The sequence below is a fragment of the Sinorhizobium kostiense genome, from assembly GCF_017874595.1.
In the GTDB taxonomy this organism is placed as follows: domain Bacteria; phylum Pseudomonadota; class Alphaproteobacteria; order Rhizobiales; family Rhizobiaceae; genus Sinorhizobium; species Sinorhizobium kostiense.
The window spans coordinates 1245873-1356425 of the sequence record NZ_JAGILA010000001.1 but is presented as its reverse complement, the minus strand read 5'-3'; the positions used below and the strand labels follow the sequence as shown (position 1 = coordinate 1356425).

109 protein-coding genes and 1 pseudogene (2 of these 110 running past the window's edge) are annotated in these 110553 nt (G+C 61.2%); 47 read left to right on the top strand and 63 right to left on the bottom strand.

The genetic code is table 11. From position 1 onward, the window contains the following. A protein-coding gene (locus J2Z31_RS06125; RefSeq protein ID WP_209600959.1) for an extracellular catalytic domain type 1 short-chain-length polyhydroxyalkanoate depolymerase crosses the window boundary here: on the top strand, window positions 1-1029 show its 3' portion. 231 nt of this gene lie to the left of the window's left edge; 1029 of the gene's 1260 nt are visible here — the last part of the coding sequence; its start codon lies beyond the left edge, outside the window; its stop codon occupies window positions 1027-1029. A gap of 312 nt (window positions 1030-1341) precedes the next feature. Here J2Z31_RS06125 and J2Z31_RS06120 read toward each other — a convergent pair whose 3' ends face one another. The 3 genes from J2Z31_RS06120 to J2Z31_RS06110 form a co-directional block, all read right to left on the bottom strand. Continuing rightward, entirely contained in the window at window positions 1342-1698 is a 357-nt protein-coding gene (locus tag J2Z31_RS06120; protein WP_209600958.1) for a response regulator, read from the bottom strand. A gap of 56 nt (window positions 1699-1754) precedes the next feature. Then, the gene (locus J2Z31_RS06115) at window positions 1755-4286 is read right to left on the bottom strand and encodes a PAS domain S-box protein (RefSeq protein WP_209600957.1); all 2532 of its coding nucleotides are present in this window, start codon (window positions 4284-4286) and stop codon (window positions 1755-1757) included. A gap of 270 nt (window positions 4287-4556) precedes the next feature. Further along, window positions 4557-5009 (bottom strand): helix-turn-helix domain-containing protein, encoded by a 453-nt coding sequence (locus J2Z31_RS06110; RefSeq protein ID WP_209600956.1) that lies wholly within the window; start codon window positions 5007-5009, stop codon window positions 4557-4559. Between the two features lie 69 nt (window positions 5010-5078). Between J2Z31_RS06110 and J2Z31_RS06105 the strand changes: the two genes are divergently transcribed. Beyond that, the gene (locus J2Z31_RS06105) at window positions 5079-6371 is read left to right on the top strand and encodes an MFS transporter (protein ID WP_209600955.1); all 1293 of its coding nucleotides are present in this window, start codon (window positions 5079-5081) and stop codon (window positions 6369-6371) included. Between the two features lie 3 nt (window positions 6372-6374). Here J2Z31_RS06105 and dhaK read toward each other — a convergent pair whose 3' ends face one another. The 16 genes from dhaK to greA all read right to left on the bottom strand — a co-directional run bounded on the left by dhaK (window position 6375) and on the right by greA (window position 22682). Then, the gene (gene dhaK / locus J2Z31_RS06100; protein WP_209600954.1) at window positions 6375-7370 is read right to left on the bottom strand and encodes a dihydroxyacetone kinase subunit DhaK; all 996 of its coding nucleotides are present in this window, start codon (window positions 7368-7370) and stop codon (window positions 6375-6377) included. A 116-nt stretch (window positions 7371-7486) separates the two neighbouring features. Continuing rightward, window positions 7487-7897: a hypothetical protein gene (locus J2Z31_RS06095; protein ID WP_209600953.1), complete on the bottom strand. Its 411-nt coding sequence runs from the start codon at window positions 7895-7897 to the stop codon at window positions 7487-7489. Continuing rightward, window positions 7898-9511: a putative PEP-binding protein gene (locus J2Z31_RS06090; protein ID WP_209600952.1), complete on the bottom strand. Its 1614-nt coding sequence runs from the start codon at window positions 9509-9511 to the stop codon at window positions 7898-7900. Then, window positions 9504-9839, bottom strand: coding sequence for an HPr family phosphocarrier protein (locus J2Z31_RS06085; RefSeq protein ID WP_209601088.1), 336 nt, complete (start codon window positions 9837-9839; stop codon window positions 9504-9506). Before J2Z31_RS06085 ends, J2Z31_RS06090 begins: the two co-directional genes overlap by 8 nt. Then, window positions 9839-10237: a dihydroxyacetone kinase phosphoryl donor subunit DhaM gene (gene dhaM, locus J2Z31_RS06080; RefSeq protein ID WP_209600951.1), complete on the bottom strand. Its 399-nt coding sequence runs from the start codon at window positions 10235-10237 to the stop codon at window positions 9839-9841. The genes J2Z31_RS06085 and dhaM overlap by 1 nt, the downstream gene beginning before the upstream one ends. Next, window positions 10234-10881: a dihydroxyacetone kinase subunit DhaL gene (dhaL, locus tag J2Z31_RS06075; protein ID WP_209600950.1), complete on the bottom strand. Its 648-nt coding sequence runs from the start codon at window positions 10879-10881 to the stop codon at window positions 10234-10236. Before dhaL ends, dhaM begins: the two co-directional genes overlap by 4 nt. A 132-nt stretch (window positions 10882-11013) precedes the next feature. Continuing rightward, entirely contained in the window at window positions 11014-12648 is a 1635-nt protein-coding gene (locus J2Z31_RS06070; RefSeq protein WP_209600949.1) for a dihydroxyacetone kinase subunit DhaK, read from the bottom strand. A gap of 122 nt (window positions 12649-12770) precedes the next feature. Next, complete coding sequence (locus J2Z31_RS06065; protein ID WP_209600948.1) at window positions 12771-13778, bottom strand: ABC transporter ATP-binding protein; 1008 nt, start codon at window positions 13776-13778, stop codon at window positions 12771-12773. Further along, window positions 13771-14868 carry an ABC transporter ATP-binding protein gene (locus J2Z31_RS06060; protein WP_209600947.1) on the bottom strand — a complete coding sequence of 366 codons (1098 nt, stop codon included), beginning with the start codon at window positions 14866-14868 and terminating at the stop codon, window positions 13771-13773. Before J2Z31_RS06060 ends, J2Z31_RS06065 begins: the two co-directional genes overlap by 8 nt. 3 nt (window positions 14869-14871) lie before the next feature. Then, complete coding sequence (locus J2Z31_RS06055; RefSeq protein WP_209600946.1) at window positions 14872-15084, bottom strand: hypothetical protein; 213 nt, start codon at window positions 15082-15084, stop codon at window positions 14872-14874. Beyond that, window positions 15081-16037, bottom strand: a complete 957-nt coding sequence (locus J2Z31_RS06050) for a carbohydrate ABC transporter permease (protein WP_209600945.1) — start codon at window positions 16035-16037, stop codon at window positions 15081-15083. The genes J2Z31_RS06055 and J2Z31_RS06050 overlap by 4 nt, the downstream gene beginning before the upstream one ends. Next, a complete protein-coding gene (locus tag J2Z31_RS06045; protein WP_234939267.1) occupies window positions 16034-16960 on the bottom strand; it encodes a carbohydrate ABC transporter permease in 927 nt (308 codons plus the stop codon). The genes J2Z31_RS06050 and J2Z31_RS06045 overlap by 4 nt, the downstream gene beginning before the upstream one ends. Window positions 16961-17082: 122 nt before the next feature. Then, window positions 17083-18408 carry an ABC transporter substrate-binding protein gene (locus tag J2Z31_RS06040; protein WP_209600943.1) on the bottom strand — a complete coding sequence of 442 codons (1326 nt, stop codon included), beginning with the start codon at window positions 18406-18408 and terminating at the stop codon, window positions 17083-17085. A 304-nt stretch (window positions 18409-18712) separates the two neighbouring features. Beyond that, window positions 18713-19183 (bottom strand): hypothetical protein, encoded by a 471-nt coding sequence (locus tag J2Z31_RS06035; RefSeq protein WP_209600942.1) that lies wholly within the window; start codon window positions 19181-19183, stop codon window positions 18713-18715. A 519-nt stretch (window positions 19184-19702) separates the two neighbouring features. After that, a complete protein-coding gene (gene katG / locus J2Z31_RS06030) occupies window positions 19703-21883 on the bottom strand; it encodes a catalase/peroxidase HPI (protein ID WP_209600941.1) in 2181 nt (726 codons plus the stop codon). A gap of 316 nt (window positions 21884-22199) precedes the next feature. Then, entirely contained in the window at window positions 22200-22682 is a 483-nt protein-coding gene (greA, locus tag J2Z31_RS06025; protein WP_209600940.1) for a transcription elongation factor GreA, read from the bottom strand. A 234-nt stretch (window positions 22683-22916) separates the two neighbouring features. Between greA and J2Z31_RS06020 the strand changes: the two genes are divergently transcribed. Beyond that, a complete protein-coding gene (locus tag J2Z31_RS06020) occupies window positions 22917-24494 on the top strand; it encodes a lipopolysaccharide biosynthesis protein (protein ID WP_209600939.1) in 1578 nt (525 codons plus the stop codon). A 137-nt stretch (window positions 24495-24631) separates the two neighbouring features. Here J2Z31_RS06020 and J2Z31_RS06015 read toward each other — a convergent pair whose 3' ends face one another. The 9 genes from J2Z31_RS06015 to J2Z31_RS05975 form a co-directional block, all read right to left on the bottom strand. Next, complete coding sequence (locus tag J2Z31_RS06015; protein WP_209600938.1) at window positions 24632-25060, bottom strand: hypothetical protein; 429 nt, start codon at window positions 25058-25060, stop codon at window positions 24632-24634. A gap of 1 nt (window position 25061) precedes the next feature. Next, window positions 25062-26510, bottom strand: coding sequence for a GMC oxidoreductase (locus J2Z31_RS06010; RefSeq protein ID WP_209600937.1), 1449 nt, complete (start codon window positions 26508-26510; stop codon window positions 25062-25064). Window positions 26511-26519: 9 nt separating this feature from the next. Further along, a complete protein-coding gene (locus J2Z31_RS06005; protein ID WP_209600936.1) occupies window positions 26520-27524 on the bottom strand; it encodes a glycosyltransferase family 2 protein in 1005 nt (334 codons plus the stop codon). 95 nt (window positions 27525-27619) lie between these two features. Further along, a complete protein-coding gene (locus J2Z31_RS06000; RefSeq protein WP_209600935.1) occupies window positions 27620-28957 on the bottom strand; it encodes an NAD(P)H-dependent oxidoreductase in 1338 nt (445 codons plus the stop codon). Window positions 28958-29003: 46 nt separating this feature from the next. Next, on the bottom strand, window positions 29004-29537 hold the full coding sequence (gene rfbC / locus J2Z31_RS05995; RefSeq protein ID WP_209600934.1) for a dTDP-4-dehydrorhamnose 3,5-epimerase: 534 nt from the start codon (window positions 29535-29537) through the stop codon (window positions 29004-29006). Between the two features lie 104 nt (window positions 29538-29641). Continuing rightward, entirely contained in the window at window positions 29642-30721 is a 1080-nt protein-coding gene (locus tag J2Z31_RS05990; protein ID WP_209600933.1) for a GHMP family kinase ATP-binding protein, read from the bottom strand. A gap of 33 nt (window positions 30722-30754) precedes the next feature. Next, window positions 30755-31810, bottom strand: a complete 1056-nt coding sequence (locus tag J2Z31_RS05985) for an NAD-dependent epimerase/dehydratase family protein (RefSeq protein ID WP_209600932.1) — start codon at window positions 31808-31810, stop codon at window positions 30755-30757. Next, complete coding sequence (locus J2Z31_RS05980) at window positions 31803-33083, bottom strand: HAD-IIIA family hydrolase (RefSeq protein WP_209600931.1); 1281 nt, start codon at window positions 33081-33083, stop codon at window positions 31803-31805. Before J2Z31_RS05980 ends, J2Z31_RS05985 begins: the two co-directional genes overlap by 8 nt. Further along, entirely contained in the window at window positions 33080-33688 is a 609-nt protein-coding gene (locus J2Z31_RS05975) for a D-sedoheptulose-7-phosphate isomerase (protein ID WP_209600930.1), read from the bottom strand. Before J2Z31_RS05975 ends, J2Z31_RS05980 begins: the two co-directional genes overlap by 4 nt. Before the next feature lie 548 nt (window positions 33689-34236). On the opposite strand from J2Z31_RS05975, the gene J2Z31_RS05970 reads away from it, so the two are divergent. Continuing rightward, window positions 34237-36201 carry a HAMP domain-containing methyl-accepting chemotaxis protein gene (locus J2Z31_RS05970; protein ID WP_209600929.1) on the top strand — a complete coding sequence of 655 codons (1965 nt, stop codon included), beginning with the start codon at window positions 34237-34239 and terminating at the stop codon, window positions 36199-36201. Window positions 36202-36276: 75 nt separating this feature from the next. On the opposite strand, the gene J2Z31_RS05965 is transcribed toward J2Z31_RS05970, so the two are convergent. Beyond that, entirely contained in the window at window positions 36277-36915 is a 639-nt protein-coding gene (locus tag J2Z31_RS05965; RefSeq protein ID WP_209600928.1) for a UdgX family uracil-DNA binding protein, read from the bottom strand. Further along, entirely contained in the window at window positions 36912-38717 is a 1806-nt protein-coding gene (treZ, locus tag J2Z31_RS05960) for a malto-oligosyltrehalose trehalohydrolase (protein ID WP_268828418.1), read from the bottom strand. Before treZ ends, J2Z31_RS05965 begins: the two co-directional genes overlap by 4 nt. Before the next feature lie 251 nt (window positions 38718-38968). On the opposite strand from treZ, the gene glgX reads away from it, so the two are divergent. From glgX to J2Z31_RS05920, 8 genes are all read left to right on the top strand, one after another. Beyond that, a complete protein-coding gene (glgX, locus tag J2Z31_RS05955) occupies window positions 38969-41035 on the top strand; it encodes a glycogen debranching protein GlgX (protein WP_209600926.1) in 2067 nt (688 codons plus the stop codon). A gap of 83 nt (window positions 41036-41118) precedes the next feature. After that, on the top strand, window positions 41119-41349 hold the full coding sequence (locus tag J2Z31_RS05950; RefSeq protein WP_209600925.1) for a DUF2934 domain-containing protein: 231 nt from the start codon (window positions 41119-41121) through the stop codon (window positions 41347-41349). Window positions 41350-41364: 15 nt separating this feature from the next. Next, window positions 41365-41790, top strand: a complete 426-nt coding sequence (locus J2Z31_RS05945) for a CBS domain-containing protein (RefSeq protein ID WP_209600924.1) — start codon at window positions 41365-41367, stop codon at window positions 41788-41790. Between the two features lie 354 nt (window positions 41791-42144). Then, a complete protein-coding gene (locus J2Z31_RS05940; RefSeq protein ID WP_209600923.1) occupies window positions 42145-42612 on the top strand; it encodes a CBS domain-containing protein in 468 nt (155 codons plus the stop codon). Then, window positions 42584-42877 (top strand): DUF982 domain-containing protein, encoded by a 294-nt coding sequence (locus J2Z31_RS05935; RefSeq protein WP_234939265.1) that lies wholly within the window; start codon window positions 42584-42586, stop codon window positions 42875-42877. Before J2Z31_RS05940 ends, J2Z31_RS05935 begins: the two co-directional genes overlap by 29 nt. 89 nt (window positions 42878-42966) lie before the next feature. Further along, window positions 42967-43755 carry an SDR family oxidoreductase gene (locus J2Z31_RS05930; protein WP_408022010.1) on the top strand — a complete coding sequence of 263 codons (789 nt, stop codon included), beginning with the start codon at window positions 42967-42969 and terminating at the stop codon, window positions 43753-43755. A gap of 210 nt (window positions 43756-43965) precedes the next feature. Further along, on the top strand, window positions 43966-44154 hold the full coding sequence (locus J2Z31_RS05925) for a DUF3008 family protein (protein ID WP_209600922.1): 189 nt from the start codon (window positions 43966-43968) through the stop codon (window positions 44152-44154). 119 nt (window positions 44155-44273) lie between these two features. Continuing rightward, complete coding sequence (locus J2Z31_RS05920; RefSeq protein WP_209600921.1) at window positions 44274-44432, top strand: hypothetical protein; 159 nt, start codon at window positions 44274-44276, stop codon at window positions 44430-44432. A 124-nt stretch (window positions 44433-44556) separates the two neighbouring features. Here J2Z31_RS05920 and J2Z31_RS05915 read toward each other — a convergent pair whose 3' ends face one another. Both J2Z31_RS05915 and J2Z31_RS05910 read right to left on the bottom strand, forming a co-directional pair. Further along, window positions 44557-45078, bottom strand: a complete 522-nt coding sequence (locus tag J2Z31_RS05915; RefSeq protein ID WP_209601085.1) for a sigma-70 family RNA polymerase sigma factor — start codon at window positions 45076-45078, stop codon at window positions 44557-44559. A gap of 196 nt (window positions 45079-45274) precedes the next feature. After that, window positions 45275-45652, bottom strand: a complete 378-nt coding sequence (locus tag J2Z31_RS05910; RefSeq protein ID WP_209600920.1) for a hypothetical protein — start codon at window positions 45650-45652, stop codon at window positions 45275-45277. 280 nt (window positions 45653-45932) lie between these two features. On the opposite strand from J2Z31_RS05910, the gene J2Z31_RS05905 reads away from it, so the two are divergent. Continuing rightward, window positions 45933-46136, top strand: a complete 204-nt coding sequence (locus J2Z31_RS05905) for a CsbD family protein (RefSeq protein WP_209600919.1) — start codon at window positions 45933-45935, stop codon at window positions 46134-46136. A 205-nt stretch (window positions 46137-46341) separates the two neighbouring features. Next, on the top strand, window positions 46342-46581 hold the full coding sequence (locus J2Z31_RS05900; protein WP_209601099.1) for a hypothetical protein: 240 nt from the start codon (window positions 46342-46344) through the stop codon (window positions 46579-46581). A gap of 49 nt (window positions 46582-46630) precedes the next feature. Here J2Z31_RS05900 and J2Z31_RS05895 read toward each other — a convergent pair whose 3' ends face one another. Continuing rightward, entirely contained in the window at window positions 46631-47602 is a 972-nt protein-coding gene (locus J2Z31_RS05895) for an SDR family oxidoreductase (RefSeq protein ID WP_209600918.1), read from the bottom strand. 176 nt (window positions 47603-47778) lie between these two features. Between J2Z31_RS05895 and J2Z31_RS05890 the strand changes: the two genes are divergently transcribed. Continuing rightward, window positions 47779-48954 (top strand): DNA topoisomerase IB, encoded by a 1176-nt coding sequence (locus J2Z31_RS05890; protein WP_209600917.1) that lies wholly within the window; start codon window positions 47779-47781, stop codon window positions 48952-48954. On the opposite strand, the gene J2Z31_RS05885 is transcribed toward J2Z31_RS05890, so the two are convergent. From J2Z31_RS05885 to J2Z31_RS05875, 3 genes are all read right to left on the bottom strand, one after another. After that, the gene (locus J2Z31_RS05885) at window positions 48951-49703 is read right to left on the bottom strand and encodes a BON domain-containing protein (RefSeq protein WP_209600916.1); all 753 of its coding nucleotides are present in this window, start codon (window positions 49701-49703) and stop codon (window positions 48951-48953) included. The genes J2Z31_RS05890 and J2Z31_RS05885 overlap by 4 nt on opposite strands. A gap of 166 nt (window positions 49704-49869) precedes the next feature. Continuing rightward, window positions 49870-50064 (bottom strand): hypothetical protein, encoded by a 195-nt coding sequence (locus J2Z31_RS05880; protein WP_209600915.1) that lies wholly within the window; start codon window positions 50062-50064, stop codon window positions 49870-49872. 23 nt (window positions 50065-50087) lie between these two features. Continuing rightward, a complete protein-coding gene (locus J2Z31_RS05875; RefSeq protein WP_209600914.1) occupies window positions 50088-50324 on the bottom strand; it encodes a hypothetical protein in 237 nt (78 codons plus the stop codon). A gap of 156 nt (window positions 50325-50480) precedes the next feature. Between J2Z31_RS05875 and J2Z31_RS05870 the strand changes: the two genes are divergently transcribed. Both J2Z31_RS05870 and J2Z31_RS05865 read left to right on the top strand, forming a co-directional pair. Next, window positions 50481-51338, top strand: a complete 858-nt coding sequence (locus J2Z31_RS05870) for an SDR family oxidoreductase (RefSeq protein ID WP_209600913.1) — start codon at window positions 50481-50483, stop codon at window positions 51336-51338. A 127-nt stretch (window positions 51339-51465) separates the two neighbouring features. Beyond that, window positions 51466-53445: a protein-L-isoaspartate(D-aspartate) O-methyltransferase gene (locus J2Z31_RS05865; RefSeq protein ID WP_209600912.1), complete on the top strand. Its 1980-nt coding sequence runs from the start codon at window positions 51466-51468 to the stop codon at window positions 53443-53445. A 109-nt stretch (window positions 53446-53554) separates the two neighbouring features. On the opposite strand, the gene J2Z31_RS05860 is transcribed toward J2Z31_RS05865, so the two are convergent. After that, window positions 53555-53878: a hypothetical protein gene (locus J2Z31_RS05860; protein WP_209600911.1), complete on the bottom strand. Its 324-nt coding sequence runs from the start codon at window positions 53876-53878 to the stop codon at window positions 53555-53557. A 165-nt stretch (window positions 53879-54043) separates the two neighbouring features. Between J2Z31_RS05860 and J2Z31_RS05855 the strand changes: the two genes are divergently transcribed. The 4 genes from J2Z31_RS05855 (at window position 54044) to J2Z31_RS05840 (ending at window position 55588) form a co-directional block, all read left to right on the top strand. After that, window positions 54044-54550: a ferritin-like domain-containing protein gene (locus J2Z31_RS05855; RefSeq protein ID WP_209600910.1), complete on the top strand. Its 507-nt coding sequence runs from the start codon at window positions 54044-54046 to the stop codon at window positions 54548-54550. Window positions 54551-54699: 149 nt separating this feature from the next. Further along, window positions 54700-54960 (top strand): hypothetical protein, encoded by a 261-nt coding sequence (locus tag J2Z31_RS05850; RefSeq protein ID WP_209600909.1) that lies wholly within the window; start codon window positions 54700-54702, stop codon window positions 54958-54960. Window positions 54961-55014: 54 nt separating this feature from the next. Next, window positions 55015-55188: a hypothetical protein gene (locus J2Z31_RS05845; protein WP_209600908.1), complete on the top strand. Its 174-nt coding sequence runs from the start codon at window positions 55015-55017 to the stop codon at window positions 55186-55188. Between the two features lie 52 nt (window positions 55189-55240). Next, window positions 55241-55588, top strand: a complete 348-nt coding sequence (locus J2Z31_RS05840) for a hypothetical protein (RefSeq protein WP_209600907.1) — start codon at window positions 55241-55243, stop codon at window positions 55586-55588. A 193-nt stretch (window positions 55589-55781) separates the two neighbouring features. Here the strand turns inward: J2Z31_RS05840 and J2Z31_RS05835 are convergent, their stop codons facing one another. The 8 genes from J2Z31_RS05835 to J2Z31_RS05800 are packed head-to-tail and all read right to left on the bottom strand — an operon-like array spanning window position 55782 to window position 64325. Then, window positions 55782-56555 (bottom strand): TIGR04290 family methyltransferase, encoded by a 774-nt coding sequence (locus tag J2Z31_RS05835; protein WP_209600906.1) that lies wholly within the window; start codon window positions 56553-56555, stop codon window positions 55782-55784. Window positions 56556-56557: 2 nt separating this feature from the next. Continuing rightward, entirely contained in the window at window positions 56558-57598 is a 1041-nt protein-coding gene (locus J2Z31_RS05830; protein WP_209600905.1) for a UDP-glucuronic acid decarboxylase family protein, read from the bottom strand. 20 nt (window positions 57599-57618) lie between these two features. Further along, the gene (locus J2Z31_RS05825; protein WP_209600904.1) at window positions 57619-58737 is read right to left on the bottom strand and encodes a CgeB family protein; all 1119 of its coding nucleotides are present in this window, start codon (window positions 58735-58737) and stop codon (window positions 57619-57621) included. Continuing rightward, entirely contained in the window at window positions 58734-59822 is a 1089-nt protein-coding gene (locus J2Z31_RS05820) for a CgeB family protein (protein WP_209600903.1), read from the bottom strand. The genes J2Z31_RS05825 and J2Z31_RS05820 overlap by 4 nt, the downstream gene beginning before the upstream one ends. Next, window positions 59819-60949 (bottom strand): CgeB family protein, encoded by a 1131-nt coding sequence (locus J2Z31_RS05815; protein ID WP_209600902.1) that lies wholly within the window; start codon window positions 60947-60949, stop codon window positions 59819-59821. Before J2Z31_RS05815 ends, J2Z31_RS05820 begins: the two co-directional genes overlap by 4 nt. A gap of 3 nt (window positions 60950-60952) precedes the next feature. Continuing rightward, the gene (locus J2Z31_RS05810) at window positions 60953-62101 is read right to left on the bottom strand and encodes a glycosyltransferase family 4 protein (protein WP_234939264.1); all 1149 of its coding nucleotides are present in this window, start codon (window positions 62099-62101) and stop codon (window positions 60953-60955) included. Continuing rightward, window positions 62098-63222 (bottom strand): NAD-dependent epimerase/dehydratase family protein, encoded by a 1125-nt coding sequence (locus J2Z31_RS05805; protein WP_209600901.1) that lies wholly within the window; start codon window positions 63220-63222, stop codon window positions 62098-62100. Before J2Z31_RS05805 ends, J2Z31_RS05810 begins: the two co-directional genes overlap by 4 nt. Continuing rightward, window positions 63219-64325 carry an NAD-dependent epimerase/dehydratase family protein gene (locus J2Z31_RS05800; protein WP_209600900.1) on the bottom strand — a complete coding sequence of 369 codons (1107 nt, stop codon included), beginning with the start codon at window positions 64323-64325 and terminating at the stop codon, window positions 63219-63221. Before J2Z31_RS05800 ends, J2Z31_RS05805 begins: the two co-directional genes overlap by 4 nt. A gap of 329 nt (window positions 64326-64654) precedes the next feature. Between J2Z31_RS05800 and J2Z31_RS05795 the strand changes: the two genes are divergently transcribed. Both J2Z31_RS05795 and J2Z31_RS05790 read left to right on the top strand, forming a co-directional pair. Next, window positions 64655-65647, top strand: coding sequence for an MDR/zinc-dependent alcohol dehydrogenase-like family protein (locus J2Z31_RS05795; RefSeq protein WP_209600899.1), 993 nt, complete (start codon window positions 64655-64657; stop codon window positions 65645-65647). Continuing rightward, the gene (locus tag J2Z31_RS05790) at window positions 65640-66665 is read left to right on the top strand and encodes a Gfo/Idh/MocA family protein (protein WP_209600898.1); all 1026 of its coding nucleotides are present in this window, start codon (window positions 65640-65642) and stop codon (window positions 66663-66665) included. Before J2Z31_RS05795 ends, J2Z31_RS05790 begins: the two co-directional genes overlap by 8 nt. A gap of 23 nt (window positions 66666-66688) precedes the next feature. On the opposite strand, the gene J2Z31_RS05785 is transcribed toward J2Z31_RS05790, so the two are convergent. Next, window positions 66689-68458: a hypothetical protein gene (locus J2Z31_RS05785; protein ID WP_234939262.1), complete on the bottom strand. Its 1770-nt coding sequence runs from the start codon at window positions 68456-68458 to the stop codon at window positions 66689-66691. Between the two features lie 121 nt (window positions 68459-68579). On the opposite strand from J2Z31_RS05785, the gene J2Z31_RS05780 reads away from it, so the two are divergent. The 3 genes from J2Z31_RS05780 to J2Z31_RS05770 all read left to right on the top strand — a co-directional run bounded on the left by J2Z31_RS05780 (window position 68580) and on the right by J2Z31_RS05770 (window position 71341). Continuing rightward, the gene (locus J2Z31_RS05780) at window positions 68580-69686 is read left to right on the top strand and encodes an inositol-3-phosphate synthase (RefSeq protein WP_209600897.1); all 1107 of its coding nucleotides are present in this window, start codon (window positions 68580-68582) and stop codon (window positions 69684-69686) included. Beyond that, window positions 69683-70282 carry a histidine phosphatase family protein gene (locus tag J2Z31_RS05775; RefSeq protein WP_209600896.1) on the top strand — a complete coding sequence of 200 codons (600 nt, stop codon included), beginning with the start codon at window positions 69683-69685 and terminating at the stop codon, window positions 70280-70282. The genes J2Z31_RS05780 and J2Z31_RS05775 overlap by 4 nt, the downstream gene beginning before the upstream one ends. 69 nt (window positions 70283-70351) lie before the next feature. Beyond that, entirely contained in the window at window positions 70352-71341 is a 990-nt protein-coding gene (locus J2Z31_RS05770) for a glycoside hydrolase 5 family protein (RefSeq protein WP_234939261.1), read from the top strand. A gap of 27 nt (window positions 71342-71368) precedes the next feature. Here J2Z31_RS05770 and J2Z31_RS05765 read toward each other — a convergent pair whose 3' ends face one another. From J2Z31_RS05765 to J2Z31_RS05755, 3 genes are read right to left on the bottom strand one after another with little or no spacing between them, the layout of a single operon-like run. Continuing rightward, entirely contained in the window at window positions 71369-72769 is a 1401-nt protein-coding gene (locus J2Z31_RS05765; protein ID WP_408022009.1) for a Coenzyme F420 hydrogenase/dehydrogenase, beta subunit C-terminal domain, read from the bottom strand. Further along, the gene (locus J2Z31_RS05760) at window positions 72756-73820 is read right to left on the bottom strand and encodes a polysaccharide pyruvyl transferase family protein (RefSeq protein WP_209600895.1); all 1065 of its coding nucleotides are present in this window, start codon (window positions 73818-73820) and stop codon (window positions 72756-72758) included. Before J2Z31_RS05760 ends, J2Z31_RS05765 begins: the two co-directional genes overlap by 14 nt. 59 nt (window positions 73821-73879) lie before the next feature. Beyond that, window positions 73880-74155, bottom strand: coding sequence for a hypothetical protein (locus tag J2Z31_RS05755; protein WP_209600894.1), 276 nt, complete (start codon window positions 74153-74155; stop codon window positions 73880-73882). A gap of 296 nt (window positions 74156-74451) precedes the next feature. Between J2Z31_RS05755 and J2Z31_RS05750 the strand changes: the two genes are divergently transcribed. Genes J2Z31_RS05750 through J2Z31_RS05725 form a run of 6 tightly spaced genes read left to right on the top strand, consistent with a single transcriptional unit; the run spans window position 74452 to window position 81133 of the window. Continuing rightward, a complete protein-coding gene (locus tag J2Z31_RS05750) occupies window positions 74452-75036 on the top strand; it encodes a cytochrome c oxidase assembly protein (RefSeq protein WP_209600893.1) in 585 nt (194 codons plus the stop codon). 29 nt (window positions 75037-75065) lie between these two features. Continuing rightward, window positions 75066-76154, top strand: a complete 1089-nt coding sequence (locus tag J2Z31_RS05745; protein ID WP_234939323.1) for a c-type cytochrome — start codon at window positions 75066-75068, stop codon at window positions 76152-76154. Continuing rightward, window positions 76151-77143, top strand: coding sequence for a cytochrome c oxidase subunit II (locus tag J2Z31_RS05740; protein WP_209600891.1), 993 nt, complete (start codon window positions 76151-76153; stop codon window positions 77141-77143). Before J2Z31_RS05745 ends, J2Z31_RS05740 begins: the two co-directional genes overlap by 4 nt. Window positions 77144-77149: 6 nt before the next feature. Further along, window positions 77150-78223: a sodium:calcium antiporter gene (locus tag J2Z31_RS05735; RefSeq protein WP_209600890.1), complete on the top strand. Its 1074-nt coding sequence runs from the start codon at window positions 77150-77152 to the stop codon at window positions 78221-78223. Beyond that, complete coding sequence (gene ctaD, locus J2Z31_RS05730) at window positions 78223-80745, top strand: cytochrome c oxidase subunit I (protein ID WP_209600889.1); 2523 nt, start codon at window positions 78223-78225, stop codon at window positions 80743-80745. Before J2Z31_RS05735 ends, ctaD begins: the two co-directional genes overlap by 1 nt. A gap of 7 nt (window positions 80746-80752) precedes the next feature. Beyond that, on the top strand, window positions 80753-81133 hold the full coding sequence (locus J2Z31_RS05725) for a hypothetical protein (RefSeq protein ID WP_209600888.1): 381 nt from the start codon (window positions 80753-80755) through the stop codon (window positions 81131-81133). An 84-nt stretch (window positions 81134-81217) separates the two neighbouring features. On the opposite strand, the gene J2Z31_RS05720 is transcribed toward J2Z31_RS05725, so the two are convergent. The 3 genes from J2Z31_RS05720 to J2Z31_RS05710 form a co-directional block, all read right to left on the bottom strand. Then, window positions 81218-81772, bottom strand: coding sequence for a DUF1003 domain-containing protein (locus tag J2Z31_RS05720; RefSeq protein ID WP_209600887.1), 555 nt, complete (start codon window positions 81770-81772; stop codon window positions 81218-81220). Between the two features lie 83 nt (window positions 81773-81855). After that, window positions 81856-82122 carry a hypothetical protein gene (locus J2Z31_RS05715; RefSeq protein WP_209600886.1) on the bottom strand — a complete coding sequence of 89 codons (267 nt, stop codon included), beginning with the start codon at window positions 82120-82122 and terminating at the stop codon, window positions 81856-81858. A 149-nt stretch (window positions 82123-82271) separates the two neighbouring features. Beyond that, the gene (locus J2Z31_RS05710) at window positions 82272-82769 is read right to left on the bottom strand and encodes a YciE/YciF ferroxidase family protein (RefSeq protein ID WP_209600885.1); all 498 of its coding nucleotides are present in this window, start codon (window positions 82767-82769) and stop codon (window positions 82272-82274) included. Between the two features lie 293 nt (window positions 82770-83062). Here J2Z31_RS05710 and J2Z31_RS05705 point away from each other — a divergent pair, with 293 nt between their 5' ends. Together J2Z31_RS05705 and J2Z31_RS05700 are read left to right on the top strand one after the other, a co-directional pair. Beyond that, a complete protein-coding gene (locus J2Z31_RS05705; RefSeq protein ID WP_209600884.1) occupies window positions 83063-83236 on the top strand; it encodes a DUF1328 domain-containing protein in 174 nt (57 codons plus the stop codon). A 166-nt stretch (window positions 83237-83402) separates the two neighbouring features. Next, window positions 83403-83555, top strand: a complete 153-nt coding sequence (locus J2Z31_RS05700; protein ID WP_209600883.1) for a DUF3309 family protein — start codon at window positions 83403-83405, stop codon at window positions 83553-83555. A gap of 364 nt (window positions 83556-83919) precedes the next feature. On the opposite strand, the gene J2Z31_RS05695 is transcribed toward J2Z31_RS05700, so the two are convergent. Both J2Z31_RS05695 and J2Z31_RS05690 read right to left on the bottom strand, forming a co-directional pair. Next, a complete protein-coding gene (locus J2Z31_RS05695) occupies window positions 83920-84681 on the bottom strand; it encodes a PRC-barrel domain-containing protein (RefSeq protein WP_209600882.1) in 762 nt (253 codons plus the stop codon). Window positions 84682-84809: 128 nt separating this feature from the next. Next, the gene (locus tag J2Z31_RS05690; protein ID WP_209600881.1) at window positions 84810-85115 is read right to left on the bottom strand and encodes a hypothetical protein; all 306 of its coding nucleotides are present in this window, start codon (window positions 85113-85115) and stop codon (window positions 84810-84812) included. 160 nt (window positions 85116-85275) lie between these two features. Between J2Z31_RS05690 and J2Z31_RS05685 the strand changes: the two genes are divergently transcribed. Beyond that, window positions 85276-85566, top strand: coding sequence for a hypothetical protein (locus tag J2Z31_RS05685; RefSeq protein WP_209600880.1), 291 nt, complete (start codon window positions 85276-85278; stop codon window positions 85564-85566). A gap of 129 nt (window positions 85567-85695) precedes the next feature. Here J2Z31_RS05685 and J2Z31_RS05680 read toward each other — a convergent pair whose 3' ends face one another. From J2Z31_RS05680 to J2Z31_RS05665, 4 genes are all read right to left on the bottom strand, one after another. Further along, complete coding sequence (locus tag J2Z31_RS05680) at window positions 85696-87999, bottom strand: AGE family epimerase/isomerase (protein ID WP_209600879.1); 2304 nt, start codon at window positions 87997-87999, stop codon at window positions 85696-85698. Window positions 88000-88144: 145 nt separating this feature from the next. Continuing rightward, complete coding sequence (locus J2Z31_RS05675; protein ID WP_408022008.1) at window positions 88145-89692, bottom strand: phosphomannomutase/phosphoglucomutase; 1548 nt, start codon at window positions 89690-89692, stop codon at window positions 88145-88147. Window positions 89693-89757: 65 nt separating this feature from the next. Further along, window positions 89758-90522: a response regulator transcription factor gene (locus J2Z31_RS05670; protein ID WP_209600877.1), complete on the bottom strand. Its 765-nt coding sequence runs from the start codon at window positions 90520-90522 to the stop codon at window positions 89758-89760. Between the two features lie 339 nt (window positions 90523-90861). Beyond that, the gene (locus J2Z31_RS05665) at window positions 90862-91644 is read right to left on the bottom strand and encodes a Crp/Fnr family transcriptional regulator (protein ID WP_328243198.1); all 783 of its coding nucleotides are present in this window, start codon (window positions 91642-91644) and stop codon (window positions 90862-90864) included. Window positions 91645-91932: 288 nt separating this feature from the next. On the opposite strand from J2Z31_RS05665, the gene J2Z31_RS05660 reads away from it, so the two are divergent. Further along, the gene (locus tag J2Z31_RS05660) at window positions 91933-92250 is read left to right on the top strand and encodes a hypothetical protein (protein ID WP_209600876.1); all 318 of its coding nucleotides are present in this window, start codon (window positions 91933-91935) and stop codon (window positions 92248-92250) included. 266 nt (window positions 92251-92516) lie between these two features. On the opposite strand, the gene J2Z31_RS05655 is transcribed toward J2Z31_RS05660, so the two are convergent. Next, complete coding sequence (locus tag J2Z31_RS05655) at window positions 92517-93695, bottom strand: glycosyltransferase (protein WP_234939258.1); 1179 nt, start codon at window positions 93693-93695, stop codon at window positions 92517-92519. A 500-nt stretch (window positions 93696-94195) separates the two neighbouring features. Here J2Z31_RS05655 and J2Z31_RS05650 point away from each other — a divergent pair, with 500 nt between their 5' ends. The 3 genes from J2Z31_RS05650 to J2Z31_RS05640 are packed head-to-tail and all read left to right on the top strand — an operon-like array spanning window position 94196 to window position 96213. Beyond that, window positions 94196-94342, top strand: coding sequence for a hypothetical protein (locus J2Z31_RS05650; RefSeq protein WP_209600875.1), 147 nt, complete (start codon window positions 94196-94198; stop codon window positions 94340-94342). Next, window positions 94326-94634 (top strand): hypothetical protein, encoded by a 309-nt coding sequence (locus J2Z31_RS05645; protein ID WP_209600874.1) that lies wholly within the window; start codon window positions 94326-94328, stop codon window positions 94632-94634. Before J2Z31_RS05650 ends, J2Z31_RS05645 begins: the two co-directional genes overlap by 17 nt. A 31-nt stretch (window positions 94635-94665) precedes the next feature. After that, window positions 94666-96213, top strand: a complete 1548-nt coding sequence (locus J2Z31_RS05640; RefSeq protein WP_209600873.1) for a glycoside hydrolase family 140 protein — start codon at window positions 94666-94668, stop codon at window positions 96211-96213. 175 nt (window positions 96214-96388) lie between these two features. Here J2Z31_RS05640 and J2Z31_RS05635 read toward each other — a convergent pair whose 3' ends face one another. Then, window positions 96389-97642: a glycosyltransferase family 4 protein gene (locus J2Z31_RS05635; RefSeq protein ID WP_209600872.1), complete on the bottom strand. Its 1254-nt coding sequence runs from the start codon at window positions 97640-97642 to the stop codon at window positions 96389-96391. Window positions 97643-98033: 391 nt separating this feature from the next. On the opposite strand from J2Z31_RS05635, the gene J2Z31_RS05630 reads away from it, so the two are divergent. Beyond that, a complete protein-coding gene (locus J2Z31_RS05630; protein ID WP_209600871.1) occupies window positions 98034-99161 on the top strand; it encodes a glycosyltransferase family 4 protein in 1128 nt (375 codons plus the stop codon). Here the strand turns inward: J2Z31_RS05630 and J2Z31_RS05625 are convergent. After that, window positions 99151-100386, bottom strand: coding sequence for a glycosyltransferase family 4 protein (locus J2Z31_RS05625; protein ID WP_209600870.1), 1236 nt, complete (start codon window positions 100384-100386; stop codon window positions 99151-99153). The two genes, J2Z31_RS05630 and J2Z31_RS05625, sit on opposite strands and share 11 nt — an antisense overlap. 370 nt (window positions 100387-100756) lie before the next feature. Here J2Z31_RS05625 and J2Z31_RS05620 point away from each other — a divergent pair, with 370 nt between their 5' ends. The 4 genes and pseudogenes from J2Z31_RS05620 (at window position 100757) to J2Z31_RS05605 (ending at window position 104048) form a co-directional block, all read left to right on the top strand. Further along, on the top strand, window positions 100757-101647 hold the full coding sequence (locus J2Z31_RS05620) for a glycosyltransferase family 2 protein (protein ID WP_209600869.1): 891 nt from the start codon (window positions 100757-100759) through the stop codon (window positions 101645-101647). Continuing rightward, the gene (locus J2Z31_RS05615) at window positions 101647-103038 is read left to right on the top strand and encodes a polysaccharide biosynthesis/export family protein (RefSeq protein ID WP_234939257.1); all 1392 of its coding nucleotides are present in this window, start codon (window positions 101647-101649) and stop codon (window positions 103036-103038) included. The genes J2Z31_RS05620 and J2Z31_RS05615 overlap by 1 nt, the downstream gene beginning before the upstream one ends. 251 nt (window positions 103039-103289) lie before the next feature. Beyond that, window positions 103290-103477 (top strand): annotated as a pseudogene (locus tag J2Z31_RS05610) (hypothetical protein); the annotation flags it as partial. Between the two features lie 316 nt (window positions 103478-103793). Further along, entirely contained in the window at window positions 103794-104048 is a 255-nt protein-coding gene (locus J2Z31_RS05605; RefSeq protein WP_209600867.1) for a hypothetical protein, read from the top strand. A gap of 9 nt (window positions 104049-104057) precedes the next feature. Here J2Z31_RS05605 and J2Z31_RS05600 read toward each other — a convergent pair whose 3' ends face one another. Together J2Z31_RS05600 and J2Z31_RS05595 are read right to left on the bottom strand one after the other, a co-directional pair. After that, a complete protein-coding gene (locus J2Z31_RS05600) occupies window positions 104058-104918 on the bottom strand; it encodes a sugar transferase (protein WP_408022007.1) in 861 nt (286 codons plus the stop codon). Window positions 104919-105139: 221 nt separating this feature from the next. Further along, window positions 105140-107023, bottom strand: coding sequence for a GNVR domain-containing protein (locus J2Z31_RS05595; RefSeq protein WP_209600866.1), 1884 nt, complete (start codon window positions 107021-107023; stop codon window positions 105140-105142). 307 nt (window positions 107024-107330) lie between these two features. Here J2Z31_RS05595 and J2Z31_RS05590 point away from each other — a divergent pair, with 307 nt between their 5' ends. The 3 genes in view from J2Z31_RS05590 to J2Z31_RS05580 are tightly spaced (at most 48 nt apart) and all read left to right on the top strand, a layout consistent with a single transcriptional unit that may run on beyond the window. Then, window positions 107331-108827: a sugar ABC transporter ATP-binding protein gene (locus J2Z31_RS05590; RefSeq protein ID WP_209600865.1), complete on the top strand. Its 1497-nt coding sequence runs from the start codon at window positions 107331-107333 to the stop codon at window positions 108825-108827. A 16-nt stretch (window positions 108828-108843) separates the two neighbouring features. Then, on the top strand, window positions 108844-109896 hold the full coding sequence (locus J2Z31_RS05585; protein WP_209600864.1) for an ABC transporter permease: 1053 nt from the start codon (window positions 108844-108846) through the stop codon (window positions 109894-109896). Between the two features lie 48 nt (window positions 109897-109944). Then, on the top strand, window positions 109945-110553 hold the 5' portion of the coding sequence (locus J2Z31_RS05580) for an ABC transporter substrate-binding protein (RefSeq protein ID WP_209600863.1). 492 nt of this gene lie beyond the right edge of the window; only the first 609 of its 1101 coding nucleotides appear in the window; it begins with the start codon at window positions 109945-109947; the stop codon falls past the right edge of the window.

Below are 110553 nucleotides of genomic sequence, written 5' to 3'. Positions count from 1 at the left end.
GAGCCCGCCGAAAAGGTAGGCGATTTCGCCGCGCAGCGAAGATTGCGGAAACCCTTGGGAGAAGCGGTACGGATCTTGCGCGAGAGTCGATTGCCATCCGGCGTGTTCGGATCGCTACAGGGCGTCGGCCTGCCGGGATTGGCAAAAGAGGCCCCCCCGGCAGTCGTGCCGGACGGGGCACAGTTTCAGGCCCGCTTCTTCACCTGCCCCGCGGGCTCGCGAAGCTACAGGCTCTACATTCCAGCGTCCGCACCCGATCGGCCGCGCGGCCTTGTCATCATGCTTCATGGCTGCAAGCAGGATCCCGAAGACTTTGCTGCAGGAACCGGCATGAACGTGGTCGCCGAGACGCATGGCCTGGTGGTTGCCTATCCCGGTCAAAGCGCGGCTAACAATGCGTCGTCCTGCTGGAACTGGTTCAATCCGGCCGACCAGATGCGCGAAGTGGGGGAACCCTCGATCATTGCGGGAATCACGATGGAGGTCATGTCGGAATTCGGCCTCGATCGCGACCGAGTCTTCGTGGCAGGCCTGTCAGCAGGGGGCGCAATGGCGGCGGTCATGGGCGAGACCTATCCCGATCTCTATTCAGCCGCGGGGATCCATTCCGGCCTGGCCTACGGGTCGGCCAACGACGTCCTGTCAGCTTTCTCCGCGATGCGCGGCGAAGGCGGTGTTGCATCCCGTCCGAAGCGGCACGCCGATGGGCACCGACTCCGGACGATCGTCTTCCAAGGAAATGCGGATCGGACGGTACATCCCTCCAACGCCGATCGGATCGTCGCGGCGGCTATGCCAACTGGCGCGGGTTGGACCGTCCGGAAGGAATCCGGCCGATCCGGCAGCGGGCGGACCTATGCAAGAACCATTGTCGCGGACTCTGCGGGAAGGCCGGCTGTCGAATATTGGCTGGTGGACGGGGTCGGCCATGCCTGGTCCGGCGGCCATTCCGCTGGAACGTATACAGATCCGCATGGTCCGGATGCCTCGTCCCAGATGGTGCGGTTCTTCCTCGATGGGAGGGAATGATGGCAACTGCGGCGTGTTGATGAAGATCCGATTGATGGTCGCAGCCGCCGCTTCGACTCGATCGATGTTCAAGGGCATCTAGGCCCCCTTGCGGTTCGGTTTTCTCGGCGTGGCCCGGGCGGGTCGGGTTGCATGGCTGCGCTCCCCGATGGTTCTCCATCACGCTCGCGCCGCTGCGGAGCGGGATCGGTAGTGTCTCGACAAGGCGGCCAGGGAGGTCATCAAAAATCGGCCGGAACCGCATGAGGGACGCGCGATGAATGGCCCCTTACTGACGCCTCCAGGAACCACCAAGAAGCGCTCCACACACTGCTAAACAGGGCTTGAAATCTGTGAGAGGGCGGTCTCCAGTTCAGCACCCACAAACGGTTTCGTCAGCACAGGCGTGTCGGAGTATTTTGGATCGAGACCTTTGCTACCGTAGCCAGTGGCGAAGATGTAGGGCACACCTCGCTCCGACAGAACGTCGGCCACGGAATAGCTTGACTGACCATCCAAGTTGACGTCGATGATGGCGACGTCGAACTGCCCGCTCCGTGCAATCTCAAGTGCCTCCGTTATCCGAGAGGCTATGGCCCCGACCTCATGCCCGAGGTCATTGAGCATATCTTCGACCAACATAGCGATCAGTGACTCGTCCTCCACGACGAGAACGCGAAGTTTTCTCATTCTTTCAGCTCACCGGCCTGGACAAAACAAGAGAAGGGATCATTCAGCGCAACATCTCATATGAGTGGCGCTTCGATTGTGAAGATCACGCCCCCCGGCGCAAACGAAAGATTGACCTCTCCACCGAGTTCCAGCGCCAAGGCCCTCTCAAGCAGACGGGTGCCAAACCCTTTCCGGCTCGGGGGCTCGACGGCCGGACCGGCAATCTCCTGCCATCGCATATACAGGTAATGTTCACCGTCCCCTCCGCCGACAAGCCACTCGATCTTGATTCGACCCTCGTCCGTCGTGAGTGCGCCGTATTTTGCGGCGTTGGTGCAAAGCTCATGAAAGGCCATGGAAAGCGCAAGCGCCAATTTTGGCCTTAGCAGGAGCGGCGGCCCGGACGCGTGGACGCGCTGCGGTTCGACGCAGAGAGGGTTGATCACCTCCTGGAGGAGTTCCTGAATGTCCACCCCTTCCCAGCTTTCGCGTGTGAGCAGGTCATGTGCCCTGGCCAAAGCTACGAGCCGACTTTCGAATCGTCTGCGAGCCGGGTTCCCGTTTTCGCCGCGGAAGGTTTGCGCAGCCAGAGACTGAACCGTGGCGAGCGTGTTCTTCACCCGATGGTTCAGTTCATTGACCATCAGCTTGCGGCGCTCTTCATTGCGACGCCTCTCAGTAACATCGCGAGCGATCTTCGACGCTCCGACGACGCAGCCCCGGCGGTCTCTCAAGGGGGAAACCGTCAGGGAAATGTCGATCAGGCTTCCGTCCTTTCGCAGCCGCATCGTCTCGTAGCTTTCGATGTGTTCACCACTCTTGATTCGATCGAGAATGACAAGCTCCTCTTCCCGGCGGTCAGGCGGGTAGAGTGCGCTCACAGGTTGGCCGATGATCTCTTCTGCCTCATAGCCGAACAGGCGTTGTGCGCCCTTATTCCATGTCTGTATGACACCCTGCGCGTCCATGCTGATGATGGCGTCGTCCGAGGATTTGACGATTGACGCGAGCCGTTCCTCATACGCCTCGGCTTTCTTGCGATCCGAGATGTCCATCAGCATGTTCACAGCGCCGACGAGCTTGCCGCTGTCGTCATGCAGCGGAGTGGGATAAGGAACGAACGGCACCCGCGTACCGTCAGGCCGTTCGGCAACAGCTTCTTCACCGCGGACCGGCCGATCTTCCCTCAACGCTACCGCCATCGGGCATTGGTCGTGCGGCAGATAACTCCCGTCGGGTCTATAAAGACGCCAACTGACACACCACTTGTCTCCGACCTGTGGGGTGCGGCCAGCCATATCCACGGCCGCTTTGTTAAAGAAGGTGATGTGGCCCTCGGCGTCCGTGGTGTAGATGGCGGCGGGAAGCGCTTCGAGCAAATCGCGCATGCGCTGTTCACGTTCGCGAAGCCGGTCATCCATGTGCTTGGCTTCGGTTACGTCCAGGAGAACGCGCACACCATAGCGGAAGCGTCCGGTGCAGTCGCGCACAGACGAACTGTAAACATCAAGATAGACCGTGGTACCGTCACCCTTTACGGCGCGCTTGCGAACCGCATAGTTGTCGATTTCCCCCCTGACCTGCTGCCCATACAAACGGGCATCCTGCTCGCGGTCATCTTCGTGCGCATAGTCGAGAAAGGTCATGGTCAGGAGCTGTTCGCGCGAGTGGCCGAGCATGGCGCAGAATGCATCGTTTACACGAAGCAGGCGCCCGTCCGCATCAGCCTCCGCTATCCCGATCGTGGCCGCCTGATATGTCGCCGCCAGACGCTCCTCACTCTCCCGCCGGGCGGACTCGGACTCGTAGAGGCCCGTGACGTCGGTGGTAAAGCACCGCGTATTGACGAACTTTCCGTCCTCCAAGCGACTGTTGGAGGTGATCAGGACGTGCTTGATCGAGCCATCCTTTGCGCGCAGGCGCGCGGGATAGCGATCGAGTTTTTCGCCACAGGACAGCCGCTGAAGGATCTCGCCGATGATGGGCGCATCTGCGTGAAACTCGGCTATGTGGCGGCCGACATACTCCTCCGGCTCGTATCCCAAGAGCTCCAGTTCTGCTTTGTTGGCTCTCAGGATAATCCCCGCGCCGCTCACAATGTGCAAACCGATGGCGCTGTTTTCAAAGAAATCCTCAAGGTCCTTGCTCTTGCGACGGACTTCCTCTTCGATCTTCTTCTGCTCTGAGATATCTTGGAAGCAATTGATCGCCCCCTGGATTTCACCCCGGCGGCCGATAAGCGGGCGAATGTTGACGAGTGCCACGATGCGGGAGCCGTCAGGCCGCTCGATCATCACTTCGGCATTTCGCGTAGCGACGCCGCTCCTCATGGCCTGGGCCATGGGGCACTCCGCGTGCGGCAGGGGAGAACCGTCCGGGAGGAAAAGACGGTGGGAACCACAAAACCGCTCCCTTGGCTCATCGAGCGATGGCCGTCTTCCCCAAAGCTCGGCGGCTTCAGAGTTATAGCGAACGAGCCATCCCTCGTGGTCACAGACGTAGACGGCTCCCGGTATCGCGTCGAGCACGCCGGGGGCTGCGGTGACAAGCGCCTCATATTCGCTCAACAGGCGGCCGGTCAGCGGAAATTCTTCGATATTCGACATAGAAAAAAGGGCCCCTTTTGGGCATTCAAGGGTCATCGACCTTGCCGGAGTATTGGGCTATCCCAAAGGTGCCGCCTCGTACCTAGGCCGCATTCAACGTATCGGACGCGCCCTTTGTTCCCAGCAAGAAGACCTGTTCTTCCCTCCCACGCGGTCTTCGCCAAGGCTTACCTGAAGGCAATAGCTATTTGTATCCCACCGGCAGCGGCAAGACGAACGAGTGGCCGGATCATCTCTGACGTTCCGGCACTCCTACGGGAAGGGTCGTGCCTAGTCATGAGGAATTCTCACACTGTTGGCCGCCCGTTTCCGAGACCGCCGGTCCGCTATCTGCCTGCTCGACGCTGCCTTCATGAGCTTGCGGAAACTCGGGCATTCGAGGTGCGTCGGAGCGGAGCAATCGGCTACATGTCGAAGTGCATCCCGCAATACGCGCAGATTCGCGATTTGCCGCTCTAGTTCGTCTGCCTTGGCGTGCAGATCAGCGCGGGGAAGATGGAGTTGACCATCCTGCCCGAACATCTGAGCGATCTCTGCCAGGGAAAAGCCGGCCAATCTCCCGAGATCGATGAGTGAGAGTTTCAGGAGGACGTCCGCATCGAACTGGCGACGCAGGCCATGCCGGCCAACGGAGCGGATCAATTTGATTTCCTCATAGTAGCGCAGTGCCGATGGCGAGATGCCAGTGCGTTCCGCGACTTCGCCGATGTCGAGAAATTTCATGCTTGACCTCAAGTTGACTTGAAGTGGCAGTGTGCTCCGAGTTGACTGCTTTCAGCAAGAGGAAAGGCTATGGAAGGCTTGGAAATTGGAAAGAAGAAAGCGATCTGGCGGGACGAACGGGCGATCGCGCTTTTGATGGCGGCAATGTTGACCACGATGGCGAACGCGACCATCAGTCCGGCCCTGCCGGGACTTCAGCGCCTGTTCGCGGAGGATCCGAACGCGGCGATCCTGACGCGCCTGCTTGTGCCTGCGCCTTCGCTGTGCGTCGCTTTCTGCGCCCCTTTTGCGGGACTCGCGGCCGACCGGTTCGGGCGGCGTCGGCTGTTGCTGGGCGGCGTCATGCTGTTTGTGGTCGCCGGAAGCTGCGGGCTTTTCCTGCCGGATCTCCGGACGATCTTCGTCAGCCGGCTTGTTCTCGGGGTCGCCGTCGCCCTCATCATGACGGCACAGACTGCGCTGATCGGAGATTATTTCTCCGGCACCGCCCGAAGCGCGCTGACCGGCTTGCAGATATCGGCGCGAAACTTCGGTGGACTTCTCTTCATCTCGTTGGCCGGATGGGCTGCGCTCGTGTCACCGCGTCTGCCTTTCGCGATCTATTGCCTGCCCATCGTGGTCCTGCCCTTGATGTGGAAGGTGATCGTCGACACCGCCCGGCCCTCGCCCAAACAGGCAGCCGATATGATCAACGGGGCCGATGGATCTCCCACCTGGCGCTTGCTCTTTATGGCACTGGTGTTCCTTCAGGCCCTGACGAACATGCTCTTCTTCATCGTGCCGACGCAGTTGCCGTTCTTCCTCGATGCGTACGGCGAGAACAGTGCCGTCATGACCGGATCGTCCCTGGCCCTGCTGATGCTGACCGGCGGCTGCTTCGCGCTCCTCTATCCACGAGTTCGACGGGGTGTCGGCTATGTCGGTGTCTTCGCTTTCGGCTATGCAGCCATGGCTTCTGGCTTTTTCCTCCTGACCGTTTCGGAGGCCGCCGCAAAGGTTTTCGCCGGAGCTGCGTTGATCGGTGCGGGCTATGCGCTCGTTTCGCCGACCTTTGTAGCCCTCGTGCTTAATCTCGTACCTGCCGAGCGGCGAGGGCTTGCCGGCGGCATTCTGACCGCTTCGGTGTTCATCGGACAGTTCTGTTCTCCCCTCCTCAGCACGCCAGCGATTTCGGGTGCAGGCTACCAGGGGTTGTTTCGGGGCACCGCGGTGCTTCTGGCGACAATGGCTCTGACCGCATTGGCTGTCGGGGGTGTCGGCCATCTAGCGCATCGGCTGCACGGCCGCCGTGGCAGCCGGACGCATGCCGCGCTTGTGAGCGCTAGCGACCAATTTGGAGGAACCGCATCGGCAGCTGATTAACGATCAGCCTCCCCAGCGCAGCACCGCGGTGTCGACCGGCGCATCCCACAGCGAAAGCTCTCGTTCCTCGAGACGCGCAACGGTGATTGAGAGGCCTGCCATGTCCAGAGAGGTGACATAGGTTCCGACCAGCGAACGGGCAACCGTGATGCCCAAGCTGTGGAGCCGCGCTCGGGCGGAATGGTAAGCGAGATACAGTTCCGATACCGGCGTGCCACCGAAGCCGTTGATGAAGAGGAGCAGCCCCTCGCCCCGGGGCGGTGCTAAATCGCTCAGGATTGACTCGAGCATCGTTTCCACGATTTCGTCGGCGGCCGCGAATTTTACCCGTGCGCGGCCCGGCTCCCCGTGAATTCCGACGCCCACTTCCATTTCGTTTTCGCTGAGCACGAAGGTCTCCCGCTCCGTGTCGGGTACGGTCACACCGCGCAGCGACACCCCCATGGTGCGGATGCGGCCGTTCAGGTCGTCGGCAAGCGTGCACAGTGCGTCGAGCCCCCAGCCGGCCTCCGCCGCCGCCCCGAGCAGCTTCTCCACCACGATCGTTCCCGCAACGCCTCTCCTGTCCTGGCTGCGCGTCGACCCGCCGGGATCGACGTCGTCGCGCACCACGACGGTGGCGATCCGGTGCTCAGTCGCGGCGAGTTCGGCGGCCATCTCGAAATTCATGACGTCGCCGTCATAGTTCTTGACGATGAGCAGACATCCCTCGCCGCCGTCCGTTTCCCGTATCGCGGCAATAATCTGATCCGGCGTTGGAGAGGTGAAGACATGTCCGGTGCACGCGGCGTCCAGCATGCCTCTCCCGACAAAGCCGACATGCATCGGCTCGTGCCCGGCGCCGCCGCCCGAAATGAGCGCGACTTTGCCCGGTCGCAAACTGCGCCGGCGAACGAACTTCCCGTCGGCCCCGAATGTCACTAGCCGTTCGTGGGCCGCAACCAGACCCGCAAGGCTTTCAGCGACGAGCGTCTCGGATCGGTTCATGAATTTCTTCATCGTGCCCCTCCCACGACGCCGTGCTCTCCTGCCCCGCGGAAATCGACGCTCAATCGGACTCGAATTTAGATAATCCCGCCAGCGGGCATCGATGTACTGAAACACATCGCGACCCTCTAATCCATCGTTCCGACCAGTTTCGCCATGTTCCGTACGAGTTCTTCGATCGCTTCGTCGAACAGGCGGTTCTTCTTTTCATCGCCGAGATCGGGAACGATCAGGGAGAGCTGGCGCAGCTTCTCGGTGCTTCCGAAATCCGGCAGCTTGCCAGGGTGTGCGGATTGATAGGCCTGAAGAAAACGATCTTGCTCGCCCGGGCTGAAGTGGCAGACGCGGAAGATCGTTGCGAGATGGCGCGCCGGCAGCGGGGTTGAATAGGTCGGACTCGTCACCTGGGTCACGAAGCTGCGATGCTTGCCGAGCGCCGCGGCGAGCCGCTGACGGGTTCCCGACGGCCGATTGTCGATGATTTGCGCCAGAATCGTCTTGTAGGCGATGATGGCGTCTTCAACCGTCCCGCGCGACATTCATTTCCTCTCCGCCACAGTCCGACCATCCGAACACAAGGCGCCGATTGTAGATCGTATATCCGCCGCGCGATTGGGCGTCACCGAGAAGTGGCGAAGGCCCGCGGCCATGAGCGCCGGTATATGCCGGGGGTCGGAAGCCATCTCGCCGCAGACGCCGATCGGCTTATTCATCGTCTCGGCAAGCGCCATTCCCTGCGCGATCACCCTTAAGACCGCCGACGTGGCGGCGTTGTAAAGCGGGGCCACGCTATGGTCGTCTCTTGCGGCAGCCATCAGATATTGCGCCAGATCATTCGTTCCGAAGGAGAAGAAGGCGGAGCGCGAAAAGCGCTCGAGCATCAGCGCCGCCGCGGGAACTTCCACCATCATGCCGATCTCCGGCATGCGCGCCTCCACTCCGCTCCCTGAGAGATCAGCGCGCTCCTCTTCGAAGAACGTCCGCATCGCATCGAGCTCGTCCGGAACCGTCACCATCGGCAAGAGGACGCCGAGATCGCCGTGCACAGCGGCGCGCAGCAGTGCGCGCGCCTGGGCGCGGGCAAGCTCCGGCCGCGCCAGGAGCAACCGGATGCCCCTGAGGCCCATGAAGGATTCGCTTCTCCTGGCCCCGAGGCCCGGCAATGTCTTGTCGCCGCCGAGATCGAGCATGCGCACGATCACCGGCGCGTCGCCGGCCCATTCCAGCGCGTGCCGATAGATAAAGTAATGTCGTTCCTCATCGACGACGTCCGCAGGCGAAGTCACCAGAAATTCGGTCCGCATCAGACCGATGCCAGCGAAGGACGCGGGATCAACGGCCTTAAGCTCTAGCGGATCGTTGATGATGGCGGACAGTCGGATCGCAACGCCGTCGGCGGTTTCGATCACTCCGCCCTCGCGACGCGCGGCGCTCGGCTTTGTTGCAGGCGTCTTCGATTTCGCCTCGCGAACATCCGCATCCTCGGGCGCGATTACGGCTCGGCCGCCATTCGCATCGACAAGCAAGCGCACACCGGCGGGGACTGCGAAGCGCCCCGTCGCCACCAGCATTGGTACCGAACGGCTGCGGGCGAGCATTGCCACGTGGCTGGAGACGCTGCCTTCGAAGAGGACGATGCCGCCGCCGGAGGTCCAGTCATGCGCAAGGAAGATGCTAGGCTCGAGATCCTTTCCGACGAAAACCGAACCCGGCGCGAAGTCCTCCAGCGGGCGGCCCGTCAGCGCGCTGAGGACGCGATTGCGGATGTCGACAATATCGATCGCGCGTGCGCGGAGCTGCTCATCGGGCGCCTCCTCGATACCGGCGATATAGTCGTCCAGCGCCCCGAACCAGGCGAGAGCGGCGCTGTCGCCGGCGACGATCCGGTCCTCGGCCATTTCGACGAGAGCCGGATCGAGCAGCATCTCGATCTGGAAATCGAGGATGCCGGTGCTCTCCTCGTCCGACCGATCCGCGAGAGTTTCGAGCTCCGCGATGGCCGTGGCGACGGCGCGCCGCAGCTTGTCGCTTTCCGCGGCCAGGGTTTCGCCAAGCGCAAGCGCGTCCGCCGTAATATCGGCGGCGAGATGGACACGCCCGACCCCCACGCCGGGGGAGGCTGAGATCCCAGTGATTTCAAGAGTTTCAGCCATGCTTTTTATCTTCATCGAAATCGCGCTCGACGAGCGCCTTGAGAGCATGGATCGCTTCGGCGGCGCGTAAGCCCCTGGCTCGGATTTTCAGGATCGAACCCCTTCGGATTCTCGCCCCCATGATCTTGACGATGCTCTTGCCGTTCAGCCAAACGTGGCTGTCGTTGACCTCGATCTCGATGGTGCAGGGAAACGACTTGGCGAGTCTCGTGAAAGTGACCGACGGGCGGGCATGCAGTCCGAAGCCGTGCGTCACCTCAATCTCCGCCTGGCAATAACCGTGCGTATCGACTGCCTCCGGCGCTGCCCGTCGCGGCCTGTTGTCCATCACGGCGACAGCTCCTCCGCAGTCGCCACGACGCGGGCGAGAGCCGCGCCACCAGACGCTTCAGCCGCAGCCATAACCGCCCCTTCGACCAGTGGCGCGTTGCAAATGATCACTTTTCCGGAGCGCGGTTCTCCAAGCATTTCGATCGCCATTTCGCTGTTGGTCTCCGCCCCGCCGAGATCCACGAAAACGGCGACCCCGGCATCCGACCATGCCCGCTCGATCGCCGCCATTATATCGACCGCATGCGTACCAAGCCCACCTTCGGCGTTGCCGCCCGACCAAGCGAGCGGCACGCAATCGCCAACCATCTGGCGCACCATGTCGGCGGTACCCTCCGCCACGAGCTGAGAATGCGAGACGATGACGATGCCGACATTTGCGGAATTCGGGTTCATGCCGGCCATTGCTCCTCCAAGAAACGACAGATCGCCGCCGTCAGCAGCGCACAGCTCTTCGCGCCGGGATCGACATGTCCGATCGAGCGATCTCCGAGAAACGCGGCGCGCCCTCGCATTGCCCTCATGCCGGTAGTGAGGCTTGCCGCACGTTGCGCCACTTCGCAGATGCCTGCCAATCCCGCGCGCCTTACCACTTCGCCATGCACCGGGTAAAGCACGTCGAGCAGCGTTTTGTCGCCGGGGCTTGCCCGCCCACGACGGGCGACGGCATCGACGGCACGCTCGAGTGCGCGTGCAAAGTCGATTTGTCCGCTAGCACCGGACAACTGACGGCCGATCTCGATCAGCAGCGTTCCATAGAGCGGACCGGCCGCGCCGCCGACGCTCATCACGAGCGTGAGACCGATCTCCTCCAGTGCTCGCGGCAGGGCAAGCTGCACGAGGCGGCTGCGCTCGACATGGACCGCTTCCAGCCCACGACGCATGTTGGTGCCATGATCTCCGTCGCCGATCGCGCGGTCGAGTTCTGAAAGATGATCGGCATTGGCGGCGATCACCTCGCGACAGGCGTCGATCAACCCGCCGATGAGCGCTGCGTTTGCCGACACCTCGAACACCTTCTTCCAACCCTCCCCGATCATACTCGCGATCGGCCGTCATCGTTAGTGCATGTGTCTAGCGCCGGTGAGGCAAAGTGCGCGCGGCTTTCCGCCAGCATCCGGCGCTACCTAGCGTTTACGATTTTTAGTCGATCCGAAGGAAATTATCGTGATCTAACGAAGCCCCGCTGCGACTTCGAAGACCGCGGCCACCGCCATGGCTCCCGGATCCGGTACGCCGTCGAGGTCCCGTTCGCCGACATAGGAGGCGCGGCCGGCCTTCGCCTTCTTCATCGCCCGCGTCGCGTCGGCGCCGGCCCGCGCTGCGGAAGCCGCCGCGGCAAGACCACGGGCCTTGAGGGCGCGCAGCGCCGGATCCAGGGCATCCACCATCGTGCGATCGCCGACGGCCGCCCCGCCGTAGAAGATCATCCGTTCGAGCCCCGCCAAGAGCGCGCCCGCGATGTCTTTGGTGTCCGAGTAGGCCTTGGCGGCGGCGGTGAAGAAGATCGACAGCAGCACGCCGCTTGAACCACCCATGCTGGTGCTGAGAATGCTGCCGATCGACGAGAGCGTCGCCGCGATGTCCTTCAGCGGCAGCTTTTCGATATGCGCCAGAACGCTGCGCGAACCGGTCGCCACAGTCGAGCCGGTATCGCCATCACCTGCCCGGGCGTCGAGGTGGTTGAGCTCCGCTTCGAGCGAGAGGAGATGATCGCAGATCGCCGCGATCAGCCTATCGGCGGCCGGATCATGACTTGCCGCCGCGAGCTCAGTGGCGGGCACGGCAGTTGCCGGCAGAACGGAGACATCATGCCGCTCCACGGCGGGGATCCAGGCATGCGGGCCCACCGGCGATTTCAATGCTGCCTCACGCTCGCCATCGAGCCGCATCAGGGAGAGCGAAAAGCCGTTCATGTTGAGCGCCGTCATCAGCGGGGCCGGGCCTATTGTCAACTGCACGCGCTCGGCGAGTGACGAGGAAAGAACCGTGTGGGCGATCAATCCCATCTCGATGGGTGGCACGGCACCGAGATTATTGATGAGAAGCACATAGCCGCCATCCTCCGGCAAAGCTCTGGAAAGCCGCTCGGACATGGTGGCAACAATGCTGCGCGCCTCCTGCAGAGCAATCCGTTCGGCACCGGGCTCGCCGTGGATTCCGAGTCCCAGTTCCCCCTCCTCCGCCTCGAGCCGCTCCACATGGGCCTGGCCGGGAATCGAACAGGAGGAAAGCGACACGCCTAGCGAAACGATATCATGCGCGGCCAATCGTGCAGCGCTCGCAACGGTCTCGAGATCGGCATCCTGCTCGGCCAGGTGCCCGGCAATCTTGTGGACGAAGAGCGTTCCGGCGACGCCCCGCGGCTGCGGTATCTCCGGCAATGCGATGTCATCTGCGACGATCACCATTTCGACGCGAAAGCCTTCGACGCGCGCCTTCTCCGCCGCGAGTCCGAAATTGAGCCGATCGCCGGTGTAGTTCTTGACGATCAAAAGGCAACCCTTCGACCCGGTCACGGCGCGAATCGCAGTCAGTACCGCATCGACGCTCGGCGAGGCGAAGATCTCGCCGGAAACCGCCGCGGTCAACATGCCTTTGCCGACAAAGCCCGCGTGCGACGGCTCATGGCCGGCGCCCCCACCTGAGATGATTGCGACCTTCGCCTTGTCCCAGTCGCCGCGCAGGACGACCTTGATGTCGGGATAGGTGTCGAGGCGCGCGAGGCTTCCCGCCGGCGCTGTCTGCAGCAGGCCGTCGAGCGCTTCGGTGACGATGTTTTCCCTGCGGTTGAAAAAGTGCTTCATCGTGTTCATCCAATTGTCTTGTCGATTGGTCCCGCGTCGCATTCAACGGGTACACGCGGTCTCGTTCTTATGCATGTCGTTGCCCCGGACCGCTGCACACTTCTGGGCGACATGCATCAGCATCAGCGCAGCCGCTCGCCGTCCGATCCGAAATAAAGGGGCTGTCTCAGCGTGAGATTGATCCGGTCGCCCGGTTTGATGGAGAGATAGGGATCGGCAAGCGTCACGAGCTTGTGCCCCTGAACCCGGATGTGCAGGTGGTTCTGGTCGCCGAGGTGCTCGATCCAGTCCACCTCGGCATTGCCCTGAGCGTGTGTGGCGATCTCGAGATGTTCGGTCCGTGCGCCGATCGTCTGCGCGCCGGCAGGCGCCGCGGCGCCGGGCAGGAGGTCTATGGGAAGCAGATTAATGTGCGGCTGGCCGAGGCGCGCGGCGACGTGCAGATTGGCCGGGTCCCCGTAGATCTCCCGCGGCGTGCCGATCTGCACGAGCCGCCCTTCGGAAAGAATGCCGATGCGATCGGCCATAGTCATTGCCTCGACCTGGTCATGGGTGACGTAGAGAAGCGTTGAGCTCAGCTCTTTCTGGATACGTTTCAGTTCCAGGCGAAGTTCTGCCCTGAGCTTCGCATCGAGCGAAGACAGCGGTTCATCCATGAGATAGATCGCCGGACGGCGCACCAGCGCGCGGCCGATCGCGACGCGCTGCATCTCACCGCCCGAAAGCCGCGTCGAGCGGTTTTGGAGCTTGTGCTCGATCCGAACCATACGTGCCACCTCGCGCACGCGGCGGTCGATTTCCTCGGCGCCGAGCCGCCGTGCCGGCGAGCGCAGCGGAAAGGCGAGATTGTCGTAGACGCTTAAGTGCGGATAGAGCGAATATTGCTGAAAGACGAAGGCCACGTCCCGCTCGGCCGGCGACTGCCGGCCCACGTCGCGCCCGGAGATCGTCAGCCGCCCGCAATCCGGTCTTTCGAGACCGGCGATCAGACGCAGGGTCGTCGTTTTTCCCGCACCCGTCGGCCCGAGAAGGACCACGAATTCCCCATCCCTGATGGTCAGCGACAGATTGTCGATGGCAACCGTGTCGCCGAAAGTCTTGCCGATACCGTGAATGACGACCTCAGCCATGGTGCACCTCCGTATAGAGAGATGAGGCGATCGCCCTGCCGGAGGCGCAGTCGAAGACTGCGAGCTTTGCCGGATTGAATTCCAGCCCGACGGTCTCGCCGAGCCTGAAGCTGTGGTCGGCAGAAACGCGCGCCTTGACGATGCCGGAGGCGGTCTCCACGGCGACGATCTGGTTGGTGCCGAGATATTCGCTGCCGTAGACGGCACCGCGGATGGGGGATCGATCGCTGAAGCGGATATGTTCCGGACGGACGCCGAGCGCCATTTCGCCCGGCGCCACGTCCTCCCCCACCTCCGGCACGGCGATCTCGAAGCCGTCGAGGAAGATCGACCGCGTGCCCCTCTCGAGCCCCGAATGGAAGCGCATGAAATTCATCGGCGGCGAGCCGATGAAGTCGGCGACATACATCGAAGCAGGGCGATTGTAGATTTCCTGTGGCGTGCCGTACTGCTCGATGACGCCATGGTTCATCACCGCGATCTTATCGGCCATTGCCATGGCTTCGTGCTGGTCATGGGTCACGTAAACTGTCGTCGCATGGATGCGATTGTGGAGCTCGCGCAACTCATGGACCATCACCTCGCGGAACTCCGCATCGAGCGTGCCGAGCGGCTCGTCCATCAGGAAGCATTTGGGGCGCCGGATGATCGCGCGACCGAGCGCAACACGCTGGCGGTCGCCGCCGGCGAGGCCCGAAACCGACCGGTCGAGGATGTGAGCGATCCTCAGGAGCTTTGCAGTCTCCTCGACGCGGGCGCGGATTTCCGCCTTCGGCACGCCCTGCGACAGGAGCGGGAAACCGATGTTCCGGCGCACATTCATGTGCGGATAAAGCGCGAAGAGCTGGAAGACGAAGGCGATGTCGCGGGCGCTCGCGCGGTTGTAGGTGACGTCCTCGCCGTCGAGATAGATCTTGCCGTCGGTCGGCAGCTCGAGCCCGGCGATCATTCTGAGCGTCGTCGTCTTGCCGCATCCGGAGGGGCCGAGCAGCGCCAGGAACTCGCCATCCTCGACGGTGAAGCTTGAATCCTCGACCGCGACGAAATCGCCGAATTGCTTGCGGAGGTTTACGATCTTGATCTCGGACATCGTTCACTCCGGGAATTTCGAGACGATGATGAACAGGACTGTTCCGGTGAGCAGCATGGCGAGCGAATAGGTGTAGAGCGCCAGCAGGAACGGCTGGAACAGCATCAGGAAACCCGCTGCGATGAGCACCGTTGCGATGTTTTCCATCGGTCCACGCCGGAGGAAGAACGGCCGCTTCTTCCGGGCTGCACGAGCCATGTCTTGCGGATTTGTCATTTGCGGACCGCTCCGAAGGTGATGCCACGCAGCAACTGCTTGCGCAGGATGATGGTGAAGACGAGGATCGGCACGAGGAAGATCGTCGTGCCGGCGGCGACCGCCGGCCAATCCTGCCCGCCTTCGCCAATGATCGTGGGTATGAAGGGCGGCGCCGTCTGCGCCGAACCCGAGGTCAATAGCACCGCGAAGGCATATTCGTTCCAGGCGAAGATCAGGCAGAAGATCGCGGTCGCTGCAATCCCGGTCGTCGCCTGCGGCAGCACAACCTTCCAAAAGGCCTGCAGGCGGGTATAGCCGTCAATCATCGCCGCCTCCTCGTATTCGCGCGGGATTTCGTCGATGAAGCCTTTGAGAAGCCAGACGGCGAGCGAGACGTTGACGGCCGTATAGAGCAGGATCATGCCGAGCGCCGTATCGGAGAGGCCGAACTGGCGGTACATGAGATAGATCGGGATCGCGACCGCGATCGGCGGCATCATCCGGGTCGACAGGATGAAGAACAGGAGATCGTCGGCGAGCGGCACGCGGAAGCGCGAGAAGCCATAGGCCGTAAGCGTTCCGAGCGACACCGCAAGGAAGGTTGAGCCAAAGGCTATGACGAGCGAATTGCCGAAGCGGGGCCAGTAGTTCGACGGCCCTGCGATGACCATGTTGCGGTTGCGGGTGATCTCGTCGCAGGCCCCCGTCGGGGCGGGGAGCGACTGAATGTAGTCCGGCGTTTGCCGCGTTCGCGTGGTGAAGAGGTTGCAGAAGCCCTCGAGCGTCGGCGTGAACACGATCTTGGGTGGATAGCTAATCGAGTCCGGCGGCGACTTGACGCTCGTCAGGAAGATCCAGGCGAGCGGCACCATAGTCACCAGTGCATAGATGATGACGATCGCGCCGGCGATACGCTTCACGGTCGGCGTCGGCTCGACCACGGAATGGGCTGTAACGTTGAGCGAGCTCATCTCTGTTTCACCCTGTTGAGCGCTTTGACATAGATGTTTGCGAGGCCGAACACCGCGACGAAAAGGATGATCGCGAAAGCCGAGGAGCGCCCTGTGAGCCAGCTTTCAAAGGCTTCTCGCTTCAGCGTGATCGAAGCGACCTCGGTGGTCGAGCCAGGCCCGCCGCCGGTTAGAAGCATCACCATGTCGAACATCTTGAAGTTCTCGATGCCGCGGAAGAGCACCGCGAGCATGATGAAGGGCAGAGCCATCGGCACGGTGATCGACCAGAACTGCCGCCAGGCGGAAGCGCGATCGACCTCCGCCGCCTCATAGATGTAGTCCGGGATGGATCTGAGGCCGGCGAGGCAGATCAGCATGACGTAGGGCGTCCACATCCAGGTATCGACGATGATGATTGCCCACGGTGCCAGGTCCACTGAACCGAGCATCTCGAAGGATGACGGCGGGATCCCCGTGAAGAACGAGACGATATAATTGAAGAGGCCGATCTGCGGCTGGTAGAGGAACCGCCAGAAATTGCCAACGACTGCCGGCGACAGCATCATCGGAATGAGGATGACCGTCGTCCAGAAGCCATGCCCGCGGAATTTGCGGTCGATCAGATAGGCGAGCGCGAATCCGATGACGGTCTGCAACAGAATCGTCCAGAAGACGAAATGCGCCGTCGTCTGCATGGCGATCCAGATGTCCGGATCGTTCAGCACTCGCTGGTAGTTTCGCAGGCCGACGCCTTCGACCGCGGCGTTGGGGCGGTTCGCGCGGAAGTTCGTGAAGGACAGATAGACCGCCCAGATCAGGGGGAAGATATTGATCGCAAGCAGCAAGGCGATCGTCGGCGTTACGAAGAGCCAGGCGATGGCGCGGTCCGAAAGGCCGCGCACACGAGCGGCGATCGTCGTCGGCGTAGCGTGTGCAAGCATGTCGGAGGATCGCTCCGCGATGGTTGAAGGGGCATCGGTCACGGATGTCACCTGAATTCAAGAAAGGAGGAAATCGAGGTCGACGGCCCGGGCTTTGGCAGCCGGGCCGTTCGTGAGGAAGCCTAGAGCTTGCCTTCGTCCTCGAAGATTTCCTTCCAGTCGTTGACGAGTGCGTCGAGCGCTTCCTGGGCGGTGCCCTGATCAGCCACGACATAGTCGTGCAGCCGCTTCTGCATCGCCTGCAGCAGGATTGCGTAGGACGGCTCCTGCCAGAAGTCCTGCACCTGGTTCATCGCCACGAGGAAGTCAGCCGCGAAGGGTTGGCTGTCCTTGAAGGATGGCTCGTTGAGGACCGCATTATGTACGGCATAGCCGCCGAGCGCCCACCATTTCTTCTGCACTTCCGGCTGGGCGAACCATTTGATGTAGGCGAGCGCGCCGTCCATGTTGTCGGTATTGGCGACGACGGAGATTCCCTGTCCGCCGAGCGTCGAGGCGGCCACCTTCTGCTTGGGGTTGACGAAGAAGCCGATTTTGTCGCCGCCGACCTTCTCGTCTTTGTGAAGGCCCGGGAAAAAGGCGAACCAGTTCATCGCCATGGCCACCTGGCCGGATTTGAAGGCATCGAGCCCCTCGCCCATGTAGCTGTCGGTATAGCCGGGCGGCTGGCAGCATTTGTAGAGCGCCTTGTAAGCTTCGAGCCCAGCTACGGCATCCGCAGAGTTGACGGCACCCTCCATGTCGTATTTGCCGGGTGTCTGCTCATATTTGAAGCCGAAGGGATAAAGGGCCGAGGTCGCGCCCATGGTGACGCCCTCGGAGGCGCGCTCGGTGAAGATCGCCGCCCCATAGACTTTTTGACCGTCGATCTCACGCCCAGTGAAAAATTCGGCCACTTGCTTTAACTCGTCCCAGGTCTGCGGCGGGCCGAGATCGCGACCGTATTTCTGCTTGAATTCGGCCTGCAATTCCGGCTTGGCGAACCAGTCCTTGCGATAGAACCAGCCGTTGGCGTCGCCCATGGCTGGCAATGCCCAATAGTTCGGCGTGCCTTTCGGCCAAGTGGAATAGGCATTGACCGCGGCTTCCGCGAAATCGCTCATCTTGATTCCTTCTTTATCGAAGAAATCGTTGAGCTTGACGTAGTAGCCGTTTTCGGCGGACCCGCCGATCCACTGGCTGTCGCCAATGAGGAGATCGCAGAGCTTGCCGCCAGAGTTGAGCTCGTTGAGGATACGGTCGGCAAAATTCGGCCAGGGCACGAATTCGAATTTCATCGTGGTGCCGGTCGCTGCGGTGAAATCCTTCGAGAGCTCGACCAGCGCATTTGCCGGGTCCCAGGCCGCCCAGCAGAGCGTCAATTCGTCGGCCTTCGCCATTCCCGGTATCACCGTCGACAGCACGAGTGCCGACGACATGCCCATCAGGATCTTCGTCATCTTCCGCATGTATTCCTCCCAGATACAGTACCGACCAACGCCGGCCTCGGAATAATTTCCCCTTGCTCACACGCCCAAGACAAACTCCCTCATGTTGAGCAATGTGTTTAGTGATATACGTTTTACTAAACACATCAAGTGCAATTCGTCGCTGCACTGCAGCACGCGCGCCGATGGGCCAGGCGGTGCATTGCAGATGACGCCAACTCCCCTGTCAGGAGATCACCGACATTGCGCTCCTAGGCGTGCCTGGATCAGCAGCTTTGGAACAATCTTTCCGCGTGGGGCGACGATAATCGCGAGTTGACGGCCCTCAAAAGCGCTCGCCACGCGGCAAACGTTGCTCGCTTACCACCCGGGGATCGGCTCGCAGCATTTGCGAGTACCCGCTGGAACAGAACGCGATCCTGCCGCCGGGAGGCGAGTTCATGCTGATCGTCCAACGCCAAAACTCGAATGATCGCACCAAACGCTCCCGGGTGACCCGGTCGATAGACAGTTCACTCATCGCCGTTCGCCCCCCGCTGTCGCCGTGATCTATGGAAATCTGCAGATCAGAGACGTCGTGGAACGTCAGCGTGGCCGGGGCTACGCGGAAGTGAGCCTTTCCAGAACTCTCACAGAGCCACTCGGCGATGAAGTCGATGTCGAGTACCAGGTCGCTGCGCCAATCTTGCTTTTCGGGTTCGCCGATATCAAACCTGATCCCGTAGATGAGGTTGTCATGCCATTGCCAGACGAGATCGTCGTCGCGTGGATCATCATAGTTGGCGTCAGTTTCCATCGGAGTCGTCCCTAAACTTGAATGCGGCGGCTCGCTTTCTCGTGATCAAGCTCGACGAGCCACATCGGGGCGCCAAGCACACGCGCAGAGTATGACCATCGCTTAGACAGCAATGTAAGGCGTGCGCGGTTTGACAAGCTCGCGAGTCCAGCAATCCTGCCAGGCCGATCGTTTTGGGGAAAGCCACGATCTGCTCGCCGACGCGAACCGCCGCCGTCGGGTTCCGTCTCTCGATGTAACCGAGTTGGTGTCGCAGTCGCCCATGGGCACATACAAGGCTTATCGGTCACCCGTTGGGTGCCACCCTCTGGATGCGAGGTCGGAATGCCTTGAACACCACGCCGCCCGAGGTCGGGGCGTGGTTGTTTCGACGAATCTCGTTGTGCCTGTGTAATTGGGAGGGTTAAACCCGCTTGCGCCAGGGATGTTCGCCCCGGGGCAGGTTGATGTGCCCGCATGCGACTGATGAAGGGGTGCCTGGACCTGGCTGAATGTCAAGCCCAGGCAAACTCTTGTCAATCACAGCAGATCAAAGCGATCTGCGTTCATGACCTTTGTCCAAGCCGCGACGAAGTCCTTGACAAACTTCTCCTTGGCGTCGGACTGGGCATACACTTCTGCCAGGGCGCGAAGCTGCGAGTGGGAACCGAAGATCAGATCGACCCGCGTGCCGGTCCACTTGACTTCGTTCGTCTTGCGGTCGCGTCCTTCGTAAGCGCCTTCTTTGCCGGCGATCGGGGACCACTTCGTGCCCATGTCGAGCAGGTTGATGAAGAAATCGTTGGTCAATGCCTCCGGGCGCGACGTGAAGACGCCATGCTCAGGCTCGCCCGCTTTCAGTACACGCAGGCCGCCGACGAGAACGGTCATTTCCGGTGCGGTCAGCGTCAGCAGCTGAGCGCGATCCACCAGAGCCTCTTCCGGCTTCATGAACTGCCGGCGGCGGCCTACATAGTTGCGGAAGCCGTCGGCACGGGGTTCCAGCGGCGCAAAGGACGCAGCGTCGGTCTGTGCTTCGGAGGCATCCATGCGACCGGGCGTGAACGGCACGGTGATGTCTTGACCGCCAGCCTTTGCCGCCTTCTCGACACCGGCTGCACCCGCAAGCACGATCAGGTCGGCAAGCGAGATCTTCTTGCCGCTGCTCTGGCCGGCGTTGAACTCCTTCTGGATGCCTTCGAGAACCGCGAGGACCTTTTCGAGCTGCGACGGCTGGTTGACCTCCCAGTCTTTCTGCGGCGCCAGGCGAAGGCGCGCGCCATTGGCACCGCCGCGCTTGTCGGAGCCGCGGAAGGTCGAGGCCGACGCCCAGGCGGTCGACACCAGCTCCTGCACCGTGAGCCCGGAGGCAAGGACCTTCGCCTTGAGGTCTGCGACGTCCTTGTCATCGACCAATGGGTGGTCCACGGCGGGGATGACGTCCTGCCAGATCAGGTCTTCGGCCGGCACTTCGGGGCCGAGGTAGCGAACCTTCGGGCCCATATCGCGGTGCGTCAGTTTGAACCAGGCGCGGGCGAAGGCGTCAGCGAAATGATCCGGGTTTTCTAGGAAGCGGCGGGAGATCTTCTCGTAAACCGGGTCGAAGCGGAGCGACAGGTCGGTCGTCAGCATCGTTGGAAGACGCTTCTTGGAGGTGTCGAAGGCGTCCGGAATGGAAGCCTCGGCATTCTTCGCCTTCCACTGATACGCACCGGCCGGGCTCTTGGTGAGCTCCCACTCGTAGTTGAACAGGTTCTCGAAAAAGTAGTTGCTCCACCGGGTCGGCGTCTGCGACCAGGTCACTTCCGGTCCGCCGGTTATGGCGTCTGCGCCAATGCCGGTGCGGAATGAGCTCTTCCAGCCAAGTCCCTGATCCTCGAGCGCACCACCTTCCGGGTCGGGACCGATGAAGGACGGATCGCCGGCGCCATGGGTCTTGCCGAAGGTGTGGCCGCCGGCAATCAGCGCCACGGTCTCTTCATCGTTCATTGCCATGCGGGCGAAGGTCTCGCGAATGTCGCGCGCGGCAGCGACCGGGTCGGGATTGCCGTTCGGGCCCTCGGGGTTGACATAGATGAGTCCCATTTGCACGGCGGCAAGAGGTTCGTCCAATTGCCGTTCGCCGCTATAGCGCTCGTCGCCCAGCCAGGTGCCTTCCGGACCCCAGAACAGTTCCTCGGGTTCCCACACATCGGCACGGCCGCCGGCGAAGCCGAAGGTCTTGAAGCCCATTGATTCGAGCGCGACATTGCCGGTGAGGATCATCAGATCCGCCCAGGAAATCCTGTTGCCGTATTTCTGCTTGATCGGCCACAGCAGACGTCGGGCCTTGTCGAGGTTGGCGTTGTCCGGCCAGCTGTTGAGCGGCGCGAAACGCTGCTGGCCCTGGCCGGCGCCGCCGCGGCCGTCAGTGATACGATAGGTGCCGGCGCTGTGCCAAGCCATTCGAATGAACAGACCGCCGTAGTGACCGAAGTCCGCCGGCCACCAATCCTGCGAGTCCGTCATCAGCGCATGAAGATCTTTCTTCAGCGCGTCGAGATCGAGTTTCTTAAACTCCTCGGCGTAGTCGAATGCCTTGCCCAATGGGTCGGCAAGGCCAGACCGATGATGAAGAACCTGGACGTCGAGTTGGTTCGGCCACCAGTCACGATTCGATCTGCCGCTCCGGCTCGCATGCGCGACCGGACATTTGCTCGCGCTCTCAGTTTCCCTGTCCATGACTTTCTCCTCACTGCTTCATGTGTCTGCCATTCACAAGAGAGCATCGTCGGTCGTATCGCCCGGCTCACCTGCGTCTTGAGACCGTGGCCTGCGGCCGGACGATCCGGGGACACGGGCGTCAACACGCGTCCTCCCCTGCCGCCTTCATATCGGAAGCATGCGATAAATTTAAGTTGGATTTACCGATCGCTGCGATAGGCGGAAATTATGAAACGATCTCCCGCAATAGCTCGTGTTTCCGGGGCTTGGCGCGGCGTAATCGCCTCAGGCTCGGGGCGGGCGCTCGTTGGTTCTCCAATCTGCGGTTGGCGCGCTACGATATGGCGATGATTTCGAGCTCTTGATCGCCCATGGCGACGATGTCCCCGACGGCTTTGCCCATCAGCCTTCTTGCGACGGGAGAAATGTAGGAAATGGACCCGGCCTTGGGATCAGCTTCGTCCTCTCCAACAATACGATACGTGTGCACCCCCCCATCGTCACGGCTGAAGGTGACCGTGCTTCCGAAGGCAACGGTTTCACTTGAAGTCGGATCAGGGACAAGCTGAGCCGTGCGCACTCTTTCCGAAAAGTAGCGCAGATCGCGCAACGGGCCAGCTGCTTGGCGCCGTCGTTCATTCACATCTTCGATCGTGCGGGTTACATCGTAGGCTTCGCGGGCTTGGCGGAGTTGCAGTTCCAGAGCCTTCAACCCCGCCTCCGTCACCAGGTTCGGATGGGGCGAGATCTGACGGTCAGGCAACAGTGTTTCCGCAGCGGTCTCGGCACTTTCTTCCTTGATGAAGGCAACGCTCAATCTGAAACTCCGTTTCCACCACGATGCGCTGTAGCACGCTGACTGCATATCTCTGTCCTTAAATCGAGGTCGATTTAAGGAGACACGCGGTGGGGCGCATAGGCCTATAAACAATCATTTTCGTCGGAACCTCGAAGAACTGGTGTTTTTGCGCTGGTACGCAAGCAGCGCCGCTGCTACCGGCCGCTCCCATAGCCCCGTCTGCAGGTGAGGTTATACCCCGAATGGAGGTATATGAATCCGCAGTTCAGCCGGCATTATGGAGGGCGCGCAAATCCCCGAAACATTCAGTTTAATGAGGAAATCCAGGTGGGCAGAGGGGAAGTCGCCAGCCGATCCGAATTGGTCGCCCAAGCTGGCATGTGGGTGATAGCAGGCAAGCTCGTTGCCCGCGGCATCGACCTTTGCTCGCTGCTGATCTTGACGCATCTGCTTTCACCCGCTGATTTCGGACTGATCGCCTTGGCAATGACGACAATTCTCATCGCTGAAGTGGTCGTCGAATTGCCCCTCGCCCAGGCGATGGTTCGCGTTTCCACGCTCACCGAACCGGTGTTTGCAACGGCCTTCACACTCGGGATGCTGCGCGGGGTGTTTCTGGCGAGCCTGATGGGCGTCCTTGCCTGGCCATTGTCGCTTCTTTACCAGGAACCGCGTCTGATCTCGTTGATATGCGCCCTCGCGCTTGCACCGATCTTGCGAGGCCTCGTCAGTCCCCGTATGGTCATCTTCATGCAAAAATACGACTTTCGTCGAGATTTTTTGCTGGACGTCATCGGAAAGATATCGGCGCTTGTTGTTGCCACGAGCATTGCTCTCGGGACGGGCAGCTATTGGGCCATTGCTTGGGGCACCATTACTACGCCGCTTGTCGCATTTATATTGTCCTATATCTTTGCACCGCTTCGGCCCAGACTGACGCTTTCGCAATGGTCGATCTTTTCCGACATGGTCAGCTGGAACACCGCGTCGCAGCTGATTTCCGCGCTGAATTGGCAGATGGACAAGTTGCTGGTGGGACGGCTTGCCGACTGGAGCTCGTTCGGTCGCTATACAGTTGCTGACAATCTCTCAGGGTTACCCCAGCAGGCTCTCGTTCAACCGCTCACGCGACCGTTGATTGCTGCGTTCGCGAATATCACCTCACCCGCGGCATATCCGGCTGCCTATTGCAAAGCAACGAACGCAGTATTTTCGGCGACGGCTCCCATTCTGGTCTGCCTTGCCATGCTTTCGGAGCCATTCGTACGAATTGTCCTGGGGGAGAAGTGGCTCGAGGCCGCTCCGATGCTGCACTGGTTTGCTCTATCTTATCTGTTGTCGGTGCCGGCTGAAGTCTTGCATCCTCTGGCGATCGCGATGAACAAGACCCGATTTGTTGCTCTTCGGATGATTTCGGAGTTTGTCGTCAAGCTGCCCGCCTTGGTTATCGGCCTCGCCTTATTCGGGCTAAATGGCGCTCTCGCAGCTCGCTGTGTCGCAACAGCCGCTGTTTTCATCGCCGTTGCGTGGATCGTGAGGCACCTGATAGGCGTCACAATCAAACAACAATGCAAAGCATTGTGGCGGCCTGTTTCGGCTTGTTCAGTCATGGCTATATTTCTGTTCTTGATCACGCCATTCGTGGCGGCTCAGCAGACGCTCTTGCTCATGATCCTGGCTACCGGCGCCTCAGGGCTAACAGCCGTCGCTGCATACGGCGCGACACTCCTTCTGCTATGGGCGGCGGCTGGCCGCCCGGACGGTGTCGAGAGCATGGTCGTCAAGAAGGTACAGCGGATGCTTACATCGATGCGCCCGAGAACAGCATAGGGATCATCTGGCCGCCCGTTGCACTCGGGCATCTCGTATCGGCTTTTACAAGTGCGTGAGCGCGTCGATGCGGCTCTTTCGGCGAAATAGATTAGATCAGTTCCTCGGAACCGGCGATCTGCACGAAAGGTGAGCGCCTACGGAGGATCGAGATTGGCGAATGGATTGGTGCAGGCCGTGCCGGACGGTCTGCTCACATATACGATCGTCTTGGCGCGCGGGTCCGCGACTTCGAAAAAGTTCGAATTCGTTAGATACATCGTGAGAGCCCTGCGCGCAGCGAGCTCGAATTTGTCGCTCATGGTACCCATGGTCTCGACACCGAATGTCTGCCACGCAACCGTGGCCGCACGCCTTTGCTTCCAGGACCACCGCCCCAGAAATTCATGGATGCACTCGGCCGCCGATGCTTCGTCGATCCTTACGCCGGGTAGCGACCTTTTGAAATAGTCGAGCAACGCCTGGTGCTCGTCGGCTAGTAAGACCCAGCTTGCTCCGGATGCCGCTGCTATGGCAGCCGTTCCACCGCCGATCAGGATATTGCGTCGCGACGGGTTGAATTTCATATCAGCCTCCGATGAGCGCTGCGGCTCGCAGCGACAGTGCGGCTGCTGTCAGGCTCGGATTGGCCGTCCCACAGCTGGGCCAAACACTTGTTCCAAGAACGAGCAGGTTGCGCACATCGTGGTGCACGAGCCCGCCATCCACAATCGACTGGGCTCGATCCTTCCCCATGCGACAGGTTCCCTGGATGTGGAAGCCGGTGGGAAGATCTTGCCGACGGATAATGCGTTCGACGGGTAATGGCGCCAAAAGCTGCGGCAGCTTGGCGATCACATGCTCGACACCCTTGTCGCAATACGAGGAACGGCGGGGATGGCTTACGGCAGGCATCTCGCCACCTTCGTCGAACACTTTGTTCGCTTCAAGCGGCAAGTCCTCGACGAATACTTCCATTGGGAGGGTCTGCCGCCACCGGCCCCATTCGGCTCGCAAGCCATCGCGGAAATAATGATTAATGAAATAAACGAGTGCCGCGCCACCCTCCCGTCGATGCTCGCCGTCAACCATGAGCGTATTGAGGCCAGCGGTTGGAATGCCCCCGTCGAAATGATCGACGCCGTCAAGCAGGACCTCGAACTGCAGGACGTGCTTCTCATGCAGGTATTTCCCAAGCGCGGGATGAAAAAGCCCGGATCGCATCAAAATGAACGGCGAGTGGATTGCATTACATCCAATGGCCACAAGATCGCCCGTCACTACCTGTTCGCGCCCACCTGTCGAGTAGCGCAGGCCCTTGGCGACACCGCCTTCCAACTCAACGGAAAGGACCCTGGCATTTGGCAAAACGTGAACGGTCGGTGCGTCCATGTGCTCACCGAATGTATTGAGCGCCGTGAACTTCGCATCGAGAGGGCAAAGATTGCACTGCACGCTGTCGCAGCAGGGGCCGCGATCTCCGACCGGTGTCCTCAGGCGAGCTGTCGGCACGGCGAAGTGATGATCCGGCATCGCCGACTTCATGATCCTGTCGACGCTAGATAGGTTGTGGGCCGGTTGAGGATACGGGGCTGATCGAGGATAGCGACACCCCAGGTCATTGGGGCCGGCCACTAGCATTATCTGCTCCGCCGCGACGTAGTAGGGCTCGAGATCTTCATAGCTGATGGGCCAGTCCTCGCCGACGCCGTACATGGTCCTGAGCCGAAAATCGTTTGGCGACAGGCGCGGCGTGTTCGCCCACCAACAGTTCGTTCCCCCACCGAAGCCCAATGTGAAGAACCAGGGCTTTTCATCCGGATCCTGCACGAAGGTCTGCGCTGCATCGGTGTCGCTGTTGCGCTGGTTCTCAATCTGCCAGCTGCGATCATGAAAGCCGCCCCACTCGACCAGGAGCACACGTGCCCGTGGAAATCGCCGCCGATAGCCATGCAGGAAGAACATCGAGCCGAAGCCGGTCCCGCCGATCACGAGATCGTAATGGTCTTCTATCATCTCGGGGGCAATGACCGGCATCGGCGCACCTCATGAGGTCCTGTTGCCGGCCCGCTGCCATTGAGCACCGAACCGGCGTTTCTTCGCTTCCAGAACGACCTGGCCGATACGCCGAACGCCATCTTGTCGACGCAGGATGTAACCGACCGGGGGCATGAGAATCATCCTTGCACGACGTCTCAGGGCCAGGCGCGCCAATTCCCAGCCCCCGGTGAAACTGCCGCGAACGAGGTGGGCCAGCGCAGCCCAGTAAGCGCGCTCGGCGATCGATCGCTGCACCTGTGTGCGCAGATGCGAGACGTCCCTGCCTTTGGCATTCTCCTTGCCGAAAAACGTTTCGAAGGATAATTCCACGGCTTCGAGCTCGGGCGCGAGGCGTTCGCGCGTGTAGGCCGAAGCGTTATCGGCATGTACACGCACGAAGCCTTGAGTCGCGCTCGTGCGGGCAACATCGCCGAGACGGGCCAGGCGCAGCCACATCTCCAGGTCGGGAGCGAATGACAGGCGCTCGTCGTAGTGGCCGGCGATTTTTTGAGCACTGGTTCGAACGACCACGCCGCAACATGCCACCGTATTGTGTGCGGTCCTGCATCTTTGCGAAATGAAGCTTTCCCCCGTTTCGATCCGCCAGTCTGACCCCAAGCGGGCATCCCGGATCTCTTCGCCGTGTCTCACCGTCCTGCCGCATGTCATCGCAACGCCTGGATAGCGACCGAGGCAATCCATTGTCCGCTTCAGTGCGCCGGCCGCGAGTAGGTCGTCGGCGTGCAGGATGGTCAGGTACTCGGCCGAGGCCCAGTCGATGCCTTCATTGAAAGATGCGTGGAGCCCCTTGTTCACCTTGCGTGCGATGATTTCGATACGAGGGTCCTCTGCAGCAAGCGACCGGGCGATTTCCACACTGTCGTCGCTCGACGCATTGTCGATAATCAGGATGCGCAGGTTCTCAACTGCCTGCGCTTGGACGCTCCTGACGCAGTCCCGCAAAAATCGCCCGTAGTTGTAATTAGGTATTACGACGTCAATCGAACTCACGGCATACCGTCCTTTGCGCAAGCAAGTCGATGAGCGCAATCCGCGGACCCCAGGGTTAGCGGATCGTGATGTTTGCATTGGTGTGCCCGCCGCTTCTATGCCACCACTCTCTGTGGATGCGCCGCTTCGGCCACCGACGACCCGAAGAAATGGATGTCCTGCTCGGCACGCAGCTGATCGCAAAGGCGACCGTGCGGCAGTTCGACATCGTCATAGGTGAGCACGGCATCTTTGGCCACATCGCGTTTCAGCCGACAGCCCTCGGCCAGACCCAACGGCAGGAGGCGCTCGCCTCGGGTCGAATCCGTATTCTCGGCGAGCCCGTAAGTCATGTAATGGCCGATTCCATCGATCACGGCGCCCGATTTGAGCTCGGTCTTCGCGGTCGCCACGACATCGACGGTAGGCGCGCCCAGCGGAGCAATCGCTGCATCCTTGAACAGCACGGCGCGGGCGACTGTGTTGGGCACCTCGAAATGGCAAAGATGATAGGGCCAGTAGAAGCAATAGAGCGGGCCCTTTCCCAATTTATACAGTTCCAGATAGTGCCTCTCAGTTGCATCTTCGGTCGTGCCGAGCACGAAAATTCCCGGATTGGGCATCGCTCCGACCACGTAGTCGACGATACCGGGCCCATTCATCACGTCTTCGAGAGGAAACCAGTCGACTGCCTGCTGGATTGGTGTGCCGGCCTCGACCGTGGGGCCATGCATCCCCCGTTTGGCAACGCGCATACCGGTGGCATTGGCCACGATCGCATTCTCGAACGAGATCTTCGAGCCATCCGCGAATGAGGTCACCATCGGTGGCTTCATGCCCCATCGCCTGGCAAACGCCTCCTGAGTGGTCGGGTTGCGATAGGGATCGTGCAGGCCCTTGATGTTCCCGCAAAGAACCGGTCGGATGCCCAGGCCTTTGACCCAACGGTAGAGGTTCATGATCACGCCCGGTTGATCCCCTTCCACGTTGGTGATCACCACCCCGGCGCGGTCGGCATATACCTTCAGGATGGATCCAATCGTGCCGTCGAGTTCGGCGTTCATCAGCACGACATGCTTGCCGTGCCGAATGGCTCTCATTGCGACATGGGCAGAAAATTCGATTGCGCCCGTTGCCTCGACCACGACGTCGATGCCTCCGGCCTCGCAAATGTGCATCGGGTCCGCCGTGACCGCGCGGCGACCGCGGGACACAAGTTCCTCGAGCGCTGTGGTGCTGGTCGCCTCCGTCACATCGTCCGCGCCAGCAGCCGCATAGGCTTCTCGCGCCTTTTCCACGTGTCGGTTGGATATGGCCACGAGTTCCATGCCCGGAACATAGCGAAGCATCTGCAGGGCGATGCCTCGTGCCATGAAGCCGGCACCGACCATACCCACGCGAATTGGACGCCCCTCGGCCTGGAGCTTTTCCAACTCCCTGTCGACAATGAACATTTGCCTCTCCTCTGTCTTGCTCCGGCAGTTTCGCGGCGGAAAAAAGTTATCCGGCGTAGTCCGGCCAGCTTCGGTCCTTTTCCGAAATCACCGCCGGCTCATCCACCGGCCATCTCACGGCGAAGGTGGAATCGTTCCAGCGAACGCCCCGTTCGGCGGCTGGCGCGTAGAATTCGGAAACGAGGTATGTAGCCTCGGAGTCGTCCTCCATTGTGAGAAAGGCATTCGCGCAGCCCTTCGGTATCACCAGCATCCGCCGGTTCGCCGCTGAGAGCTCCACAGCAAGGTGCTGCTTGTAGGTTGGCGATTCGGGGCGAAGATCGATCAGCACGTCGTAGAGGCTGCCGCGGGCGCAGCGAAGCATCTTGTCCTCCCCATGGGGAGCGAGCTGATAGTGGAAGCCGCGCAGCGTGTGCTTGCTTCTATTATATGAGAGGTTCATCTGTGCGACGTAATCCGGAAGCCCGTGCTCGGCAAACTCCCGCGCACACCAGCCACGTGCGAAGAAGCCCCGCTCGTCCTCGAATTTCTCCAAGTCCACCAGGGTCGCGCCGGGAATATCGGTCTTCGTGAAAAGCATCGTAGATCCATTAGCTAGTGAACGTCATGCCGGGTTTCTCCGACGATCTCTCCCGCCGTTTGCTCGCGCCAACGATCGCCGTGCGATAGCGAACGGCATCAGACCTACGCTGGATGCAGAAGGCGTGAGCCGTGTACCTCATAGCCGATAGGCACATAGGCCAGGTGTGAGAGGGCGAGCCTTACGCTTTCCCGACGCTCCGGCTTGACCGCGAACATAAGAAAGCCGCCGCCGCCGGCGCCGCACAACTTGCCACCTTCCGCCCCTGCCTGCCTGGCGAGGTCGTAATTGTTGTTGATTTCCTCGTTGCTCACGCGGGACGCCAAGCTCCGCTTCATTTCCCAGCCTGCGTGAAGAACGGCGCCGAAGCGCTCTATGTCGATGAGGGGCTCAGAGAAAATCTCCTGAAGCATGAAGGCATCGTCCCGCATCCGCCTGAGCGTATCGAGATTGCTCGATGTTTTTGCCTTTTGCTCGACCAGCACGGAACTGGCCGGTCGTTGATGAGAAGTCCAGAACATCATCAGATTGCTGAAGAGATGTTCGACGGCGCCATTGCGCGCCCGCTGCGGCTCGACCGTCACCGCACCGCCCGGCTGAAAGCGGAACAGGTTCATGCCCCCGAACGCGGCGGCATATTGATCCTGTTTGCCGATCGGCTCCTTGAGGATGTCTATCTCGATGTGACATGCCTCTTCGGCCAACTGGCCCGCGGTGACGCGTTCTCCCCGGAAGGCGTGTAGCGCGTTGAGGAGTCCCACCGTGAACGAGCTCGAGCCGCCCATGCCCGTCGAGGCCGGCATGTCGCCGACCGTCGAGATGTAGATCGGCGGTTCGATCTCCAGGAAACGCAGACATTCCCGAGCGATATTGTTCTTGATCTCCCCTACGGTGTTAACCTGCTCCGTCTGTGAATAGTTGACGCGGATTGGCTCATTGAAGATTTCGCTGTGGCGCTTGACGGTGACATAGACGTACTTGTCCACCGCTGCGCTGAAGACTGCGCCGTAATCGAGGTTGTAGAAATCCGGCAGGTCGGTTCCGCCGCCCGCAAAACTGACGCGCAACGGTGTGCGCGTCATGACGAGAGACGGCAGCCGCTGTGCAGCGCGATCGATGATCGCCGGATGGGCCAGTCCTGAGGGGCGACCCGTCATCACTGTGGTATCGACTAGCTGTTCCATATTCGCCACCTCGAAAATTGACGGGAACGATGGTCAGGCGACGCACGGTTCCGCGGTCCGCCAGCGCAGCTCGTCATCGAGCATCCCCGCTTGAAGCAGGTGATCGAGCCAGCGCAACCGCGTGAAGCGTTTGTCGGTGAAGTCTTCATGTCTGAGTGCGATCGCGCGGAACGCCTCGTAGAGCTCCTGCGCTCCTTTTCGTGCCGTCCACTGAAACTCGAAGTCCGGGAAAGTTCGCGAGAACTTGCTGAAGTCGGCCTTGTACGTCCTTTGGTCCGCGCCGGGTTTCGGTGTCATTGTCAGCTGCGCGCCGGGGACGGCCTCAACGGCGATCTCCGCGATCTCGCGCACTTGAAGATTGAGGCTTTCGACGCCCATGTTGAGCGCCTCGTTGTGGACGTCCTGGAGCGGCGCCTCCAGCATCAGTTTGAAGTAGCGCGCAACATCCTGGACATGGACAACGGGCCGCCAAGGCGTGCCGTCGCTATGGACTTCGACACGTCCCGTTGTGAAGGCGCTGCCCATGAAATTGTTCAGCACGGTGTCGAAGCGCATTCGCGGCGACAGACCGTAGACAGTGCCGTTGCGGCAATAGACGGGCGAGAACCCGTCATCGGCCAGCGCGCACAGCGCTTCTTCCGCGATGACCTTCGATCTCGCATACTCCGTTTGCGGCGCCAGCGGGGATGTTTCATCGACTACGGCGGCTTCCGACATGCCGTACATGATGCAGGATGAGGAGAACAGGAACCGCCGGATCCCTGCCGCCTTGGCCATCTCGGCGAGGCGAACCGTGCCTTCCGCGTTGATCTGCCTCGTCCAGTCCGCGTTGAGATTTCCGATCGGGTCGTTCGAAAGTGCCGCGAGATGGATCACCGCGTCAAAGCCCCGAACATCCGAAGGTTCGATGGCGCGCAGATCCTTTGTGATCTCGGGCACCTTGGTATTGTCCGCGCCCAGGGTGCACGCACGAAAATATCCCATGTCCAGCCCGGTCACCTCATAGCCCGCCGCTTGCAACACGGGAACCATGACAGAACCGAGATATCCATTGTGTCCGGTGACGAGAACGCGTGATGGTTCATTCATGTCTGCCCTGCTCCGCTTTCGAAAGGAGTTGACGGGTGATATCCAGGAGCGAGCGATGCTCGCTTACTTGCGCATACAGGCAATCCGCGGCTTCGGCCGCTTGACAGTCACGATCATCATCACCGACGAACAGGGTGCGTGTGAGATCGAGGTCAAAGTCGCGCTGTGCCTCGAACAGCATGCCCGGCTTTGGCTTCCGACACTCGCAGCCTTCGTCCCAGCCGTGGGGGCAGTGATAGATCGCCGTGATCTTGCCGCCGGCGGCTTCGGCCTCGGCACACATGCGCCGGTGAATTTCCTCGAGATCCGCGGCGCTCATCGCTCCGCGCGCTATCCCTGCCTGGTTCGAGATGACGATGATGCGGTAGCCGGCCTCATTCAGAACGGCCAACGCCTGCTTTGAACCCGGTACCCACTCCCACTGGTCCCATGAACAGACATATTCGGCCCGCGGCGGCTTGCGGTTGAGGACGCCGTCCCTGTCCACGAGAATGGTTTTCTCGCGCCTCATGAAGCGCTCCGTCACGGGTAGGCGCTCAATCGAGCCCACGCCGTAATAGCGGTGCTCACTCAGGAAGCCGGCGAGGCGATGCTGCGCGGCGAGCGGCGTATAGATGGCCTCCTCGAAAAGGGTGTCCTCGTGGGGCAGGAGTTCGAGGGCAAGGTCGGTCAGTATGGCATAGCTGATCTCGACCCCCTGCAGCCCGGGCGTGGTGCGGAGCCGGTCGAAAACCGTCACATTATCGTCCGCATCAAGGATCACGCTGCCGCGTGAATAGCCGTCCTTGTTGCTATAGACCGTGATCATTCCAGGCTTGCCGGCCGCGCAGAAGCGTTGCCACAGCCGCTCCATCCGCATCGGCCAATAATTGTCGCAATAAAGCAGCAGAAAGCATGGATCGATGAGATCTCGCGCATTGAAGACCCGGCTGCTTGTAAGATCGTCGGGTCCGGTGACGGCATACTCGATCTTGATCCCGAACCGGCTCCCGTCACCGAAGTGGTCCATTACCACGTGCGGCAGATATCCAAGCAGTAGAAGAACTTTTTCGAACCCCGCCTGCCGCAATTGTTCGATCTGGTACTCCAAAAAGGGCCGGCCGAGCACCGGCACCATTGGCTTCGGGCGGTCGAGGGTGATCGGGTGCATGCGCGTGCCACGCCCGCCAGCCAGAATGACAGCCTGGCGTGGCCGGCTGTACGTGCGGCCTTCGACACACGCAAGCGGCTGCTCCTCCTCTGGGTATGAGGATCTTGCCAGGCTGAGGTTCATCGAGCCAGCTCCGGGCAATCGGCAACGAGGTATCGCGTGATCGCATGGCAGATCGTCGAGTGGATATCCTCGACGAGCTCGTACGCCCCCTTTTCGGATCGCACCCATACCGGCTGATCCACGAGCGCCTTCAGCGCGCCGCCGTCGAAACCGACGAGCGCGATGCTAGCGACGTCTTTCGTGCGGGCGAGCTCAACTGCGCGCACGAGATTTGGTGAATTCCCACTTGCGGAGATCACAATGAGAACGTCACCGGGGGTGGCGAAATTCTCCAGCTGCCCGGCAAAGATGCGGTCGTAGCCTTCGTCATTGCCCAGCGCCGTCATCCAGGAAATATTGTCAGTCAGGCCCATCACACGGATTGGCCGCTGCCCGGACCGTTTGGTCGCCTTGCCAAGATCATTGACCCAGTGCGAAGCTGTTGCGGCGCTGCCGCCGTTGCCCGCGATGAAGATTGTAGCGCCCGCGTCGCGCGCCCTGCGCAACATCTCTATCGCTGCCTGGACGGCTTCGGTATCGACCTCAGCCAATGCGCCCCGCACCGAGGCGAAATATTCATAAGTGAAGTCCTTGGCAGGCAAGTAGACCACATCACCGGCAGACATTGCGACACCTCATCCGGTTTCCACTCCCTCATTGGTCAAAGTCCTGACTTTCGCGGTCAGATCGACATCGATGCGCTGTCAAAACCAGATTCGACAAAGCGAGCAGATTTGCTTGATCGCCACAGTTTCATCTGAGGCCAAGCGAAAATAGAAGATGAACATCTGGATAGGGTCGCCGACGCGGACAGGGAGCTATTCCACCGAAATTAGCCGCCGTTGTCTTTTGGGCTTACCTTCAAAAGCGGTATGCCCACCGGAAGCCCAGCCGAGTTGCGGCGCCGGCTACACTAAGGGCACAGTTGCTGCCGCGCCGCCCGAACGTGCACCACAAAAGAAAAGGGTCACGTGTGCGGCAAAAATTTGCCGCTGGCGCTCAAATGCGGGTAACGATTTTTGCGGAAAATGTAGTTTCTGAGATCCTAAAACAGAGGTTTCTGTTTTTCGAATTTTAACCTTGTCGATCGATATTTGGGAGTGATTGCACCCCCCGTGGGTGTGCCAGCATTCGTGCTGGAGTCTCACACTCAATTCACAGGACAACATGGCAGATGGCGAAGGTTAAACTACTTGGAGTGGTCGGGCGTCTCATTGCAGGATTTGGATTTCTGCTCATTCTGATGATCGGTCTGACGCTCTACTCCACAAACCAGGTTTCAAAGATTAACGACAAACTCGGCGTGATCAATGACATCAACAGCGTAAAGCAACGCTATGCCATCAACTATCGTGGGAGCGTCCATGATCGAGCAATCGCCATCCGCGATGTGACCATCGTCGCATCTCCAGCCGAGCGAAAGGCCGCTGTCGATCTTATTGCAAAGCTCGCCTCGGCCTATGCGGAGAACGAACAGAAGATGGCGGCCATGGTCTCATCGCCAGTCGGCGCGACGACCCAGGAGCGGGCGATCCTGGACGAAATCGCAGCGATTCAGGCCAGGACAAACCCCCTCGTCGCGGAGATCATCTCGCTCCAAGAGCGCGGCGCCTCAGAGGAAGCCAGCAATCTTCTTCTTGAGCAAGCGCGGCCGGCATTCGTATCCTGGCTGGGGGCGATCAACAAATTCATCGACTATCAGGAGGCCCTCAACAAAAAGATTGGCGCGGAGGTGCGCGGAACTGCCAGCGGGTTCAATTCTCTGGCATTGACGGCTTTGGGCATCGCAGTCCTGCTTGCCCTTGTTGCAGCGTCACTGACCGCTCGCTCTATCGTTGCCCCGATGGGCAAACTCCAGGACTCGCTAGCGTCCATGGCTGAAGGGAATATGGAAGGCGATCGAGATCTAGAAAAGCGGCGAGACGAAATCGGTATGCTGGCACGCGCGGTTTCTACTTTGCGCGATGTAATCTCCGCCAAAACGCAGGCGGATGCTGACAGGGAAGCGACGCGATCCGCGGAAGAGCGCAAGCGGCTGGAATCGGAAGCCTCAGAACGAAGCGCCCTAGCCGAGCAGACCGATACAGCAGTCAAGCAACTTGCGGAAGCTCTTCAGGGGCTGGCGAACGGTGATCTTACCCGACACATCGCTACACCTTTCATACCCTCTCTCGACCGGTTGCGGACAGACTTTAACCAAGCCGTGGAAAAACTGCGCGGCGCCATGCAAAAAGTCGCTGAAAACGCGAGTGCTATCGCATCTGGAGCACAGGAAATTCGCTCCGCTTCGGATGACTTGGCCAAGCGAACAGAGAACCAGGCGGCATCCGTCGAAGAAACAGCAGCGGCATTGGAGGAGATTACCACGACTGTCTCCGATTCCAGCAGCAGGGCGCAGGAAGCTGGAAAACTTGTCCGCCAGACGAAAGAAAACGCCGAACATTCCGGCCGCGTAGTGCGGAACGCCGTTGACGCCATGGGTAAGATCGAGGCCTCGGCAACCGAGATCGGTAACATCATCGGCGTCATTGATGAGATCGCTTTCCAGACAAACCTGCTCGCGCTTAATGCCGGAGTTGAAGCCGCACGAGCTGGTGATGCTGGGAAGGGCTTCGCAGTGGTGGCTCAAGAAGTTCGTGAGCTGGCACAGCGCTCCGCCAAGGCAGCGAAAGAGATCAAGGAATTGATCAACACGTCAAACGATCATGTAAAAAATGGCGTATCTCTCGTCGGTGAGACGGGGACTGCCTTGCAGGAGATCGTTGTCCAAGTCCAGCAGGTCGATGGAAATGTCATTGCAATTGTGGAAGCATCCAAGGAGCAGGCTACCGGTCTCAAGGAGATCAATGCGTCTGTCAACGCCATGGACCAGGGTACACAACAGAACGCCGCCATGGTTGAGCAATCCACAGCAGCGGCCCATAGCCTTGCTTGCGAGGCAGAGGCACTGTTCCAACTACTCGCCCAGTTCAACATCGGAACGCAACCGGCAACACGCAGCAACAGACGGCCGCAGGTAGCGGCCGCCGCGGCTACATCACGCCCCGCCCCGTCGCCGGCGCGTCAGCTATCGGCCAAGTTGTCCGCCTCATTCCAAGGGAACGCCGCTCTTTCAACCGATAACTGGAAGGAGTATTGACAGCTGCGAGCAAAGCCTCCTCATGCGGTGAAGGGCCGGAGAACGGGCGGAGTGACCGCTGAGGAGGCCGGCCAATTAGGCTCGGGCTTCGGACCGGAGCGAGGCGGCCATGCGGAGGTCCGCGATGAAACGCTGGCGTTCCTGCGAGGCATCCCCCCTTTCTCGAATCCGCAGCAGATAGGATGGGTGGATTGTCACGAGGATGTCAAAATCGCGCCCGGTGTGGATCGCTCGGCCGCGGTCTCGCGTGACCTTGGCCGAGCTTCCGAGCAGTGTTCTTGTCGCCGTAGCCCCGAGCGCGACGACGACGTCGGGCCGAACCTTTTCGAGTTCGGCTCCGAGCCACCAGGCGCAGCTCTGGATCTCGCCCGCATTGGGCTTCGAATGGATTCGCCGCTTTCCCCGCTGCTCATATTTGAAGTGTTTGACGGCGTTGGTGACATAGCATTCGCTCCTATCTATCCCCGCCTCTTCCAGGCACTGGGCGAAGAGAATGCCCGCGGGTCCGACAAACGGGTGTCCCTCGATGTCCTCGCGATCGCCGGGTTGCTCGCCTATGAAGAAGAGCCTGGCATCCCGGGGCCCCTCGCCAAAGACGAGCTGTGTGGCATTTTTATAAAGCTCGCAGCGCTGGCATCCCTCCGCCTGCTGGCTGATTGCGAGCAGCGAAGGCCCACCTGCATGTTCGCCGGCGAGAGCTGGGCCGAGTTTCATTGTCTTCGCCCGGTCCCTGTGTCGCCGCGTCTGCTTACGGCTGAGACCTCATGCGTGGCCACCAAAATGCCGGGCGCCCTTAGCGTCGTCTCATCGGGAACCCACCCGGCGGACCAGATCACGTGGCCCTCGGTTCCGGGGACCCTCTGTTCCGCATCGGAGAGATTCAGCCTCAACTGAAGCTTCGCGCCCGGAAAACGCCAATCTATTGCGACAACGCCATCAGGCGTCGGATGGACGAGGACCGCTTCCGGGGGCGCCACGAATGGAACTACGTGGCGCATCCGCAGCTCTATCAAGGTGCGGAGCCTTTCGCGCTCTCGGCGACCGCCCTCGCCCTCGGCTCGTTTCCAATCCAGTTTGGATGACGCGAAGGTTTGCACGTCGATCGGGTCGGGCATGTGATCGACGTCCTCTGCCCGGCCACCGAAATTCGCCGCTTCCTCTGGGCGGCTTTTGCGAATCGCGTCCGCGATCTCACCTTGATAGTCTGCGAAAAAATGAAACGGCCGGGTTTCGCCGTAGTCGTCCCCCATGAACAAGAGCGGGATCTGCGGCGAGAGCAGGAGGAGCGCGGTCATTACCTCCGTCAAATCGGCGCCGACGAGCGTTCGCAGCCGCTCCCCGAGCGCGCGATTGCCGACCTGGTCATGGTTCTGCAGGAAGGCGACACGGGCCGGCGGCATCACTGGACGTTTGCCCTTTTCGGCGGCGGAGCACGGATGGAAGCCGCATGCCAGAACGTCTTTCAGGATCGTCCAGGGATCTTCCGCATAAGCTGTGTAATGGCCGTTCGCCTCGCCCGTCGCAATCACGTGGAGCGCATGATGCAAGTCGTCGTTCCAGTTGGCCGAGAAGTGCAGCGGGATCGCATCGGGCGAATAGGCGACGAGGTCCCGACGCCTTTCCTCGTCCTCCACGACCAGATGAACGTGCCTGTCAGGGAAAGCCGCGCCCACGGTCGCAGCAAGCTCGTGAAGGAACGTCGGATCCTGCCTGTCCTTGATGTGCCCGATGGCGTCCAGGCGCAGGCCGTCGAAACGAAAGTCCCGCAGCCAGTAGAGGGCGTTTTCGATGAAATATTGGCGAACGGCCGGCTCGTTGAATTCGACCGCCGGGCCCCATGGGGTCGATCGCCTGCGGTTGAAGAAACGCGATGCATAACGGGGGAGTGCGTTTCCCAGCGGACCGAAATGATTGTAGACGACGTCGAGCAGGATCATCATTCCGTGGCCGTGCGCGGCATCGACGAGCGCCTTGAGGTCTTCAGGCGTGCCATAGGCGATATGGGGCGCGAAATGCAGCACGCCGTCGTAACCCCAACCGCGGTTGCCGGGAAACTGGGCCACCGGCATGATCTCCAACGCCGTTATGCCGGCCCGCGCAAGTTCGCCGAGGCGCGGGATGGCCGCCTTGAACGTGCCTTCATCGGTGAAGGTCCCGACGTGAAGCTCGTAGATGACTGCTTCGCTCCAGGGGCGGCCGCGCCACTCGCCCTGCTGCCATGGAAAGCGGTTCTGGTCTGTCAGGATGGAGGGTCCCTCGAGATCGTGCGCCTGGGCGCGGGATGCCGGATCGGCGAGCCTCGTTCCGTCGTCGAGAGCGAACTGGTAGAGGCAACCGGCATCCGCCGGCACGACCGCCGAAAACCAGCCATCCCCTTGACGCTCCATTTGGACTTGGCGATCGGCAACCACGACATTCATCCGCTGCCGGTCCGGAGCCCAGATGCGGAACTCCGCTTGCCCAGATGGAAGAAGCCTCGGACCCCATGCTGTTATGGCAGTGTCGCGTGTAAGCATTGGCAGTTACCCTATGGCCCCGAGGGATGTCCGCGCTGTGCAGCGGTCTGGACGACATGCACACGAAAAGGAGCCAAAGCGCGTCCCAAGCGCGAACGTGCTCTAACAACCCGGACCCTGTTGCAAAGTTCCGACCCTCGGGCGGCGCTAACCTTACAAGGCCGGAACAATCGCGGTCGCAGTGCGTTCGCACCTCACGCTGTATTCTCTCTATTGTTGGTCTTGCTTTAATTCGAAGGTCGAACTTCCCCATGGATCTCTCCTTCTCGAAGTTGGACTTCCTCAAGCCTGAGCTTGGAGCCGAGTACATAGGCGATGGCACGCACTTCGCGCTTTTTTCAGCCCATGCGGAAAGGGTCGACCTTTGCCTGTTCTCTGACGACGGACGCGAGGAGATTGTCCGACTTCCCCTGCCGACACGCGAAGGCGACGTATGGTCCGGCTTCCTCCCCGGGGCCGGCCCTGGCACTATCTACGGATATCGCGTGCACGGCCCCTACGATCCGAAGAACGGGCACCGCTTCAATCCAAATAAGCTGCTTCTCGATCCCTATGCCAAACAGATCTTCGGGCAGCTGACGTGGCATGATGCCCTGTTCGGCTATTGTGTCGGGCACGAGGAAGCCGACCTGAGCTTCGATGAACGCGACAGCGCTCCATATACAGTCAGGGCCGTCGTGCAGGATCCCGAGTTCGACTGGGAGGGCGAGCAGGCGATCCGGCGCCCTTGGACGGACACGGTAATCTATGAGGCGCATATTCGCGGCTTGACATTGATGCATCCGGCCATACCGGAGCACGAACGCGGTACCTTCCGGGCGATGGCGCACCCCGCGATTATCGAGCACCTGTCGAAGCTCGGCGTAACGGCGGTGGAGCTCCTGCCGGTCCAATACTTCCTCGATGATCGCTACCTGGTCGAAAGGGGCTTGCGCAACTATTGGGGCTATCAGCCGCTCGGCTATTTCGCTCCGGCCCGTCGCTATCTCTCCAACGGAAACATCCAGGAGTTCAAATCGATGGTGAAGGCCTTCCACGCCGCGGGCATCGAAGTGATCATGGATGTGGTCTACAACCACACGGGCGAAGGTTCCGAGCTCGGCCCGACCTTGGCTTTTCGCGGCATCGACAACCTGAGCTATTATCGGCAGTCGCCCGATGGCAGGCACACATTCGATACGACAGGCACCGGCAATACGCTCAACGTCGCTCATCCCATGGTGCTTCGGATGGTCCTCGACAGTTTGCGTTACTGGGTTACCGCGATGCATGTGGATGGCTTTCGGTTCGATTTGGCGAGCGCGCTCGGCCGGGAACAGATTGAATTCGACCGGGAGGGCGGTTTCTTCGACGCCATTCGCCAGGACCCGGTTCTCGCCGGTGTGAAATTGATTGCCGAGCCGTGGGACATAGGAGACGGCGGCTATCAGCTCGGCGGGTTTCCGCCGCCCTTTCGGGAATGGAACGACCGGTTTCGCGACGATGTGCGTCGCTACTGGAGGCGCGATGCCGACCAACTGCCTGCCCTCGCGCAGCGGCTCGTGGGCTCCCCGACCGAATTCAACCACTCCGGACGCGTGGCGACCTCATCCGTCAATCTGGTCAGCGCTCATGACGGGTTCACGCTCACCGACACGGTGTCCTTCAACGAACGGCACAACGAGGCGAACGGCGAGGACAACCGGGACGGACATGCGGACAATTGTTCGGACAATCTCGGCGTCGAGGGCGCCACCGACAACGAGGCTATCCTCGCGGCCCGCTCGCGCCGGCGCCGAGCGATGATGGCGACCCTGATGCTCTGCCAGGGCGTGCCGATGGTGCTTGGCGGAGACGAGATCGGCAACAGCCAGCGCGGCAACAACAACTGCTATTGCCAGGACAATGAAATCGGCTGGGTCGATTGGCCTGGCAGCGATCAAGATTTCCTTGCTTATTGCCGAGCGCTGATCGCCTTGCGGCTTGCGAACCCGCTTCTTCGCCAGGACAGCTTCCTGACTGGGGAACTGGTCACGTGGCTGCGTCCCGACGGGCAAGCCATGACGGAGGAAGACTGGCATCAGGCGGAACAGCAGACAATCGGGGTCCATCTGCACGATGCAGGCGATCAGGCCGATCTGCTTCTCATCTTCAATGCTGGGGTCGATTGTCGCTTTTCGATGCCTGGACCCGGAGAGGGCCGGCGATGGCACCGGGTGTTTGACAGCGCGACTGCAAGCTTTCGAGCCCGGGATGCCTCCGACGTCGAGGATATAATCGAGCAAAGCGCAGTCGTATTCGCAGCTAAAAGCGCCCATTCGCTGGCCAGTGACGCGTAGCCGCAGTCCCCGCCATTCGTCACGGAACAAATGACGGACTCGGTCGTTGGCATTCGGGCAGCTAACCCACTCGGAGATCGGAAATGGATGACAGAGAGGAACTCATCCGCCGTCGGGCCTATGCCATTTGGGAGCAGGAAGGTCGGCCGGAGGGGCAGGACAAGCGGCATTGGGAGCAAGCCAGTCGCGAGATGACGCGCGGCGATGCACCCAGCCCGATGGAAGAGACGGAAGGTGCCACCGGCGCACTGAATCCGCCTGCGAGCCCTCCGCCCCGTCGAGAGGCGGATAATTCCGATGCCGGTCAGGTATAATGAGGAGTATCGAAAATGCGTGTAGCAGACGTGATGACGAAGAATGTTCATGTTGTGAGCCCGCAGGACACGGTGGCGGCGGTTGCTCAGCACATGGCCGAGAACGATATCGGCTTCCTGCCGGTTGGCGACAATGACCGGCTGGTCGGGATGATCACCGACCGCGACATTGTGGTCCGGTGCGTCGCCCACGGCCGCGACGCCAGTACGCGCGTCGCGGACGTGATGACATCCGACGTCAAATACTGTTTCGACGATGAGGAACTCTCAGACGTCGCACATAACATGGGCGATGAACAGGTCCGCCGCATGCCGGTGGTCAATCGCGCCAAGCGCCTCGTCGGCGTGATATCGCTTGCGGACGCCGCTCATGCCGACCCGTCGCTGGCGGGCGTAGGCCTGCAAGGCGTGACTGAGCCGGGCGGGACTCACAATCAATAGTCCAAAACCGCTCGCTCACAGCATTTGATGCAGAGGCGCCCCGGTCAAAGGGGCGCCGCGGCCGATCTCGCGCTAAATTCAGTTTTTGCGGCGAAATGCGGCAACCGAGGGAACTAACGCCTCGTCGGCACGTTGGCTGAGCGTTCATCCCAACCGCAAAGGAGACCGCGATGCGACAGAAGTTGAAGCGCGCCGCACCAAGACAGACTAACCCCGGCACGCTGGAAGCTCGCCGCCGCAGGAACTCGGCCGAAGCTCAGGTTATCGTGCCTCAGCAGGTGGACTTACCCCTGCCGACGCCTCCTTCCGAAGAGATCAAGGTTCCGGCATCGGTCGACGGCAGGAGTCTAAGCAATGGACGGCCGTGACGCGTTCACCACCGTGGCATCACTGATGACGCCAACTGTGTACACGATATCGATGGACGACTCCGCGCAGTCCGCAGCGCGGCTCATGGCCGAGACGGGGGTGGGGTTTCTCCCCGTGGAGTTTCCGCCCGTCGGCGCAATCCTTGGCGTCATCTCCGACAGAGACATCGTCGTATCCGTCCTGGCAAAGGGGCTGTCAACGACGGTGGCCGTTCGCGAATTCATGGTCGTTTCGCCGGAAACCTGCTCGCCAAGCGACAGCGTTCTGACTGCTGCGCAAAAGATGGCGAACTGCGGAATCCGGCGCCTGGTGGTCGTTGACGAAAACCGCCACGCCGCCGGCGTTCTGGCATTGGCGGATATTGCCAGAGTTTATCCGGAGGTCAGCGCTGTAGTAATGGCGGCAGCGGCGGAGGAGAGGCGCAATGCAGCGGCGAAACAGCAATATGGTTGAGTTGAATGTCGATCGTCTGTGGGACGAGCCGGTGATCCTTGAAGAGGATGACCGCGTACTCCGGGTACAAAGCACAAGGGATGCGCTGCTGTGTCTCAAGAACCACTGGCCTCAGACCACAGGCTCCGGCCGTGAAACGGCCCTTTCCGAGTGCATCGCGGCATTGAACGGGGACGCTTCTCCAGCCGTCGCTCAATCGGCATTCCTCGATGCCGCGATGGAAGCGGGATTTCGCGTGAACCGCTGGCCCCGCGAAGACTCTTGAACGGCAAGCGCTGCCCCTCATTTTTTTGCGAACGCGCGAGCTGGACGCGTTGACCCGGCTCGCGTGAGCCTGAGCGAGGAATCTCAGCGGTGAAAGCGCCAATATCGAAACGTGTAGCACTGGTAACCGGCGCCGGCTCCGGCATAGGCAGGGCGGTCGCATTGAAGCTCGCCGAAGATGGCATCGCCGTGGCGGCGCTCGCACGGTCTCCGGAGGAGACTGCGGCTACCGTCGAAGCGATACGCTCACGCGGCGGCGAGGCTCTTGCGCTTATCGCAGACGTGGCGGATGAGCGCCGAATGCGGGTGGCGATCGAACAGCTGATCACAGATATGGGGCGGCTCGATGTCGTCGTCGCGAATGCCGGGATCAACGGGGTCTGGGCGCCGATCGACGATCTCAAGCCGCATGAGTGGGACGAGACGATCGCAACCAATCTGCGCGGCACATATCTCACCTTTCACCTCTGTGTGCCGCATCTGAAGGCGGCCGGCGGCGGCACGATCGTCGTCGTATCCTCGATCAATGGCACCCGCACGTTCACGACGCCGGGCGCCACAGCCTACGCAGCAACAAAGGCGGCTCAGGTCGCCATGGTGCAGCAATTGGCGCTAGAGCTCGGCAAGCACCGTATCCGCGTCAACGCCGTTTGCCCCGGCGCGATCAAGACCAATATCCTCGACAGTACCGACCTGCGCGCTCCTGACGAAACTTCCGTCCCGGTAGAATGGCCGGAAGGCGACGTGCCGCTTACGGGCGGTGAGCCCGGGGAAGCGGAAGACGTGGCCGACGTCATCTGCTTCCTCGTTTCGGACGCGGCTCGCCACGTGACCGGGAGCCCAGTTTGGGTAGACGGCGGTCAAGGGCTGTTGCGCTGATCGTACTCCCTGAAATTCCTCCTAACCGAAACGTGCACTCTCTATCCGGAGTACATGCGGCGGTCACCCAAAATCCGACCGAATGCCCTGGTTCGTTTGACCAACTCGAGCGAATACAACTTCTCTTCCCCACGGACGAATTCAGGGGAACATAATCAACGCTCGCCGGTTCCAGTGCCGCTCCAGCGTCATGCTGAAGGAGGAATTGAAATGCCTGCAAAATCGAAGGCGCAGCAAATGGCTGCCGGCGCTGCCCTTGCTGCCAAGCGTGGCGAGAAGAAGAAAAGCGAACTCAAAGGCGCTTCGAAGGGAATGGTTCAATCCATGAGCGAAAAGGAACTGAAGGAGATGGCTTCGACCAAGCGCAAGGGCAAGCCGCAGCATGCCTCGAAATCCTAAGTAAGCTGGTCGTCTGCCGGCCATGGACGCGCGTGACCCGATGCCCACTCATTTCGAATTTACACCAGGAGCCTGGAAGAATATTTGTCTTCCAGTTCTGCATGAATGAGGAAGCGCGAATGAGTGACAACAAGGCGCCAGGGGAGCCGGCCAGTAGCAAGACGATCGACGAGCAAGTCGCCCTGCTCATGGACGAGATCCAGAAGGAGGCGGTTCCCGAGCGCCTTCTCGAATTGGCGCGGCAGTTGCAAAAGGCCCTTAACGCTCGGGCAAGATAACCCGTGCGCGCACCGTTTTCGGGCGGAACACGTCTTCACCTCCTGAGCAGAACTTGGAATGCGATGGCTTTGGGGTCACTTGGGGAGTCGCCCGGCACTGTTCGGCAGAGACAGCGGCTCAACGTCAATTCAAGGGATTTCCGTGCATTTGGACCGTCAGCTCTTCGCGGGCCCGGCTCAGCCGGCTCTTGATCGTGCCAATTGCGCAGTCGCAGATGTCGGCGGCTTCCTTGTAACTCATTCCGAAACCGGCAACGAGAACAAGAACCTCGCGATGCTCGGGAGTGAGTGATCCCAACGCTTGGCGAAGCTCGCCATTCAGGACCGACCATTCCTGCGAGGGCGCCGCTGGAATGGACAATTCCGCGTAATCGGTGTTCCCGGGGCTCTCGCGTTTGCGGAGTTTATATTGCGTGCGGAAAGCGTTGCGCATGATTGTGAAAAGCCAGGACTTGAGACTCGTACCGGGCTCGAACTGGTTGATGCTGCGCAGTGCGCGCAGCAAAGTCTCCTGCACGAGGTCATCCGCCTCAAATGACGCCGACGTGAAGGTGCGCGCGAAAGCTCGCAAGGCCGGGATCAGGTCAACGACCTGCTCTTCTACTTGCGGTGACGGCTGGCGCGCTTCGCTGATTGTGGCAGGCATATCGACTATCGTCCTTCTGCCCGAGGTAAATTTTCGGTAACGCGGAGGAAAATGCCTGTGTTGCATTTTGGTTCCTGTCGGAAGCCCGATATCCCCCGGCACCATGAAAAAACCTCGAATTGCTTCCGCCGGTCCGCAGCAAGCCTGGGCAGGAGCGGTTCCACCGCGAAATACGATGGTGATGACACGACGGCAATCACTTCCGGCGCCGCACACGGTCCGTGGGTACCGTCGAAACGGTGATGGATACGGGATCACTTGCCGGGAAACTATCCTCAAGTCCTTCGTCGAGCTGACTTTCCATTTCGTCGGCATCTTTCGTAGTGCGCGCGCTGTGCCGCATTTTCGGCTCGCCCACTGTGGTGCCCCCGTTTTCGATCGTTTCGATGTCCGTGTTTGCGAGTTCGCTGAAGATTGCCTTGGCCTGTTCGATCGCATTCAGCCGATTGAGACTGCGGGCGGCATCATTGCGCATCGAGACGGAAACTATCTCGCCCCGCTCACCGACGAATTCGACGGTAAATCCTGCCTTCCCGCCCTGCTCCGGGATGACTTGCACGCCAATAAGATGCATCCAATCGTCCTCCTTGGTTGGCTACTCCGGTTAACTGCCGGGAACGCTCATAGTTCCAGTCGCCTGCTTTCGTTCAGAACATCTGTCCGATGAGACCACCCACTTCGCCTAGCCGCGGGCGCGCCAAATCCCCGCTCCCCTCCAGCGGCCGCGGCTCGAAGAAGGACCATATTCCAGTCTCCTGCCCTGGTGAGCGGAAATTTCCAGCACCTCGGCCGAAACCAAAAGTCCGGCCACGCATTAGGGTTGATGAAGTGCGGTTTGAGAACAGGAGGGTCCAATGGATTGGAATCGCATCGAAGGCAATTGGAAGCAGCTCAGAGGTAAGGTGAAGGAACAGTGGGGCAAGCTAACCGACGATGACCTTGATGAGATCGACGGTAACCGTGACCAGCTCGAAGGCAAGATCCAAGAACGTTACGGAATAGCCAGAGACCGCATCAGGCAAGACATTGACGACTGGTACAACCGCCAGACCTGGTGAGCCAACAAAACAGTTGACCCGCGTCATTGGTGATGCGGGTCAATTCGCGAATTTCTTCCGGCACAACGGCCTCCCGCCGCGGGTGTCTTTGCGTTGCGGCAGCCGCTGCAACTGCTTCTGCATCAAAGTATAGTCACCGCGTTATTGGCGACGTTTCGCCGGAACCTTAGCGCGTTTAAGGAGTTGCTTTCTCAACGGAGGCAACATGACCAAGCTTGTTCTGACAGCTATTTGTGAACACAGTGGCGACCGGCAGCGCGAGTGCGAACGCGCGCTGAATGACGAGTTCGACGCCTTGACGCGAGCGGCCGAAGGCGCCGGGTGGTCTTGGGAAGAAATCGCGTTGGCGCTGATGGAATTGGTCGAACAATATGTCGTGGCAACCGGCACTCACAACGTCGCGCCCGCTCCAATCACTCCCTCGAAGTCGAAGACGCTGCATTGATCGCGGCGGCAGCCCACTCAAGTTACTGACTGACCTGCGGGCTAAGCCGTTAGCGCCGGCGCATTCTGGTGGTGATCACCAAGGCAAGCGCCAGCCCGGCGACGGCAGCTGTTGCCAGGGCGGCAGTGGGTATCCGTCTCCGTGAACGCCAGCCACCCTCTACGCCGCCAGCGATGGCAGGCGGCCGGAACAGGTTGCCGTGGCTCTTTTCTACGCGCGGCGCTTGCTTGAGATAGCGTGTGGTGAGGCGGGCGAGGAGACGTGCTGTGGTATTCGGCGCCAGAAGATGCGCAACGCGAGCCAGATCGGCCATCACGCCGAGGGTCATCGAAGGACGTGGATTCTGCGCCAGGCGAACGACGGCGCGAGCGACGCGGCGTGCATCATAGACGAGAGGAGGCACGCTGAGCCTGCGGCCCGTATAGTTCGCGCCGTGGGCCACGCCCGGCGTGTCGAGGAAGGTCGGATAGACATCGCAGACATGGATATCGGGTTCGTCGGCAAGCTCCGCGCGCAGCGCTTCGGAAAAGCCCCGTAACCCGAACTTGCTTGCGCTGTAGGCGGCCGCGAAAGGTGTGGAGGCGAATCCGCCGAGGGAGATCATGTTGATGAAGGTGCCGTGGCGCTGCTTGAGGAAAATCGGAATAGCAGCGTGCGCATCATGGAAATGGCCGATCAGGTTCGTGCTGAGGACACGGTCATGCGCTTCGATCGGGGTCTCCTCGAAGCGCCCGACGGCCCCGACGCCAACGTTGCTGAACCAGACGTCTATCTTGCCGAAGCTCATTGCCTTCTTTGCCAGGTTCTTCACGGCATCCGCATTCGTCACGTCGGTCGGAGCGACCAGAACCTCTGCTCCGAGCTCGCGACAGGTCTTCGCAACACTCTGCAACGCCGCCGCATCGCGCGCAGCCAGCACCAGCCGTGAGCCCTGCTTGGCAAATTCCTCCGCGGTCGCCTGCCCGACGCCGGACGAGGCGCCGGTGATCACCACCACAGCGTCTTTCAGAGCTTTGCGCATGGTTGTCTCCCGTCTGCCGATGAGTGCGGTTGGAACCTCCCGCGGTGGAATATGTTCCCGGCACGGTCGGTTGCGTTGCAGGTCGGTATTCGAATTCAAACCCGTCGAGGGACCTTACCAAGGCAGCATTGCGTTACCTCCCATTCGGCAGCTCCAGCAAGAAGAGACAGAGCCAAATGCAGTTGCACCTCAGTGAAAAGCGCGAGATCAGCGCAAGAGGCCGAGCCGGACCGCTAGGTGAAAGCAGCCGGCAGTCGCTCGCCGTCAAGCAGGAGATTTCGGCGGAAGATCTCGTTTATGTCAGCGACTGCGAACCGGGAATCACGCGGCGACGCTGCGGCAAAGGTTTCGTTTATAAAATGCCGGACGGGTCGACGATTATCGATCCGGCGGTGAAAGCCCGTATCGCTTCCCTGGGCATCCCTCCCGCCTATAAGAAGGTCTGGATCTGCATGGATGAGAGGGGCTACCTGCAAGCGACGGGATACGACGCGCGCGGGCGGAAGCAATATCGCTACCATCAAGCATGGCAAGCGCTCAGGAGTGCTGATAAATTCGCTCAATTGGTGCCGTTCGGCAAGGCGCTGCCCAGGATCAGGCGCACGATCCGGCGCCACATGGACGGCAAGCGGGAAAGCGTCCAGACAGTGCTTGCCGCGATGGTGGCGCTCCTCGACGAGGCGCATCTTCGCCCGGGGAACCGCGAATACGTCCAGGAAAACAGCACCTACGGTGCGACGACCCTGTTGAAGCGGCACGTCAGGCTGGCGGATGATGGCATTGAACTGCGCTTCACGGCAAAAGGCGGCAAGCGAGTCCGGCGGCAGCTGCGCCGCCCGAAGCTTCAGCGGCTGCTCGAGGAAATCGCCGACTTGCCGGGGCGCCAGCTGTTCGTGTGGAAGGACGAGACCGGCGCGCTGCGGTCGGTCGATTCGGGCCGCCTCAACCGCTACCTCTCGCAAATCGCGGGCCTCCCTGTCTCCGCAAAAACATTCCGCACCTGGGCGGGAAGCGTTGCTGCCTTTGTGGCAGCGCGGGCGGCACTGGAAGCGGAGCAATGCCCAACAGTGAAGGCGATGGCCGAGGCGTCGGCCACGGCGCTCTGCAATACGCCGGCGATTTGCCGCAAGAGCTATATCCACCCGCAGATCATTGCGCTCGCCGATAAGGGATCCACGGTCGCGGCCAAGCAATTGCGGAGGCCCGGCCGGGCAAAGCCGGAATTGCGTGCGGATGAGGCGCGGATGCTTGATTTTCTGTCGCGTGCCGAGCCCAAGTCTAAGGCCAAGGCGGGCCCCGGCTTTGAGGGCCCGCTTGCTGGGGCAGTAAGCACTCTACGCGCAACGTCCTAGGTGTTGCGGCCGCTTTCGCCGCTTGTCCACGCCGCCGAGGTCTCAGCACCGCGGACGCGGATGTTATTCTGCACGTTGGTGACGCCGGACACGTCCTCGGCGCAATCCTCGGCCCGACGTTTCGCCCATTTCGAGTCGACGAAGCCGCTAAGCGTCACCTCGCCTCCCCGCACCGAAACTTCGATGTCGGACGCGTCAAGTGCTCCGTCGTCGCTCAGGCGGTCGCTCACGTCTTCCTGAATTCGGCTATCGGAACGGGTGTATCCCTTCGGTCCGCGGCCGCGGTATTCATCCATCCTGCGCCTGCGCTCGGCGTCCTCGTCTCCGAACCAGGACGCGATCTCGTCACCGGCGCGCTCGAAGAAACCACGCTCCTCGTAATCCCGGTCGTAATCTCGGTCGTCATCCCGATCGTAGTCGCGATAGGAGCGCGACACATAGCCATACCCCGGATAGGCTCGCGGATAGGTTCCGCTACGGTATCCGTAGCCCGGCCCATGATAGTCGCGGAACGCGCGCTCCCGGTCCGACCAATCATACTCTTCTCCCATCCGACGATAGGCACCGGCGCGTCCAGTTTCCGCATCCGGGAAATATTCCGAATTTTCGTCGTCGGCCCCCCACGGATCGCTGTATCCACCGAAACGGCGGCTTCTGCGCCTCCGCTCATCGGCGCCATACCAGTCCCTGCCGGATGTGCCGTAGCGTCGAGCGGGATCGCTGCTCCACCATTCTTTTCTGCTGGCCATTTTTCTACTCCCTTTCGTTGTTGATCGAATCCATCGCCAAACCCCGGATCCGGCGCTCGGTTCCAGTTTGCAGGCGATTTCGCCCACCACGATTGCGATTTGTTGGAGTGAGTCCCCGACCGGCGCGATCCGCCGCTTGCGCCGGTCGGGCGTGGCGCCCCCCTTGCTATTCGCCTTTCTGTTTCAAGGCATCGGATAGCTTGCCGCGATGGGGATCTTTCAGGTTTTCCCCGACCGCGTCCCTGTCACGCTTGGGGTCGTCTTTCGCGGGCAGGTATCCTCTTGGCCGCGTCTCCTCCGGACCCTCCCACCTCGGCGACTGTTCCGTGGTGCCAGGCGGTCCCGGCTTTGGCGTCTTCATGATTCATCTCCCGGATTCGATTGTTAATCTTTCATGTTCGCTAAGGGGAAACGCTCGTCGGCGTCTTCCAGGTCCGTTTCGACCAGATACTCGTCCCTCTTCAGGCGGGTCGCTTCACGGGCGGCCCGTCGCCTCATGATTTCGTCGGGCTCGAGTGGGGGCTCGCCGGACCCGGGGTGCAGGTCACTATCCTTCTCGACACGATCGCCCATCGGGATGGCTTTCGTCGCGCCCTTCGATTTCTCTTCGCGCTTGGTCATGTCGCTCTCCATTGGCGGGGTCTCTTGCGGTCAACGCCAGCACACAGGCGAAGTTCCATTCCGGAACAAAGGAGGAGGGCCTGAGTTAGGCCCCGCGACCGTCGTTGATGCAAGCACGCGCTAACAGTTTGCCTTAATCCACGAAGGAGCCTCGAGATGGAGAAATTTCCCAGCCCTCCCTTTGAACGCCAGAGCCAACCGATGCCGGGCGCCACGGACCGGATGAAACCGCTTCCGGACCACGGGGAAAACACATACAAGGGATCAGGCCGGCTCGCGGGCAAGAAGGCCATCATCACCGGCGGCGACAGCGGCATAGGGCGTGCTGTCGCAATAGCCTATGCGCGCGAGGGGGCCGACGTTCTCATCGCTTATCTCGACGAGCACGAGGATGCCAAGGCGACACAGGCGCTCGTGGAAGAGGCAGGCCGCAAGGCGGTGCTCGTCGCGGGCGACATCCAGACCGCCGCACATTGCCGACACATCGTCGAAACCGCGATCCGCGAGCTCGGCGGCATCGACATCCTCGTCAACAATGCGGCCCATCAGGCCTCGTTCAAGAGCATCGAAGGGATAACGGAAGAGGAATGGGAACTGACCTTCCGCGTCAACATCCATGCGATGTTCTACCTCACGAAGGCAGCCGTGCCTCATATGCAGCCGGGCAGTTCGATCATCAACACCACCTCGATCAACGCCGACAGCCCGAACCCGACGCTGCTTGCCTATGCAACCACGAAAGGCGCCATCCAGAATTTCACCGCCGGGCTGTCGCAGTTGCTGGCGGAGAAGGGCATACGGGCGAATGCCGTGGCTCCGGGGCCGATCTGGACACCGCTGATCCCCTCGACTCTTCCGGAGGAGTCGGTGACGAATTTCGGCAAGCAGGTCCCGATGAAAAGGCCAGGCCAGCCGGTGGAACTCGCGTCCACCTACGTCATGCTGGCCGATCCGATGTCGAGTTACGTCTCCGGTGCAACGATTGCCGTTACGGGCGGCAAGCCGATCCTTTAGTGGCGTCACGCCTGCCACAACTCCCCGCGTCTAGAGCGGGGAACAATGCATTCCGATCGTGGTTCCACACGGTGCCGGGCGTTGCAGCATAGCCACGCGGGTCCGGCACGGCGGTGGGGTACTCCTCATGATCGACTATTCCCGTGCCCGAGAGCGAATGATCGCGGCCCATCTCTCCCGTCGTGGGATCACGAATCCGGACGTTCTCGAGGCGATGCGTAGCGTCAGGCGCGAGACCTTCGTCGAGCCCGGATACGAGGAATTCGCCTACGAGGACACGGCACTCTCGATTGGCCATGGCCAGACCATCTCCCAACCCTACATCGTCGCGCTGATGATCGAGCGCGCCGAGGTCCGACCGGGAGACATCGTTCTCGAAATCGGCACCGGCTCCGGCTATGCCGCGGCCGTTCTCAGTCGGATCGCCGGTCACGTCTATACGATCGAGCGCCACGCCGGGTTGGCGGGAGCGGCTCAAAGGCGTTTCGCCGAAGGCGGTTACGACAATATCGACGTGCGCATCGGCGACGGCAGCACCGGCTGGCCGAAGGCAGGGCCGTTCGACGCGATCCTGGTAGCGGCCGGCGGACCGGAGGTGCCGCACGCGCTGAAGGAGCAACTGGATATCGGCGGCCATCTGGTGGTGCCCGTGGGCCCGCGCGACGAGCAACGTCTCATGAAGATCACGCGCGTCAATGCCACCGATTTCGAGGAGCAGGACCTCGGCGGCGTCAGGTTCGTTCCGCTTGTCGGGGAGCAGGGTTGGAGCGATGATCTGGCGGGATCGCGCGTCGGGCCGAGGCCGGCAAACTCGCTCTCCGAGAGGATCGCCGATGCTGCCGAGGCCCTGCCCGATTTCGACGATCCCGCCTTTGGACGCCTGTTCGATCGATTTGCCGAACGGCGGATTGTCCTGCTAGGCGAGGCCAGTCACGGCACGTCCGAATTCTATCGTGCCCGCGCGGCGATTACCCGCCGGCTGATCGAGGCGCACGGATTCACGATTGTTGCCATCGAGGCCGACTGGCCGGATGCGGCCGTAATCGACCGATATGTTCGCCACCGGCCGGCCAGCGCTCCTAGGCACACGGCCTTCGAACGATTTCCTGTGTGGATGTGGCGAAATCTGGAGGTGAAGGATTTTGTCGAGTGGCTGCGCCGCCACAATGGTGAAAAAACGGAAGAGCCCGGGCGCGCCGGGTTCTATGGCCTCGATATCTACAACATGCGGGCGGCGATGGCCGCTGTCCTGGAATATCTGGAGGAGACGGATCCGCGAGCGGCGGCGATAGCGCGCGAGCGCTACGGGTGCCTCACACCTTGGCAGAACGAGCCCTCGACCTACGGCCGTGCGGCACTGACGGAAGGTTTCCGCAAATGCGAGGGGGCGGTCGTGAAACAGTGCCGCGAATTGCTGGAGAAGCAATTGCACGCGGGGCTCGAAGCAGGGGACGAGCTTATCGATGCGGCGCAGAATGCCCGCCTGATCGCCTCGGCGGAGCGGTATTATCGGATCATGTATTATGGCGGGGCCGAATCCTGGAACTTGCGGGACACGCATATGTTCGAGACGCTGCGGCATTTGCTCGATGCACGAGGTCCTAGGGCGAAAGCGGTCGTCTGGGCGCACAATTCACATATCGGCGATGCGCGCCAGACGGACATGGGAACAACACGCGACGAGTTGAACCTTGGTCAACTCTGCCGGGAGAACTACCCCGGCGAGACGGCTCTGATTGGCTTCGGCACGCATGGCGGGAGGGTTGCAGCGGCAAGCGACTGGGGCGGCAAAATGGAGGTGAAGACGATCCGTTCTTCCCTCGAAGACAGCTACGAGCGCCTTCTCCATGATACCCGGATCGAGCGCTTCCTGCTCGACTTCTCTCGCGATGCCGTCCTCGCGGAGCGGCTTCAGGAGCCGAGGCTCGAACGGTTCATCGGCGTGATCTACAGGCCGGAGACGGAACGGCTCAGCCATTACGCCTATGCTTCGCTCCCCAACCAGTTCGACGCCTTCGTCTGGTTCGACGAGACTACGCCGATAATCCCGCTTGGCCCGGAACATGCCGCAGAGGGCGTGCCGGACACATTCCCGTTCGGTCTCTAAGCAGCAGGATGAAGGGTTATAGGGGATTGCGCTCACACTCTTTCGCGACCGCTCTACCCATTGTTCGTGCCGTCTCATGCGACGCCAGATGACTGCGAGGTACTACAGCTCAAACCTGCGTTGAAATGATGTTGTCGACGCTTACCGAGCCGCCAATCACGCCTCGCTCAGCGCCCGTGGGCGCGGGGCCCTCCTCGATCACGCTGTAGAGCTTGTCGCTCCGGAAGGCGCTTGCCATTTCAGTCGTGACGCCTTCCGCCGGTTTTGCGTCGATTTCCATGAAATCGAGCTCGGCCTCGGACGCGACCACACGCGCATCGCCGCTTGATCTGGCAATCACCATGACCTCACCCTGATAACTGGCGTTTTGCCAATTCGGGTCGTCGGGTTCGGCCAAGGGAGTAAGCCGGTATACCTTCAGGACTTCTTGCATTTGACTTTTCGACCTCCGCCGCTGCCATGGCCGGGCGTCTCGCATCATCCTGCCTTCAATCTCCAGGAACTGGAATTGTTCCGAAACCGACGACGCGGCGGGGCTCCGCTGGAACAATCTTCCGAGGCGACGGTTGGAGGGCCACAAATCGCAAAGGAGTGAACGATGGGTACCGCGACCGAACATTTGCAGGCCTGGCTTCGAGACGCCCATGCAATGGAGGAACAGGCGATCACCATGCTGACCAGCCAATCCAGTCGCCTTGAAAATTACCCGGAACTGAAGGCCCAGATCGACAAGCACCTGCAGGAAACCCGCGACCAAGCTGACATGCTCGAGCGGTGCCTTGAGCGTTTGCACGGCGGGACTTCCTCCATCAAGGACATAACCGGCAAGATAGTGGCCATTGGACAGGGGCTGAGCGGCCTTTTCGTCGGAGACGAGGTCGTGAAGGGAACGCTTGCGAGCTACACGTTCGAGCAGATGGAGATAGCCAGCTACAAGATCTTGATTGCTGCTGCCGATCACGTCGGCGACCAGGAAACGAAGCGGGTCTGCGAGACCATCCTGCAGCAGGAGATCGCGATGGCTGAATGGCTCGACCGGCACGCAGACGAGATCACGCACAAGTTTCTCGAACGTGAAGAACGCAACGTGACCGCCAAGCACTGATCCCTGCCGGAAGGCTCGACGGGCGATCGGCTGGGCCTGCTGTTTCTCCGGCGTAGCAGTCCCTTAAAAAATGCGTGTGGGGCTGACGGTGATTGGGGTCGGAACAATTTCGCCAGCATGGTGCTTTCCCTGACGGAAGGGAGACAACAATGGTACCGAACACCCCTAAAGACACGGACCTCACGAGGCCGAGCCCTGCCGTAGAGGAAGAGCTGCCCGAGAGCGCGCGGAACACCGAAGAGGCGCATCCCGTGGATCAGGGCCGGGTTCCGCCCGTCCCCAGCCGTGATGAGGCGAATATCGACACGGACGAAGCTCTTCCCGATGACGAAGAGGAGCAGGCGATCGCCGAGAACCCCGAACGCGAGGAGGTGCGCTTTGGCGAGGCGAAACCGCCGCGGCGTGACTGACTGGCCAAGACGAGGCGTGTGCGCCCGCGGCGCGACATCTAGGAGGCCGAGGCAATGATGATGGATTATCTATGGCTGATTGCGACTGCAGGCGGTGCTTTCGCGCTCGGAGCGGCGATCGTCTATGCGATCATGAGGCAGCGGCCGATCCCGCCTGCCACCAAGGAAGCGCAGAAACGGGAGATTGACAGGCTTTACGAGCGGCCGCCGGAGAGTAGACCCCGCTGAGCGCCAAATTTCCCGCCAGCCGGTTTGCGTTTCTAGATGATGAGGAGAGAGCATGGCTCGTCGCCCTGATCCCAACCCTGCACAGATACGCGGCGATGTCCAGCACGGGCGGACAGGTGACAAGACGCGCGGTTTCGATCCCGCAGCGGCGCCGCTCGAGACGGACGCCGAGGCAGCGGGTACGCCCTTGACTGGCGAAGTGACCAGAAACGCGCGAGCCGGCCAGCTCCGGAAAAAGCCGGCGGATATCTCGACCGAATATGCCGATGCGTTGCGGCCGCTTTCCGATACGGAAAGAATTAGCCCGATCCGGCAATGGCTTTGGCTGGCGCTCCCCATCGCAGCCCTCGCGATCATGCTGGGCATTCTCGTCTATGTGGCGATCGGCGGCTCCCCCTAAAGTATCCAGCTCAGCCGAGCAACCCGGCCGCCCTCTTCAGCCAACCCGAAGGGCCGGCATCTTTGCGCCCAAGCCTCCGGCAGGATGGTTCCATTCTCATAACTCAGAAAGCTCTAAGGCCGAGTGTGCTGCCACGCGCCTTGAGCAGTTTCACGAAGCTCGGCGAGGCTAGTGCATCCGGCGGACGCAATCGTCAGGGTTTCGTCCGGCTTCCGGCGACGCGCAGGGTCGGCTCATCCAGGTAGGGCCGCACGCCTCGCTGCAACAGGTAGACCTCCCGCTCCGGATGAGCCTTGATCGCGAAGCCGGCGCTGCGCAGCAGGGCCTCGACGCCGGCGCGGTTCGGAATGAACCAGTTGGTCGGATCGTCCGCGAAGCGATGCTCAACGAAGAAGAGTTTGGGATAATCCGGGCGATCGAAAATTTCCCACTCGCTGAAATCGTAGTCGGCCTCCAATGATCCCACTGTGTCCGCCCCGCGCTGCATGCACTGAAAGAGCATTTCGTCACCCACCACATGTTCGTATAGCAGGTCCAGCGCGAGCAGCGGGTGGCGGAGATGGTAGAGAACGCCCATGAATAGGACGAGGTCGAATTTTTCGCGCAACTCGGCAACGTCGTAGACGGACATGAGCTTGAATTCGATCTCGACTCCCGCCTGTTCAGCAGCGAACTTCGCTTGCCGCAGATAATGTGGATCTGAGTCGATTCCGAGCACGCGCCCGGCATTGCGGCGCTTCATTTCCTGCGCGTAGAAGCCGGCGTTGCAGCCGATATCGAGCACGCTCCTGCCACCAAGGTCTTCCGGAACGATATGCTTGAAGGCCCGCCACTTCACCATCGGATAATCGCCCAGGAAGTGATCCGGTGCGGTCTCGATGCCTCGGATCCGCATGTTGTGAAACCACGGTCCGAGCGCCGCAATCTCGTCCTGAAGCAACAAACGGTTTTTTGTCTCCTCAGCCATGCTCAACCAATCTGTGAAAGAACCGTTGCCGGTTGCTGGTGCCCCGAACGATTCCGGCGTTCAGTCGCTCGATTCTTCGCGAGAGCCGTCCTGAACCAGCTGATGGTTTGGGGCAATCCCTCCGTCAGCGGCACCTTCGGCTCCCAGTCAAGGAGCGCCTTGGCTCGGGTGATATCAGGCCTGCGCCGCAGCGGATCGTCCTCGGGCAAGGGCGCATGGACGATGCTCGAGGTGGTCTTGATCTTCGATAGGACCAGTTCGGCAAGCTCCATCACGGTGAATTCGCCAGGATTGCCGAGATTGACCGCCCCCTCAGGATTAAGCGTGCAGTTCATGAGTCTGATCAGGCCTTCGACGAGATCTGAAACGTAGCAGAAGGAACGCGTTTGCTCGCCGCTGCCATAGATGGTGAGCGGTTCGTTGTTGAGTGCCTGGACGATAAAATTGGAGACGATGCGGCCATCGTTCGGGCGCATATGCGGGCCGTATGTGTTGAATATCCGCGCGACCCGCGCGTCCACGCTTCCTGCCCGTAGACTGTCGAAGCAGAGGGTTTCGGCCGCACGTTTGCCCTCGTCGTAGCAGGCCCTTGGGCCTGTGCAGTTGACGTGTCCCCAATAGTCTTCCTGCTGCGGATGTTTTTCCGGATCGCCGTAGATCTCGCTCGTCGATGCCTGAAGAAACACCGCCTCGTGCCGTTCGGCCAGGCGCAGTAGATTCCCGGTTCCCGCCACGCTGGTCATCATGGTGTGGATGGGGTCGGCCTGATAATGTGGCGGCGAGGCCGGGCATGCGAGGTTGTAGATCTGATCGAGCGGTACCTCGATGTCGATTTCATCGCAAATGTCCTGCTCGACCATCGAGAATTTCGGGTGGCGCTGCAGAGCGTCGACGTTGGCGGGAGAGCCCGTGAGATAGCTGTCGAGGCAGATCACCCGGTTGCCACGGTCAAGAAGGGCTGCACAAAGGTGCGACCCCACGAAGCCGGCGCCGCCGGCAACCAGGATGACCTTTTCGTGCTTGGCTCTGTTTCGTTTTGCCATAGGCCGTTCTCCTTTCAGTGCTAGGCAGGAAGCCGCCGCTCGCAATGTCTCGGGGCGAGATCGGTCTTCGGCGCAACGCTCTCAATTGTTTCGATGAAACTGCGGGCGCGCGCCTCGGCGCTGTGGGCGCTTGCGACGCGATCATAGGCAGTGCCGGCAATCGCGCGACGCCGGCGCTCGCTCACGCCCGTCAGTGCTCTGACGACATCAACGCTGCTATGCGCGATGATGGCCGCCTCGCCGGGCGGGAAAAAGTGACCAATACCCTCCCACCAGTCACTGATCAGCGGAGTACGGCAAGCGGCCGCCTCAAAGAGACGGACGCTCGGCGACCATCCCGCTGCAATCATATCCGCCCGCGTCACGTTCAGCGTGAAGCGCTGACGGCTGTAGAAGTCCGCATGTTCGGACGGCGACAGATGCTCGATGCGCTCGACGTTCTCCGGCCAAGCGGTATCTGCGGGATAGCTGGGCCCGGCAACGACGAACCGCATCTCAGGCAATTGCCGCGCAGGCTCGAGCAGAAGCCTCTCGAGCGTCGGCTGCCGATCGGGGCTATAGGTTCCGAGATAACCGAGATCCCACGTCCGCTTGGCGCCGGTATTGCGATACCTTTCGAGATCGACGGCACAATAAAGCGGACAAGCTCGTCGCGCGCCGAATTCATCGCGAAGCCGGTCGAGGATTTTGCCGCCTGAGAAGGAAAAATAGACGTCGAAACAGGGGACCTGCCGGCGTGCCAGATATTCCTCGTCGCCGCGCCGCAGCTTTGAAAGCGTCACCGGGGTGTCGATATCGTAGAAGCAAAGCCGCTTGGGGGCGAGATCGGCGACGGCATCGATCACTTCCACGCCATCCGGCACATAGGAGCCAATCACGATTGCATCAGCACCCGCGAGCTTCTGCCCATGCAAACTCATGAGCTCATCGACGCTACCGTAGAGAAAAAGCTTGCAGAAGCCGGGTTTGGCCAGGTCGCGGCGGGATGCATACCATGGCATATCGCGTTCCAGAAAGGTCACCTTATGCCCGGCTGCATCAACACCCCGAAGAAGCGCCCGGAAGGTTGTGGCATGGCCGTTGCCCCAGGAGGAGGAAAGCGACAGCCCGATAACAACGATGTCGAGCGGGCGGGTCATTCGGCAGCCTCCTGGGCGCGCAATCTGCGCCTGAAAATTCGGTCCACAGCCGCTGCGCGATGGGCATAGGTATGTTCACCCAGCACGCGCTTGAGGGCGCGTTCACCGATTTCCAGGGCGCGAACCGGAGTTAACTCGCACATCAGGTCGGCGACGTCCCGCCCGTCTCTCGCGACCAGCACTTCCTCTCCGGGTTTCAGGAACTGCTCTATGCCTTCCCAGGCGTCGGTGATCAGGCATGCGCCCGCACCGGCCGCCTCGAAGACGCGGGTCGCGGGTGAAAAACCATTTGCCGCCATGCTCGCGCGCGAGATGTTGAGGACGGTCGTTGGGGTTGTGTTGAAGGCATTGTGATCGGCCGTCGGAACGTGGCCGATATAATTGACGTTCTCGGGCAAGGGTTTGTCCTGCCATCCGGCGCCACCAAGCAAGAAGCGCCGGCTCGCCAGCCGCGACGCCGGCTCCAGGAAAAACGCTTCGACGCGCTCTTCGCGGTCCGGCAGGCGGTTGCCCAGGAACGCGAGATCGGCGGCAAAGCGAGGCTCTGCCGGCACTGGATGGTGCGTTTCGGGATCGAGTGCGTTGTAGATCGGGATGCAAGCATTGGCGCCGAGCGCCCGATAGGCCTCGACGACGGGGCCGCCTCCGCCATAGGTCAGCACGAGGTCCAGCGAGGCGAGCGCACGCCGGAGCGGATGGTTGGGGGCCTCCTTGAGCGCAGCGAGTGTCGCCGGCGCGTCGACATCCCAGAAGATTTTCAGTGCGCCCGGACGGGACGCGGCGATGACTTCGGCGAGCAGCAGGTCGTCCTCGAAGCCGACGCCGCTCGCCTTGACGACGATATCGGCATTTGCTGCTTCTGCCGCTGCGTCCTTCAATGCCGCGACGTTGCCCGCATAGACGACGACCTTGCACCACGTCGGCGGGTCGATGTCGCGATGCTTTTGCCGGTCATAGACGTCCGGTTCGTAGAAAGTGATGTCGTAGCCGTGCAAAGCCAATGCGCGAAGCAGGCCTCGGTAGTAGGTCGCAGCGCCATTCCAATAGGCGGAGACGAGACTCGAGCCGTAAAACGCGATCCTCATGACGCCGCCTCCTCGAGCGCGACCTGTTCGGTCACCCCTCTCGACCTGTAGCGCCCAACGATCTCCAGCAGTTCGTCCACGCGGTGTGCGCACGTATGGCGCGCACGGATGGCCTCCAGGCCCGAGGCCGCCAGTTCCCCGGCGAAATCCTGGTCGCAGAGCAATTGGCGCAACAGCCTCGCCATCTCGTCGCCGTTCCGGGCAAGGAGAAAGTCCCGACCGGGGCGGAAGAGACCTTCCGCGTCGTTCCACGGTGCCGAAATCAGCGGAATGCCGCAGGCGAGCGCCTCGAAGACACGGATCGTAGGGATGCCCGGCAGGGCCTTCACATAGGGCCGACGCGGAATATGCACCGTCACCCGATGCGCCGCGAAAGCGCGTGGCACCGCCGCATTGGCAAGCCAGCCGCCATAGAAGATCTCGGCCTCGCGCAGTTTCTTGAGTGCGGCGGCGGGGTAGCGCACACCACGGACGGTTGCTTTCAACCCCAGCCGTCGTACGGGCTCGACGAGGAAGGACACGATCTCCGCGCTGCGCTCGTCATCGCCCCAGTTACCGACCCAGATGAGATCGCCTTGCTTCTCGACGTCAGGCAGCGGGCGGAACAGGGAAGTGTCGGCGGCTTCGTGCCAGGTGAACACATGCTTGCCCCAGCCAGCGCGCCGGTATCGCTCGCGCAGCGCCTCGCCGAATGCAAGCACGAGGTCGTAGTTCGAAAGGTCGAGCCTGGCTATGTCGGACTTGGCCGTGACAGCGCGATGGTGGGTATCGTGAAAGACAAGCACGAAGCGGCCGCCATTGCGCCGGATCCGACCGAGACGGGCGACGACTTTCGGATCTGTCCATTCGTGCACCACCACCACGTCCGCGGCGCCTACCGCTGCTTCGTGTTCAAAACCAGCGCCGTAGATTTCGGTACGCAGGGCTGGGAAGTGCTTAAGGAAGGCCATGACGGGTCCGACGCCTTGATCCTCGATGAGGCTCACACGGCTCCAGGAGTCGCTCGGCTCCAGTGCCATAGCCTCGTGTCCGCGCAGAAGAAGTTCCCGCATGACGCCGCGAAGGAAATGGGCATTGCCATGGTTCCAGTCGGAAATCAGCGAATGGGTGTAAAAGAGAAACCGCATCATTCACTCCGCCGCAGTCAATCGAGAGGGCCGCTGCATCGCTCGCCGATAGACGTCGAGCATCGCATCACGTTGCGCTTCGAGGGTGAAATCGCCGGAACGCAGCTGCGCGCGCCGCCCCAATTCGGCCCTGAGCCCGGCATCCATCGCCAACCGGTTGACCGCTTTTGCAAAGGCCGCCGGATCTCGCGGATCCGCGAATAGCGCGGCGCCGTCCCAGAGTTCGTGATAGGTGTCGATGTCGGATAGGACGAGGGCAGCACCGGTGCGTGCCGCCTCGAGCGGGGCCAAGCCGAAGGGCTCGTAAATCGATGGAGAGATGACGATGGCAGCCTTGGACATCTCCGCCATCGTCCCGTCATGGCTGAGTTCGCCACGGTGTTCGGCATGGTCGAAGGCCAGTTGCTCGCCATTCGGGCCGATGCAGGACCCAGCCACAACGAGGGGCCAGCGCATCCGGGCAGCTGCCAGGTCGAGCACATCACCGTTCTTGCCCTCGTCCCACCACCGGCCCGCAGCAAAGACGAAAGACTCCTTGGCACCGGTCCGGCAAGGCGCACGACTCGAATTTCGCACCACCATGAGATTGTGGATCGGGCCGTAACAGCGGTTGAGAGCCGCCGCATGGCTCCGGGTTGGCGCAAGCGCAACGTCGGCACGGTCGAAACCATCGCGGTTCAGCCGTTTCTGCCAGAGCCAATGCGCCGGCAATCCGGAGCCGCGCACTGCCTCAAACCATGTCGTGACGCAGGAATGCGATACCGCGACAACCGGTATTTGCAGCGGGAGCCCCGCCGCATGTGACGGAAGATTGAGATGCAGGAGATCGGCGGAATGCTTGAGCGACAGTTCCGCCAGGCTTCCGGCAACCGCATCGAGCGCAGCTTCGTCTTCAACCATCCAATCCGGCTGCACGGCCAGCCATTCAAGCACGCCGATGCGGTTCGCCTCGCGCCGCTGCCCTTCCGAGGGGGCGGGGCCGAAGCCGACGAAGACCGTTTCGATGTTCAACGGGCGCATGGCTTCTGCGAGGTCCATCGCGTATCGCCAGACGCCGCCAACGGCATCGACACTCATCAGAACCCGCCGCGGCAGCCGAAGGTCGCTGTGCTCATGCGCTCTCTGTTCGATGGGCTGGGCACGATCCCTCATGCGGTAACCCTCCTCGGCTGTCGCTGGACGGCATCGACCGCGATCCAGTCCCTGAGGAGCCAGGCATGGAGATCACGCAGGCCTTGGCGCCAACTCGTATGCGCTTTCCAGCCGACCGCCTGCTCAAGCGCGCGCGTGTCGGCAACAAAGTACAGTTGATCGCCGGCGCGCCAGTCGCTCGTAACCGTGACGAGGCGGCGGCCGCTCAAAAGCTCGATCTCCCAGAGTACTTCGGCAAGGCTGACAGCATTGTCGGGGCCCCCGCCGAGATTGAAGGCCCGTCCTTCGAGATTGTCGATGGACTTCAGGACCGCCCGGTACGCGGCAACGGCATCGCTGACATGGAGGATGTCTCGAACCTGCTTACCATCGCCATAAATGGAGATCGGCTGACCGGCGAGCGCTCGGATGAGGAAATGCGCGACCCATCCCTGATCCTCGGTGCCGAATTGCCTTGGACCATAGACACAGCTCATGCGAAGCACGGCCGTGGGAACTCCGAAGGACTTGGCGTAGTCAAGGACGTATTGGTCCGCGACGCCCTTCGAACATCCATAGGGCGTGCAGAAATCGAGCGGATGGGCCTCACTCACGCCATACCGGCGCGTCGTTGCGTCCGTCGGCAGGTGGCGCGACCCGATCTCCTTCATCTGCATGCCGGCCAGCGCGCCATATACCTTATTCGTGCTGGCGAAGATGACGGGCATGCGCCGTCCGGTCCGCCGCACGGCTTCGAGGACGTTGAGTGTGCCTCTTGCATTTGTCTCGAAATCGTCGATCGGTTGCTTGAGACTGGTCGTCACCGCCGTCTGTGCCGCTAGATGGAAGACCGCCTTCGCATCCTTGATGACCGGCTCGATTGCAGGAAGCTCGCGGATATCGGCAATGACTGGCTGGACTGCGCTGCCGTGATTGTCGGCGAGCCATTCGAGATTCCGGTCGACGCCGGGCCGGCTGAGGTTGTCGAGGACGATGACGTCCTCCCCTTCCTTCAAATAGCTGTTGGCCAGATTACAGCCGACAAAGCCGCTGCCGCCGACGACGACGATTGCTCTCTTCTTCCGAGCCAAAGCGGGCGCGGACAAGCCCGGCACTCTTTTGTGCGGAGGTCTGCCGCTCATATCACCAGCCCTCGCGTCTCGAGATGGCGCTTCATTTCGGCGCCCCTGTCTATCGCGCCGACGCTTCGAACCCATTCGGCGAATTCCGCGAGCGAATGCTCGAGCATATGGACGGGCTCGAATCCGAGCAGTTCGCGCGCCTTGGCGATGTCGGCGAAGCAATTGCGGATGTCGCCTGCACGCGCCTTGTTCATGATCTCCGGCTTAAGCTCGGGCACCCCCATGGCCTCGGCGAGCAGCGAAGCGACATCGGCAATCGCATAGGCATGACCGCTGCCCACGTTCATGAGATGGCCCGCGGCCCGCGGCTGCTCCAGCGCCAGCCGGAAGGCACGCGCGACGTCCCGAACGTGAACGAAGTCGCGGCGCTGCCGGCCGTCTTCGAACACCATGGGCGGCTGACCGTTGGCGAGCCGCGAAGCGAAATTGGCAAGCACGCCGGTATAGGGATTGGAAAGTGCCTGACCGGCACCGAACACGTTGAAGAGCCGAAGCGCCACGGCTTCGACGCCATAGGCTTCGCCGAAGATGAGAACCTGGCGTTCCTGGGCGTATTTCGTCAGCGCGTAGATTGAGGCGAGGTCGACAGGCTTGTGTTCATCGGTGGGGATCGGGAGCAGCCGTTCCCCCTCGGGGCCGACCGGATCCCATGCGCCCGCCTTGAGCTCAGCCGCGGAGCGGCGGGCATGTGGCAAGCGCTCGCCCGTCACCGTCTGGTAAAGTCCTTCGCCATAGACGCTCATCGAAGAGGCTACGACGATGCGCCGGATCGGCGTCTTGATCATCGTCTCGAGCAGGACGGCCGTGCCTAGGTCGTTGACGCCAACATATCGGGCAATCTCGTACATCGACTGGCCGACCCCGACTTCGGCGGCAAGATGGACGACTTGGTCGACACCTGCGAGGGCGCTCCTGACCGCATCCGCGTCACGGATATCGGCCTGCCGCATGTCAACATGAGCGGGGATGGTCGTCCGCGCATCGCCATGGACCTGCTCGTTGAGCACGTCCAATACCCGCACGTCGTAATTCTTTGAAAGAAGTTCCTCGACCACATGGCGGCCGATGAAACCGCAGCCGCCGGTCACAAGTACCTTTGTCATAACGCACCTGATTAGGACTCACCAGAAATAGAGACAAAGCTCCAACAAACGTGCGCCGCAAAAGTTCCTTCTTCTATGACTTCTTCTTACATGTTTGTAGCTTGGCTTCCGCTCCACCCCTGGCGCACGAGGTACAAACCTCAGACGTGCGCAACGGTTCCGAGAAAATGCGCCAGGAACAAAAGGCGCCACTTGAAGTTAACGGCGCGAGGCGGCCGAAGCGACCCGACCGGGTTCGCTGCTGAACGCACGCGGAGGGGGAATTTCTTCCATCGGCACCTTGCCGCGACGTTGGCCCCATTGGCCACGAGGAAGGGGAGTGAGCAATCATGGGTATAACGCCGGATGCGGCGACCGGGACTATGTCGGCGGCAATCATCACCGGTCCCGGCAAGGTGCGGATAGAGCGGCTGGCGCTCCCGCAACCCGGCCCTGGTCAGGTGCGCGTCAGGCTCGAGGGTTGCGGCGTCTGCGCCTCTAACCTGGTGCCCTGGGCGGGACCGGATTGGATGCATTTCCCGACCGATCCCGGCGCGCTTGGCCACGAGGGCTGGGGTGTCATCGACGAAGTCGGGGAGGACGTGCATGGGTATAGCGTTGGCGATCGCGTCGCCGCCCTCTCCTATCATGCCTATGCAACCCACGATATCGCAGACCAGGCCGCCATCGCTCCCCTGCCCGCGGCACTCAACGGCCACGCCTTTCCCGGGGAGCCGCTCGGCTGCGCGTTCAACATCTTCCGGCGGAGCGGGATCAAGCCGGGCGAGACGGTGGCGATCGTCGGAATCGGTTTTCTCGGCATTCTGTTGACGGAGCTTGCGGGCGCTGCGGGCGCACGTGTCATTGCCATATCACGCAGGCCTTCTTCGCTCCTCTCGGCTGAGGCTGCCGGCGCGAGCGCTGTGATCCCGATGGACGATCATTGGCAAATCATCGAAAAGGTGAAGCAACTGACCTCGGGCAGCTTCTGCGATTGCGTCATCGAGGCAGTCGGAAAACAGTGGCCGCTCGATCTTGCGGGCGAGTTGACGAAGGAGCGCGGCCGCCTGGTCATCGCCGGCTACCATCAAGACGGCCCGCGCCAGGTCAACATGCAGCTTTGGAACTGGCGCGGCCTTGACGTGATCAATGCGCATGAGCGCGATCCCGCCGTCTACATGCGCGGCATCCACGAGGCCATCGAGGCGACGGCCGCAGGCCGCCTATCCCCCACGCGGCTCTACACCCACCGCTTTCCCCTGGAACGGCTCGGCGACGCACTTGATATGACCCGCGATCGACCCGAAGGATTCATCAAGGCTCTGGTGATTTGCAATGAATGACGCAAGATCGTTTTCCGCAACTGACGCCTCATCAGTCCGGCCCCGTATTGGCTTTCTCGGAGTCGGCAGGATCGGGCTCCTTCGAATGAAGGCAATCGTCGAATCCGGCGCGGCCGAAACGGTCGCAATCGCGGACCCGCTGCCGGAGATGGCGGCCGCCGCCCGCGAGCTGGCGCCTCAGGCCTCGATCGTCGGCTCGCTTGAGGCGCTGCTTGATCAAGGTCTGGATGCTGTCGTGGTCGCCACCCCGAGCGCGCTTCACGCCGCCCAGTCGATTGTGGCGCTGGAGCGAGGGCTAGCGGTCTTCTGTCAGAAGCCGCTCGGCAGAACGAGGGACGAAACCGCGGCAGTTGTCGATGCCGCTCGGCATGCCGACAGGCTTCTCGGCGTGGACTTCTCGTATCGCTATACGGAAGGCATGCGAAAGATTCGCGACCTGATCGTCTCGGGCGAACTCGGTACCATTTTCGCGGTGGACCTCACATTTCATAATGCCTATGGTCCCAGCAAGCCGTGGTTCTATGACAGGGCTCTGTCCGGTGGCGGTTGCGTCATCGATCTCGGCGTGCACCTCGTCGACCTCGTGCTTTGGACCCTGGGCTTCCCGGAGGTCGTCAGCATCGAGAGCAGCTTGTTTGCCAAGGGCGCCCGCATCCGCCGCAATGGCGAGGAGGTGGAGGACTATGCGGTTGCGACGCTGGGACTGGCCAACGGCGTCGTCGCGCGGATTACATGCTCATGGCATCTGCATGCTGGCTGTGATGCGGTGATCGGAGCGGATTTCCACGGCACCGAAGGCGGTGCGAGTTTTCGAAATGTAAAGGGGTCATTCCTCGATTTCGCGGCCGAGCTCCACCGGGGGACGCAACGGCAGGTGCTTGCGACGCCGCCGGACGATTGGGGCGGGCGCGCAGCCGCGATCTGGGCTGAACGTCTCGCCGCAGGAGAAGGCTTTGATCCGGAAAACGGGTGCTTCGTGGTGGTCGCCGATATCCTCGACAGGATTTACGGGCGATAAGCAGTTCGCGCGCTCGGATGCCGCTAACCTCCGCTTCCCGTGATGCGTTGCCGCAGGAGCATTGCATAACGTGAGGCGGCCGCTTCCAACCGAGGGATCTCCACGGCCGGAGCGAGCTGCCTGGCAGACGTCCATAGCCCGAGCTGAAAGGCCAGATAGAAGATTTCGAAGATTGCCTGCAATTCCGTGCTCACGGCCCTGTTGCACCCGTCCGCAATGGCCGCGCGGAGGGTGGCCGCCTCCCGCGGCGACAGACCGAACTCGATGACCGCACCCGCAATATCCCACGCCATATCTTGTGCGCCGACGAGGTCATGACCGGCGCTATGATCGACCGCGTCCGTTTTCAGGAAACGGTGCTCTCCTGCGGCGAGCCATTCCCAAGCGTGGAGCCTGTTGTCCGTATCGACCGGTACAATGAGGCTTTCGTAGCGCCACGCGTCGGCGATGCACCGTTTCAGCCCGCGAACTGCCGCGGCGCCCAATCCTTCCTCTGTGTTGGCCAGGGCCATCCCGGAGAGTTTGGAAAGCGATGCTCCAGCCGCTGCCGGCGGCGGCAGGCAGCGCGCGCGGAAGGCCAGATAACGGCCGAGATGGGATATGAACTCAGCGCGTTCAAAGCCTTCTGCTACGATGGGTGCGGGCACCCACTTCTGGACCAGGAATCCGTAACGGAGTCCTGCGACGGGCGGCGTGAACCCGGCTTCGGCGAGAATGCGCGCCCTTACGAGCTTCCCCTCGCCGATGTCGCCGAGGCCGGCGAATTTGACCAGCCACGCGCCGTCTCCAGTATGTGCAAGAAATTTCCGACGCTCGAACCTGTGGTCGGCGGGTGGCCAGCCGTTGCACCCTCCGGGAAAAGCCCGCCGCCATGCGCCGCCGGAAAAGTCCTCGATCGGCCGCACCAGGGGGCCCACGAGATCGGAGACCCAGGAGGCGAGCTGGTGCCGCGGGTTGGCTGTTTCGAGGAGCAGCTCATCCATTCCGACGACGTGGCGTGGACTTGTCGCCCATCGGTCACGATGGCGGCCGCAGGCCTCCGGCCCCAAGTCTCCTTTATGTCCCGGAAAGAAATGAATGTGCCTTTCGCCGGTTGCGTGTTCCTCCAGCCAGTCCGCCATGCTGCCGAAGGAACTGCCGGAGAGACCAGGGCCCTCGTCGACGATCGCGAAATCTGTGATCGTATCGCGGAGGAACTGCTGTCTCAGCTGCGCGCCGATTGCAATTTGCCTCCGGAAAGGGTGACCGGTTGGTCGGACCGTGGCCGGCGTTGCGGCTCCGATCGCGGCGGAAACGGCCGCCGAAAGGCTGGTCCCGATCGATCGGATCCCGATCACGCTCGTGCTTTTGCCGAGCCCGGAACGCCTTGCAGCTTCGATGTAGCTCTCCGGGTACACCGCATAGAAGGCATAGCCCTCCGGCTCCCTTATCGAGAGTGTCAGTGGATGCTCCATTTGCCGAAGCCGGGCGAAGGCGCGCTTGGGTATCCTCATGTCGCCGGCAAAGCCGCGTTTCCAGGATTGGGAAACCAGCCTAGCGGCGTCCAGCAGAATGCCGGCGGCCGCCCTGTGCATGGGCGACAAATCATCCGCGCCCCGTCCTTCGAACTCGAAATCCGCCAACCCTTGGGCCAACTCGCCGAGCGCAATCAGTATGCCGACGAGTGCTGCGTGCCGTTCGAGTCCCGCGGGCCGGCACTCGATCGCGTGAAGCCGGGCGGCGATCGCCTGGCAGAGATCATCAGCGCGCTCGCGACGTTTAAGGTCGCCGTATATCAGCATCCTTCCGCTCATCTCCCCACGCCTTGAACGCGCAGCCGGGGAATTCGATCCACGTAATACGTGCCGTTGAAGGAACCATTCCGCCGCGCGGGGGTTTTGGAAGCATTGTAGATGCTGTGTGGGAGTGGCGGAGATGGGATCGAATTCCGTTCGAATCGCGCTCGTGGGCGTCGGAAACTGCGCATCCTCGCTCGTCCAGGGGATCACCTATTATCGCAACGCCAAGCAAGAGGAAACGGTTCCCGGGCTGATGCACGTCGAGCTCGGCGGCTATCGCGTCCGTGATATCGAGGTCTGCGCCGCTTTCGACGTTACCGCCTCCAAGGTCGGCCGGGACGTCGCAGAAGCGATCTATGCCAAGCCCAACAACACGTTCCGTTTTGCCGACGTCGGCCCGACCGGAGTGATGGTTCAGCGGGGCCGGACGCTCGACGGGATCGGGCGATACCTGCGCGAGGAGATCGAGGAGTCCGAGGAGCCGGCAGTCGACGTCGCAAAGGTCCTGCGCCAGTCCGGGGCGGATGTCCTGGTCTCCTATCTGCCCGTCGGCTCGGAAGTCGCGACGCGCTGGTATGCGGAGCAGGCACTTGCCGCGGGCTGCGGCTTCGTCAACTGCATTCCGGTCTTCATCGCCTCCGACAGGAGCTGGCAGAAGAGGTTCGCCGAACACGGCTTGCCGCTGATCGGCGACGACATCAAGAGCCAGGTCGGGGCGACGATCGTGCATCGGCTACTTGCTAATCTCTGTCGCGAACGGGGCGTGAGGATCGACCGCACCTATCAACTCAATTTTGGCGGCAATACCGATTTCCTCAACATGCTGGAACGCGAGCGGCTCGAATCGAAGAAGATCTCGAAGACCCAATCCGTCGTCAGCCAACTGGACGTTCCGCTGTCGCCGGGGGACATCCATGTCGGACCGAGCGACCACGTGCCGTGGCTTGCCGACCGCAAGTTCGCCTATATCCGCGTGGAAGGCACCACGTTCGGCAACGTGCCCCTCAATATCGAGCTCAAACTCGAAGTCTGGGACTCGCCCAATTCTGCCGGTGTCGTCATCGATGCGGTTCGCTGCGCGAAGCTCGCCATGGACCGCAAGATGGGCGGTCCGCTGATCGCGCCTTCCAGCTATTTCATGAAGTCTCCGCCGCGGCAATTCACCGACGCGGAAGCGCGCCGGCGGCTGGAGGAATTCATTTCTGGAGAGACGGATAGTGTACTGCTGGGAGCGGCCGAGTGACGACGACTTTTCTTCTGGTCAGGCACGCCGCCCATGACAGGATCGGAAACTTCCTCGCCGGCCGGACCCAGGACGTGTCGCTGGGGATCGAAGGTCGCAAGCAGGCTCAGCGCCTGGCTGCTCGCCTCGAGCGCGAGCGAATTGACTTGATCTACGCCAGCCCGCGCAAGCGGACACAGGAGACGGCGGCCGCGATTGCCGCCGTCTCGAAGATTGCAGAGGTGAAAACCGCAGATGCCCTCGACGAGGTCAATTTCGGCGATTGGTCCGGAAAGCCGTTCGAGGTTCTCAATACGGACCCACAATGGCGTCGGTGGAATTGCATACGAAGCATGGTGCGCGCTCCGGGCGGCGAAACGATGCTCGACGTTGAACGGCGAATGATGGAATTCGTCGAACAGGTGCTGGAGCAAAACGTCGGCGGCTGCGTCGTCCTTGTCAGTCACGCCGATGTGCTCAAGGCCTTTGTCTGTCACGTTCTCGGCCTTTCGGCGGACGCCTGGCCTCGGTTCGAAATCGCGCCCGCCTCGATTTCTGCCGTGGCGGCAGGCGATTGGGGAGCGAAGATCCTGAGCTTGAATGAGAACGTGCCGTGATTGCGGCCGCACGGTTAGACCGATTTCCGGACCAAACCGGCCGACCTTTTCGCCAGCTCGGAGGTACTGATGATCGAAGCTGCAATGATCTGGAACGAGCCCAACAACAAGTCGCATTGGGATCCGGAGATCGATCCGGACTGGAGCCGTTTTGCGCATATGGCGAAACTGGCTGCGGTGGCAATCGGCGAGGTCAATCCGGGCATCACCCGCGTGCTGGGAGGCATTTCGCCTATCGATCCAGACTTCATGGCCTTGATGAAGTCCTACGATGTTCTCGATCATGTCGACGCTGTGGCCGCACACGGCTTTCCGCTCGACTGGAACCTTTGGCAGATGCAGGAATGGCCACAGAAGCTCGATGAGCTGCGGACCGTGACCGACCTGCCAATATGGGTCAGCGAGGTCGGCGTCTCGAGCTTCGGTGCCGAGGAGGTGCAGCTTTGGGGATTGAAGAGGACCGCCGAACTCCTCAAGGGCAGAGTCGAGCGGATCCAATGGTACAGCCTCTATGACCTGCCGCGTGCCTGGCCGGCGACCACACGGCACAAGGAAGCGGAGGGGTCCTCCTACTATCGACATTTCTACATGGGGCTCCTTCGCGAGGACGGCACGCCGAAACCGGCACTCGACGAGTTTGCCCGGCACACGCCGGAAATGGGGCTCATGCAGTGGTTCCATTTCGAGGACCCGCGGCTTGACGACGCCGTCATGTGGATGAAGCGTCTCGGAGTCCGTTATTTGCGAACCGGCCTGTCGTGGGCGGATCGTTTCCGGCCTAACGCGCTGGACTGGTTCGACCGCCAGATGGAAGCGCTCGACGACTTCGATGTAGCCGTTACCTTCTGCTTCACGCCGGAGCACAGGGGCCTCGCCCCGCATCACACCAGCGCGCCTGTCGTGCCGGAGGAATTCGCCGAATTCTGTGCGGAGATGATCGACCGTTACGCGCCGTCGGCGCAGGATACTCTCGCCCAGTCGCCTCCGCCGCACCGGGCGATGGAGCTGGCGCGGGACGAGGAAAAGCGTGTGCAATCGCCCGCCAGCATCTCCCGCTAACCTCAGCGCCGCGCGTCCTTATTGAATTCATCGTGGTCCAAAGAGCCTGCCGATCCAGCCCCGCGAATAAGTGATGCCCTGGTAAAGGGCGAGCATCGTTGAGGCCCATCGAATATAAAGCTGCGGCATGCGCAATGTCCTGGCGCACCAGAATACGCGGTGGCTCTGCGCGCTGATCGCGCTGCGCAGCCAGTAAATCAACATGCGGCGGGCCGGCAGGCCGGTAAAACTCGGCGGTACGCGCTTTGCTGGCCTGACACCGAGACGCGGCCAACTCAGGCGGAAGGCGAGCCCCTCTCTGCGTTGCCTGAAGCCCGCGGCCTGCGTTCGCACCACGAAGGCGCTGTCGACCTCTTCGAGATTGAGCCGCCCCTTCTCGACCGCCCGATCGATGAGCCGATGAAGCTCAGGCGAGCGCACCACAACGACATTCGTGCCGTGGCCGTCCGACGAATAGGGCTCCACCCAGGCGTCTCCGAACGAGATGTCGGCTGTCTCTCCGGTGAGGTCGTCGCAGAAATTGCAAGCCGAGTTCTGGAAGAACCCCGCACCCCAATCGCCATCGGCCAGGTGCCACCAGTCCCTGCTCCGGGTACTTCCGTCCTTCAGGCGCAGATGGGCGGTGTACCAGTTGGCAGGTCTTCGAGGATCCTTGAGGCGGTAGTCCACGGCAGCGATGCTCTCAATGCTTTCCCCCATCTGCCAGGCAAAACTCTCGACGAACCGCGCGCTTTTCATGTGTCCACAGAAGAGACCCAGCGTGAAGGGGATGCGATCCCGAAGGACCGGATCTTCAAGACGGAGAAGCTGCACGGCCTTGACGAAACAGGGGATGCCGACGACCGCGTAGCGCCCTGGGCGGCGGCGCATTTCATCAAGGGCCCCGGACATCTCCACCGGATAGTAGCGCGACTTGGCGCCGTAGCAGACGTCTTCCACGCTTCGCGAAATTCGGTATCCGAAGAGAGGCTTGCCTTCTCCACCTGCGGTTTGCGGAACCACATGGGCGATGCCATCGACCAGGCGTTCTTTCAAGAGCTCGACGGCCGTCCAGCTCGCCATGCCGCCGGAGCTGCCATCTGCTCGAAAGCTGCCCTCCGCCACATGCCCGACATAGGCAGCGTGAAAGCGGCCAATCAACGGATCCACGTAGCGCGCAGAGGAAAAGCGCGCGGCCGCGATTTCATCCTCGTTTCTCGAATGGGGCGAGAACGGGCAAACGTGCGCGATTCCAGGGCCGTTCGGCAAATGGGGCAAAGTAGCGTCCGGCTTGAACTGGCCATAGCGGTCGAGCCGCATTCTGGGGCGGTCCGCGTCAACCCCCGCCATGCAGGCTCCGCAGCCGATACACAATCCCGATCTGCAAATCTGTCTCGGCGTGATCGCGGCACCAACCGGCCCACGTTCGGATGGCTCAGCCGAGGACATTGTCCAAGTAACCCTTGGATTGCAGCCTGAGCTTCACGAGCCGGTCTGCGATCGCCGGCTCCACCGCCTCTTCGAGAATGGTGGCATAGGTCGCTTGCGGCGTTTCCTCCGTGACCAGGTGGCGCTCGGCGCCGGTTGTTTGCGCGAGGTCGCAAACCTTGTTGGAGCGGTAGTCGGAGAGCACGCAAGCGAAGGGCTTCTCATTCAAGAGCGAGAAGACACATCCATGAAAGAAGTTCGTGACAACCGCCTGGGCATCGGCAATGAACCCCGCAAATTCGTAAGGTCCCGCATCGATCCACTGGGCGTCCGCCCAGTCGTTGCGGTAGCCGATGCTGACGAGTGGCAGCGAACGCGACCTTGCCCAGAAGCGGACCGCCACCTGAAACCATCGGGGAAAGGAATGTCCGTATACCGCCACATAGGGGGCGGCGGCCGCATCATGCCTGGTAGCCGCGATTGCCTCCGGAAACAGGAGGCAAGGGTCGAGGACGAGCGCCGCCTCCCGCCCCAATGTGCTCTCTACGATCCCTTTCGAATTCTCGTCCCGTACCGAGATCGCGTCGAACCTCTGAAGCTTGTCGGCCCAATAGCGGTCGAGCCCTCGGCTAGCCGTGAGGCTCCCGAAGGTCGCCGCATAAGAGACGATCCGCTGCGCACGCAGACCTTCTCCATAGAAGAGTTGGCACCCGCCGTACCACGGGTGTCGCAGGTTCCAGACCTCGTCGCTTCCAACGACGATGCTTTCATAGGTTTCGAGGTCCACCGGGTCATCCAGTTCGAATGCGCGGCTCAGCGGAAACGACCGACACGCGTCGGCGAACCGCCGAATCTTTGCCGAATAGAGCGGAAGGTCGGATGCCATTGTGCGGGCTGGCAGAAGCGGCTGGAACGCACAACGCCACTCGGCGCGACGGACGCGGCTGGAATGGTGGTCAAGTATCACAGGGTCTGCCCCGAGCGAACGAAGACCATCGATCAGACATCGTGCCTGCCAGAATGACCCGTAATTGATGCATCGATGAAAGGTCAGGACGCCCAGTTTCGGCAAGGGCCACCACCATATCGCAGCTATGCTGTCTTAATTGTCCGGGCCGAGTTTGTCGGCACTCAGTCAAAAATAGTGCCTTTGGCACCCTCGTATTCGCGCGCCAGCTTCTCGATCGCATCGGAAGCCTCCTCGAAGCGCCAGCCCGCCTTTTCAGCTTTGCGGGCGAGCGCCAGCAAGTCGTCGGTCATCTCTCCACCCATGGCTGCGACGATGCTGTCCTGTGAGGTTTCAGCCAATTCTGCGACGGCTGGCCTCAGGGCGGCGACGCAATCCGCCTCCCGTCCAGGATAATCGGAAAGGGCTCGAGGCCGCGAAATAGCATGTGTCTCCGCCATGTCTTCCTCCACCCGCGTCGATCGCAGCAACGAAGGGAGAAATGGCGCGCTCTGGAGATTGTTCCGCTGGCTCTCCCGATTTTCGCTCAGCCGGGAAACGCTTGTCCTTCCGGCTCTCTACAGAAGGTGATGAGACGAACGCACAGTTCCGGCAAGGGAACCATAGGCCGAAAGGCCGGTTAGGCGAGAACGCGGCTGGGGAGTTCCAGGGTTCGTTTGCTTGAGCGGAGCGCATCCGCGCCCGGCCCGGGACGAATTTTGAACGTTGCGCCCGTTTTTGCCGGAGGTTGGAGCTGATGGGACCGTTGGCAAGCCATATGGTCATGCACATCCTGCTGATGAATCTCCTCGCGCCGGCGGCGGCGCTCTTTCTATGCGCCCTCCATGAGCGTAGGCGCGAGCCCTCAGCGATCGCACTGGCGCTCGCTACAGTGGCGCAGCTTGCCGGCCTTTGGATTTGGCACGCGCCACCGATTCTCGGTCGCGCTTTCGCCTCGGATTTACTGCTCCTGCTGATGCATGGAACGCTGTTGCTGAGTGCCCTCCTGTTCTGGTGGCTGCTCCTTCGGTTCCAGGGAAACCACTTCTGGAAACCTGTCCTCGCGCTCCTCGTCACCAGCAAGTTTTACTGCCTACTGGCGGTGCTTTTCGTGTTCGCCCCGCGAGCGCTCTACGGCCAGTTTGCCGGCCACCACACGGCCCTCGAGGCGCCTGCACTCACGGCGAGCCTCGCTGACCAGCAACTAGCCGGCTTGATCATGCTTGCCGCCTGTCCGGCCACTTATGTTCTCGCCGGCATTGCCATGGCGGCGCGATGGCTGTTCGCCATGGAATCAATCCCGGTAGACAAATCGAATACGGATGCGGAAGCGTGGAGCTGAAGGACCTGCCCTGGACCACCGTTGCGAAGATGGCCGGTGCGGCCGCCGGCGGCCTCGTGCTCGCGGGCGCCGTCTTTATCCTGTCAGGGGTCTACAATATCGCCGCCTCGACAGGTCATTTGCAGATTACAACCTGGTTGATCGAAATTCTCCGCGAACGTTCGATCGACGTCCGCAGTTTCGGGATCAAAGTTCCGCCGCTCGATGAGGAAGGCCTGATCCGCCTCGGCGCCGCGCATTACGAAGGCGGTTGCGTGCCCTGTCACGGCCGGCCCGGTGAAGGGATAAACCCGATCGTCGGCGGCATGCTGCCCCCACCGCCGGATCTGCTGGACGTGGGCGAGCGGCGCCCGTCGGAGGAAATCTTCTGGATCGTCAAGAACGGCCTGAAATACACCGGAATGCCGGCATGGCCTGATCCGAGACGCGAGGACGAGGTCTGGGCGGTGACGGCGTTTCTTGCCCGCCTCCCCTCCGCAAGCCAAATCTATGAGGACCTCGCTGGTGTCACTCGCGGCGGTCGCAGTGGTGACGAGGGGCTGGCGAATGCCGGGGTCCTCACCCGCTGCGGACGCTGCCATGAAAGCGAAGGCACTGGCACCAATGGCGACCGCATCCCCCGGCTTGCGGGGCTGCCCGAGGCCTACCTCCTGCGCAGCCTCAGGGAATATGCTGGACGGACCCGCGCGAGCGGCGCGATGGAGCCAGTCGCAGACCTGCTGAGCGAACGTGAGAGGCGAGAACTGGCGGCCCACTATGCCCGACTGCGGCCTCCTGCAGTCGAGACTTCCATCTCCCGCGATCCGGAACAGCTGGGCCGTGGGCAAGCCATCGCCACCCGCGGCATACCGCGAGAGCAGGTGCCCGCTTGCATGAACTGTCACTCCGGGCGGCAGTCGCCGGATTTCCCGGTACTCGCCGGTCAGAACGCCGCCTACATCGTAGGCCAATTGCAACTCTGGCATCGCGGAGGACGGCGAGGGACTGGCTATGGAAGGATCATGGCGGTCGTTGCCACTGCGCTCGACCAGCAGCAGATTGAAGACGTCGCCGCCTACTTCGCCTCACTGCCAGCTGGCGACGTGCCTCAGGCCCCGGTCGCGGAGTCGAGCCGATGAGCTTAGCGAGGTCGGTCGCAGCATTCCTCCTCCTCCTCGCGCTGCAGGGCTGCAGCGGCGTCCAGTCAGCACTCGATCCTTCTGGCACCGAAGCCGAACGCATCGATACCCTCACCTGGCTGCTGATCGTGTTCTCCACCACCGTTTTCTTGGCGGTCGGCCTGATCACGGCCGCCGCGCTGCGCGGCGGCGGGCGCTGGCGCGCACGCCTTGCCAACGAGCGGTTGGTGATCGGAGGCGGTGTTGTTTTCCCGATCGTTGCCCTCACCCTCCTGCTTGGCTACGGATTTTACCTGATGGGCCCAGGGTCTCCGGCCGCCGCCCGAGCAGACGGGCAATTGCGCATCGAGGTGGTCGGCGAACGCTGGTGGTGGCGGGTGACCTATGTCGACGAAACCGGCCGACGCGTCGAGAGCGCCAACGAGATCCGTTTGCCTGTCGGGCGGCCAGTACAGGTCGAACTGACATCCGCCGACGTGATCCATAGCTTCTGGATCCCGCGCCTTGCCGGCAAGCTCGACATGATCCCCGGCCGCACCAACCGTCTTACCCTTCAGGTAGCCGAGGCGGGGATCAGCCGGGGCCAATGTGCAGAGTATTGCGGCGGGCCGCATGCCTTCATGTCCTTTTTCGCGATCGCGATGCCGGAGGATCAGTTTACAGCCTGGCTCGATCGGGAGGCCGGCGACGCCCGAAACCCGTCTGGCGAGGACCAGGTGGCGGGCCAGGCGCTCTTCCTCTCATCCGGCTGCGTTGCATGCCACAGGGTGCGCGGAACGGAGGCCCAAGGCACCATCGGACCTGACCTGACGCATGTCGGCAGCCGGCATTCGCTTGCCGCCGCCACGCTCGAGAACGATCCGGACGCCTTCGTCCGCTGGATCCGCGACGGGCAGCACGTGAAGCCGGAAAATCTCATGCCGCCTTATGAAATCTTCACGGATGGCGAATTGCGGCAGCTTGCCGCTTATCTCGACCAGTTGAGGTGACTACCGATGCTCGATTTCGCCGGTCTCGGACTGTGGCTGAACATTCCCATATTCGCCGGAGCAGCGATGGCGGTCTGGATGGCCGGTGTCAGAATCGCGCGTTATGCCAATGTCATCAGCGAGAAGACAGGGCTCGGGCAGGCCTTCATCGGCGTCGTGCTTCTTGGCGGCGTGACTTCCCTGCCGGAGCTGGCGGTAGCGGTGAGCTCGTCGCTGAGTGGTGACGCCAGCCTCGCAGTCAACAGCATGCTCGGCGGCATCGCCATGCAGGTGGCGATCCTTGCGCTGGCAGACATGGTGATCGGTCGCCAGGCGCTAACCTCCGTCATCCCGGACCCGATCGTCATGCTTCAGGGCGGGTTCAAGATCCTTCTCCTGTCGATCGTCGCCGCTTCCATCGTCGTGGGCGACACACCGGTTCTGTTCGCCGGGCTGTGGATGTGGCTTCTCGCAGCCGTGACCGGATTTGGCCTCTGGGTGCTGTCGCGCGCGCAACGCGACAGGCCCTGGATCGCCAACGACGAGGATGTGACACGCGAGAACGAAGAAAGGCGGGCGCGGCAGCAAGCAAAGGTGAGCGGCGGGCAATCCCTCAAGGCGGCGGGCTGGGGCGCTGCAAGCACCGGTGCCATCATCCTCTTTGCAGGCTACATGCTTTCGCGCAGCGGAGAAGCGATTGCCGAAGCCACCGGACTCGGCCAGAGCTTCGTCGGCGCGGTGCTGGTGGCGATCGCAACCTCGCTCCCGGAGGTGAGCACGGTTTTCAGCGCCACCCGGGCCGGCCTCTACACCATGGCAATGTCGGACATTTTCGGTACGAACCTCATCGACACATCGTTTCTCTTCCTCATCGATCTAACGGGAGGCGCCGATGCCGTGATGAACAGTGCCGGGCGCTTCGAGACCTTTGCCGCGCTGATCGCGATCACCGTCACGGCAATATTCTTCATTGGCCTGGTGGAGAGGCGGGATCGCACAATATTCAAGATGGGGTACGACTCCTTTGCGGTCCTGAGCGTTTATCTCTCCGGCCTGATCGTGCTCTATTTCCTGCGCGACGTTTCCGGTGGAGGTGGATAATGGAACTGCCCAACCCGGCCCCCCGTCCCGAAGGAGAAGTCCGTGAACTCGAGCGCATCTGGGCGACGCCGCGCGGCTGGCGGCTGTTGACCGCTGTCAACAATACCGTGATCGGCCTGCTCTATATCGGCGTCGCATTTCTCTTCTTCCTGATGGCCGGCGTTCTGGCGATGCTGATGCGCACGCAGCTGGCCGTGGGCGACAACCGCCTCATCGGCCAAGACCTCTACAATCAGATGTTCACCGTCCACGGCACCACCATGATGTTCCTGTTCGCCGTGCCGGCGGTGGAGGCGCTCGGCGTCATGCTGCTGCCGCAGATGCTTGCCGCCCGTGACCTGCCCTTCCCTCGCCTTAGCGCATTCGCGATCTGGGCCTATGTCGTCGGCGGCCTGGTGTTCTTTTCGACGATCTTTTACGACCTCGCCCCGAAAGGCGGCTGGTTCATGTACCCGCCGCTGACGCTCACGGAATATTCACCCGGCGACAACGCCGATTTCTGGCTGCTCGGGATCGGCTTCATCGAGATCTCGGCCATTGCCGGTGCGATCGAGATCGTCGTCGGCACGCTGAGAACCCGACCTCCGGGCATGTCGCTCGCAAAGATGCCGATCTTCGCCTGGACCATGCTGATCTTCGCCAGCATGATCATGTTCGCCTTTCCCGCGGTGATCCTGGCAACGATGATGCTCGAGATCGAGCGGGCGTTCGGCTGGCCATTCTTCAGCGCCGCGCGCGGCGGCGATCCTCTGCTGTGGCAGCACCTCTTCTGGTTTTTCGGACACCCGGAGGTCTACATCATCTTCCTTCCGGCGGCAGGCCTCGTCTCGATGATCGTGCCGACCATGGCCCGCACGCCCCTCGTCGGCTACCACCTGATCGTCGTGGCGCTGATCGGCACCGGCTTCTTCAGCTTCGGCCTGTGGGTGCACCATATGTTCACTACCGGCATACCGGCAATGAGTCTTGCCTTCTTCTCCGCAGCCAGCATGGCGGTAGCCGTCCCGTCAGGCATCCAGGTCTTCGCCTGGATAGCCACCATCGCCGCCGGGCGGCAGCGGTTTCGCATGACGACCGCGTCGCTGTTTGTCCTGGGTTTCCTGTTCATCTTCACTGTCGGGGGGCTTACCGGTGTGATGGTGGCGATGGTCCCGTTCGACTATCAGGTACACGACACCTACTTCGTCGTCGCCCATTTTCACTATGTGCTGATCGGTGGCTTCGTCTTCCCGCTTTTTGCGGCGTACTACTACTGGATACCGCTGTTCAGCCGCCGGCCGCTTTCGGAGCGGCTGGGTCGCTGGGTGTTCTGGCTGATGTTCATTGGCTTCAACATCACCTTCCTGCCGATGCACCTAACGGGGCTCAAGGGCATGCCCCGACGCGTGTGGACCTATCCGGAAGACATCGGCTGGAATATGCTGAACGCCATCTCCACCGTTGGCACCTACGTCCTGGCCGCCGGGATTCTCATTTTCCTGATCGACCTCATCGCGAAGTTTCGTTTCGGAAACGCGGAAATCGAGAACCCATGGGGTGCCGGGACGTTGGAATGGCTGCCGAACGACGTCTATTCTACACGCAGCATACCGCACATCACGGGGCGAGAGCCTCTCTGGGACAGACCGAGTCTGCCGCAGGAGGTGCGCGACGGGCACCATTACCTGCCCAATGCCCCGACCGGCGGGCGGGAGACCATCGTCACATCGCCGATCCATGCCCAACCGCAATACGTCATTCAGATGCCGGGCCCTGGCTGGCCGCCCTTCCTCGCGGCTGTTTTCACCGCCGCATGTTTCCTGCTGCTGACTGTCAAGATGGTGACAATCGCCATCATCTGCGGCGCCCTTGCGATCGCCTTCGTTCTCGTGTGGGCATGGGGGCTCGATCCCGGCCCCTCGAAAGGCACGATCGATATCGCCAGAGGAATTCGCCTGCCGACCTACATGACCGGTCCTACGTCGCATTCGTGGTGGGCGATGGTGGTGCTGATGATCGTGGCAGCTTCCCTCTATTTCGCCTACGTCTTCTCCTATCTGTTTCTCTGGCTCGTCTCGCCCGAGGTCTGGGCTCCGACCGGATCTCCGGCTCCACCGCCCGGGCTCTGGCCGGTTTCTGCCGCAGCATTGATGCTCGCCGGTTCGTCCACTATCTGGCTCATCAGCCGCAGACTTGAAAAGCTCGCTGCATCACCAGTTGCAATGGCGGCGGCTCTCCTGCTGTCGCTTGCGTTGCTGATCGGCGCGCTTGCACTCGAACTCTCAGGTCATCTGATGACAGGCTTGCGTCCCGGGGACAACGCCTATGGCGCCATGGTCTATCTCGGCGCGGTGCTCTTCGCTCAGCTTGCCTTCGCGCTCACGATCCTTGGGCTCTTCACTCTGGCGCGCTATCTCACCGGCAAGCTTGACGGCGCGCGGCGCGTGACCTTCGACAACTACATGCTGCTATATCACTACGCCGTCGCCCAGTCGCTGCTCGGGCTCGCGCTCGTGCACGGCTTTCCGCGGCTGATTGGGTAGGTACGCGATGAAAGAGCCTGCGAAGGAAGCACCAACCGTCAGCGCAATTCTATTCCTGTTGGCGGGGCCGATCCTGTGGGCGGGCCATCTCCTCCTCGTCTACGGCGTCCAGTCGGTGACCTGCGTCGTCGGAAGCGGCTCCGTCGCGCCCTCGGCTCTCATCCGGACCTTGGTGGTTCTGGTAACGCTTGGGGCCATATTGTTGTTATGTCTGGCGCTCTTCTTTCCTGGCCGGCTCGCGCATATGCTACGTTACCAAACGCCGGACCGGGACAATCACGTCTTTTCAGTCCGCGTTGAACGGTTGTTGATCCTGCTGTCGCTGCCGGCCGTCATCTGGAGCGGCGCAGCGGCTTTCCTGCTCGATGCGTGCGGGCTGTCGAGGTGATCCGCCCGGTCGCAGCGCGTCGCATCAGGCGCGAGAAGGCGGCTGTCGGCTGAAAGCGCTGCAATCTTTTAAGATCGAAGTCGGTTAATGGTCGCTTCGATCGGCCTCCCGCTCTTCCAACCGATCGAGAACCTGTTCAGGCGTGATTTCCGTCGCGAGTTCGTGAATAGCGTCATTGACATCCGTCCTCACGTCCAGGCGCTCCGCAATCGCTAAAGTGAGCGTCAGCAATTGTGTCGCCTCCTGCTCCGCGAGCAGCGATACCTGGAGGTTCAGATCCGCACGCTTGGCGTCGTTCGCGGCCATCCGGTTCTGGGTGATCAGGATGAACGTGGTGATGAAGATCGCCTCCACCGAGGCGACCATGGCGAGCGTCGCGAAGGTCGGATCGAAAACGGGCACTATCGGGAGCAGCCCGAGATTCACCCCGATCCAGATTCCGTACAGAAAGACGTGCAGCAAGATGAATTTCCACGAACCCGCGAAGTTCGTGATACGCTCCGAAACTCGATCCTGGAGGTTCCTGTTCCGCTCCTCGTCCTCCCGTTGTTGCAGGATTGCGCGGATGTTGCGGTCAAGTCTCCGCGCCCCGGGCGGTTCGGTGGCCTCGGCATTGGTTTGGGGGTCAGGCATGCCCATCTTCTGCGAGTATTCGTGATCGGGAGAGGAGAGCCTTCAACCGCACGGCGGGCGGAGCACCGCGGCCCATGGATGGTTCCTCGCTATTGGCGATCGATAAATTTGTTGAAACGGCTGAGACTACCGTCGGCCGTCCTGTCCTGGTGGAGGAACAGCAACTTGTTCTCGTCGAAAATGCGGAAGAACTCTTCCCAGGAGATCTGTTCCAGCCGCTCGTCCTCCTCGCCGAAATCGATGCGAAGGAGGCCGCCGTCAGATGATGCCTGCTTGACTCGGGACGGCCGGCCCTTGCGTGCCTCCACCCAACGCCTGATTTCTTCATGATCGTCTGTTGCCGTCGCTTCGCTCATCGAAAACTCTCCTGTTCACGCCATCCGTGGCGGATGTGCTGCACCGCCGTAGAACCACGCAAAAGGAAACCTGTTCCACGGGAGGAAGATGCGGCTTGCCGGTGACCACCAAAAAGGCCGGTTTGGCCACCGGCAACGATATGGCGCGGTCAGGCTGCCTTTGCCTTCTGGTTCGCGGCCGCGACGGCAAGCTTGGTGAGCGCCTTGTCGGTCTCTCCCTCTTCCTGCAAGGTCGCGTCGAGCAGAGATTCAGCTTCCTTCATCCCCAGCTGTGATGCCCAGGTTTTAAGGGTGCCATAACGCGAGATCTCGTAATGCTCGACCGATTGCGCCGCCGAAATCAGGCCGGCATCGATAGCGGGGGAGCCCTTGAATTCCTCGGCGATCTCGTCGGCTTCGGCGATGAGCCCATTAATGGCCTCGCATGTCTTGCCTTGGGCCCGTTTGCCGATCATGTCGAAGACCTGCTGCAGCCGCTCGACATGAGTCTCGGTTTGTTCCTTGTGCTTTTCAAACGCCGCCTTGCAATCGGGAGACTGAGCGGCCCGGGCCATCTTCGGTAGCGCCTTCAAAATCTGCCGCTCGGCGTAATAGATGTCCCTGAGCGTTTCATAGAAAAGCGTCTCGAGCGTCTTTTTCTCTGGCATTGATTTCCCTCCTGCTTGTGAAGAGCCCGTGTAACGCTGTCCCAGCCGATTGGTTCCCCTCGAACGGATTCCGAGCCAATCTTTCGAATTGCTGCGCACCAGAGTACCGGCCGGCTCAAATTTTCCGCGTCGTTTGGCCCGAAAACCGTCCGCGAGGGAAAGTTCTGTCCGCACGCGACCCGCCGCTCACACCGAAATTGGGTGCTCGTGCCGTCTCCGCGGCCCCGGGGTGCTGGCCACCTCGCGCGACAACCCTATGTTCCTTCAAATCCCTCCCGATCACAGGTGTCACAATGTTGAAGTGGGCTCTGATATTCTTTGTGATTTCGCTAGTCGCCGGTCTCCTCGGCTTCTCCGGAATTTCGGCGGCGACCGCCGGGATCGCCAAAATCCTGTTCTACATAGCCTTGGCGATATTCCTCGTATTTCTCGTGCTCGCGATCATGGCCGGCGGCATTGTGCTCTGACGCACCCGCTCCCGGAGATCGCGGCGAGATCGGCGGTGCGCGGCGGCTGCGTTGCAAGCGGAAATTGCCTGCAAGGCGACAGGGGAACAAACCTCGCTGCTATAGGGTTAGAGATGCAATTCGTGTCAACGTTTGAGAGTAATGATTGCTCAAAGGAGAGCGCAACATGGGTACCATACTACTCATCATTCTGATCATACTTCTGGTGGCGGCGGTCCCGACTTGGCCGTACTCGACAAACTGGGGCTATGGTCCCTCGGGTCTCTTGGGAGTTCTGGTCGTGGTACTCCTCATTCTTGTGCTGATGGGGCGGATATAGGCACATTGTGTCCGAGCAGATTTCGGTTCTCCGGTTGCCCGCGGTCTCGGGGGTACCGGACACGAAAGCCGCCTCGAATATTCCCGCCCGATCGGGGCAAGCCACGGAACAAACCAGCCACCCGCCGAATTAAATAGTTGTCGCTCCTGCACAGACTGGAGCGACAAACAAGTCCCCCTTTTATCATCGAAGGTGCCCGCCATCTGGCGGGCACTGTGCCGTTTGGGCGGGTTATTCGTTCAATGCGTTTCCCGTGGTGCCGAGAACGGTGGACGTCCATATCGACCGCCCGGCAGAGTCTTTCCTCGGCACCGGCGAAGCTTCCCTTGCGCGTCTCGCAGAAATGCGCCGGGTGAAGGGGGCGTTATGACCAGTAATGAGAATAGCCGTAGTAGTCGTGATACTGCGTTTCCCAGATCCGGTCGATCGATTTGCCGGGAAGATATTCCGGGGCACCGCGGATTCGCTCTCGCGTCAGATCGACGTTAACGGTCCGCGTCGACGAACTCACGGCCGTCAGCGCGGTCGGCGAAATCAACACCGTCTTGCCCGGCCACCAATTCACAGTGTCGACGGCGATGTAGCGGATCGCCCATGCATCGGTGTCGACGACCAGGTCTTCCAGATGACCGATGTCGCCATTCGTGGCGTGCACGTAATAGCCGGTCACTTCCTTAGCGGAACGGAGATGGGGATCGCCTTCATCTCGTGCTTCGGAGGCGACCCGTTCGGGCCCCGCCTCAGATTCGGGGGGCGGTGTGGGCACGACGGGAGCTCTGCCCAGCGCGAAATAGGTATGCGGTCCCCAATACGGGTCCCAACCATAATGGTCGTAGATGCTGCTTTCATGCTGACGGGAGACGGGTGCATCGAAGTCGATCTCCGGGCTGTCCCTGACCTGCTGCTTCGTCACGTTGACCGAGATCAGACGCCCGATGGAATCTGCTGATAGAATAGCCGCCGGCGGCAACAGCACCTCACGTCCAGTGAACACCACACCCGTCTTCACCGCCAACCATCGAACGGTCCAGCTCTGATCATCGAAAAGCAGATCACCCACATTGCCGATCGAGCCGTCGGTCGCGTCGATGCCACAGCCCATGATGTCGGATGCGCTCCAAAGCATTTTCATCGCTCCTCGCTGTTGTACGTGGCGCTTCTATCGCGGTGACTGGTCGGGCCCTCGGCGACATCTTAAGCGGGCGCTTCCAACCAGTCAGAAACGGGATGCGGACGACGGCGCACCACTACCCCCTAGCGCTTCCGCTTGGTCGTGGGGCGATCACGCTTCGTCTGCTCGGCGACGCGATCCGCTTGCACCTCGATATCGTAGGGCGAAGGCTCGCCGGCTTTCAGGTCTCCCGCGTCTGCAACGCGTTTTCCGGCTATGTCCGACCTGCGTTGCGGCTTTGGCTGCGGGGTCGTCTCGGAATCCTTCCATACCTCTTTCGGGTCGGTCAGATCCCCCGTTTCCGGACGTGCCTTCCGGCGCTCATGGCTCGTCTCGCTGCCGGTCGTCCGGGTGAGGTTTGGCTCGTGCGTTTTTCCTTGGCGCGGCATTGTCCACTCCCATTCTCAAGCGCTAACGAGCTTAATGGCAATAGGTTCCGATCGTCGACCGAGGGCCTTGGAGGGAAGGAACAGAACGGTTCCGTGTTGGTTACCTTAACACGAAGACACTCAGGCGACCTTGAGGCCACCTGGAGCCAAGGAGCGTGAGATGAGAGTAGGAATTTTTGCCGCGACCTCGCTGCTGGCAATCTCCGTACTAGTTCCAGCGGCAGCACTCTCCCAAGGCGCCGATACTGCCACCCCGGCAGAACGCTGCCGGGCAGAGCCGGGTATCGACCCTCAGGCGCTTGCGCAAAAGCTCGAGGAATGCAACGGCGTCCTGAAGCCGCCTAGAGCCGGTGACCCCGACCTGGTGGAACCGGCCCCTGATGTCGGCAAGACACCAGTGATCAGGCCGGACGAGCTGCCTCCGCAGCAGCACGGCCCGAATGCCGGTTGAGAACGGCGCGCGCGGCGGCACGGGCTTTGCCTTGGTCGCCCAAGAAGTGCGCCAGCTGGCGCAGCGACATGAGCTGCGCATCGCGGCGGGTGCACCACAGCACCATCTCGCGTACATTGGCCTGCCACTTCATGCGGTTGCCTTGAAATCTGAAGACTTGACGGCAGAAGCGCGGTCGGGGGCCGCCGGTAACTGGTAGACGACTGCCGCCCCTTCTGTCTTGTCGAGATACTGCATGAGCGCGGTAACAAGATGGTAGAAGATGGAAGCCGGCACTTCGCTGGCGACGACGCGGCCTTTTTCGTCGATGCGGTCGATCCACATGCCGAGCGGAGCCGGGTCCACATGCCAACGGAACAGGTGTCCCACTCGCGCCTCGATCTCCGGTTTGAGATCCGGCCCGCCCGTGCCTTCAAGCGCGATCGCGGCCTTGACCGCCTCGGCCTGCGGCCAACTGCGCGAGATGAGATCGAGCGGGAGGGCGGAGCGCGACACGGCACCATAGGCCAGTCCGGTCGAGCGGTTTAGCCCGTTGGCGATCGCAGAGGCATAGAGCTTGCGGGCAAAGGCAATCAGATCCGTCTGCCTGCTCTTTGCGGCGAACTCGACCAGCAGCGAGGCCCATTCGAAGTGATGACCGGGTTCCGTCCACTCGCCCTTTTCTCCGGAAGCCGGTTTCCAGGCATTGTCGAAATACTCGCCGAGCGTCCAGCTTTCCGCGTCGAAGAAATGACTGCGGAACAACTCGATGATGCTGGCGGCGCGGCGCAAATACGCGCGTTCGCCAGTGGCCGCATGCCAAGCCAGGAAAGCCTCTAGCAGGTGCATGTGCGGGTTGGTGCGGCGTAGTTCGGTGCCCTCGGAGGTCTCCAGGAATCCGGTCAGACGCTCGTCCTCGAGGTGCGCGTCGAGGAAGGCGAAGGTCTCCTCGCCGAGCCGCAAAGCGTCCGGGTTGCCGGCCTGGTGTGCTTGGGCGAGCGCCAGCAGCACGCAGGCATGATCGTAGGCATCCTCGCAGCCGTCCGCGATCGTGCCGTCGACGTGCTGCACCCGCGCCCAGCCGCCCCGTTTCGTGCGGCCTTTTTGCATGAATTCGATACCATGCGCGATGAGCCGGTCTGCATCGCCGTTCCAGCCGCGCAGCTTGGCCACGGAAAAGGCGTAGACCTGCCGCGCCATGGTGCGCATGCGTTTCGGCTTCATGATTGGCACGGCCTCGAAGCTCAGAGCCTCGTGGAAACCGCCGTGCCGCTCGTCGACGCCGGCAGTCGACCATAACGGGAGCGTCTCCTCAAAGAGCCAATGAGCGACGCGTTGCCGCCAGGCACCGGGCAGCAGCACCCGGTCGTAGGCCGGCGTGAACTTGGTCTCAAGCCTCCCACTCTTTTCCAATTGTTCGACGATGCGCTTGACCTCCTGGCTTTTCGCCACGGGCGCCACGAACGTCGCGTCGGCCGTCGCGACGATCGCGACGTCCTTGAGCCCGATCACGGAGAGCAGTCTGCCCTGGCTGCGGAGGTAGGAATGCTCGCAGTCAATGGCCACGACGTCGCCGACCGCTACATTGCCGTTGACGTCGGTCGAACTGATGTCGAGCAAAGACTGCCAGGAGCCCAGATCGCTCCAACGGAAGCTCGCAGGCACCATGGCAATGCCGCTGGCATGCTCCATGATGGCATAATCGATCGAAACAGAAGGGATAGCCGAATAGAGGCCGTGCGGCAGATAAGTGCCCGAAACATTGCTCACCGCCGCCACGAAGGCCCTCTCTGCCCTTTCCCATATGGTGGGCTGATATCTGCGGAACGCCTCGCGCATGACGCCGGCGCGGAACAGGAATATGCCCGCGTTCCAAAAGAAGGTCCCGGCCGCGAGATAGGTCCTTGCCGTCTCCAGGTCGGGCTTTTCGACAAAGCGCGCGACGTCGCGGACGTCGCCCTCCCCTGTCGCCTCAATATAACCATAGCCGGTCTCCGGATGGGCCGGAGGTATGCCGAAGACGACTAGCTTGCCGGCCCGGGCGGCCGGGATGCCTTTTTCCACTGTTTCCCAGAACTGCTTGTCGGTGGAAATCTCGTGATCCGAAGGAACGACTAGCACGAGCCCGTCGCCGTAGGTCGCAATCGTCTCGAGGGCTGCCACTGCCACCGCGGCGGCGGTATTGCGAGCCGCGGGCTCGAAGATGGCGCGACCGCCCGCCAGGTCGATGCCGGTCATATCGGCCCGCACGCGCTCGGCATGGCGTTCGGATGCAATGAGATGGATCGGCGCTTCCCCGGCCGGCCTGGCTTTCAGTCGCCGCACAGTGCCGGCCAGCATCGAGCCGTGGCCGGCAAGGTCATGGAATTGTTTGGGATTATCCTCGCGCGACAGCGGCCAAAGCCGCGATCCCACGCCACCGCTCATCACGAAGCAGGAGATCCGTTCCGCCATTCTTTCGTTCTCCGCTCTTGCCCTTGTGCATACCGCTTTGCGGATGGAGATCTCGGTCTCACGCACCTGTCTCCGCCGCTCCACCTTTTTTTTCTTGGGTCGCATTTCGCGACGTCAGGTGGATTCCATTTGACTGCAATGCCCTCTAGAACGTCTGGTTATAGGGGCCGACCTCTGCATTCTCCCGGAGGACATGATCGACCGCCTCGAACATGGCACGCTGCCGCTCTTCCGAAACCGGGCTCTCCACCACCACCACCAGTTCAGGCTTGTTCGAGGAGGCCCGCACGAGTCCCCAGGTGCCATCCTCGGTCACCACACGCACGCCGTTGACGGTGACGAGGTCGGTGATTTTCTGGCCCGCGACCGGCAACCCGTCCCGCTGCATCGTTCGGAACCGCTCCACGACGCGCTCGACCACCGCATACTTCACCTCATCGCCGCAATGCGGCGACATGGTCGGCGAGCCCCAGGTCATAGGCAGCGCCCTGTACAGCTCCGCCATGCTTCTGTCGGGATTGCGGTCGAGCATTTCGCAGATGGCGATCGCAGTGATCAGCCCATCGTCATACCCGCGCCCGAGCGGCGGATTGAAGAAGAAGTGCCCCGATTTCTCAAAACCGGCAATGGCACCGAGCTCAGCAACCCTTCGCTTGATGTAGGAATGGCCGGTCTTCCAATAGTCCGTGCGGGCGCCATTGGCCTGCAGCACCGGATCGGTCGCAAACAGTCCGGTTGACTTGACATCGACCACGAACTCGGAACCCGGATGCAAGGCGGAGAAATCCCGCGCCAGCATCACGCCGACCTTGTCGGCGAAAATCTCCCTGCCCTCGTTGTCGACCACACCACAACGGTCGCCGTCGCCGTCGAAACCCAGTCCGACATCGGCGCCGCTTTCCAGCACTTTGTCGCGGATGGCATGGAGCATCTCCAAATCCTCGGGATTCGGATTGTAGCGAGGGAAGGAATAGTCGAGCTCGCAGTCGAGCGGAACAACCTCGCAGCCTATCCGCTCAAGGACTTCGGGCGCGAATGCGCCTGCCGTGCCGTTACCGCAGGCCGCCACCACCTTGAGCTTACGGCCGATACGTCGGCCGAGGGTGAGATCGTCGATGTAGCGTTCGCGGAAATCGGGGACGAAGTCATAGGCCCCGCCACCGGTCAGGTCGAAATCGCCTTCGAGCACAATCCTTCGCAGTTCAGCCATTTCGGCCGGACCGAAGGTCACCGGCCGAGCCATGCCCATCTTCACGCCGGTCCAGCCGTTCTCATTGTGCGAGGCCGTCACCATGGCAACCGAGGGCACGTCAAGAGCGAATTGCGCAAAGTATGCCATCGGCGAAAGCGCCAGGCCGATGTCCTTGACCCGTGCGCCTGCGGCCATCAGTCCGCAGATCAATGCCAGCTTGATGCCAAGCGAATAGGCGCGGAAGTCATGGCCGGTGACGATCTCCGGCCCAATGCCGGACCGGCGGATGAAAGTGCCCAGGCCCATTCCCAAGGCTTGCACGCCCATCAGGTTCAATTCCGGCGCCTTACCGCCATCCGGCCGGCCGAACCACCACCGCGCGTCATACTCCCGAAACCCAGTCACGCTGATCAGCGCGCTGGTCTCGATCGCAAACCTGTCGGACTTCGTCTCTTTGACCGGCGCAAAAGCCAATCCTGGTTCGATACGAGCAAAATTCACCTGCATTACCTCGCGCACTGCTGGTTGCTGGAACGATCGACAAGCCGCGATTGCGGCAGTTCTGGCTAATCCAGTGCTCCGATCTCGACAGGAAACATCTCGCTGAGCTTGTAGGCCACCTCGGTCCTGTTGGTGGCTTTCAACTTTTTCATGATATTCCGGATATGGACCTTTACGGTGCTCTCGCGAAGATTGAGCTCATAGGCGATAATCTTGTTTGCCTTGCCGCGCCTGAGCGCTTGAATGACCTGTTCCTGGCGCTCCGTGAACATGCCTGCCATGGGACGGGCAGCCTCTCTGCCGGGCTCGGTGACCCGACGTGTTGCGAGAACACTGCTCGCAGGAACGAATATGCCCCCGGCACGCGCCAGGTTGATAGCCTCCACGCACACGTCGAAGCCGGTGGAAGAGGGGATATATCCCCTCGCCCCACACTCCAAAGCCTTGAAGATTTGCGCCAGCTCATCATTGTCGGACAGAACCACGACAGGGGTCGGCCGAAACTCCGTCACCAGCGTCGTTATTTCGGCGGCGATGCATTGCTCGGTGGCTTTCCGGCCACCAATGTTTACGAGGACTGCGGCCATGCGTGGGTGGAAATCCTCGTCCCGCCGCCATTCTTCGATCGAACCGAATGCCAAAACCTCCATGCCTATCCCGTGCGAGACGAGGCATTGGGCCAAACATTCCCTGTCGAGCGTTCGATTGTCCAAAAGGAGCAGAGCCGAGTCTGCTCCCGGACGTATGTCGCTGATGGCCTTCTCGGAAAGGCTGTTCAGAGGATCATATGTAAGTGCGGTATCATTGTGAGATCGGGCCACTGAATGCATGATACACACTCCCCGCCACAGCAATATTCGGGCGCAAAATCAAAACAGGGGTACGCGACTGAACTCCGTGCTCACGTCACACACCATGAGAACACAACTTTTGCGATCAACGCCCGCAAAGACGCCGGTCGCGACTATAGGTCCAAGAGTATAGCCTGCCGGACCGGCCGCCATTAATCTAAGTTAAGAACCGATGAATTTTTGGTGCTCTATCAACGATTATAAATTTGAATAATGCTATTTATTAGCTCGGGCGACAAAAGGTGCTATTTTTTATCCCGAGTACGGGAGGCATTAATGCTTTGGGCTTAGCCCAAATATACTCTTATACGCCTTGGATCATGTCTCGCCAGGCAAACGGAGATATCCCGCATCGAACTCTGCGAAATGCTCGAGACCCTCCCTGTTCAGGAAATGCACGGAGCCATGCCGAAACTCCAGGTATCCCCGCTCCCGCAGCTCGCGCAGCATTCGATTGACGTGGATAGCAGTCAAGCCCAGGGCGTCTGCCAGATCATATTGAGTCAGGGGACATTCGAACCCATATTTTTTCGCTGCATTGGCCTTTTCGAGGCGTACTCCCAGTTCAAGGAGCAAATGTGCGGTGCGGATCAATGCGCTTCTCCGGCCAAGATTCGTCAGATGCTGAACCAGTATGGCCCTTTGCCGCGCGACGGCGCCAAGCAGCACCCCGGCAAGGCTCGGAGAATGGGCGAGACCTGCGACAAACGCCTTGGCCGGCGCCTCGAAGACCATGAGTTCGGTCTGAGCAGTAAATGATTCCGGAGCTTCGCCCTCAAACGCTCGCGAGGCGACAAACTCGCCTTTTTGCGGAAAATCCAGGATCTGCCGCTCTCCGTCGGCCAAATCGGTGGAGATGCAGCTCCAACCGGAATGAATGACGAAGATGCGATCCTCCCCGTCTCCCTGCCGGCTGATCACGGCATGCGGGGGGTAACGCCTCAGGATGAAGCCAAGAGAACCGAGATGGGCCTTGTCACTGTCGTCGAGCCCGATCCGGAATATTGACGTTTCCAACACCCGGGGAAATGCGTGAGACGCAAACGTCATTTGCGAGGCACCCCCTTTCTCTACGTTTGCATAATACATCGCGTAGGACACCACGGAAGATTGCCAATCAGAGCTAATGCGAATTCAGTATCCCGCCCCCCTTGGGAGTCTCGACCGAAATGGGCTAATGTTGTTGGCGAGGGGCTGTTGCAGTGACGGAAACGACGCAGCGTTCCGCAGGTTCCAACTCAATTTCGTATTCAAACTCCCGTGGTTCTGAGGCGAGCTGAACAAGGCTTAGGCCTAGTGTGACGTCGACCCCGGACCGCGACTGCAGCGCAGCCGACGCCACTGCGACCTCATGCGCCCCGCGACGGGCTGCATGACGTCACAGGGGCAATGGCCGCGACTGTGGCTCAGCGATGCTTGGCGATGGCGAGGAAAAAATCCACCAACGGACAAACGGCGCAACGGCGTCCCAAAGTCCTGAAGGCCAAGCCGAAGGCGATCGCGCTTGCTGCTTTGCACATCACGGAATCTCTGTTGCTCGAGCTGGAAGCAGCCGAACTCCTGTCTGCAAAGGAAATCAGGGGCCTGCTGAAGGATGCGGTGACCACGCTACAGAAGGCGGGCAGGCAGCAGGGGCTGCGTAGTTGCACCAGCGCTGCCGAGATAGTCAATGCCATTCGCGAGCATTACGCCCGTTCCCGCAGTTGAGCCAACCCCATTGGCCAAGTTGCGGCCGCCGACGGTGGCTGCGCCAGCCGCGGAAATCTCGACCGTCAAGGCGCTCGGTTTCCTCGAGAAGGGTCTCCACAAAAAAGGCCGGCCTGAGGATCGACGAGCGGCCGCGAACTTACTGCATAACTCCTTGAATAGACCTGGGTTCAAGGACAAAGACATGCAGCAATTCAAAGTGAACAGCGGACATTGGCGCGTTTGATAAGGCGGGCGGCGCCGGGGGCGCCGACTAATGATATTTTCTACGCCCGTGATAGCCTCAAGGGGCCTGGATGTGGGGAGCGCACGGGCGCTTCCGAAGGCCTCAGCAGCAAATCCTTCCACTGGCTCAGAAACCGCTGCTTCGTTGCGCGCGACGCCAGCTCGCGCAGCAGACTGCCGGTATTCTCTTTCTCTTGCGAACTCCGGAACAGGGCGGAGCGCAGTGCGCGGCTGATCGCCTGCGGATCTTCTGGCGGCACTTCCACGCAGACGCCGCTCACTGCTTCGACCAACGCGCTTTGCTCGGATATGATCGGCAACAGCCCCATATACGCAGCCTCCAGGGCGGGCATCCCGAATCCCTCAAGGAGGCTAGGCAGGAGGAAAGCTTCGGCATGCGCGTAGAGCCAGCGCAGCCGACTGTCCGGCACATATCCGAGCACCACAACGCCAGGTATTGTTCTCGCGAACTCGATAATCTGCTTGTGGCCGTCGCCTCGCGGTCCACACAGGACATACTTTACTCCCAGCGCATGGAATCCGCCGTCTCGATAAGCCTTGAGTGCGGCCATCTGGTTCTTGCGGGTTTCGAACGCCCCAACCGTGAGGAAGAACGGGCCGTCGACACCGGAAATAGCCTCCATTGGCCCGTCGAACAGTTCGGTACGGACATAGAGGGGTATCGTTTTCAAAAAGCGGAAATCCGATCCGTAAAGCGAGGTAAAGTTGCGCTTCGACCATTCGCTGACAAACACGACGCCCGGCCGCTGCCGGCGAATTTTCTCGTAAGCGATGCGATAATTCTCGGCGGTACTGGAGTCATAGAGCTTGCTATGTGTCAACGGGCCGACATCGTGGCAGAGGACGATGTCACTTTCTGTCAAAACCGATCTCATGACGTAGAGCGGATCAAAGAAGACTCTGATGCTGCGATCGCCATCTCGGTTGTCGATGAGACAAAACTCGCTGTCCTTCAGCCAGTTGATTTCGAGCATCATCATCCGGGCGACGATCTTCCGGATCAGTCCCTCGGGAGGTCTTGAGCGCAGCCGCCAATATCGGACCCGCGCGTATTCCGGAACAAACTCTTGGCAAAGATCCTTGGCGATGTAGTAAGCCCCGGTCCTGTTCAATATCGATAGCGAATTGTCGATCAACAAAGGTGCGACCGACCCGGTTCGCAGAGTCTCCATGCGCTCATTGCCTATCGAGTTGTCCATGGTCTTGACCAGAGATGCGACGTTCCAAGACTAGCAACGACGATAGCAGGCGGGAACTTCGCACTTCGGAGTATGGCTGCATCACCGTCTACCCGGATAACGCGTCGTTTCCCAACGCAGCGAATTGGCACTGACGTCCAAATCAGCTGGCCGCGGCCGCCCGTGCAAGCCGCGGCTTAAGTACGCCTTTCATCGCTGGCTCGACCGTCACTGATCCGAAGCAGACCGGAACCTTCCGCTTGTTCGCCGGGACGTAACCGCCGCCAAACGGGGTATGTCATACATCTCCGGCCGCATGCGGGACCGACAGTTGCACTTGATGATTCTTATGGCTGAGCAGGCTGCCTAAAAAGGCAACTGGTGAGTGCAGCGTAATCTCGTCAGCATGCCATTGAGCGCCGGCCGCACGTTAGTGAGGGGACCTCTGATGAAGCCATCTGAGCATCCAACGACGCCGCTCGCGGCCTCGGTTCCGCTGAGATCGCCGAAGCGAGGCCGAGATGCCACTGATTGAACCCGATGCCATCAATGATGGCTATGATCTGGTTATAGGGGGGACCGGCTTCGGCTCGATGTTTTTCCTGCACGGCTACCTGAAGCGTTTTCCAGGCCATCGCGTGCTGTGCTGGAATGGACTCCTACCATGACCACGGCTGGCAGCTCGAGAACCGCCGGAACAGCGACTTCGATTGCGAGCATTCGTACGTTCGCAACAAGGATGAGAAGCCGTGGTTCTTCAACATCGGCTTCGGCGGCGGCACCATGGCGGCGGTCCATGACCGGTTCCAGCCCCCGGCACGTTACATGCTGACGCATTTCCTCATCAACTCGAACTTCTTTCTGGTCAAGGACCCCAAAGCCCAGCCGATCGTCTACGCGAGCCCGCAGCCGGGCTCGGCCTGTGCCAGTCCCTTCACCAACCTCGACCCGCCGGCATGAGCTAGGGTGTTGATCTCGGAGTAGCGAAAGTATGTGGATAAGAGCAAACGTCGCAGTGTTCTGTTCTGCCTTGCTGCTGACGATGAGCGCGGCTGCACAACAGGCAGCTCATGAGGGTCCGTCGTGGGATTTCTCCCATGGCGACCTCAGGGTCTCCGACAACAAGCGGTTTCTCGTCCATGCGGACGGCAAGCCGTTCTTTTATCTGAGCGACACAAACTGGAATTTCTTCCACCGAGCCAGGCGCGAGGACGCTGAGCGGCTGCTTGAGAAGCGTCGTCAGCAGGGTTTCACTGTCATCTCCGGCCCTGTCACCGGTATTTTGGATTCCATCTACTATAAGAACCCCTTCGGCGTTCCCAATCCCTATGGTGATCTCCCCTTCACAGACAAGGACGTCACCCGCCCCGCCGTAACACCGGGCTCCGATCCGAGTGATCCGGAACAATACGATTACTGGGACCACGTGGACCATCTTGTGGGCCTGGCCGAATCGAAAGGGATCTACGTCGGTCTGATCCCCGCCTGGTGGGATCATTACCGGGCCGGGCTCGTGAATAAGTCGAACGCCCGCGCCTATGGGCGCTTTCTCGGAGAGCGTTATGGCGGGCGGCGAAACATCATTTGGGTGCTCGGCGGCGACACCAGCATCGATCGGCAGGAGATGTCTGTCCGCGAGGTGGCGGCCAGCATCAAGAGGCAAGTCCGGGCAGCCCTGGGAGGCGAGCCCCATCACCACATCGAAGCAGACACGTTCCGTGAGATGGCCGCGGGCATAAAGGAGGCGGAAGCCCGTACCCATCTCATGACGTTTCACGCCCGCGGCAGCACCAGCTCTTCGAACTGGTTCCATGACGACCCGTGGCTCGACTTCAACATGCTCCAGTCCGGCCACGGGTTCCGCGATATCGCCAACTACCAGCAGATCACGGCGGACTATCACCGGCTACCGCCGAAGCCGACCATGGATGCAGAAAACCGCTACGAGGATCACTCGGTCGGCTATGATCCGAAGAACGGCTGGTTCAACGACTACGATAACCGGCAGGCTGCCTATTGGGGTCTGTTTGCCGGTGGCCATGGTCATACCTACGGCAACCGTGGCGTGTGGCAGATGTATGAGCCCGGCCGCAATCCCTCAGGTCCTCTTCGCTACTACTGGTACGATGCCATGGACTTACCGGGGGCCTGGGACATGAAGCATGTGCGCAGCCTCATGCTCTCCCGTCCTATGCTCAGTCGGATCCCCGACCAGTCCCTCGTGCAGGACGCCCTCTCGGGCGCGGATCACATCCGCGCAACCCGGGGGGACGACTTCGCCTTCATCTATGCGGCGACGGGCAGGACCTTCAGCGTCAATCTGGGAAAGATCAGCGGAAGCACTGTAGTGGCGTGGTGGTTCGATCCGAGGAAGGGGACGGCTACGCTCATTGGCGAATTCCCGAACGCCGGCACCCGGACATTCGATCCGCCCGGCGAGCCGCAGCGGGAGAATGACTGGGTTCTGGTCATCGATGACAAGGAGAAAGGCTACTCAGCTCCTGGCATGGCGCCGGTGAAACTTTCATCTGGTGGCTAGCGACGCTTCGCCCGAAAAATCGGAACCGATTTTCGCAAAGCTCAAGGCGCAGGTTCAAAGAGTTACGGCAACCTTTACGCGACTGAAAAGACGCGCGGCGCTGTAACGGCGGGACGAGAAACCCGAAAGGCGCGAGCCTTCTGGCCGAGCACCGACCAGGAGACTGTCTTTGTCCTTAGCTCCCGATTGAGTCACTTGCAGTGGGAAGCCCCTGGCGGGCGTCGATATCCGCCATCAGGCGCAGATATAGCTCGGCAATTCTGCGCCAGGAGAAGGTTTTCGCCCGCGCGACGCCCTTCTCCACCAGGTGCTGTCGCAGCGAGTCGTCTCTGTAGATGCGGCGAATAGCAGAGATCCAAGACTCGCGATCATTGGGATCGGCGTAAAGGGCGGCATCCCCACAAACCTCCGGAAGAGAGGGGGAAGTCGAAGCAATGAGGGGACAGCCGAGCGTCATGGCCTCGACGGCCGGAATTCCGAAACCCTCGATACGGGAGGGGAAGAGGAAGCAAAGTGCATGCGACAGCGCCTTGGCCAAATCGTCGTCACTGATGCGGCCCAACAGTCGCAGGTTCGCGTGCTTTTCTGGAAGAAATCGTTCCAATAAAGCAGCGTCCAGATCTCCGGCGATGTAGAGATCAAGCCCCATTCGGTCCAAGGCCGGAGCAAGCTGCACGAGAAGTTCCGCGTTCTTGTATTTCTGGGTCTGGCCGAGGCAGAAAACGAAAGGTCGCTCTCCGAACTCGATCGTGGATAGCTCTGGATTCCAGCGCTTGACATGCTCGCTTCCGTTGTAGGTGACGGCAATCTTTTCGAAGGGCGCCACGCGAAACGCCGTAATGTGATCCCGCGAAAAGTTCGATACGGTGGTGACCGCTGCCGCTCTTCGGCCCAGCGCCGGAAGCATCAGCCTGTGTACCCAACGAAATCCTCGGCCGTAACTCTGCGGCATCAGTCTCGTGTGAAGATCGTGAATGCAGACGATTTGTCTTCGGACGAAAACCGGCGCGAGATTGCAGAAGCTCAATAATCCGCCGTTCACATGAAACGGCAATTGCGCCTGCACCCAGAACTGCGGCAGACGGGGTCGGTTGTATTCCTGCACGATGCGCATTGGAATTGATCGCAAACGGAAGTCGCCGGGCGATTGAAGGGGCGACACGATGGAAAGGCGAAGCCCATGTGTCAGCGGATGGCGCTCCGTCATCAGTTGATCGAGCGCCAGGGTCACTTCCCGAGCATAGCGAGCAACGCCAGTCGGCCGCAAAGCAAGGAAATCCCCGTTGATGGTCCAATCTCGACGGCTGATGGGCACGGCAGCCGCGGAAGCAGGCTCCTTCTCGTGGCCTGTCTGCCGTGGCTGATACGAAGACGGAAATCGCGCGGGGTGGGGGTGCTGCACAGGACCAATGCCATCAACTTCGGTCATGCTGTCTACTCCACCGTCGATGCAGCAATCTGAGGGGCGCGAGGCAGAGCCTGCCGTAGTCCCATTCGATGCTGCCGGCTTCCGTTCTCAGTCTTACGCCTCAAAAACTATCTCGACAGCATCGTTTTCGAAACAAAGCCCTTTGAAGTAACCTGGGCGGCCGCATAACGGGATGATCGCCTGGCCTTCGGCCGGACTTATCCGAAGGCGGGGAGTCTTACACTAAGGATGATGAAGTGCTCAGCCATTCGACCGAATGTTCGCTTTCTTCTGCGCCGGCACGGCCAAGCGGATGTTTGGCCCTTCCCCCAAGGGCTGAGCATGATCAGGAGGCGAACGCCGTTCGTTTGCGCTACGCTTTGATCACCTGAGATGCGTGCGATGGCGGACTATGGAACGCTCCTGGACGATTAACGGACGCTTTTTGGCGCAGCCGCTTACGGGCGTTCAGCGATACGCTCTCGAGATCACGCGCGCTCTCGACGAACTGCTCGTTGCAGTGCCAGCCTCGGGTGACCGGCCGAGGGTTGAGTTGCTTGTGCCGCCGGATACGGAAATTCCGCCGTTGAAAGCGATTTCCAGTCGCGTCGTTGCTCCGATGCGGGGCCATCTTTGGGAGCAGACAGCTCTTGCAGCACGCGTTCGAGGTGGCCTCCTCAGCTTCTGTAATACCGGCCCATTGAGCATTCGCAAACAGATCCTGTGCATCCACGACGTAAACACGCGAACCTATCCGCAGAGCTATTCGCTGCCGTTCCGGCTGCTCTACGGCACCTTACTTCCCGTACTTGGACGGACTGTCGCAACCGTCGCGACCGTCTCCCACTATTCAGCTGGGGAACTTATCCGGTATCGTATCTGCAGACCCGAGAAGATCGTAGTTATCCCAAATGGTCACGAGCATACGGCTTCGTGGACCCCGGCGCATTCTCAGAGGACTCGGGAGGTTGCAGGGCCGGACACAATCGTTGTCATCGGAAGCGCGATCCCTCACAAGAACACCAGGCTGATCATCGGCATGGCCGAAAGGCTTGCCGCTGTCGGGTTACGGATTGCGGTCGTCGGCATGTCCGACGCCCGCGTTTTCAAGGCGACTCGCCGGCAGGTGCCGGCCGGCAACGTGGTGTGGCTGGGCCGGTTGTCGGATCAGGAGCTGGCGGCGTTGCTGCAGGACTGTCTGTGCCTTGCGTTTCCCTCTTTCACCGAGGGCTTCGGCCTGCCTCCGCTCGAAGCCATGGCCGCCGGTTGTCCCGTGGTCGTGTCGAACCGGGCGAGCTTGCCGGAAATCTGTGCCGGAGCGGCTCTCTACGCTTCGCCCGACGACGCCGAAGCCTGGTTCGACCGCTTCATGCGTGTGCGCAACATGCCGGCACTGCGGGAGACGATGATCCGTCGCGGCCGGGTGAGAGCGTCAAACTACCAGTGGAAGGTTTCGGCTGGCCGATATCTCGAAGCGATGGCCGTCCTCGACGGATTGTCCACAGCCTCACGTGAACCGGTCAGAAGCGCTATCGGCTGACATGCATGGCGAGAGTCGCCGCAAGTGCCTTCAGAATCGCAAGATCGAAGCGCTCTTCCGAAAACCTCGCCGCATTGGCCCGGCATGCCTGCGGTGTGATGGCCGGTTGGTTCTCCTCGAACAGCTCAACGGCTGCCTTCAGCGAGGCCATCGACTGGCGCTCGAAGAGGATACCAGTCGGATCCTCGGTTTCGCCAAACGGCTGCACGATGTCGCAGGCGCCGCCGCGGCCGAAGGCGATTAGCGGCGTGCCACAGGCTTGGGCCTCCGCCAGAGCTATGCCGAAATCCTCGCATCCCCCAAAAACCATCGCCTTGGCCTTGGCAACGGTCCTCACGTAATCGCGCCGCGGCAGATATCCGGTGAAGACTATATTGGAGCGGGCCATGGCCCGGAGACTCTGCGACTGTTGCCCTTCGCCGACGATGACCAATCGCCGATCAGGCATCTCGTTGAACGCCTGGATGACGAGGTCCGTCCGTTTGTAGGGAGCGAGGAAGGAGGCCGTGACGTAATAGTCGTCCTTGCCGGCAACGAATTCGAGCTCGTCCAGGGCGACCGGCGGATAGACGACTTCCGCCTGCCGACCGTAGATGCGCCCGATCCGGGAACGGACATAGCTCGAGTTGGCCAGCATGAGGTCGGGCCCGTGAGCGGTTCGGGTGTCCCAGGTCCTGAGTTTATGCAACATATAGCGGAAGAGCAGGCCCTTTGGACCGAAACCGAGGTGACCCTGTTCCAGATAGGAGAACTGCTCGTCCCAGGCGTATCGAATGGGACTATGCACGTAGCACAAATGCGGCTGGTCTGGCCGTGTCAGCACCCCCCGCGCAAAGGCAGCGGACGACGAGATGACCGCATCATAACCGGTGACATCGAACTGCTCGATCAGGAAGGGGCAAAGGAAAAAGAGGGAGCGATAGTATCGCTGCACTAACGGCAGCCGGTTCGCGGCCGAGGCGTGAAATGCGACGTCCTCAAAATACTGCTGCTTGACGTCCTTCGGCAGGAAATCGAAGAGGGTGAACACCTCGGCATTCGGGAACAGTTTGCATATGCGTGCAAGCACGCGCTCGCCGCCACGAAAATTAGGGCACCAATCATGTACGACGGCGATCTTCGCATTGCGAGCCGTCAGGGCGAGCGGCAACTCGCTCGAAGCGCGTCTCCGTGGGCCCCTCAAGCGAGTTATCGTTGCCAGTTCGGCCCGGCGCAAATGGTGCATATGGGAACTCCGCTTCCTGCCTCTTCACGCACGCACAGGCTCTTAGCTCTTTGAATTTGTTGCATGCTTTCCTGAGACGATTTCGGGAACATGCAGTCGCCTTCAGTCTCCATGCAACTGCGGCTCTGCAGTGAGGCCCAGTCTGAGTTCGGAGGCGAAAGCGCACAAGCTGGCAATCGGGCGTACCCGATTTTGTGCCCTGCAGCAGACATAGTCCAAAGGCATAGGCTGCTACTTCTCATGGATCACTTAACGGCGCCTCGATAGCCTTATTCACAGGCTGTGTGAGTGCCACCGCCAGCCTAGGATGGCAGCGAGCCGGGGCTGCAAGAGGACCCCTTTGCGCTGGATTTTGGAGAGCGAGTGATCGATGAGATTGGTCGTGGTCATAGCGACCTTCGGTCGGAAAGAGCAACTTGCCCGTCTCTTGGACCACCTGGAACGGCAGGAACGGCTGCCCGATGAGGTAATCGTCTCGGTTCCCGACGAGACGCATGTCCAGCTCCATGAGACGGATCGTTTCCCAGTCTCCCTGGTCTTGGGAAGGAGCGGATTGTGCGCACAGCGCAATCAAGCGCTCGAGCAGGCCAGCGGGCGCTTCGATGTGGTGACTTTCTTTGACGACGATTTCATCCCGCAGGATGATTACCTGCGACTTCTCGAGCAGGCTTTTCAGGAACACCAGGATTGGGCTGTGGTCATGGGGCACGTCGTCAAGGACGGCGCTCGAACAGCCGGGCTCCGCTTCGAGGAGGGACTGCAAATTCTAGCCGCCGAGCGGGCACAGCCTCCCGTCGAGCTGAAAATCACGGATCATATCGGCGCCTATGGTTGCAACATGTCGATACGAGCGAAGCTCATCGGCGAGCTGCGCTTTGATGAGCGACTGGTCCTCTACGGTTGGCAGGAAGACATCGATTTTACCAGTCAGTTGAGACGGTTTGGTCGAGTGGTCGGACTGAGCACGCTCCGTGGCGTTCATCTTGGGCTCAAGGCCGGCCGCGTCAGCGGTGAGCGCTTCGGCTACTCCCAGATCGTCAACCCGATCTATCTGATCCGAAAGGGGACGGTGCCGGCAAGCTTTGCGCTGCGGCTAGTCATTCGCAACATAGGCGCCAACATCCTGCGCAGCATATGGCCGGAGCCATATGTCGACCGGCGGGGACGCCTGCGCGGCAATCTCACAGCGCTCGCGCATGTGATGATGGGCCGCATCGAACCCGAATACATCCAGAGTATCGCCCCTTCGGAGGCCAAATGATGCCTTGCTCTAAACGCTTGATCGCAAGAGTCCGCCAGTTTTCGAAACCCACGGGGCGCGTCCTCGGTCAGCTGATCCTGGCGTTTGCCGTAGCTGTCCTGAGCGGACCGGCCGTCGCCCTTGACAAGGATGAATACATTCTCGGACCGCAGGACAAGGTGCGCATCAAGGTCTACGAATGGCGCGCCTCGCTCGACGTCATTTTCGAATGGATCGCCTTGAACGATGAATTCACAGTAAGCGCGGGCGGGTCGCTGTCGCTGCCCTTTGCCGGCGAAGTCCGTGCGGCGGGGCTTTCGCCAAACGCGCTTGCCGCTGCGATCGGCGATCAGTTGATGCGCAATATGGGTCTCGGGAGACGCCCTGACGCTGCCGTCGAAGTCGTTCAGTACCGTCCCTTTTATATCGTCGGTCATGTGATGCAGCCGGGGGAGTTCCCTTACAGACCGAAACTTACGGTTCTCCAGGCGCTGAGCATCGCCGGAGGGTTGCGGACCAGGGAAGAGAATATTGCGAGGTTCGAGCGCGAGGTGATTCAGGGCCGTGGAGATGTCGGCCTTTTCGGGTTGGAGAAAATCAATCTGCTTGCGCGTAAGGCACGACTGGAAGCCGAACTCAAGGAAGCTGAGGATATCCGGTTTCCAAACAGCCTGGTTTCACGCAAGGAAGATCGCGCAGTCGCGCTCCTCATGGAACAGGAGCGCTCGATATTGAAGGCGCGACGCGAAGGGCAGCGCACCCAGATTCGCGCTCTGGAAACTCTTCGCGAGTTCCTGCAGAAGGAGCTCGGATCACTGGACGACCAGCTCGTCTTCCACGATCGACAGATCGCGTCCATCCAGAAAGAACTGGCAGACGTGTCAAAGCTGGTCTCAAAAGGACTCGCCGCCGCTCCCAGAGAACTGAACCTGGACCGCGCGCTCACACAGTATCAAAGCGAACGGCTGACGGCTGAGACGGGCCTGCTTCGCGCACGCCAAGAGGTCAGCAGGACGGAGATCGCCATTCTGGAGCTTCGCAACCGCTACAAGAATGAAGTCACGGTGGAACTGCGCCAGACACAAGCGGAGCTTGACACGTTGGCTCGCAGGGCAGAGACCGCTGTCGAACTGCTCCATGAGTCAGAAGTTTCCGCGCCCCGCCTTCTGGCGCGCGCAAGGGAGGCCGCGAGGGCCAAGCCTGTCTATACGATCGTCCGAAGCACGGGCGGACGCAGCGAAACATTGCCGGCCACCGAGACGAGCGCGCTCATGCCAGGAGACACCCTCAGGGTGGAGATTCCCATGCCCGACCTGGAGGACTTTGGGGACACAGGTCTCGATCCGGCAGTTTCCAACAGCCCTGATGTATCGTTCGGGCAAACGACGTCGGCCCAACCGAATATCCAGTGAACTAGAGCGGCGATCCAGATTACTGTGCGGATCGCCATTGCAGCGCCGTTCGTTCAGGACACACCGGACACACTAACGACGCTGCAAGTCTTTGGGTCGACGCAGCTTGCTTTCCGTATATCGGTTCCGATTTCGTGCCGATAGGCAAGCTGGCGAACTATGGCATTACCCTAAGGCGCTAAAGCTTTTCCTGTTAAAGCGGAGCGGAGTGTTTGCTCGGCCGGCGCGCGGCGACCGCCCTCGGAGAGTGAGCCTATGCCGTCGCCTATCCAAATCCGGACCGGCGCGCCGCCGAGTTGCCACGCTGGCTCCATCACTAAAAATTGGCACCGGCCGCGGCGGTTCAAATGCAAAGACACCCATCAGCAAACTCGGTCTCACCGAGAACAACCTGTTGAGGCTCCACATCCAGGGGCCCCGGCGCCATGGCGATCCGTAGGGGCAGTCCAGTCGACATTGCAGTCCCGACAATCCCCTCTTTTCCCCTCGATCCCGGACATATCGAGACGCCTCGTGGGGCCAGCGGTCAAATTCCAGCACACCACCGGATCGCCGTCTTTGGGGGGTATGCCGGTCCATAGCGTCCTCGCGGTGACAGCTAAAAGCACACAAGCGCGCTGCCCAGAGCCGCGCCGCCCAGAACGGCGAGCCGGCAAAAATCATGCGTAACCTGGCGCGGTGCGTTCACAAGTCTGAGCGACTCTGCTTTTCTGGCGTAACGTATCCTTCCTCGGCAATATCCAAGGAGATTGCTTGTGACCTGGATCTTCCTCGTAGTCGGAGCGGCCGGCGCGCTTATCGGCATTCTCTTCAGGGGATCCACGCTGCTTGCCGCTTCCTGTGTGATCGCGATAGCGAGCATAGCCACCGCGCAGCTTTTGGGGTTTTCGGGCCAGCGCACGTTCCTGACAACGTTGTACCTGGTTCTCACGTTGCAGGGCACTTATCTGGTTGGACTTTTTCTTGCTGCTCTATTGCACCGGTCGGCCGCCAGTCGCCATCTGCGATAAGGCCGCCGACTACGATGCTTGATCGAAGCGCATTACCGCCACTGCGGTCCAGGCCAGAATGATGAAGTCGCTCCAGATGGACCAGTTCCGCACATACTCTGCGTCCAGTGCAACCCGACGAGCGTAGTCCACGCCGCTTCTACCGCTTATCTGCCAAAGGCCAGTGATGCCAGGGCGGGTCTGCAGATACTCGTCCGCGGCGGAACCATACCGGACGAGCTCGTTTGCTACGATGGGGCGAGGACCGACGCAGCTCATCTCACCGCGAAGCACGTTGACCAGTTGTGGGAGCTCATCAAGACTCGACTTTCTGAGCATTTGGCCGAGAAAGGTAATGCGCGGATCGAATTTGAGCTTCTGCGTCTCGCGCCACTCATCTGCGGCCTGAGGATTGCACGCTAGATAGTCCTCCAGGACCTGCTCCGCATTTTCGACCATCGTTCGAAACTTGTAGCAACGGAACGGCCGGCCATTGAAACCGATGCGGCGGTGGGCGAAGAGGACCGGTCCACCAGTGACCAGCTTGATGAGCAATGCCACCGCCGCCATCAACGGCAGCGCCAAAATTATGGCCGTCGATGCGACTGCGAGGTCCAGCGCTCTCTTGCGCCAGCCGCCCACCGGCTGGAGGTTTGGCCAATCGGCCTTCTCACTTGGCGTGGCCCGCGCAGCGGCAACGGCATCGTTCGACCTGCCGAAATCGGCGTCGATCCGATGGGGACGCCATTTGGTGCTCGGCCAGCCGGCCCGAGAGGCAGCGCCCGAACAGGTCGTATTGCGGGTGGCGATCGTTGGGGAGTCGCCACCCAGGAGCCTGGCGACGATTCCGCGACGGACGGGGTGAATATCCGGAGTTTCGGCTGTCATCATCTCAGCATTCTGCGAATATCTTATTAACCATTGTTCAGCCGCAACTGCCGCGCGGCAAGAAAGGCAATGGGTGTAGTGCTCATGCAATCGCGCGCTGATGCCTACCACTAACTTGCTATCCGGATACCCGCTTCGAATGGGTCGCTGTTCGCTCGCCGCCGGTCCTGCCCACCCGTGGCGACGAATGCAGCGGGTCTAGCCATCCACGGAACAATGCCTCGTCAATGCGCCGCCCGGGCGGCGCGCCGACGATATTGTCGTGTCGACAACCTACGGACCTTTGTCACGACCACGCCGAGCACAGCGCTCTTCGTGGCCTGTAGAATGCGTGAAAGCTCAGCCACGAGATCGGAGGGCGTTTTTCCCCATTCCGCAACGACAAGCACCCCGTCCATCACCGAGGCGGCAGCCAATCCGTGCATGCCTGATGTGAGCGGCGGAAGGTCGACTATGATGATCTCGTAGGCCTCGAGCTCACTAATCAAGTCTTTCATCTTCTTGGGTGTGGTGAGGCGGTGAGCGTCGGATACTGGACTCGGCAACAGGTCGAACTGAAACCCTGGAACGGATGTGATCTGCGGCTTTATTTGCTCAACGCCGTCTTGGTTCTTTTCGTCCGGCGAATGCAAAAGGTGCTTCGTGAGAATGGAATGGAAGCCATCGGCATCGATGACGAGCGTGCGCATACCTGAGACGGCGCATAGTGCGGCGAGATTGCTCGCAACCGTGCTCTTGCCGTCGCACGGCGTCGCAGACGTGATCGCGATGCTTCGCAGCGGTCCATCGGCCAGGCTAATGGCGGCCCTTATACTTCGGAGACTGGTGCTGAACGGGGATTCGGGTTGTCTGAGCACTTCATCCAACTGTGCATATCCCCCCAACCATCCCACCCGGGGCAGTTCTCCGACGCAGTCGAGGCCCAGCTCACTCCTGATCTGCCGCGGCGTTCGTATCGTCCGATCCAGAGTGTGCCGCGCGAATGCGAGGCCAAGACCGGCCATCAGCCCCGCCAAGCCGCCCAAAGCAAGCACCAGCGTCCGCCGCGGGTGGCTGGCGCCGAGCGGCGGGGTGGCCGGAGTGATCACCCGTGCATCAGCAATGAGGTAAGGTTGCTGGTTCACGGAATTCGTGTAGGCAGTCAGGAGGCTTTGATACATCTCGCGGTATGTTTCCGCGGTAACTTCAAGCTCTTCGAGAGTGGGACCTTCGCGCGTTGTGCCCTCCCCTTCCCCAGGCTCCTTCCCTTCTCCGTCGGCGGCAGTCGCCCCGAGCTGCCCGCCGACGCGATAGTCGTGCCTCGCGCGAAACTGCTGGGTCATCTGCATCGCAAGGTTCATTTGCTTGCGAACTTGCTCGATGCGTCTTTCGAGCCACGCCACGCCGTCCCTTGCAGCAGCGGCTCTTGTCTCGAGCTGTTCACGAACGAAGGCAGCCGCGGTTGCGTTAGCGACGCTCGCCGAGAGTTCGGGGTCGAGCGACCGGAAGGTTATGTCGATCGCATAAGAGACACCCTGGCGATGAACGCCCAAGCCGTCCTCGAATGTTTCGACCACTCGTCGGCTTCGTTCAAACTCCGATAATTCCAGCTCCGATTCCACTGCTTCCGTGGCGTCCGTGTCAGTCGAGGCGGGCTCCACCTCCGGATCCTGCGAGTCTTCGTTTGTGCCGAGCGCGTCGGCGATCACCCCCCGCAGCCGTTCGAAGCGCTCCTCGATCTCAGGACTTTTCAGCGGCTTGAAATCCGGATTGTCGATAAGACCGAGCTCATCGATTACCATCGACGCGATCTTCTCCGACCTGATGACCGCGAGTTGGGTTTCGACTTGCGATGTGTCCAGGGATAGGTTGATGTCGCCCGATTGCCGCTGCAGCAATTCAGGGATTTTCGGCTCGATGAGAATCTGCGTTCGAGCCGTGAATATCGCATCCGTCGTCGCAACATGGAATGCCGCGATCAGCAGCCCGAGAAACGGAAACGTCATGATCAGAACGATGCGCTGGCGGATGAAGGTGAGGATATCGGCAATGCCGATGAAGTCGGAATTGTCCTCCGATCCATAGTCACTGCGTTGGTTTGCCGCTACCGACCACTGACGTTCTAGCATGGCGCCCGCCCGCACTGTTCGTGGACCAAAGAATACGCCGTGTCACCGAAGACCATGGGTCAATCGGCGAGCAATACCGCCGGTCCGATACGCATTATCCATAGTGACAGATTAGCTTTAGGCGCTGGGTACGGAAACGTCACCATACGGCGTAGGCTGCCGCGTTGCGCCATACAACCAATGGCTTGATGTCGTTTGCGGATGTCACACTTTGAAAGCGTGAAGCACCGCCGGAAAAAGCCCACTTGACTGGTATGTTATCGATAACATAAAGTTCCCTCGAGCCGCCAAGCGTGGGAGGAGCGTCATGGTTGGTGAGAAGCTGCTGGAATTTTCGTCCATCACCAAAACCTTCGGCGGCACCAGCGCGCTGTCGGAGGTCTCGCTCGCCCTGGAAGCCGGCGAAATCCTTGCCCTTCTCGGCGAGAACGGCGCCGGCAAGTCGACCCTGATCAAGACGCTCGCGGGCATCTACCGGCCTGACGGCGGCGAGATCCGCTTTCGCGGCGAGCCCTTTGTCAATCAGCCGCCGAAACCGAACAGGCGTCAACCGATCGCTTTCATCCATCAGGATCTCGGCCTGATCGAATGGATGACCGTCGCCGAGAACGTCGGTCTGGCTCAAGGCTTCTCGATGAGGAGCCGCCTGATCGACTGGCGCAGAACAGAAGATCGCGCCCGAGAGGCGCTGCGCCTCGTCGGCTGTGAATTCGACCCGTCGATACGGGTCCACGATTTGACGCGAACGGAAAAATCGCTTGTCGCGATCGCGCGAGCGCTGGCTGTCGAGGCGGACGTCCTCGTCCTGGATGAGCCGACCGCGAGCCTTCCCGCCGACGAGGTCGAGCGGCTCTTCAATGCGATCCGTCCCCTCAGGGAGCGAGGGGTCGCCATGATCTATGTGTCGCATCGGCTGGATGAGATCTTCAGGATAGCCGATCGCGTCGCAGTTCTTCGCGACGGCCGCCTTGTCGGCCAGAAGCCGGTCCGCGACACGACTCCGAACGAGCTCATCGAAATGATCGTCGGGCGCAAGGCGGACCAGCTCTTCGTCAAGGCCGAAAGCACGCCGGGCGAGGCCATTGTCAGGGTCCGCGATCTCGCCTGCCGGCAAGCGGGGCCTGTGTCGTTCGACGTACTCAAAGGCGAACTGCTAGGTCTCGTCGGGCTTCGTGGTGCCGGCCAGGAGTTGGTCGGCCGCGCCCTCTTCGGCTGCGAAGCCTTTGCCGGCGAGATCACGATCGGCGCGAAGGCGCCCGATCTATCGAGCCCTGTCGCGGCGATGCGGTCGGGCGTTGGGCTGATCGCCAAGGATCGCACCGAGGAATCCGTGGCCATGTCGCTCTCACTCCGGGAAAATACGTTCCTGAACCCGAAGGCTTCCGGTCGCAGGCTCTTCTCGTTCCTGCCGCCGTCGAGCGAAGCTGCCATGGCGCGGGCGATCGGCGAGCGGGTCGGCCTTCGGCCGAACGATCAAAGCCTGCCGATCGAAGCGCTCTCCGGCGGCAATCAGCAGAAGGTCGTGGTCGGGCGATGGCTCGCGACCGATCGTCAGCTGCTTATCGCGGAGGATCCGACCGCCGGCGTCGATGTCGGCGCCAAGGCCGAGATCTACCGCCTCATCGCCCGGGCGCTGGAAGCGGGCCTCGCCGTCATCGTCGTCTCGACGGATTTCGAGGAAATCGCCCATATCTGCCATCGCGCTCTCGTCTTTTCACGCGGGCGTATCGTCCGTGAATTGCGGGGTGCCGAACTGACCACTCCGGCGGTGATCGCCGCCGCTTCGGCCTCCGAAGCCGCCTGAAGTCTGGGAGCGAACAATGCAGTCGATCGAATCCACCGCGCTTGAACCTACCCGTGGTGAGCTTGCGGACCTGAGCCTGCTGCAGAAGCTCATCCGCTATTTGCCGGCCTACGGACTCGTGGTCCTGACGCTCCTGTTGATCATCCTCTTTTCGGTGCTGCTGCCGCAGACCTTCCCGACGGTTCTCAATCTCCGCTCGATCATCTCCGACAAGGCGATCATTGCGATGCTGTCGCTGGCGGCGATGATCCCGATGGCATCCGGTCGCATCGATCTCACTGTCGGCTACGGCATCGTGCTCTGGCACATCCTGGCGATCAGCCTGCAGACGATGCTCGGCCTGCCCTGGCCGATAGCCGTCGCCATCGTGCTGGCGCTCGGAGCCGGCAGCGGCTTCTTGAACGGGCTGCTCGTAGAGGTGGCGCGGATCGATTCCTTCATTGCCACGCTCGGCACAGGAACAATCCTTTACGCATTGGCGCTCTGGCACACTGGCGGACGACAGGTGGTCGGTGTCTTGCCGGATGGCTTCTACGCATTGAACGGCACGATGCTCTTCGGGTTGCCGATCACCGGCTTTTACGTCCTCGTTTTCGCGCTCGGCCTGTGGCTGGTGCTCGAGTATCTGCCGATCGGGCGGTACATCTATGCGATCGGCGCCAATCCGAAGGCCGCCGCGCTCAACGGCATTCCGGTTCGCCGCTTCGTCATCGGCGCCTTCGTCTCCTCGGGCACGCTCACCGCACTTGCTGGCATCCTGCTCGCCTCGAAGCTCAGGATCGGTCAGGCAAGCGTCGGGCTTGAATATCTGCTGCCGGCCCTCGTCGGCGCCTTTCTCGGCTCGACGACGATCAAGCCGGGACGCGTCAATGTGTGGGGCACGATGATCGGCGTGATCATACTGGCGGTCGGCATTTCCGGCATCCAGCAGTTCGGCGGCTCATTCTTCGTCGAACCGCTCTTCAACGGTGTAACGCTGCTCGTCGCGATCGGCATTGCCGGTTATGCGCAGCGTAGGCGCGGGATCGTGACCCGCAAGCCATCGGCGGCACCTGCCGCCAAGGAATGAAGATTTTCGAGAATCCGCATCAGAACTTACCGAAGGGAGGAAGGGGAAATGAAGCGCAGGACTTTCATGATGGGGACGGTCGCGGCGATGACCGTGCTTGGGGCGAATGTTGCCCTGGCCGATCCAATGACCGACGCCAAGGCACTGGTCGACAAATATGCAAGCAAGGTCAGCGCCTGGGACGGGCCAACATCCGGGCCGAAGGCGCAGGAGGGCAAGACGATCGTGGTGCTTGCCGGCGACCTGAAGAACGGCGGCATTCTCGGCGTTACCACCGGCGTCGAGGAGGCGGCCGCGGCTGTCGGCTGGCAGGTCAAGGTGCTCGATGGCGCCGGGTCGATCGGCGGCCGCACCGCAGCTTTCGGCCAAGCCATGGCACTCAGACCGGATGGCATCATCATCAACGGTTTCGACGCGGTCGAGCAGGCGCCGGCCCTCGAACAGGCGAAAGCCGCCGGCATCCCGCTCGTCGCCTGGCACGCCGGCCCGGTGATCGGACCCGACGAGAAGACGGGCCTCTTTGCCAATATCAGCACCGACGCGATGGAGGTATCGAAGGCGGCCGCCAATTGGGCCTATGCCGATGCCCAGGGCAAGCCGGGCGTCGTGATTTTCACGGACTCGACCTATGCGATCGCTATCGCCAAGGCCGACAAG

Excerpts from the sequence above, each read along its gene's own strand:
- J2Z31_RS06115 (WP_209600957.1), bottom strand. The coding sequence starts at position 4,286 with ATGTCGAATATCGAAGAATTTCCGCTGACCGGCCGCCTGTTGAGCGAA.
- dhaK (WP_209600954.1), bottom strand. The coding sequence starts at position 7,370 with ATGAAGAAATTCATGAACCGATCCGAGACGCTCGTCGCTGAAAGCCTT.
- J2Z31_RS05735 (WP_209600890.1), top strand. The coding sequence starts at position 77,150 with ATGCTCGATTTCGCCGGTCTCGGACTGTGGCTGAACATTCCCATATTC.
- J2Z31_RS05770 (WP_234939261.1), top strand. The coding sequence starts at position 70,352 with ATGATCGAAGCTGCAATGATCTGGAACGAGCCCAACAACAAGTCGCAT.
- treZ (WP_268828418.1), bottom strand. The coding sequence starts at position 38,717 with ATGCTTACACGCGACACTGCCATAACAGCATGGGGTCCGAGGCTTCTT.
- J2Z31_RS06020 (WP_209600939.1), top strand. The coding sequence starts at position 22,917 with ATGAATCCGCAGTTCAGCCGGCATTATGGAGGGCGCGCAAATCCCCGA.
- J2Z31_RS05840 (WP_209600907.1), top strand. The coding sequence starts at position 55,241 with ATGGCTCGTCGCCCTGATCCCAACCCTGCACAGATACGCGGCGATGTC.
- J2Z31_RS05585 (WP_209600864.1), top strand. The coding sequence starts at position 108,844 with ATGCAGTCGATCGAATCCACCGCGCTTGAACCTACCCGTGGTGAGCTT.
- J2Z31_RS06015 (WP_209600938.1), bottom strand. The coding sequence starts at position 25,060 with ATGAAATTCAACCCGTCGCGACGCAATATCCTGATCGGCGGTGGAACG.
- J2Z31_RS05690 (WP_209600881.1), bottom strand. The coding sequence starts at position 85,115 with ATGCCGCGCCAAGGAAAAACGCACGAGCCAAACCTCACCCGGACGACC.
- glgX (WP_209600926.1), top strand. The coding sequence starts at position 38,969 with ATGGATCTCTCCTTCTCGAAGTTGGACTTCCTCAAGCCTGAGCTTGGA.
- J2Z31_RS05685 (WP_209600880.1), top strand. The coding sequence starts at position 85,276 with ATGAGAGTAGGAATTTTTGCCGCGACCTCGCTGCTGGCAATCTCCGTA.
- J2Z31_RS06065 (WP_209600948.1), bottom strand. The coding sequence starts at position 13,778 with ATGGCTGAGGTCGTCATTCACGGTATCGGCAAGACTTTCGGCGACACG.
- J2Z31_RS05795 (WP_209600899.1), top strand. The coding sequence starts at position 64,655 with ATGGGTATAACGCCGGATGCGGCGACCGGGACTATGTCGGCGGCAATC.
- J2Z31_RS05810 (WP_234939264.1), bottom strand. The coding sequence starts at position 62,101 with ATGAGGGATCGTGCCCAGCCCATCGAACAGAGAGCGCATGAGCACAGC.
- J2Z31_RS06090 (WP_209600952.1), bottom strand. The coding sequence starts at position 9,511 with ATGGCTGAAACTCTTGAAATCACTGGGATCTCAGCCTCCCCCGGCGTG.
- J2Z31_RS05710 (WP_209600885.1), bottom strand. The coding sequence starts at position 82,769 with ATGCCAGAGAAAAAGACGCTCGAGACGCTTTTCTATGAAACGCTCAGG.
- J2Z31_RS05980 (WP_209600931.1), bottom strand. The coding sequence starts at position 33,083 with ATGAACCTCAGCCTGGCAAGATCCTCATACCCAGAGGAGGAGCAGCCG.
- J2Z31_RS05720 (WP_209600887.1), bottom strand. The coding sequence starts at position 81,772 with ATGGGCATGCCTGACCCCCAAACCAATGCCGAGGCCACCGAACCGCCC.
- J2Z31_RS06045 (WP_234939267.1), bottom strand. The coding sequence starts at position 16,960 with ATGCTTGCACACGCTACGCCGACGACGATCGCCGCTCGTGTGCGCGGC.
- J2Z31_RS05850 (WP_209600909.1), top strand. The coding sequence starts at position 54,700 with ATGGTACCGAACACCCCTAAAGACACGGACCTCACGAGGCCGAGCCCT.
- J2Z31_RS05790 (WP_209600898.1), top strand. The coding sequence starts at position 65,640 with ATGAATGACGCAAGATCGTTTTCCGCAACTGACGCCTCATCAGTCCGG.
- J2Z31_RS05820 (WP_209600903.1), bottom strand. The coding sequence starts at position 59,822 with ATGAGGATCGCGTTTTACGGCTCGAGTCTCGTCTCCGCCTATTGGAAT.
- J2Z31_RS05800 (WP_209600900.1), bottom strand. The coding sequence starts at position 64,325 with ATGACAAAGGTACTTGTGACCGGCGGCTGCGGTTTCATCGGCCGCCAT.
- J2Z31_RS05655 (WP_234939258.1), bottom strand. The coding sequence starts at position 93,695 with ATGGACAACTCGATAGGCAATGAGCGCATGGAGACTCTGCGAACCGGG.
- J2Z31_RS05940 (WP_209600923.1), top strand. The coding sequence starts at position 42,145 with ATGGACGGCCGTGACGCGTTCACCACCGTGGCATCACTGATGACGCCA.
- J2Z31_RS05620 (WP_209600869.1), top strand. The coding sequence starts at position 100,757 with ATGAGATTGGTCGTGGTCATAGCGACCTTCGGTCGGAAAGAGCAACTT.
- J2Z31_RS05845 (WP_209600908.1), top strand. The coding sequence starts at position 55,015 with ATGATGATGGATTATCTATGGCTGATTGCGACTGCAGGCGGTGCTTTC.
- J2Z31_RS05715 (WP_209600886.1), bottom strand. The coding sequence starts at position 82,122 with ATGAGCGAAGCGACGGCAACAGACGATCATGAAGAAATCAGGCGTTGG.
- dhaL (WP_209600950.1), bottom strand. The coding sequence starts at position 10,881 with ATGATCGGGGAGGGTTGGAAGAAGGTGTTCGAGGTGTCGGCAAACGCA.
- J2Z31_RS05985 (WP_209600932.1), bottom strand. The coding sequence starts at position 31,810 with ATGAATGAACCATCACGCGTTCTCGTCACCGGACACAATGGATATCTC.
- J2Z31_RS05920 (WP_209600921.1), top strand. The coding sequence starts at position 44,274 with ATGAGTGACAACAAGGCGCCAGGGGAGCCGGCCAGTAGCAAGACGATC.
- J2Z31_RS05785 (WP_234939262.1), bottom strand. The coding sequence starts at position 68,458 with ATGAGCGGAAGGATGCTGATATACGGCGACCTTAAACGTCGCGAGCGC.
- J2Z31_RS06070 (WP_209600949.1), bottom strand. The coding sequence starts at position 12,648 with ATGAAGCACTTTTTCAACCGCAGGGAAAACATCGTCACCGAAGCGCTC.
- J2Z31_RS05910 (WP_209600920.1), bottom strand. The coding sequence starts at position 45,652 with ATGCATCTTATTGGCGTGCAAGTCATCCCGGAGCAGGGCGGGAAGGCA.
- J2Z31_RS05805 (WP_209600901.1), bottom strand. The coding sequence starts at position 63,222 with ATGAGCGGCAGACCTCCGCACAAAAGAGTGCCGGGCTTGTCCGCGCCC.
- J2Z31_RS05925 (WP_209600922.1), top strand. The coding sequence starts at position 43,966 with ATGCCTGCAAAATCGAAGGCGCAGCAAATGGCTGCCGGCGCTGCCCTT.
- J2Z31_RS05740 (WP_209600891.1), top strand. The coding sequence starts at position 76,151 with ATGAGCTTAGCGAGGTCGGTCGCAGCATTCCTCCTCCTCCTCGCGCTG.
- J2Z31_RS05725 (WP_209600888.1), top strand. The coding sequence starts at position 80,753 with ATGAAAGAGCCTGCGAAGGAAGCACCAACCGTCAGCGCAATTCTATTC.
- J2Z31_RS05660 (WP_209600876.1), top strand. The coding sequence starts at position 91,933 with ATGGCCGCGACTGTGGCTCAGCGATGCTTGGCGATGGCGAGGAAAAAA.
- J2Z31_RS05990 (WP_209600933.1), bottom strand. The coding sequence starts at position 30,721 with ATGGAACAGCTAGTCGATACCACAGTGATGACGGGTCGCCCCTCAGGA.
- J2Z31_RS05640 (WP_209600873.1), top strand. The coding sequence starts at position 94,666 with ATGTGGATAAGAGCAAACGTCGCAGTGTTCTGTTCTGCCTTGCTGCTG.
- J2Z31_RS05630 (WP_209600871.1), top strand. The coding sequence starts at position 98,034 with ATGGAACGCTCCTGGACGATTAACGGACGCTTTTTGGCGCAGCCGCTT.
- J2Z31_RS06110 (WP_209600956.1), bottom strand. The coding sequence starts at position 5,009 with ATGAAATTTCTCGACATCGGCGAAGTCGCGGAACGCACTGGCATCTCG.
- J2Z31_RS05950 (WP_209600925.1), top strand. The coding sequence starts at position 41,119 with ATGGATGACAGAGAGGAACTCATCCGCCGTCGGGCCTATGCCATTTGG.
- J2Z31_RS05670 (WP_209600877.1), bottom strand. The coding sequence starts at position 90,522 with ATGCATTCAGTGGCCCGATCTCACAATGATACCGCACTTACATATGAT.
- J2Z31_RS05615 (WP_234939257.1), top strand. The coding sequence starts at position 101,647 with ATGCCTTGCTCTAAACGCTTGATCGCAAGAGTCCGCCAGTTTTCGAAA.
- dhaM (WP_209600951.1), bottom strand. The coding sequence starts at position 10,237 with ATGAACCCGAATTCCGCAAATGTCGGCATCGTCATCGTCTCGCATTCT.
- J2Z31_RS05635 (WP_209600872.1), bottom strand. The coding sequence starts at position 97,642 with ATGACCGAAGTTGATGGCATTGGTCCTGTGCAGCACCCCCACCCCGCG.
- J2Z31_RS05745 (WP_234939323.1), top strand. The coding sequence starts at position 75,066 with ATGGCCGGTGCGGCCGCCGGCGGCCTCGTGCTCGCGGGCGCCGTCTTT.
- J2Z31_RS05780 (WP_209600897.1), top strand. The coding sequence starts at position 68,580 with ATGGGATCGAATTCCGTTCGAATCGCGCTCGTGGGCGTCGGAAACTGC.
- J2Z31_RS05705 (WP_209600884.1), top strand. The coding sequence starts at position 83,063 with ATGTTGAAGTGGGCTCTGATATTCTTTGTGATTTCGCTAGTCGCCGGT.
- J2Z31_RS05975 (WP_209600930.1), bottom strand. The coding sequence starts at position 33,688 with ATGTCTGCCGGTGATGTGGTCTACTTGCCTGCCAAGGACTTCACTTAT.
- J2Z31_RS05755 (WP_209600894.1), bottom strand. The coding sequence starts at position 74,155 with ATGGCGGAGACACATGCTATTTCGCGGCCTCGAGCCCTTTCCGATTAT.
- J2Z31_RS05880 (WP_209600915.1), bottom strand. The coding sequence starts at position 50,064 with ATGAAGACGCCAAAGCCGGGACCGCCTGGCACCACGGAACAGTCGCCG.
- J2Z31_RS06060 (WP_209600947.1), bottom strand. The coding sequence starts at position 14,868 with ATGTCCGAGATCAAGATCGTAAACCTCCGCAAGCAATTCGGCGATTTC.
- katG (WP_209600941.1), bottom strand. The coding sequence starts at position 21,883 with ATGGACAGGGAAACTGAGAGCGCGAGCAAATGTCCGGTCGCGCATGCG.
- J2Z31_RS06120 (WP_209600958.1), bottom strand. The coding sequence starts at position 1,698 with ATGAGAAAACTTCGCGTTCTCGTCGTGGAGGACGAGTCACTGATCGCT.
- J2Z31_RS05890 (WP_209600917.1), top strand. The coding sequence starts at position 47,779 with ATGCAGTTGCACCTCAGTGAAAAGCGCGAGATCAGCGCAAGAGGCCGA.
- J2Z31_RS05680 (WP_209600879.1), bottom strand. The coding sequence starts at position 87,999 with ATGGCGGAACGGATCTCCTGCTTCGTGATGAGCGGTGGCGTGGGATCG.
- J2Z31_RS05945 (WP_209600924.1), top strand. The coding sequence starts at position 41,365 with ATGCGTGTAGCAGACGTGATGACGAAGAATGTTCATGTTGTGAGCCCG.
- J2Z31_RS05870 (WP_209600913.1), top strand. The coding sequence starts at position 50,481 with ATGGAGAAATTTCCCAGCCCTCCCTTTGAACGCCAGAGCCAACCGATG.
- J2Z31_RS05865 (WP_209600912.1), top strand. The coding sequence starts at position 51,466 with ATGATCGACTATTCCCGTGCCCGAGAGCGAATGATCGCGGCCCATCTC.
- J2Z31_RS05590 (WP_209600865.1), top strand. The coding sequence starts at position 107,331 with ATGGTTGGTGAGAAGCTGCTGGAATTTTCGTCCATCACCAAAACCTTC.
- J2Z31_RS05625 (WP_209600870.1), bottom strand. The coding sequence starts at position 100,386 with ATGCACCATTTGCGCCGGGCCGAACTGGCAACGATAACTCGCTTGAGG.
- J2Z31_RS05860 (WP_209600911.1), bottom strand. The coding sequence starts at position 53,878 with ATGCAAGAAGTCCTGAAGGTATACCGGCTTACTCCCTTGGCCGAACCC.
- J2Z31_RS05835 (WP_209600906.1), bottom strand. The coding sequence starts at position 56,555 with ATGGCTGAGGAGACAAAAAACCGTTTGTTGCTTCAGGACGAGATTGCG.
- J2Z31_RS05600 (WP_408022007.1), bottom strand. The coding sequence starts at position 104,918 with ATGATGACAGCCGAAACTCCGGATATTCACCCCGTCCGTCGCGGAATC.
- J2Z31_RS06040 (WP_209600943.1), bottom strand. The coding sequence starts at position 18,408 with ATGCGGAAGATGACGAAGATCCTGATGGGCATGTCGTCGGCACTCGTG.
- J2Z31_RS05750 (WP_209600893.1), top strand. The coding sequence starts at position 74,452 with ATGGGACCGTTGGCAAGCCATATGGTCATGCACATCCTGCTGATGAAT.
- J2Z31_RS05815 (WP_209600902.1), bottom strand. The coding sequence starts at position 60,949 with ATGCGGTTTCTCTTTTACACCCATTCGCTGATTTCCGACTGGAACCAT.
- rfbC (WP_209600934.1), bottom strand. The coding sequence starts at position 29,537 with ATGCTTTTCACGAAGACCGATATTCCCGGCGCGACCCTGGTGGACTTG.
- J2Z31_RS05830 (WP_209600905.1), bottom strand. The coding sequence starts at position 57,598 with ATGGCAAAACGAAACAGAGCCAAGCACGAAAAGGTCATCCTGGTTGCC.
- J2Z31_RS06000 (WP_209600935.1), bottom strand. The coding sequence starts at position 28,957 with ATGTTCATTGTCGACAGGGAGTTGGAAAAGCTCCAGGCCGAGGGGCGT.
- J2Z31_RS05935 (WP_234939265.1), top strand. The coding sequence starts at position 42,584 with ATGCAGCGGCGAAACAGCAATATGGTTGAGTTGAATGTCGATCGTCTG.
- J2Z31_RS05700 (WP_209600883.1), top strand. The coding sequence starts at position 83,403 with ATGGGTACCATACTACTCATCATTCTGATCATACTTCTGGTGGCGGCG.
- J2Z31_RS06105 (WP_209600955.1), top strand. The coding sequence starts at position 5,079 with ATGGAAGGCTTGGAAATTGGAAAGAAGAAAGCGATCTGGCGGGACGAA.
- J2Z31_RS05970 (WP_209600929.1), top strand. The coding sequence starts at position 34,237 with ATGGCGAAGGTTAAACTACTTGGAGTGGTCGGGCGTCTCATTGCAGGA.
- J2Z31_RS05855 (WP_209600910.1), top strand. The coding sequence starts at position 54,044 with ATGGGTACCGCGACCGAACATTTGCAGGCCTGGCTTCGAGACGCCCAT.
- J2Z31_RS06085 (WP_209601088.1), bottom strand. The coding sequence starts at position 9,839 with ATGGACAACAGGCCGCGACGGGCAGCGCCGGAGGCAGTCGATACGCAC.
- J2Z31_RS05650 (WP_209600875.1), top strand. The coding sequence starts at position 94,196 with ATGCCACTGATTGAACCCGATGCCATCAATGATGGCTATGATCTGGTT.
- J2Z31_RS05595 (WP_209600866.1), bottom strand. The coding sequence starts at position 107,023 with ATGCTAGAACGTCAGTGGTCGGTAGCGGCAAACCAACGCAGTGACTAT.
- J2Z31_RS05915 (WP_209601085.1), bottom strand. The coding sequence starts at position 45,078 with ATGCCTGCCACAATCAGCGAAGCGCGCCAGCCGTCACCGCAAGTAGAA.
- J2Z31_RS05965 (WP_209600928.1), bottom strand. The coding sequence starts at position 36,915 with ATGAAACTCGGCCCAGCTCTCGCCGGCGAACATGCAGGTGGGCCTTCG.
- J2Z31_RS06055 (WP_209600946.1), bottom strand. The coding sequence starts at position 15,084 with ATGACAAATCCGCAAGACATGGCTCGTGCAGCCCGGAAGAAGCGGCCG.
- J2Z31_RS05875 (WP_209600914.1), bottom strand. The coding sequence starts at position 50,324 with ATGACCAAGCGCGAAGAGAAATCGAAGGGCGCGACGAAAGCCATCCCG.
- ctaD (WP_209600889.1), top strand. The coding sequence starts at position 78,223 with ATGGAACTGCCCAACCCGGCCCCCCGTCCCGAAGGAGAAGTCCGTGAA.
- J2Z31_RS06050 (WP_209600945.1), bottom strand. The coding sequence starts at position 16,037 with ATGAGCTCGCTCAACGTTACAGCCCATTCCGTGGTCGAGCCGACGCCG.
- J2Z31_RS05885 (WP_209600916.1), bottom strand. The coding sequence starts at position 49,703 with ATGGCCAGCAGAAAAGAATGGTGGAGCAGCGATCCCGCTCGACGCTAC.
- J2Z31_RS05695 (WP_209600882.1), bottom strand. The coding sequence starts at position 84,681 with ATGCTTTGGAGCGCATCCGACATCATGGGCTGTGGCATCGACGCGACC.
- J2Z31_RS06010 (WP_209600937.1), bottom strand. The coding sequence starts at position 26,510 with ATGCCGGTCATTGCCCCCGAGATGATAGAAGACCATTACGATCTCGTG.
- J2Z31_RS05905 (WP_209600919.1), top strand. The coding sequence starts at position 45,933 with ATGGATTGGAATCGCATCGAAGGCAATTGGAAGCAGCTCAGAGGTAAG.
- J2Z31_RS06095 (WP_209600953.1), bottom strand. The coding sequence starts at position 7,897 with ATGTCGCGCGGGACGGTTGAAGACGCCATCATCGCCTACAAGACGATT.
- J2Z31_RS06035 (WP_209600942.1), bottom strand. The coding sequence starts at position 19,183 with ATGGAAACTGACGCCAACTATGATGATCCACGCGACGACGATCTCGTC.
- J2Z31_RS05645 (WP_209600874.1), top strand. The coding sequence starts at position 94,326 with ATGGACTCCTACCATGACCACGGCTGGCAGCTCGAGAACCGCCGGAAC.
- J2Z31_RS05765 (WP_408022009.1), bottom strand. The coding sequence starts at position 72,769 with ATGTCCTCGGCTGAGCCATCCGAACGTGGGCCGGTTGGTGCCGCGATC.
- J2Z31_RS05825 (WP_209600904.1), bottom strand. The coding sequence starts at position 58,737 with ATGACCCGCCCGCTCGACATCGTTGTTATCGGGCTGTCGCTTTCCTCC.
- J2Z31_RS05900 (WP_209601099.1), top strand. The coding sequence starts at position 46,342 with ATGACCAAGCTTGTTCTGACAGCTATTTGTGAACACAGTGGCGACCGG.
- J2Z31_RS05895 (WP_209600918.1), bottom strand. The coding sequence starts at position 47,602 with ATGCGCAAAGCTCTGAAAGACGCTGTGGTGGTGATCACCGGCGCCTCG.